Annotated in this window: 99 protein-coding genes (2 of these 99 running past the window's edge); 87 read left to right on the top strand and 12 right to left on the bottom strand. The window is 40.3% G+C overall.

Annotation, left to right across the window (positions count from 1 at the left end; all coding sequences use genetic code 11):
* Both AC3ISE_RS21020 and AC3ISE_RS21015 read left to right on the top strand, forming a co-directional pair.
* Nucleotides 1-1,431, top strand: the 3' portion of a protein-coding gene (locus AC3ISE_RS21020) for a methyl-accepting chemotaxis protein (protein ID WP_489222485.1). It extends 51 nt beyond the left edge of the window; only the last 1,431 of its 1,482 coding nucleotides appear in the window; the start codon falls outside the window, past its left edge; it ends in the stop codon at nt 1,429-1,431.
* Nucleotides 1,432-1,506: 75 nt separating this feature from the next.
* Nucleotides 1,507-1,779, top strand: coding sequence for a hypothetical protein (locus AC3ISE_RS21015; RefSeq protein WP_489222484.1), 273 nt, complete (start codon nt 1,507-1,509; stop codon nt 1,777-1,779).
* Nucleotides 1,780-2,184: 405 nt separating this feature from the next.
* Here the strand turns inward: AC3ISE_RS21015 and AC3ISE_RS21010 are convergent, their stop codons facing one another.
* On the bottom strand, nt 2,185-3,384 hold the full coding sequence (locus tag AC3ISE_RS21010; RefSeq protein WP_489222483.1) for an NAD(P)/FAD-dependent oxidoreductase: 1,200 nt from the start codon (nt 3,382-3,384) through the stop codon (nt 2,185-2,187).
* A 154-nt stretch (nt 3,385-3,538) separates the two neighbouring features.
* Here AC3ISE_RS21010 and AC3ISE_RS21005 point away from each other — a divergent pair, with 154 nt between their 5' ends.
* On the top strand, nt 3,539-4,525 hold the full coding sequence (locus AC3ISE_RS21005) for a Gfo/Idh/MocA family protein (protein ID WP_489222482.1): 987 nt from the start codon (nt 3,539-3,541) through the stop codon (nt 4,523-4,525).
* 38 nt (nt 4,526-4,563) lie between these two features.
* Here AC3ISE_RS21005 and AC3ISE_RS21000 read toward each other — a convergent pair whose 3' ends face one another.
* Nucleotides 4,564-5,055: a hypothetical protein gene (locus tag AC3ISE_RS21000; protein WP_489222481.1), complete on the bottom strand. Its 492-nt coding sequence runs from the start codon at nt 5,053-5,055 to the stop codon at nt 4,564-4,566.
* 489 nt (nt 5,056-5,544) lie between these two features.
* Here AC3ISE_RS21000 and AC3ISE_RS20995 point away from each other — a divergent pair, with 489 nt between their 5' ends.
* The 27 genes from AC3ISE_RS20995 to AC3ISE_RS20865 all read left to right on the top strand — a co-directional run bounded on the left by AC3ISE_RS20995 (nt 5,545) and on the right by AC3ISE_RS20865 (nt 34,158).
* A complete protein-coding gene (locus AC3ISE_RS20995; RefSeq protein ID WP_070875400.1) occupies nt 5,545-5,919 on the top strand; it encodes an NADH-quinone oxidoreductase subunit A in 375 nt (124 codons plus the stop codon).
* A complete protein-coding gene (locus AC3ISE_RS20990; protein WP_070875399.1) occupies nt 5,910-6,431 on the top strand; it encodes a NuoB/complex I 20 kDa subunit family protein in 522 nt (173 codons plus the stop codon). Before AC3ISE_RS20995 ends, AC3ISE_RS20990 begins: the two co-directional genes overlap by 10 nt.
* Nucleotides 6,421-7,743: an NADH-quinone oxidoreductase subunit C gene (locus AC3ISE_RS20985; protein WP_489222480.1), complete on the top strand. Its 1,323-nt coding sequence runs from the start codon at nt 6,421-6,423 to the stop codon at nt 7,741-7,743. The genes AC3ISE_RS20990 and AC3ISE_RS20985 overlap by 11 nt, the downstream gene beginning before the upstream one ends.
* Nucleotides 7,744-7,746: 3 nt before the next feature.
* Complete coding sequence (locus AC3ISE_RS20980; protein WP_309193263.1) at nt 7,747-8,847, top strand: NADH-quinone oxidoreductase subunit D; 1,101 nt, start codon at nt 7,747-7,749, stop codon at nt 8,845-8,847.
* Nucleotides 8,847-9,851, top strand: coding sequence for an NADH-quinone oxidoreductase subunit NuoH (gene nuoH, locus AC3ISE_RS20975; RefSeq protein WP_489222479.1), 1,005 nt, complete (start codon nt 8,847-8,849; stop codon nt 9,849-9,851). Before AC3ISE_RS20980 ends, nuoH begins: the two co-directional genes overlap by 1 nt.
* Before the next feature lie 186 nt (nt 9,852-10,037).
* Nucleotides 10,038-10,457, top strand: a complete 420-nt coding sequence (gene nuoI / locus AC3ISE_RS20970) for an NADH-quinone oxidoreductase subunit NuoI (protein WP_070875395.1) — start codon at nt 10,038-10,040, stop codon at nt 10,455-10,457.
* 2 nt (nt 10,458-10,459) lie between these two features.
* Complete coding sequence (locus AC3ISE_RS20965; RefSeq protein WP_489224398.1) at nt 10,460-10,972, top strand: NADH-quinone oxidoreductase subunit J; 513 nt, start codon at nt 10,460-10,462, stop codon at nt 10,970-10,972.
* Complete coding sequence (gene nuoK / locus AC3ISE_RS20960; protein ID WP_133312807.1) at nt 10,969-11,283, top strand: NADH-quinone oxidoreductase subunit NuoK; 315 nt, start codon at nt 10,969-10,971, stop codon at nt 11,281-11,283. The genes AC3ISE_RS20965 and nuoK overlap by 4 nt, the downstream gene beginning before the upstream one ends.
* A gap of 30 nt (nt 11,284-11,313) precedes the next feature.
* Nucleotides 11,314-13,182 carry an NADH-quinone oxidoreductase subunit L gene (gene nuoL, locus AC3ISE_RS20955; RefSeq protein ID WP_489222478.1) on the top strand — a complete coding sequence of 623 codons (1,869 nt, stop codon included), beginning with the start codon at nt 11,314-11,316 and terminating at the stop codon, nt 13,180-13,182.
* A complete protein-coding gene (locus AC3ISE_RS20950) occupies nt 13,179-14,696 on the top strand; it encodes a complex I subunit 4 family protein (protein WP_489222477.1) in 1,518 nt (505 codons plus the stop codon). Before nuoL ends, AC3ISE_RS20950 begins: the two co-directional genes overlap by 4 nt.
* 6 nt (nt 14,697-14,702) lie before the next feature.
* A complete protein-coding gene (gene nuoN / locus AC3ISE_RS20945; RefSeq protein WP_489222476.1) occupies nt 14,703-16,193 on the top strand; it encodes an NADH-quinone oxidoreductase subunit NuoN in 1,491 nt (496 codons plus the stop codon).
* 148 nt (nt 16,194-16,341) lie between these two features.
* Nucleotides 16,342-16,572, top strand: a complete 231-nt coding sequence (locus AC3ISE_RS20940) for a DUF1146 family protein (protein ID WP_223438623.1) — start codon at nt 16,342-16,344, stop codon at nt 16,570-16,572.
* A gap of 185 nt (nt 16,573-16,757) precedes the next feature.
* Nucleotides 16,758-17,498, top strand: coding sequence for a YwmB family TATA-box binding protein (locus AC3ISE_RS20935; protein WP_489222475.1), 741 nt, complete (start codon nt 16,758-16,760; stop codon nt 17,496-17,498).
* Between the two features lie 32 nt (nt 17,499-17,530).
* Nucleotides 17,531-18,835: a UDP-N-acetylglucosamine 1-carboxyvinyltransferase gene (gene murA, locus AC3ISE_RS20930; protein WP_070875388.1), complete on the top strand. Its 1,305-nt coding sequence runs from the start codon at nt 17,531-17,533 to the stop codon at nt 18,833-18,835.
* A gap of 176 nt (nt 18,836-19,011) precedes the next feature.
* Complete coding sequence (locus AC3ISE_RS20925; RefSeq protein ID WP_489222474.1) at nt 19,012-19,449, top strand: VanZ family protein; 438 nt, start codon at nt 19,012-19,014, stop codon at nt 19,447-19,449.
* Between the two features lie 124 nt (nt 19,450-19,573).
* On the top strand, nt 19,574-20,593 hold the full coding sequence (gene spoIID / locus AC3ISE_RS20920) for a stage II sporulation protein D (protein WP_489222473.1): 1,020 nt from the start codon (nt 19,574-19,576) through the stop codon (nt 20,591-20,593).
* 213 nt (nt 20,594-20,806) lie between these two features.
* Nucleotides 20,807-21,490 carry a transaldolase family protein gene (locus AC3ISE_RS20915; protein ID WP_489222472.1) on the top strand — a complete coding sequence of 228 codons (684 nt, stop codon included), beginning with the start codon at nt 20,807-20,809 and terminating at the stop codon, nt 21,488-21,490.
* A 92-nt stretch (nt 21,491-21,582) separates the two neighbouring features.
* Nucleotides 21,583-22,923: a sulfoquinovose isomerase gene (gene sftI / locus AC3ISE_RS20910; protein ID WP_489222471.1), complete on the top strand. Its 1,341-nt coding sequence runs from the start codon at nt 21,583-21,585 to the stop codon at nt 22,921-22,923.
* 102 nt (nt 22,924-23,025) lie between these two features.
* Nucleotides 23,026-23,757 (top strand): GntR family transcriptional regulator, encoded by a 732-nt coding sequence (locus tag AC3ISE_RS20905; protein ID WP_489222470.1) that lies wholly within the window; start codon nt 23,026-23,028, stop codon nt 23,755-23,757.
* Nucleotides 23,758-23,787: 30 nt separating this feature from the next.
* Nucleotides 23,788-25,221, top strand: coding sequence for an aldehyde dehydrogenase family protein (locus tag AC3ISE_RS20900; RefSeq protein ID WP_489222469.1), 1,434 nt, complete (start codon nt 23,788-23,790; stop codon nt 25,219-25,221).
* Nucleotides 25,222-25,290: 69 nt separating this feature from the next.
* The gene (locus AC3ISE_RS20895; protein ID WP_489222468.1) at nt 25,291-26,193 is read left to right on the top strand and encodes an AEC family transporter; all 903 of its coding nucleotides are present in this window, start codon (nt 25,291-25,293) and stop codon (nt 26,191-26,193) included.
* 308 nt (nt 26,194-26,501) lie between these two features.
* Entirely contained in the window at nt 26,502-27,866 is a 1,365-nt protein-coding gene (locus AC3ISE_RS20890) for a hypothetical protein (protein ID WP_489222467.1), read from the top strand.
* Between the two features lie 125 nt (nt 27,867-27,991).
* Nucleotides 27,992-28,672 carry a transaldolase family protein gene (locus AC3ISE_RS20885; protein ID WP_489222466.1) on the top strand — a complete coding sequence of 227 codons (681 nt, stop codon included), beginning with the start codon at nt 27,992-27,994 and terminating at the stop codon, nt 28,670-28,672.
* 26 nt (nt 28,673-28,698) lie between these two features.
* The gene (locus AC3ISE_RS20880; protein WP_489222465.1) at nt 28,699-29,370 is read left to right on the top strand and encodes a DUF4867 family protein; all 672 of its coding nucleotides are present in this window, start codon (nt 28,699-28,701) and stop codon (nt 29,368-29,370) included.
* A gap of 18 nt (nt 29,371-29,388) precedes the next feature.
* Nucleotides 29,389-31,188: a solute:sodium symporter family transporter gene (locus AC3ISE_RS20875; RefSeq protein WP_489222464.1), complete on the top strand. Its 1,800-nt coding sequence runs from the start codon at nt 29,389-29,391 to the stop codon at nt 31,186-31,188.
* A 22-nt stretch (nt 31,189-31,210) separates the two neighbouring features.
* Nucleotides 31,211-33,247, top strand: a complete 2,037-nt coding sequence (locus tag AC3ISE_RS20870; RefSeq protein ID WP_489222463.1) for an alpha-glucosidase — start codon at nt 31,211-31,213, stop codon at nt 33,245-33,247.
* A gap of 182 nt (nt 33,248-33,429) precedes the next feature.
* Nucleotides 33,430-34,158: a GntR family transcriptional regulator gene (locus AC3ISE_RS20865; RefSeq protein ID WP_070875374.1), complete on the top strand. Its 729-nt coding sequence runs from the start codon at nt 33,430-33,432 to the stop codon at nt 34,156-34,158.
* Between the two features lie 84 nt (nt 34,159-34,242).
* Here AC3ISE_RS20865 and AC3ISE_RS20860 read toward each other — a convergent pair whose 3' ends face one another.
* Nucleotides 34,243-34,740: a GNAT family N-acetyltransferase gene (locus tag AC3ISE_RS20860; RefSeq protein WP_489222462.1), complete on the bottom strand. Its 498-nt coding sequence runs from the start codon at nt 34,738-34,740 to the stop codon at nt 34,243-34,245.
* Between the two features lie 6 nt (nt 34,741-34,746).
* Nucleotides 34,747-35,175 (bottom strand): VanZ family protein, encoded by a 429-nt coding sequence (locus tag AC3ISE_RS20855; RefSeq protein WP_489222461.1) that lies wholly within the window; start codon nt 35,173-35,175, stop codon nt 34,747-34,749.
* A gap of 175 nt (nt 35,176-35,350) precedes the next feature.
* On the opposite strand from AC3ISE_RS20855, the gene spoIIQ reads away from it, so the two are divergent.
* Nucleotides 35,351-36,274 carry a stage II sporulation protein SpoIIQ gene (gene spoIIQ, locus AC3ISE_RS20850; RefSeq protein WP_489222460.1) on the top strand — a complete coding sequence of 308 codons (924 nt, stop codon included), beginning with the start codon at nt 35,351-35,353 and terminating at the stop codon, nt 36,272-36,274.
* A 126-nt stretch (nt 36,275-36,400) separates the two neighbouring features.
* Here the strand turns inward: spoIIQ and AC3ISE_RS20845 are convergent, their stop codons facing one another.
* On the bottom strand, nt 36,401-36,772 hold the full coding sequence (locus tag AC3ISE_RS20845) for a hypothetical protein (protein WP_489222459.1): 372 nt from the start codon (nt 36,770-36,772) through the stop codon (nt 36,401-36,403).
* 305 nt (nt 36,773-37,077) lie between these two features.
* On the opposite strand from AC3ISE_RS20845, the gene spoIIID reads away from it, so the two are divergent.
* On the top strand, nt 37,078-37,353 hold the full coding sequence (gene spoIIID, locus AC3ISE_RS20840) for a sporulation transcriptional regulator SpoIIID (RefSeq protein WP_070875369.1): 276 nt from the start codon (nt 37,078-37,080) through the stop codon (nt 37,351-37,353).
* Nucleotides 37,354-37,429: 76 nt separating this feature from the next.
* On the opposite strand, the gene AC3ISE_RS20835 is transcribed toward spoIIID, so the two are convergent.
* Complete coding sequence (locus tag AC3ISE_RS20835; RefSeq protein ID WP_489222458.1) at nt 37,430-37,675, bottom strand: hypothetical protein; 246 nt, start codon at nt 37,673-37,675, stop codon at nt 37,430-37,432.
* Between the two features lie 106 nt (nt 37,676-37,781).
* Here AC3ISE_RS20835 and AC3ISE_RS20830 point away from each other — a divergent pair, with 106 nt between their 5' ends.
* The 6 genes from AC3ISE_RS20830 to AC3ISE_RS20805 all read left to right on the top strand — a co-directional run bounded on the left by AC3ISE_RS20830 (nt 37,782) and on the right by AC3ISE_RS20805 (nt 42,011).
* Nucleotides 37,782-38,783, top strand: coding sequence for a rod shape-determining protein (locus AC3ISE_RS20830; RefSeq protein WP_489224397.1), 1,002 nt, complete (start codon nt 37,782-37,784; stop codon nt 38,781-38,783).
* 203 nt (nt 38,784-38,986) lie between these two features.
* Nucleotides 38,987-39,799: a flagellar hook-basal body protein gene (locus tag AC3ISE_RS20825; RefSeq protein WP_489222457.1), complete on the top strand. Its 813-nt coding sequence runs from the start codon at nt 38,987-38,989 to the stop codon at nt 39,797-39,799.
* 13 nt (nt 39,800-39,812) lie between these two features.
* On the top strand, nt 39,813-40,604 hold the full coding sequence (locus AC3ISE_RS20820; protein WP_489222456.1) for a flagellar hook-basal body protein: 792 nt from the start codon (nt 39,813-39,815) through the stop codon (nt 40,602-40,604).
* A 17-nt stretch (nt 40,605-40,621) separates the two neighbouring features.
* Entirely contained in the window at nt 40,622-40,879 is a 258-nt protein-coding gene (locus AC3ISE_RS20815) for a DNA-directed RNA polymerase subunit beta (RefSeq protein ID WP_309193225.1), read from the top strand.
* Nucleotides 40,880-40,945: 66 nt separating this feature from the next.
* Complete coding sequence (gene fabZ, locus AC3ISE_RS20810) at nt 40,946-41,380, top strand: 3-hydroxyacyl-ACP dehydratase FabZ (RefSeq protein WP_070875364.1); 435 nt, start codon at nt 40,946-40,948, stop codon at nt 41,378-41,380.
* 343 nt (nt 41,381-41,723) lie between these two features.
* Entirely contained in the window at nt 41,724-42,011 is a 288-nt protein-coding gene (locus AC3ISE_RS20805; RefSeq protein ID WP_489222455.1) for a hypothetical protein, read from the top strand.
* A 14-nt stretch (nt 42,012-42,025) separates the two neighbouring features.
* Here AC3ISE_RS20805 and AC3ISE_RS20800 read toward each other — a convergent pair whose 3' ends face one another.
* Nucleotides 42,026-42,481, bottom strand: coding sequence for a YwpF-like family protein (locus AC3ISE_RS20800; protein ID WP_489222454.1), 456 nt, complete (start codon nt 42,479-42,481; stop codon nt 42,026-42,028).
* Between the two features lie 259 nt (nt 42,482-42,740).
* Between AC3ISE_RS20800 and AC3ISE_RS20795 the strand changes: the two genes are divergently transcribed.
* From AC3ISE_RS20795 to AC3ISE_RS20785, 3 genes are all read left to right on the top strand, one after another.
* A complete protein-coding gene (locus tag AC3ISE_RS20795) occupies nt 42,741-43,139 on the top strand; it encodes a hypothetical protein (RefSeq protein ID WP_489222453.1) in 399 nt (132 codons plus the stop codon).
* Between the two features lie 157 nt (nt 43,140-43,296).
* Nucleotides 43,297-43,644 (top strand): single-stranded DNA-binding protein, encoded by a 348-nt coding sequence (ssb, locus tag AC3ISE_RS20790; RefSeq protein ID WP_489222452.1) that lies wholly within the window; start codon nt 43,297-43,299, stop codon nt 43,642-43,644.
* A 143-nt stretch (nt 43,645-43,787) separates the two neighbouring features.
* Nucleotides 43,788-44,585, top strand: a complete 798-nt coding sequence (locus tag AC3ISE_RS20785; protein WP_489222451.1) for a hypothetical protein — start codon at nt 43,788-43,790, stop codon at nt 44,583-44,585.
* 354 nt (nt 44,586-44,939) lie between these two features.
* Here AC3ISE_RS20785 and AC3ISE_RS20780 read toward each other — a convergent pair whose 3' ends face one another.
* Together AC3ISE_RS20780 and AC3ISE_RS20775 are read right to left on the bottom strand one after the other, a co-directional pair.
* Nucleotides 44,940-47,696: a DEAD/DEAH box helicase gene (locus AC3ISE_RS20780; protein WP_489222450.1), complete on the bottom strand. Its 2,757-nt coding sequence runs from the start codon at nt 47,694-47,696 to the stop codon at nt 44,940-44,942.
* Nucleotides 47,686-49,296 (bottom strand): SWIM zinc finger family protein, encoded by a 1,611-nt coding sequence (locus AC3ISE_RS20775; protein WP_489222449.1) that lies wholly within the window; start codon nt 49,294-49,296, stop codon nt 47,686-47,688. The genes AC3ISE_RS20780 and AC3ISE_RS20775 overlap by 11 nt, the downstream gene beginning before the upstream one ends.
* Nucleotides 49,297-49,622: 326 nt before the next feature.
* Between AC3ISE_RS20775 and AC3ISE_RS20770 the strand changes: the two genes are divergently transcribed.
* The 16 genes from AC3ISE_RS20770 (at nt 49,623) to AC3ISE_RS20695 (ending at nt 65,182) form a co-directional block, all read left to right on the top strand.
* Complete coding sequence (locus AC3ISE_RS20770) at nt 49,623-49,766, top strand: YwzD family small protein (RefSeq protein ID WP_175443479.1); 144 nt, start codon at nt 49,623-49,625, stop codon at nt 49,764-49,766.
* A gap of 155 nt (nt 49,767-49,921) precedes the next feature.
* The gene (locus AC3ISE_RS20765) at nt 49,922-50,053 is read left to right on the top strand and encodes a hypothetical protein (RefSeq protein WP_263596912.1); all 132 of its coding nucleotides are present in this window, start codon (nt 49,922-49,924) and stop codon (nt 50,051-50,053) included.
* Between the two features lie 229 nt (nt 50,054-50,282).
* Nucleotides 50,283-51,032, top strand: a complete 750-nt coding sequence (locus AC3ISE_RS20760; protein ID WP_489222448.1) for a YveK family protein — start codon at nt 50,283-50,285, stop codon at nt 51,030-51,032.
* Nucleotides 51,022-51,720, top strand: coding sequence for a CpsD/CapB family tyrosine-protein kinase (locus AC3ISE_RS20755; RefSeq protein ID WP_396653316.1), 699 nt, complete (start codon nt 51,022-51,024; stop codon nt 51,718-51,720). The genes AC3ISE_RS20760 and AC3ISE_RS20755 overlap by 11 nt, the downstream gene beginning before the upstream one ends.
* A 130-nt stretch (nt 51,721-51,850) precedes the next feature.
* On the top strand, nt 51,851-52,615 hold the full coding sequence (locus tag AC3ISE_RS20750) for a tyrosine-protein phosphatase (RefSeq protein WP_489222447.1): 765 nt from the start codon (nt 51,851-51,853) through the stop codon (nt 52,613-52,615).
* A gap of 223 nt (nt 52,616-52,838) precedes the next feature.
* The gene (locus tag AC3ISE_RS20745) at nt 52,839-54,164 is read left to right on the top strand and encodes a UDP-glucose dehydrogenase family protein (RefSeq protein WP_489222446.1); all 1,326 of its coding nucleotides are present in this window, start codon (nt 52,839-52,841) and stop codon (nt 54,162-54,164) included.
* 20 nt (nt 54,165-54,184) lie between these two features.
* Nucleotides 54,185-55,066, top strand: coding sequence for a UTP--glucose-1-phosphate uridylyltransferase GalU (gene galU / locus AC3ISE_RS20740; protein ID WP_489222445.1), 882 nt, complete (start codon nt 54,185-54,187; stop codon nt 55,064-55,066).
* A gap of 16 nt (nt 55,067-55,082) precedes the next feature.
* Nucleotides 55,083-55,745: a sugar transferase gene (locus AC3ISE_RS20735; RefSeq protein WP_489222444.1), complete on the top strand. Its 663-nt coding sequence runs from the start codon at nt 55,083-55,085 to the stop codon at nt 55,743-55,745.
* A gap of 1 nt (nt 55,746) precedes the next feature.
* Entirely contained in the window at nt 55,747-57,006 is a 1,260-nt protein-coding gene (locus tag AC3ISE_RS20730; protein WP_489222443.1) for a hypothetical protein, read from the top strand.
* A complete protein-coding gene (gene pssD, locus AC3ISE_RS20725) occupies nt 56,993-57,433 on the top strand; it encodes a PssD/Cps14F family polysaccharide biosynthesis glycosyltransferase (RefSeq protein WP_489224396.1) in 441 nt (146 codons plus the stop codon). Before AC3ISE_RS20730 ends, pssD begins: the two co-directional genes overlap by 14 nt.
* Complete coding sequence (locus AC3ISE_RS20720; RefSeq protein ID WP_489222442.1) at nt 57,369-57,908, top strand: glycosyltransferase; 540 nt, start codon at nt 57,369-57,371, stop codon at nt 57,906-57,908. The genes pssD and AC3ISE_RS20720 overlap by 65 nt, the downstream gene beginning before the upstream one ends.
* A complete protein-coding gene (locus tag AC3ISE_RS20715; protein ID WP_489222441.1) occupies nt 57,909-59,036 on the top strand; it encodes a polysaccharide pyruvyl transferase family protein in 1,128 nt (375 codons plus the stop codon).
* Complete coding sequence (locus AC3ISE_RS20710; protein ID WP_489222440.1) at nt 59,008-60,087, top strand: glycosyltransferase family 4 protein; 1,080 nt, start codon at nt 59,008-59,010, stop codon at nt 60,085-60,087. The genes AC3ISE_RS20715 and AC3ISE_RS20710 overlap by 29 nt, the downstream gene beginning before the upstream one ends.
* The gene (locus AC3ISE_RS20705; RefSeq protein WP_489222439.1) at nt 60,072-61,376 is read left to right on the top strand and encodes a lipid II flippase MurJ; all 1,305 of its coding nucleotides are present in this window, start codon (nt 60,072-60,074) and stop codon (nt 61,374-61,376) included. The genes AC3ISE_RS20710 and AC3ISE_RS20705 overlap by 16 nt, the downstream gene beginning before the upstream one ends.
* 90 nt (nt 61,377-61,466) lie before the next feature.
* Entirely contained in the window at nt 61,467-63,770 is a 2,304-nt protein-coding gene (locus tag AC3ISE_RS20700; RefSeq protein ID WP_489222438.1) for a triple tyrosine motif-containing protein, read from the top strand.
* 299 nt (nt 63,771-64,069) lie between these two features.
* Complete coding sequence (locus tag AC3ISE_RS20695; RefSeq protein ID WP_489222437.1) at nt 64,070-65,182, top strand: alginate lyase family protein; 1,113 nt, start codon at nt 64,070-64,072, stop codon at nt 65,180-65,182.
* A gap of 90 nt (nt 65,183-65,272) precedes the next feature.
* Here AC3ISE_RS20695 and AC3ISE_RS20690 read toward each other — a convergent pair whose 3' ends face one another.
* Nucleotides 65,273-68,821, bottom strand: a complete 3,549-nt coding sequence (locus AC3ISE_RS20690) for an Ig-like domain-containing protein (RefSeq protein ID WP_489222436.1) — start codon at nt 68,819-68,821, stop codon at nt 65,273-65,275.
* Nucleotides 68,822-69,215: 394 nt separating this feature from the next.
* On the opposite strand from AC3ISE_RS20690, the gene AC3ISE_RS20685 reads away from it, so the two are divergent.
* From AC3ISE_RS20685 to AC3ISE_RS20655, 7 genes are all read left to right on the top strand, one after another.
* Nucleotides 69,216-69,866 (top strand): DUF4352 domain-containing protein, encoded by a 651-nt coding sequence (locus AC3ISE_RS20685; RefSeq protein ID WP_489222435.1) that lies wholly within the window; start codon nt 69,216-69,218, stop codon nt 69,864-69,866.
* Nucleotides 69,867-70,213: 347 nt separating this feature from the next.
* Nucleotides 70,214-70,339 carry a hypothetical protein gene (locus AC3ISE_RS20680; RefSeq protein WP_489222434.1) on the top strand — a complete coding sequence of 42 codons (126 nt, stop codon included), beginning with the start codon at nt 70,214-70,216 and terminating at the stop codon, nt 70,337-70,339.
* Nucleotides 70,340-70,372: 33 nt separating this feature from the next.
* Entirely contained in the window at nt 70,373-70,510 is a 138-nt protein-coding gene (locus AC3ISE_RS20675; RefSeq protein WP_489222433.1) for a hypothetical protein, read from the top strand.
* A gap of 340 nt (nt 70,511-70,850) precedes the next feature.
* A complete protein-coding gene (locus AC3ISE_RS20670; protein WP_489222432.1) occupies nt 70,851-71,303 on the top strand; it encodes a nuclear transport factor 2 family protein in 453 nt (150 codons plus the stop codon).
* 148 nt (nt 71,304-71,451) lie between these two features.
* Complete coding sequence (locus tag AC3ISE_RS20665) at nt 71,452-71,973, top strand: competence protein ComK (RefSeq protein ID WP_489222431.1); 522 nt, start codon at nt 71,452-71,454, stop codon at nt 71,971-71,973.
* 102 nt (nt 71,974-72,075) lie between these two features.
* Nucleotides 72,076-72,894, top strand: a complete 819-nt coding sequence (locus tag AC3ISE_RS20660) for a metallophosphoesterase (RefSeq protein ID WP_489222430.1) — start codon at nt 72,076-72,078, stop codon at nt 72,892-72,894.
* A gap of 119 nt (nt 72,895-73,013) precedes the next feature.
* On the top strand, nt 73,014-74,789 hold the full coding sequence (locus AC3ISE_RS20655; RefSeq protein WP_489222429.1) for an SEC-C metal-binding domain-containing protein: 1,776 nt from the start codon (nt 73,014-73,016) through the stop codon (nt 74,787-74,789).
* Nucleotides 74,790-74,883: 94 nt separating this feature from the next.
* On the opposite strand, the gene tagU is transcribed toward AC3ISE_RS20655, so the two are convergent.
* A complete protein-coding gene (gene tagU / locus AC3ISE_RS20650) occupies nt 74,884-75,831 on the bottom strand; it encodes a polyisoprenyl-teichoic acid--peptidoglycan teichoic acid transferase TagU (RefSeq protein ID WP_489222428.1) in 948 nt (315 codons plus the stop codon).
* A 234-nt stretch (nt 75,832-76,065) separates the two neighbouring features.
* Here tagU and AC3ISE_RS20645 point away from each other — a divergent pair, with 234 nt between their 5' ends.
* The 21 genes from AC3ISE_RS20645 (at nt 76,066) to wecB (ending at nt 111,960) form a co-directional block, all read left to right on the top strand.
* On the top strand, nt 76,066-78,552 hold the full coding sequence (locus AC3ISE_RS20645; RefSeq protein WP_489222427.1) for a fibronectin type III domain-containing protein: 2,487 nt from the start codon (nt 76,066-76,068) through the stop codon (nt 78,550-78,552).
* Nucleotides 78,521-80,419, top strand: coding sequence for a fibronectin type III domain-containing protein (locus AC3ISE_RS20640; protein WP_489222426.1), 1,899 nt, complete (start codon nt 78,521-78,523; stop codon nt 80,417-80,419). Before AC3ISE_RS20645 ends, AC3ISE_RS20640 begins: the two co-directional genes overlap by 32 nt.
* A gap of 142 nt (nt 80,420-80,561) precedes the next feature.
* Nucleotides 80,562-81,878, top strand: a complete 1,317-nt coding sequence (locus AC3ISE_RS20635) for a cell wall-binding repeat-containing protein (RefSeq protein ID WP_489222425.1) — start codon at nt 80,562-80,564, stop codon at nt 81,876-81,878.
* A gap of 149 nt (nt 81,879-82,027) precedes the next feature.
* Nucleotides 82,028-82,813 (top strand): SGNH/GDSL hydrolase family protein, encoded by a 786-nt coding sequence (locus AC3ISE_RS20630; protein ID WP_489222424.1) that lies wholly within the window; start codon nt 82,028-82,030, stop codon nt 82,811-82,813.
* Nucleotides 82,814-82,922: 109 nt separating this feature from the next.
* On the top strand, nt 82,923-84,809 hold the full coding sequence (locus AC3ISE_RS20625) for a cell wall-binding repeat-containing protein (protein ID WP_489222423.1): 1,887 nt from the start codon (nt 82,923-82,925) through the stop codon (nt 84,807-84,809).
* Between the two features lie 683 nt (nt 84,810-85,492).
* Nucleotides 85,493-90,124, top strand: coding sequence for a cell wall-binding repeat-containing protein (locus AC3ISE_RS20620; RefSeq protein WP_489222422.1), 4,632 nt, complete (start codon nt 85,493-85,495; stop codon nt 90,122-90,124).
* Nucleotides 90,125-90,318: 194 nt separating this feature from the next.
* Nucleotides 90,319-92,430, top strand: coding sequence for a cell wall-binding repeat-containing protein (locus tag AC3ISE_RS20615; RefSeq protein WP_489222421.1), 2,112 nt, complete (start codon nt 90,319-90,321; stop codon nt 92,428-92,430).
* A gap of 59 nt (nt 92,431-92,489) precedes the next feature.
* Nucleotides 92,490-93,290, top strand: a complete 801-nt coding sequence (locus AC3ISE_RS20610; RefSeq protein WP_489222420.1) for a hypothetical protein — start codon at nt 92,490-92,492, stop codon at nt 93,288-93,290.
* A 48-nt stretch (nt 93,291-93,338) separates the two neighbouring features.
* Complete coding sequence (locus AC3ISE_RS20605) at nt 93,339-95,573, top strand: SpoIID/LytB domain-containing protein (protein WP_489222419.1); 2,235 nt, start codon at nt 93,339-93,341, stop codon at nt 95,571-95,573.
* Between the two features lie 333 nt (nt 95,574-95,906).
* Complete coding sequence (gene galU, locus AC3ISE_RS20600) at nt 95,907-96,785, top strand: UTP--glucose-1-phosphate uridylyltransferase GalU (protein WP_489222418.1); 879 nt, start codon at nt 95,907-95,909, stop codon at nt 96,783-96,785.
* A gap of 22 nt (nt 96,786-96,807) precedes the next feature.
* Nucleotides 96,808-98,121 carry a UDP-glucose dehydrogenase family protein gene (locus AC3ISE_RS20595; RefSeq protein ID WP_489222417.1) on the top strand — a complete coding sequence of 438 codons (1,314 nt, stop codon included), beginning with the start codon at nt 96,808-96,810 and terminating at the stop codon, nt 98,119-98,121.
* A gap of 291 nt (nt 98,122-98,412) precedes the next feature.
* On the top strand, nt 98,413-100,125 hold the full coding sequence (locus AC3ISE_RS20590) for an N-acetylmuramoyl-L-alanine amidase family protein (protein ID WP_489222416.1): 1,713 nt from the start codon (nt 98,413-98,415) through the stop codon (nt 100,123-100,125).
* Nucleotides 100,126-100,308: 183 nt separating this feature from the next.
* Nucleotides 100,309-101,316 (top strand): class I SAM-dependent methyltransferase, encoded by a 1,008-nt coding sequence (locus AC3ISE_RS20585; protein WP_489222415.1) that lies wholly within the window; start codon nt 100,309-100,311, stop codon nt 101,314-101,316.
* Nucleotides 101,316-103,520, top strand: a complete 2,205-nt coding sequence (locus AC3ISE_RS20580) for a glycosyltransferase family 2 protein (protein ID WP_489222414.1) — start codon at nt 101,316-101,318, stop codon at nt 103,518-103,520. The genes AC3ISE_RS20585 and AC3ISE_RS20580 overlap by 1 nt, the downstream gene beginning before the upstream one ends.
* Nucleotides 103,521-103,774: 254 nt before the next feature.
* Nucleotides 103,775-104,137, top strand: coding sequence for a hypothetical protein (locus AC3ISE_RS20575; RefSeq protein WP_154318511.1), 363 nt, complete (start codon nt 103,775-103,777; stop codon nt 104,135-104,137).
* Between the two features lie 26 nt (nt 104,138-104,163).
* Nucleotides 104,164-105,792: a glycosyltransferase family 4 protein gene (locus AC3ISE_RS20570; protein WP_489222413.1), complete on the top strand. Its 1,629-nt coding sequence runs from the start codon at nt 104,164-104,166 to the stop codon at nt 105,790-105,792.
* Nucleotides 105,793-105,883: 91 nt separating this feature from the next.
* A complete protein-coding gene (locus AC3ISE_RS20565; protein WP_489222412.1) occupies nt 105,884-107,143 on the top strand; it encodes a nucleotide sugar dehydrogenase in 1,260 nt (419 codons plus the stop codon).
* A 683-nt stretch (nt 107,144-107,826) separates the two neighbouring features.
* A complete protein-coding gene (locus tag AC3ISE_RS20560; RefSeq protein WP_133312733.1) occupies nt 107,827-108,606 on the top strand; it encodes an ABC transporter permease in 780 nt (259 codons plus the stop codon).
* A complete protein-coding gene (locus tag AC3ISE_RS20555) occupies nt 108,607-109,341 on the top strand; it encodes an ABC transporter ATP-binding protein (RefSeq protein ID WP_070878247.1) in 735 nt (244 codons plus the stop codon).
* The gene (locus AC3ISE_RS20550) at nt 109,338-110,555 is read left to right on the top strand and encodes a glycosyltransferase (protein ID WP_489222411.1); all 1,218 of its coding nucleotides are present in this window, start codon (nt 109,338-109,340) and stop codon (nt 110,553-110,555) included. The genes AC3ISE_RS20555 and AC3ISE_RS20550 overlap by 4 nt, the downstream gene beginning before the upstream one ends.
* A gap of 259 nt (nt 110,556-110,814) precedes the next feature.
* Nucleotides 110,815-111,960: a non-hydrolyzing UDP-N-acetylglucosamine 2-epimerase gene (gene wecB, locus AC3ISE_RS20545; protein ID WP_133312731.1), complete on the top strand. Its 1,146-nt coding sequence runs from the start codon at nt 110,815-110,817 to the stop codon at nt 111,958-111,960.
* Nucleotides 111,961-111,989: 29 nt separating this feature from the next.
* Here the strand turns inward: wecB and AC3ISE_RS20540 are convergent, their stop codons facing one another.
* The gene (locus tag AC3ISE_RS20540; RefSeq protein WP_489222410.1) at nt 111,990-113,222 is read right to left on the bottom strand and encodes a glycosyltransferase family 4 protein; all 1,233 of its coding nucleotides are present in this window, start codon (nt 113,220-113,222) and stop codon (nt 111,990-111,992) included.
* A gap of 198 nt (nt 113,223-113,420) precedes the next feature.
* Here AC3ISE_RS20540 and AC3ISE_RS20535 point away from each other — a divergent pair, with 198 nt between their 5' ends.
* Together AC3ISE_RS20535 and AC3ISE_RS20530 are read left to right on the top strand one after the other, a co-directional pair.
* Complete coding sequence (locus AC3ISE_RS20535; RefSeq protein WP_489222409.1) at nt 113,421-114,545, top strand: glycosyltransferase family 4 protein; 1,125 nt, start codon at nt 113,421-113,423, stop codon at nt 114,543-114,545.
* A gap of 135 nt (nt 114,546-114,680) precedes the next feature.
* On the top strand, nt 114,681-115,343 hold the 5' portion of the coding sequence (locus AC3ISE_RS20530; protein ID WP_489222408.1) for a glycosyltransferase family 4 protein. Its footprint extends 420 nt past the window's final position; 663 of the gene's 1,083 nt are visible here — the first part of the coding sequence; it begins with the start codon at nt 114,681-114,683; the stop codon falls past the right edge of the window.

The raw sequence follows: 115,343 nt of genomic DNA, 5'->3' as shown, positions 1-115,343 counted from the left end.
CTGATGCTTTTTACATTTGGAACGTCCGCTCTGTTGGCTTTTATTTATGTCCTTATGACAAAACAATACGAACAAAGTCCTGTCTATTTAACTGAACTTATTTTACTCCTTTTGTTTTATGTACTTTTTCATTTCATTATAAAAAAAGAATTCTTATTTCCGTATTTCAGCGTTGTGATGATCTATAGTGCTACTACAGTGTCGATTTTTATAACCGGGGCGAATCTTTCATTGGTTGCCATTATGCTGTTTCTGGCCATCTTTTCAGCAGTTCAATACCATCCAATTGTGTTTGCCATCGGTTATATAGCTGGATTTATTGGACTAATAGTCAATGCACTTGTCCCCTCTGAGGAACAAGCAATTATTCTGGACAGCATTGGGGCGATCATGATCACATATGTCTTGGCCGGTGTTCTTCTTGGTGTTTTAATCCGCTTAAACAATAAGCAATTTAAGCAGCTTCAGGACTTCATTGCAGGTGCAGAGGCCGATGCAAAAATGAAAGAAGAGCAGAAGCAAAACCTTGAAAGGGAAGTAGGCAGGATAGCGGATCACATTTCAAAAGTGAATGACCGTGTGCAGCAAAATGCAAGAGCGCAGGCTGAAATGACGATTGCCATTAATGAGGTATCAGCCGGAAGCCAGATTCAAAGCGAACAAATCAGCGAGATTGCCGAGAACGCACATAATAATATGCTTTCGATAAAAGAACTGAGTGAACTATCATCACGATTGAATCAAGATTCCAAGCAGGCAAGCGATATAGCTGACAAAAGCGGAGAAAAGGCCGATCAGCTTTCGAACCAAATGGATCACTTGCAAGAGGTAGTAGTCGCATTAAATGAGACCTTCAAGCTTCTTAATTTAAAAATAGAAGAAACCAATCAATTCACAAATAACATCAGGCAAATCACGGAGCAAACAAACTTACTTGCCTTAAACGCTTCGATTGAAGCTGCAAGAGCGGGAGAAGCCGGAAAAGGATTTTCTGTTGTCGCTCAGGAAATCCGCAAGCTTGCAGAACTGACGAATGACACAACGAAGAAAATCACTGAAAACCTAAAGCAAGTCAATCAAACAAGTGCAGAGGCCGAGGAGAAAATGACCGTAAGCAGCACTAACTTGTCAAACAGCGTTCAGTTTACAAAAGAGGTAAGTGCAAGCTTCAATCAATTGAAGGGGAAATTGAAGAATATCACCCAGAGCTTTAGCGGGTTTGAAGCTATTGCACAAGATGTTGAAGCTAATACAATCAGTGTCGAAAAATCTACAAATGAACTTGCCGCCATAATCGAAGAAGCCTCAGCAAGCATGGAAGAGATGAGTGCCACAATTGAAACACTTAACGATGACAATAAGAAAATCGCAAGCTATATGAATGATACAGCACTAAGTGCGGAAAAAATTCAACAAAGCACGAAGCAATAATTTAATGTTTTGTGTAAGATGAGAGCGGGTAATTAAAAGTAAGCAACAAATTGCTAGACGAAAGGAGCAACTTGTATGAGACAGAAAACATTAATTTCAGGTATTGCCTTATCAACAGTCGGAGTCGGAGTGACATCCTATTTATTAAAGGATAAGTCTAACCGTCAAAAGGTAACAGGATTCGTGAATAGCGCCAAAAACAAGATTCCATATTTTGCGCGCAAAAACACTGATTCATTCCCGGTTGACAAAGCGGGTCATCCAGATCCTCAAGATATTGATGATAATAACATGGTCTCAGAAGGCTCCATGTATCCCGTTCAATACTATGATGAAAAGAAGAAATAAATAGAACAGCATTGCCAATTGGCGGTGCTGTTTTTTTTGCGTTTTTGCATAAAAAAAGAGGCTGTTTATAAATTTGACAGCCCCTTCTTTGGCGACCTTGCCCACCAAAAGTGGCAGCACTAAGGCAAGTGACGCCACTTTCTATGTTTTAAACCGTTAAAGATGGCAGCACTAAGACGAATGACGCCACTTTCTATAATTTAAACCGTTAAAAGTGGCAGCACTAAGGCGAATGACGCCACTTTCTATGATTTGATCCGTTAAAAGCGGCAGCATTAAAGGGAATGACGCCACTTTTTAAGCTTTGAACCGTTAAGGCGACTGAAGCCATTAATTATTTTCATAGAAAAAAGCAGGCAGGGAAAACATTCTTTTTACTGTTAGAGATTTATTGAACAGCTGCCATTATCTGTCCAGCCTCACAATCTCTGCATCAGGGTGAGAGTCATAAAGAATAAGATCCTTCAAGATTTCAGCGCCAAGCATGGAATAGACCGTTCCATTTCCCCCATAGCCAAGACAGTAATAGACGTTGTCTTTCTTTGGATGCTTTCCGATGAACGGCAAACCGTCGTCTGATTCGCCAAAGCTTGCACCCCATACGGAATCCACTTCCATTTCATAGCTCGGATAATGCTCTTTAATTTTATCCAGTAGCCGCTGACCGCGTTCGCGGATGATTTCCTCATTTGTTGGAGCTTCCATTTTTTCTTCATCCAGGCCTCCGGCTACAATTCTGCCGTCAACCGTTGTCCTCATATAGAAATAGGGACGTTTTGTTTCCCAGATCAGGCTTCGGTCTTCCCAATGATCAAGAAACTTCACTGGCGTTGTCACGATTGCATATGTTCTGTTCACTTCGGCACCAAGTTTTTTCGCAAAAGGAATGGTTTCATAGCCGGTAGAATAGATCACTTTTTTAGCAGCAATTCTGCCATGAGCGGATTGAAAATAGACATATTCATCATCTCTGTCTGTCTCTTCAATTTCGGTGTTCTCAAAAATACGCACCCCCTTGTGATGAGCGTCTTCCATTAAACCTTGAATGAATTTATATGGATTCACTTCAGCATCGCCATCTGTCAAAAGAGCAGCCGGCTTCTCAAATCCGAATCGCTCTTTAATTTCATCTTTTTTCAAAAACTCTGCAGGAAAACCGTGCTTAGATAGAGCTTTAAACTCTTTTTTTAGTTTTGATTTATCGCCAGAGGTGCTTGCATAGTACAAGCTTTTTCTTCTGATGAAATCGACTTCCTTGGGCAGGCTTTTAGCTGCAAGTTCGAGCTCATCTACCGCTTTTAAGCACATTTTATAAAAACGGACCGCTTGCTCTTCGCCCATTTTTTTGATGAATTCATGCAGCATCATATCATTTGAAAACTGCAGCAGTCCCGTATTGGCACTTGAACTGCCGCTGCCGACGGTTCTTTTTTCGACTACTATTGTATTTAAATCATATCTTGAAAGGGTATGGGCGCACAAAGCACCTGACATTCCGCCTCCAACGATGAGGACATCGCATGTGATTGTATCTTGAAGTTCAGGGTATGCCTGAACCTCATTGACCGTTTTAGGCCAGTATAGAGAACCGTTATGCAGCTTCATTCGTTTTCCTCCTTAGGATGATAACAAGCATATTCCCTCTTTTATCCAAAGAAAAAACCTCTCTAATTAAAATTTTCTCCAAAAATAGAAAAGGAAATCACGTGTTCGAAAAGGAAGTTACTATATGTGTGAAAAACTTCCGGGAGGGAACAAAATGATTTCAGTTGCAATGTTAAGCAAGTGGCATGTTCATGCCGTTGATTATGAAAGAGATATACATAACAGTTCTAAGTTGAACATTACGCAAATATGGGATGAAGACAAAGAAAGAGGGCAGCAATGGGCCAATGAACTGAATGTTCCATTTGAGCCTGAGCTTGAGAAAGTGCTGAGCAATCCTGCTATCGAAGGGGTGGTTGTGGATACACCGACTAACATGCACAAGGATGTCATCATCAAAGCAGCACAGCATGGAAAACACGTTTTCACAGAAAAAGTACTGGCATTAACAGCAGCGGAATGCAAAGAGATCTTTGAAGCTGTCCAGAAAGCGGGAGTGACCCTTGTGGTCTCCATGCCTAGACTCAGCACAGATTATTACCTTTATGCTGAACAAGCGCTGAAAGAGGGTAAAATCGGAGAACTCAAAATGGCAAGATGCCGTGTCGCTCATAACGGTTCAGTGCCTTCAGCGGAAAACCCTGAAGGATGGCTGCCGGCTCACTTCTACAATGCCGAGCAATGCGGCGGAGGTGCTCTTATCGATTTAGGCGCACATCCGATTTACTTGCTCAACCGTCTCGCAGGAAAACCTAAAGAAGTATCCGCTCATTTTGATTACGTCTATTCAAAAGAAGTCGAAGACCAGGCTTCTGTCCTCGTTGCCTATGAGAACGGCGTAACTGGAGTGCTCGAAACCTCATTCGTTTCACATGGAAGTCCGTTTTATCTTGAATTGTACGGAACCGAAGGATGCCTGCTGATTCAGGATGGAAAAGTCGAACTCAGAAATGGCGAAGGCACACATGTGATCGAGCAGCTGCCAAAAGAGCTGCCAATTCCAATAGAGCAATGGGCAGACGCCATCCAGTCTGGAAAAACACCATTTATTTCGAATGAGGATGCTTTGCTGCTAACGGCAGTGAATGAAGCGGCAATTCAGTCGAATATGGAAAAGCGTAGAGTTTCAATCCAATTATAAAAAGAAAACAGCTGGAGAACTCTCCAGCTGCTTTTCCATCATTTTTTACTTTTTTTCTCATAACGCTTATACAACTTGTAGATCCTCTGTTCAGATGCATCCTTTGCAGTCATGTAATGGTCTTCAAACAGGTTCGAAAAATAAGTCGTTGAACGTCCGCACTGCAGTCCCATCACATAGGCGCCTTCAGTAAACGAATACTCTTTGACCATCCAGAAAGCTCCATCTAAGTGAATCGTGACGACTTCACCAAAATAAATGCTCATGCATTCTTCCAAGTCCGCAATGGACAGCTGAAAGTCACGGAACTTATTTTCCTGGAAAAATGAAAAATACACTTCTTCCAGCTGGATTAAACTTTTTACAGAATAGTTTAATGTTAAGCCGAGTTCTGCATATATATCTTCTAAAAGAGACAAGTTCTCTTTCCGTTGTTCATAGTAATACACTTTGGCCAATTCTTCATTTTCAAAGACAGGCAAATTCCTGCCATAATCTGTTTCAATTTGATGATTATAAGATTCTAGCATTCTGTCACCTCTCGTCTTTTGTTCACTAGCAAGTATATCATCCTGATGACTTTAATAGAGCAGCTTACATTAAAGCTACAAGGGAGGTGGAATTTGGAAAAAGTACTGGTGTTCAATTCTGGTGCAGAAAGAGCGGTTCCGCATTTCGTGGTGTCCAGCTTCACCTCCTAACCCCTCGGTCAGAACAAATTCCCGAAAAAGTCAAAACCGGACTTTTCCGGTGAATTCTTATCTGCCTGTCGGGGCTAAACAGTCGGTTCCGCATTTCGTGGTGTCCAGCTTCACCTCCTAACTCCTCGGCCAGAACGGCTCCGAAAGTATTGGCAAAAAGCGCCTTTACTGTCGGATCCTTATCTGTCTGTCGGAGCTAAGCAGTCGGTTCAGCATTTCGGAATCTATACACAAATTGGATAATGATGTTATAATGTTAGCGGTTACATTTATAATATTTTGAAAGTTCTACTATTTTTAACATAACGGGGGAAATGGATGGAATCACTAAACGTATATTTGAATAATTACTTAATCGTTGTCGTTTTCCTGCTCCTTGGCATTTTGCTTCCTGTTGTTGCGCTTGGAATCGGCCGGATTTTGAGGCCCAGTGCACCAAGCGAAGCAAAAGCAACCACATACGAAAGCGGAATTGATCCGTACCATGATTCACGCGTGCAGTTTAATGTCCGCTATTATATGTTTGGCCTCATGTTTGTTATTTTTGACGTAGAAACGGTGTTTTTATATCCATGGGCAGTCGCATATGAGAAGTTAGGCGTGTTTGCCCTCATTGAGATGCTCATTTTTGTCATCATGCTCGTGATCGGGCTAGTCTACGCATGGAAGAAGAAGGTGCTGAAATGGACTTAAATGTAACGAATATTCCACACGATGAAATGGAAGAACTGAAGCGCAGCGTCTTTTTAACAACGCTTGAAGAGCTGAAGGGGTGGGCGAGAAGCAATTCCCTCTGGCCGCTCACGTTCGGGCTTGCCTGCTGTGCAATCGAAATGATGGGTGTCGGCTCGTCCCACTATGACCTGGACCGCTTCGGATCCTTTTTCAGAACATCACCGCGCCAGTCCGATGTCATGATAGTCTCTGGAACAGTGACGAAAAAAATGGCTCCGGTCCTAAAGCGTCTCTATGATCAAATGCCTGAACCTAAATGGGTGATTGCCATGGGTTCTTGCGCAACAGCCGGCGGTCCCTATATTAAATCATACGCTGTTGTAAAAGGAGTCGACCAGATTGTACCGGTTGATGTATATATTCCGGGCTGTCCTCCAAATCCTGCTGCCCTCATCTACGGAATCAACAAGCTGAAAGAGAAAATCCGTTATGAGGCGAAAACAGGGAGTGAAATAATCCATGAGCGATGAGAAAGACCTCCAGCAGCTGAAGCGGGAAGCCGCACAAAAAGCGAAGGAAGCTGCTATGAAGAAACTCGCTGAAAAGCAGGCAAACCAAGAAAATCCGCCTTCAAACAACGATCTTGCTAAACAAAAGGCGGCAGCTGCTGCAAAGGCAAAGGCAGCGGCACTGGCGAAACAAAAAGCACAGGAAGCGAAAGCGAATGAAACAATAGATGATGCAAGCCTTGCGAAGCAAAAAGCGGCAGCTGCAGCAAAAGCGAAAGCCGCTGCACTGGCAAAGCAAAAGGCCAAGGAAACAGCGGAACCGGCTGATGAGGCAGCTCTTGCAAAACAGAAAGCGGCAGCCGCCGCAAAAGCAAAAGCCGCAGCCCTCGCAAAACAGAAAGCCAAGCAAGCAGAGGGGACCGGAAACGAATCAGCAGACGACCTCGCTCTTGCGAAGCAAAAAGCAGTCGCAGCTGCAAAAGCAAAAGCCGCAGCCCTCGCAAAACAGAAAGCCAAGCAAGCGGAGGGGGCCGAAAACGAATCAGCAGACGACCTCGCCCTTGCGAAACAAAAAGCAGTCGCAGCAGCAAAAGCAAAGGCCGCAGCACTCGCCAAGCAAAAAGCAAATACAGAAGGTGCACCTGCAGATGATTTAGCCAAGCAAAAAGCAGCCGCTGTTGCCAAAGCAAAAGCTGCAGCCGCCGCAAAAGCAAAGGCTTCCCGTGAAAATCTTTCCGATGATGAATTGGCTAAAGAGAAGGCAAAGGCCATCGCAGCTGCAAAAGCAAAAGCCGCTGCCGCTGCAAAAGCAAAAAAACTAACTCCAGACGAGCAGCCTCAACAAGAAGAACCTTCACCTAATGAGCCCATTTTAAATAAGTATGTAAAAGTGATCGAGGAGCAGCTAGGTAAAGACGTTTTGGAAGAATCCTATATTAATAGGCTGTCTAAAGATGCCCCGACTCTTGTTGCAAAAAGAGAATTCTATTTTGCCATTGCCAAGCTTCTGAAAGAACATGAAGAATTGGCATTTGATTACGTTTCTGAACTGCATGGCACCGATTTTCAAACGCATATGGAAATGTACGTTTATCTTTTTTCCTATGTCCACCGCCATACAGTCATTCTGAAAGTAAAGCTTGACCGCGGCAAGCCTGAAATTGATTCCCTCGAGCCGCTTTGGAAAGGGGCGGACTGGCCTGAGCGCGAAGCATTTGATTTGCTTGGCATTCACTTTGCCGGCCACCCGAATTTAACGAGAATTATGATGCCGGATGACTGGGTCGGCCATCCTCTTCGCAAAGATTATGAACCCTATGATGTGGAGGTGTAGCTTTTGATACGGACAGAAGAAATGCTCCTCAATGTCGGACCTCAGCACCCGAGTACACATGGCGTGTTCCGGCTTGTGATCAAGATTGACGGAGAAATCATTAAAGAAGCTACACCGGTTATCGGCTATTTACATAGAGGCACCGAAAAGCTTGCAGAAAACCTGCAATACACACAAATCATTCCTTATACAGACCGCATGGATTATCTGTCTGCCATGACGAACAATTATGTCATCTGCCATGCTGTGGAAACGATGACAGGCATTCAGGTGCCTGAGCGGGGAGAGTATTTAAGGGTGATTGCGATGGAGCTTGGACGAGTCGCAAGCCACCTTGTCTGGTGGGGCACCTATTTGCTTGATATTGGGGCAGTCAGTCCTTTTTTATATGCTTTCCGCGAACGGGAAATGATTATCAATTTGCTGACGGAGCTTTCAGGAGCGAGGCTGACCTTCAATTACATGCGGGTCGGCGGCGTGAAGTGGGATGCGCCTGAGGGCTGGATTGAAAAAGTAGCAGAATTCATTCCTTATATGAGAGAGCAGCTGAAAGGCTATCATGATCTCGTGTCAGGAAATGAAATCTTTTTAAACCGTGTAAAAGGAGTCGGCATCTACACGAAAGAAGAGGCGCTTGCTTACTCCTTAAGCGGGGCGAACCTGCGCTGCACTGGCGTGAAATGGGACCTTCGAAAGGATGAACCCTACTCAATTTACGACCGGTTTGATTTTGACGTTCCTGTCCGGACAAAGGGGGATGCCTTTGCCCGCTACGAATGCCGAATGGAAGAAATCGAGGAATCTTTGAAAATCTTAGAGCAGGCAGTAGAACAATTCCCGGCTGATGGACCGATCATCGCAAAAGTGCCGAAAATCATTAAAGCACCTAAAGGAGAGGCGTATGTAAGAATCGAATCTCCGCGCGGTGAAATCGGCTGCTATATTGCAAGTGAAGGGAAAAAAGAGCCGTACCGTTTGAAATTCAGGCGTCCGTCTTTTTACAATCTGCAGATCCTGCCAAAGCTTTTGGAAGGAGAAAACATGTCAAATCTCATTACCATTCTCGGTGCCATTGACATCGTTCTTGGGGAGGTGGACGGCTAATGGTGGAGGGCCTGCTTCAATCATCGCCGGGGATAGGCAACTTTGCGATCTTCTTTGGGCTTGCAACAGCATTCCTGTTCGTCGTCCTCGGCTTCGTCACTTATGGCATCCTGGCAGAGCGCAAGGTCATGGGATTCATGCAGGGGCGCATCGGACCCAACCAGGTTGGGGGAAGATGGGGGCTGCTGCAGACTGTGGCAGACGTTTTAAAGCTTCTGATAAAAGAAGACACGATTCCGAAGCTTGCTGACAGGCCGCTGTTTATTCTCGCTCCTGTAATCGCTTTTGCTCCGGCATTCATCGTCTTATCAACGATTCCGTTTACAGATGCCTTTCAGTTTGCTGATCTGGGAGTCGGCCTGCTTTTTTACATCGCCATATCGGGCTTAACAACGATTGGCATTGTAACAGGAGGCTGGGCTTCAAATAACAAATACTCCCTGCTCGGCGGCATGCGGGCAGCAGCTCAAATGATTTCCTATGAGATTCCGCTAGTTATGTCGGTAATCGGGGTTGTCCTGTTATCTGGAAGCCTGAACTTAAATACGATTGTAGACGCTCAAGAGGACGTCTGGTTTATCTTTCTTCAGCCAATTGGATTTCTCATTTTCCTGATTGCCTCGGTGGCAGAGCTGAACCGAACACCGTTTGACTTGCCTGAAGCAGAGTCAGAGCTTGTTGCCGGTTACCATGTTGAGTACTCCGGCTTCCGCTGGGCATTCTTCATGCTTTCGGAATACGTGTACTTCTTCGCGATGGCATCCTTAACAACGGTTCTCTTTTTAGGCGGATGGCATCCCGTTGTGTTTCTTGATTTTATCCCAGGCGCCATCTGGTTCGGCCTTAAATTCAGCATGGTCATTTTCATCCTCATCTGGTTCCGCGTCACATTCCCGCGGATACGCGCCGATCAGCTGATGGAATTCGGATGGAAAGTGCTGCTTCCGGTCGCACTCGCGAATATTTTTATCACGGCGATTGTGAAGGAGATTTTCTTTAAATAGGTGACGGCTGGAAAAAAGAAAGTAAATTCGCCAATCCGGCAAGTAAATCCGGAATACCCGCAAGTAAGAAAGGCATTCCGGAAAGTATTTAACCAATATCAGCAAGTAAAAGCAGAAAATACCCGCCGCAGCCCGGCCAAAACCCGGCCCAGCGGCCCAGTCTTCACAAATTAAAGGGGTGAGAGCATGCGAGGCTTGGCAAAAGGTTTAACGTATACCCTGAACAACTTGACGAAGAAAAAAGTGACGTATGATTACCCGAACGATGCCCTGGCGCTGCCTGACAGGTTCCGCGGCATTCAGAAGTTTTATCCGGAAAAGTGCATTGTCTGCAATCAGTGTGCAAATATTTGCCCGACAGATTGCATTGAGCTGACAGGGAAGAAGCATCCGGATCCGGCGAAAAAAGGGAAAATCATTGATACGTATGATATTAACTTTGAAATTTGTATCTTATGCGATCTTTGCACAGAGGTTTGCCCGACAGAAGCCATCGTGATGACGAATAATTTCGAGCTTGCGGAGTACAGCCGCGATCAGCTTTTTAAAAATCTCGAGTGGCTGGATGAAAATGATGAGAACATCAGGGAGGAGAATAAGGTGTGAGTATAACCGGAGAGTATGTAGCCTTTATCGGACTCGCCATGGTGGCAATCGGGGGCGGCATTCTCATGCTGAATGTGACAAAAGTGGTTCATATGGTCGTATCGCTGGTGTTTACGTTCGTGAGTATTGCCGGATTATATGTTCTTCTCTCCGCCGAATTTGTCGCAGCTGTCCAAATCTTAATCTACTCGGGTGCAATCACGATTATCATGCTGTTTGGCATTATGCTCACGCGTCATGAGGACGAGGAGCAGTCCGCAGCGGGAACAGGAAGAAAGCTCATAACATTTCTTGGAATCGCTGCGTTTGCGCTCGTTATGTATCTTGGAATCTATGATCTCAAGCTCGGTGAGCCGACTGCCAATCTGCATGTGAAAAATACAGAGCAAATCGGAATTTCCCTTTATTCGCATTTTGTCATTCCGTTTGAGCTCACATCGGTTCTTTTGCTTGTTGCACTCGTTGGAGCAATCATTCTGGCGAAAAAAGATGAGAATGAGGAGGACAAAAAATGAGCTCGATTCCATTATCCGCTTTCCTTGTTCTCGCACTGATCCTTTTTTGCATCGGCTTGTACGGAGCGCTGACGAAACGAAATACGGTCATCGTGCTGATTTCAATCGAGCTGATGCTGAATGCTGCCAACATTAATTTGGTTGCCTTCAGCAAATACGGTGTCGTTCCTGATATAACCGGACAGGTTTTTTCACTCTTTACGATCACGATCGCAGCAGCAGAGGCAGCCGTTGGACTTGCCATCCTGTTTGCCCTGTACCGCAACCGAAGATCCGTCAATATTGACGACTATAATACTATGAAGCACTAAAACCTCTAAACAAGAAGGGGATTGAATACAATGATGCCATATGCCTGGATGATCCCGCTGTTCCCGCTTGTCTCATTCCTCGTGCTGCTTCTGTTCGGCAAACGCATGAGGGAGGGCAGTGCCTTTGTAGGAAGCACTCTTATGCTTCTCGCATTTGCGGGCTCGCTCGCTGTATTGTTTGAACGGTTTACACAGCCAACCTATAAAGCGGAAACCGTGTGGCTCACAATTGGCGATTTTGAGCTGACAGCGGGTTTTGAAATCAATCAATTAAATGCCTTGATGCTGGTGATCGTTTCGCTTGTCAGCTTAGCTGTACATATTTATTCAAAGGGATATATGCATGGAGACGGGCGCTTTCCTGTTTTTTATGCGTATCTCGGTTTATTCACCTTCAGCATGCTCGGGCTTGTCATGACGACAAACCTGCTTCAGCTCTATATCTTCTGGGAACTCGTGGGAGTCGGTTCCTTCTTATTGATCGGTTTCTATTTTTATAAAGAAGAAGCAAAGGCAGCTGCTAAAAAAGCCTTTATCATGACCCGGATCGGGGATGTCGGTCTGTTCATCGGGATGCTCCTCCTCTTTTGGCAGGTCGAAAGCTTTGAATATGATCAGATCTTTGCGAGTGTGGCAGATGGCAAAGTACCGCTTGATATGATTACCCTGATCAGCCTATTGATCTTCATTGGGGCAATTGGAAAATCAGGTCAATTCCCGCTCCATTCCTGGCTGCCGGATGCGATGGAAGGGCCGACGCCTGTTTCTGCACTTATCCATGCGGCGACAATGGTTGCGGCCGGTGTTTATTTAGTTGCTCTCATGTATCCGCTATTTGCCGCCAGTGAAACGGCCCTCCTTGTAGTAGCTACTATTGGAGCCTTCACCGCTATTTTTGCTGCAAGCATCGGCCTTGTGCAAAAAGACATTAAACGAGTGCTTGCGTATTCGACTGTCAGTCAGCTTGGCTACATGATGCTGGCACTTGGTTCCGCAGGCTATGTCGCGGGTGTTTTTCATTTAATGACACACGCCTTTTTTAAAGCCCTGCTGTTTCTTGCAGCGGGCAGCGTGATTCACGCTGTTCATACACAAAACATCGATGAGATGGGCGGCTTATGGAAAAAACTGAAATTCACGGGTCCGCTGTTTCTGATCGGAACGCTGGCCATAAGCGGAGTCCCGCTCTTCTCAGGCTTTTTCAGTAAAGATGAAATTCTGATAGCAGCCTGGACACATGGAAATCCTGCCCTTTTCTGGCTGGCACTCATCGCCGCCTTTTTCACTGCTTTTTACATGTTCAGGCTCTTCTTCCTTGTTTTCACGGGAAGGCCGAAAACAGAGCTTTCAAGTGTAAAAGAATCACCGGGCAATATGCTGATTCCAATGAGCGTCCTTGCCGTTCTTGCCATTTTCTCTGGCTACAGCAACACTCCTTGGTTCGGCACGTTTCTTGGTGATTGGCTGACGGAGGGATCGCCGCAGCTTGGCCACGGCCATATTGAAGGACCGCTATGGATTATGTTCGCCGCAACCGCAGTCTCTTTGCTTGGCATCTTGCTTGCTTACATGATGTACAGCAAACAATCGATCTCAGCTGAAAAAATAAGATCGCGGGTGCCAATGATTCATTCGGTGCTTAAAAATAAATATTTCATTGATGAACTATATGGAATGACGGTGATCTGGTTTACGAACACAATCAGCGTCTTCTGCAAGTATCTCGAAAAATTCCTGGTTGAGGGTGCTGTAAAAGGTGCAGCGGGAATTGTCCGCTCAGCCGGCGCCTTCGGTTCGAAAATGCAGAACGGCCAGGTGCAGATGTATGGAACCGTGGCATTTGTCGGACTCGCTATTTTACTCGTTCTATATGCGGTGACAGGAGGGAACTTTTTATGACATCCATTCTGCTTACGGCCCTGGTTTTCTCACCTGTCCTTGGCATCATCGTTCTTGCTTTTATGAATAAAGATCAGGAAACCTCGTTGAAACTGGTCGGATTCCTGGCGACTCTGCCTGCCGTCCTTTTATCAGGCATTATGTTTGCTCAATATCAGCTTGGCAGCGACCTCGAGCGATTTGCCGAAAAACATAGATGGATTGCGTTTGGCCAATACAGCGACATGCAGCCTGGTGTGTTTACGGTAGATTATGAGCTTGCACTTGACGGTTTTTCGCTGATTATGGTGCTGCTCACATCGATTCTTGCGGCTCTCGCTGCAGCGGCCTCTGTTTCCATTAAGAAGAACTGGAAAAGCTATTTTGTGCTGCTGCTCATCCTCGAAGTCGGCATGCTCGGCGTCTTCATGGCCCAGAATCTGATTCTCTTCTTCATTTTCTTTGAAATCACGCTGATTCCGATGTTCTTCCTCATCGGAAAATGGGGCTTTATGGCCCGTGAAAAAGCAGCGTATCAATTTTTGCTGTATAACGGATTTGGGTCAGCGATCCTGCTGATTGTGATCATCCTGCTCTTTTCAAAAACAGGGACTACAAATATCGATCTGCTTGGTCAATTGCTGAATACGCCGGACGTTCAGCTGATCGGACCGATCTCAGACGATTTTAAGCTTGGATTGCTGATCGCCCTCATCGCGGCATTTGGAGTGAAGCTTCCGATCTTCCCGCTGCATACGTGGATGCTGCGAGTGCATGTTCAGGCACCCCCGCCAATTGTGATGCTGCATTCGGGTATTCTTTTGAAAATTGGAGCATTCGGTTTAATAAAATTCGGACTTGGCTTATTCCCGAACGAGTTTTCAAAGCTAAGCACGATCTTAATAGTGCTTGGGCTTGTGAATCTTCTGTACGGAGCCTTTCTGGCGCTCATCCAGAATGAGTTGAGAATGGTGCTTGCCTACTCAAGTATTTCGCATATGGGAATCGTGCTCATTGGACTTGGCGCTTTAAACGAAGCGGGGATACAGGGGGCGATTTTCCAGGTCGTTTCACACGGACTTATCTCTGCTCTACTGTTTTTCTTAGTGGGAGTGCTGCTGGAACGAACCCAAACAACGCAGCTGGATCAGCTTTCAGGCTTAGCGAAAACCATGCCGCTCGCTGCGGGATTTTTGCTGGCAGGGGCAATGGCATCGCTTGGTTTGCCCGGAATGTCCGGTTTCATCAGTGAACTGACGGCATTCATGGGGGTATTCGATCAGCATCCGGAGCTAGGGGCCATCGGGACAATCGGCATCATTTTGACCGCAGCTTATCTATTGAGGGCTGTCCTATCGATTACCTTTGGAGCCGAAAAAAAATCAGAGCATACGCACTATGATATGAAGTTGTACGAGATCATACCGGTAACTGTATTGCTGTTCTTCATTATTTTGATCGGCGTCTATCCGAATGGACTTTCCGTTCCGTTGCAGCTGACAATCGAAACCATCATGAAAGGGATAGGGGGGTGATGAACAATGGATATGGAAACCTTGCTCAGCTATAAATGGAGTGTCATGACACCGGAGTTCATCATTCTCGGGACGGCGCTGCTGCTGTCGATTATGGATCTTTTCATAAAGGAAGGCAAAAGCAGAAAATGGCTCGGATGGATTGGCTTTGCCGGCATTGCGGGAGCCATAGTAAGTCTTGCTTTTATGATTGGTGCAAAAGATACTGTGATTCTTTATGACACGTTTGTCCTGGATTCCTTTGCAAAAGCGTTCAAATTCATTTTACTGCTTGGAGCAGCGCTTATTTTCCTGCTGGCCATCGATTATGAACCGCGCGAAGGCTTGAAGGAGCGGGGAGAATTCTATTACTTGCTGCTTGCAGCGCTTCTTGGAGCGATGATGATGGCATCAAGCCGGGATTTAATTACTTTATTCGTCGGCCTTGAGCTGCTGTCCATCTCTTCCTATATACTGGCGGGCCTGCGCAAAAAAAATCTGAAATCAAACGAATCAGCTTTGAAATATGTGATTAACGGCGGGATCTCAACGGCCATTACGCTTTTCGGGATGAGCTATATTTACGGTTTGACGGGAACCACAAGCCTGACAGAAATGATTCCGCAGCTGAACAGCTTAACAGAATCAGGGTATCTTTATATTGCAGGAATCTCGTTTCTGCTCGTTTTTGTCGGATTATCTTTTAAAATCGCAACGGTTCCTTTTCACATGTGGGCACCGGATGTGTATGAGGGAGCGCCGACACCTGTTACAGCTTTTCTAAGTGCTGTTTCAAAAACAGCCGGGTTTATTATCATCCTAAGATTGTGCTTGTCTGTCTTTGGCAACATTCCAGATGAAGATGGCATGCAGTCGATTCTGGTTGTCTATCAAGGCTTCATCGCCATTTTGGCTGCGATCACGATGATTGCAGGGAATACGGTCGCCTTAAGGCAGAAGAACATCAAACGTCTGCTTGCCTATTCATCCATTGCACATGCCGGCTATGTGCTTGTCGGTTTTGTATCATTCGGCGGCTACTTTTACTTTGACGCCATCTGGTTCTACTTATTATCGTACGTCATCATGAACCTTGGCGCTTTTGCGATTGTGCAGGCAGTAGGGAGAAAAACAGGATCAGAGGATGTCACAGCGTTTGCCGGCTTGTATCACCGTTCGCCGCTCGCGGCAATCGCCGTCACCATCTTCATCTTATCGCTTGCTGGACTCCCGGGTACGGCAGGCTTTATCGGGAAAATCACGATTTTCATGAATGCATTCACAAACAGCACGCCGCAGATTGTTCTTGCTTCTATTATGATTGCGACAACCGTTGTCTCATACTTTTATTACTTCGGCATCCTCACCCAGGTCTTTTTCAGGAAAAAAGAAACCGAGGAGCCGTTTAAATGGAGTGCACCGCTTTTGATCGTGACGGTCATCTGCATGATTGCTACCATTCTGCTTGGAATTTTCCCGGGAGCGGCGTTTGATTTTCTGAACTTAAATATTTCATAAATTTGCCACTAATCTTTACAAAAAATCCATCAATGTGAGCGCAGAATTTTATATAATGGAAGAGGTGTAAAAGCCTCTTCTTTTTTTGTTCACGTAAAAAGTGCTATGCTTGCTCTAAGAATAGCTACATATAGGAGTTGTTAAACCTATGCTTGATTTTAATCAGCAAGCATTGCTTGGCCTTTTGTCACATCTTGTATTCATTCCGGTTACTTGGTGGGCACTGCAGGCGCTGCATATTGAAAAAGCTATGAAAAAAGGAAAAGTCATGCAAGCGCGTGCGCTGATGATCCTGCTGACGATCGCCATCTCAGGCGCTGTAAGCAACTTTTTTCTTGATTATTTAATATGGTCCCGCCAGCTGCCTTTTTTATTTTAATGAAAATTCAGTCAGCAAAAGGCATCCTCTTTTGTGATAATAACGTTTAACTAATAAAGAACAGGGGAATATGACCTACAGATTACCACAGGACAGCATGAGCTTGTCTAACAATGACGACTTTTTCCACGTATACGCCCTTCTCAAACGGTAACAATGTTACTAAGGAGAGGACGTGGGTTACGATGAAGAAAGTCAGTCTGGCAATTATTATCTTTTTATTATTTCTTACAGGTACGGTTGTTGCCCAAGCTATTGGGTCGGACAAGAAAGAAGCTGAAATTGGAAAAATTGTAGAAGGCATGGAAGCACAGGGAATTGATGTTAAAAAGTGGTCGATGTATTCAAAAAAAATGATTTCCGCTGAGGATCAATCTTTTGAAGAATTAACGAAACTTTTACAAACTCAATTTCGTCATTATAAGTGGTCGAATGAACGTGCGGATGGCAAGCTGCATAAAGCATCGGGAATCTTTTTTAACGAAAAGACGGGATTTACAGAAAAGCTTCAAATTCAGTCAACCGACACAAACGGTCAAAAACAATCGTATATCTTGTATGAGCTCAGCGGGGAAGGTTCAGGGGAAAATTGGACGCAGCTTTATGAGTATGCGCAAGCTCATAGTTTCGACATTTTCCATGAAAATCCTACAATTTTCACTTGTGTAAATGGACAGCTTGATGATAAGATGAGTAGTGTTTTGCAATTGAAAGTCAATGGTTTGCTTAAACAATTTAACGCGGTGCCAGTTGAACAGCTTAAAGAAGAAACGTTCATATCTGTGTCCGCACGTACGTCAGATTGGGATCAGCTGATTCCAACAGATGAAGGCAGCATGAATATTCAAATTGCGCTCAGAGGCGCAGGATTGGGCGGTAATACTAGCGTTACAGTAGGAACACCAATCATAACGTCTGAATATTAATATATAGAAATTGGGACGCGGAGGGGAAGACCTTGGAAAAAATCATCGTCCGCGGCGGTCGTAAGTTAAACGGTACTGTTAAAGTAGAAGGTGCTAAAAATGCCGTTTTACCAGTAATCGCTGCATCTTTATTAGCCAGTGAACAAAAAAGCATAATTTGTGATGTGCCTACGCTCTCCGATGTGTATACAATCAATGAAGTGCTGCGCCATTTAGGTGCAGAAGTACACTTTGAAAATAACCAAGTGTTTGTAGATGCATCTAAAGAGCTAAATATGGAAGCTCCTTTCGAATATGTACGCAAAATGCGTGCTTCTGTTTTAGTTATGGGTCCATTACTTGCCAGAAATGGCCGTGCACGAGTGGCATTGCCAGGCGGCTGTGCGATTGGATCACGTCCAATTGATCAACATTTAAAAGGCTTCGAAGCAATGGGAGCTACCATCAAAGTTGGGAACGGATTTATCGACGCTGAAGTCTCTGGAAGACTGCGCGGGGCAAAAATCTATTTAGATTTCCCAAGCGTTGGAGCAACTGAAAATATCATCATGGCTGCGGCTCTTGCAGAAGGCACGACTATTCTCGAGAACGTAGCAAAAGAACCGGAAATCGTTGACCTTGCCAATTACATTAATGCAATGGGCGGCAAAGTACGCGGAGCCGGAACAGGCACAATTCGCATTGAAGGTGTAGAAACACTTAAAGGCGTTAAGCATCATATCATTCCTGACCGCATTGAAGCTGGAACGTTCATGGTTGCAGCTGCTATTACAGGCGGAAATGTATTGGTTCGCGGTGCTGTGCCGGAACACTTAACTTCTTTGATCGCAAAAATGGAAGAAATGGGCGTTCAGATTTCTGAAGAAGAAGACGGACTTCGTGTCATCGGACCAGAAAAACTGAAATCCATCGACATTAAAACAATGCCTCATCCTGGCTTCCCGACAGACATGCAATCTCAAATGATGGCATTGCTGCTGAGAGCTGAAGGCACTTCCATGATCACGGAAACTGTTTTCGAAAACCGCTTCATGCACGTGGAAGAATTCCGCCGCATGAATGGGGATATTAAAATTGAGGGCCGTTCAGTTATCATCAATGGTCCAGTTAATATGCAAGGTGCAGAAGTGGCAGCAACAGACTTGCGCGCTGGAGCAGCACTTGTTCTTGCAGGTTTAGTTGCAGACGGCTACACTCGTGTAACAGAGCTTAAGCACGTTGACCGCGGTTACGTTGACTTCCACGGCAAACTTGCTGGAATCGGTGCTGACATCGAACGCATCACTGAAGAGAGCACTGTTAAATCCGAGCAGGCTGTAAGCGACATGAACGCATAAAATACGTACATCTAAAGAAGTTGGAGTCCTCGGATTCCAGCTTCTTTTTTGGTTCTTGAAAAGAAAAATACTTTATTAGTGTTACTGTTTCACCTATGATTTATACATTACATATCACGTTTTTTTTGCATAAAATAAACAGCAATTGACGACGATGAATGCGAAGGAGGGTTTTTATGAAATTCTTTACCGCTTTATTTTTAATCATCGCATTTTCATTGTTCTCGTTTACGAGTGATTTACTGTCTTTACTTACGGGAGGATATATCGGACTCACCATTCGGAGCGACCCCGATTTTTCAGATTTATTTATATATCATGATATAGCCCTGCACAGTAAGTTTTATGTTGTCACAAAAATTGGGCACGCCTTTTTCTTTCTTTTTTTTACTATGATTATGACATACATGTATAGGATGCGTACAGCGATCTTATGGGCGGTGTTCCTCGCTGCATCATCAGAGATCCTCCAGCTGTATACAATGCGCAGCGGCAGGATTGTTGATATGATGTATGACATGTCAGGAGCATTAGCAGGAATTATTCTGGTTAAACTCCTTTCAGCTTATTCAAAACACGTGCAAATTGTCGAAGGAAATCGGCAGAAAATGTAGAAATAGACAGTGGAAGCAAAAGGGAATTCTTCAGATTTCAGAGTTTTTCAGTCATAAATGGTTGTCCACCTCCATAGTATTGAGTAGAGACGGTAAACGACATATCGGATATGGAGGCTCTTAGATGAAATCTTTGAAACCAATACTTTTAGTTCTTGCCGGATTATTTCTCATCATATTAATGATCCCGACATTGTTAGTCGCACCTTTTATGAATCAGACCAAAGGTGAGCTATCAGAAGACCTTCAAACCAAAAAGGATGAACAAGTCATGCTGGCTAAATCAATTATTGATGTACCCGTGTACCGCAGCGGTTCGGAAAAAATCGAAAACATTCCATTAGAAGAATACGTCATCGGTGTCGTTGCCTCTGAAATGCCTGCAGATTTTGAAGACGAAGCGCTGAAAGCCCAGGCGCTGGCAGCCCGGACTTATATCGTAAAACAATTAATGAGTGAACAAACGATAAGTGTCCCAAATGGTGCAGTCGTCAGTGACACGACCGCCCATCAGGTGTTTAAAAGTGATGCCGAGCTGAAAAAGCAGTGGGGAAAGGACTATGATTGGAAAATCAAAAAGGTGTACAATGCAGTCGCCACTACACAGGGTCAAATCTTAACATATGAAAACAAACCAATTGAAGCCTCTTTCTTCTCAACCAGCAATGGTTACACTGAAAACTCAGATGAATACTGGACAGCATCCCTGCCTTATTTAAAGAGCGTTGAAAGTCCATGGGACGAAAAATCACCAAAATACTATGACCGAATCGCCATCAAAGTGAGCGATTTCGAGAAAAAACTTGGAGTGACACTTGATTCAGACGGAGAAGTAGGAAAAGTCATTGAACGAACCTCAGGCAAACGAGTAGCCCAGGTCGACATCAACGGCAAAAAACTGAACGGCCGCGAAATCCGTGAAAAGCTGGGCCTCCGCTCAAGCGATTTCACCTGGCAGCTTAAAGGAGATCAAGTTCTCATCACAACAAAAGGTTTCGGCCACGGCGTCGGCATGAGCCAATACGGAGCCAATTTCATGGCCCAGGACGGAAAAAAATACAAAGACATCGTCAGCTACTATTACCAGGGAGCACAAGTGGCGAATGTCGAACCGTTTGTTACGCAGTTTACGGCACGGAATTAAAAGGGGAGCGCAGGAAAGCTATTTCCTGCGCTTTCTCTTTTATATGTCCTGTTTTTTCGCTTGCAACCGATTAAGGATTTTCGCCGTTTTTTAAGAAAAGGCTTGATTAATTGAATTCGTTTTCATATTATAGAGTTAAAGGTAATTACATATATTTAAAGATTACTACGTTATGATAAATATAAAAACATTACAATAAAAGGAGAGAATAAAATGAAATATTTTTTAGACAGTGCTATTACTAAGGAAATCAAATATGCATATGAAAATTGGGCAATTGATGGAGTTACAACAAATCCAAAACATATTATGAACAGCGGAAAATCATTCTTAACAATTGTAGATGAACTTGCTGGAGAATTTGGCGAAATAAAAAATTTCCCTATATCAGTAGAGATTAATCCACACTTAGATAACGCTCGGGAAATGGTTTCAGAAGGCAAAAAAATTGCAGCCCGTTCCTCTAACTTTGTTGTGAAAATCCCTTGCACAGAACCTGGATTAATTGCAGCAAAAGAATTAAAAAAAGAAGGCATCTCAACTAATGTTACACTCGTATTTTCTCCTTCTCAGGCGATCCAGACAGCTAGAATAGGAGCCACATTCGTTTCTCCATTTGTAGGATGGAAGGAAAATAGCGGAGAAGATACGGCTCAATACATTCAAGATATTACAAAAATTTATGAAACATATGGATATGAGACTGAAATTATTGTTGCGGCTTTACGCAACGGCAAACAGATTGTTGATGCTGCAAAAGCGGGAGCGGATATTGTCACATGCGGATTTGATGTATACAGAAGCAGTTTTGATCATGCATTTACAGATTATGGGCTGAATGTTTTCAGAAATGCTTGGGACAACACAAAAACGGAAGTATCTGTTACAAAAGCTTAATGTAAGAGAGATTAAAACTTTTTGATAAATAATATGAAGTTGATTTTTCCAAAGTAAAGATAGTGATGATTAGTGTGTAAAGGGGATACAAAATGTCAAAAACCAAAGTTTTATATGTACCGATTGGCAGAAAAACGTTTGATCTTGAAGCAGCAGAAAATGTTCGTTTGAAGAGTATGAGTTGGTTAAATAATAACTGTCAAACTCTCGTTGCACCAGAAGGAATCATCACGTCAGTTGAAGAACTCGATGCCTTCTTATTTTCAATAAAGGAAAACAAGTTTGATACGGTCTTATATCAAAGTGTGACATTTGCAGATGGAGAATTTGTGATTAAGGTATTAGAGTATTTTAAACAGCCGATGATTGTTTGGTCTGTCCGTGAACCAAGTGTTGGCGGAAGACTTCGATTAAATTCACTTACAGGTGGAAACAGCACCAGCAATGTACTGCGAAATCATAATCATCCGTTTGCATTTGTATTTGGAAATCCAGGAGAAGAACGCTTGGAGAAAAGATTGACTGAGCAATTGGATGTAATGCGTGTTATGACTTTGCTTGGTGAAATGAAAATTGGTGTAGTAGGTGATTATCCGCCTGGATTCTTTTTCTCTGATGCAGATGAAGAAAAACTTCAGCAAGCACTTGGTGTGAAGCTGTTGAAAATGGATCTGCATGATGCTTTTAAAAAATGTACAGAACTTAAAGAAGAAGAGTGGATTGGGCAAATTGAACGCGCGGAACAACAAGTAATTGGTTTGAATCGTGAAGATGAAACCGTGAAAAAATTCGCTCAGTTTTCTGCATATATTCAAAAACAAGTTAGGCAAGAAAACCTTCAGTCATTGGCAATGCGATGCTGGCCGGACTTTTTCACTGATTTAGGAGCAGCACCTTGTTCAACACTTTCTCATCTTACAGAAGAAGGAATGGTCACATCCTGTGAATCGGATATCCATGGATCGATTTCTATGTATATCCTGTCTGAACTGACTAGTGGCAGTGCTCCATACTTAGGAGATTTGGTACATGTAGATGAGGAGAAAAACTCCGTTGTATTTTGGCATTGCGGAGCAGGGGCATACTCACTGGCCAGTCCTTCTACCGGTGCAACAGCAGGAGTTCATCCTAATCGAAAAATAGGATTTGCAATGGATTTTGGATTAAAAGCAGGGGAGGTAACAATCTTTCGTGTAAGCAGCACACCAGAAGGATATCGCCTTTTAGTAATGAAAGGAGATGCGCTGGATGTTAAACAGCCATTCAGCGGAACATCAGTAGAGGTAAAATTATCAACTGATGTGACTAGCACTCTATATGAACTTATGCATGCAGGTTATGAACCTCATTTTGCATTAGTGTATGGAGATGTCACTAATCAATTAATTGAACTTGGCCGAATGCTTGGAATAGAAACAAATGTATATGTTTAAGGATCACCTGTTGCTGTGTGATAAGAAATCTATCTTATCTTAAGAAGAAGATCTTACTCACATAGAATCAAAGAACGGCGTGTTTAAAGGCGGTAATAAGATATGAATAGTACCATAGATTTTGATAACGATCTTTCTCTTTATTTACAAGTAAAACAAATACTGCTCAAAAGAATCCAAGAAAAAGTCTGGCCTGCAAACACGTTAATCCCGACTGAACAGGAATTAATAGAAGAATTTAATGTAAGCAGGACCACTTTACGCCAGGCGATATCAATTCTTGTCCAAGATGGCTTATTGGAGAAAAAACAAGGCAGAGGGACGATTGTAAAACCTCAATTGCTGGTCAGTCATTTAGGGGCATTAAAGGGTTTTGCAGAAGAAGCAATAGAAAAAGGGCTAACTCCCAGGTCAAAGTTAATCCGTGCTGAATTCAAGCAGCATGTATATTTTGAAAAATCTATGCTGCAATTACAGGAAGACGAAGAAGTGTTAGTAATAGAAAGAATTCGTTTTGCAGATGATCGGCCAATTGCGATTGAATGTTCTTATTGGCCGTCGTATATCGGTAAAATTATTTTGAAATATGATTTAAATACGGCAAAATTCTATGAAATCTTAGAAGAAAATGAAATTTATTTAAAAAGAGCAAATGAACAAATCACTGCAATTAATGCCACGCTTAATGAAGCAGATTTATTAGGCGTTCGAGGCGGAGAAGCCCTTTTGAAGATGACAAGACTAAGTTTTGGCTTTGATGACAAACCGATTGAATTTACTTCAACCAAGTACCACAGTGATCAATACCATTATAATATTGATCTTAAAAGGTAATGGTTTAATAGATATGAGGGAGTGGACAAATTGACAACGATAGCTCTGGAAAAACAATATGGATTGTATATAAATGGTGAATGGAAGAGTACAGAAGAAACGATGGATGTATTAAATAAATATACACAAGAAATAGCATCCAAAATTTCAAAAGCTGATAAAAGTCACGTGGACGATGCCGTTAAAAGTTCAAAGCTTGCACTTGAAAAATCTTTTCATCCGACGGAACGCTATCATGTATTAATGAAAGCTGCCCAATTATTAATCGAGCGTACGGAAGAATTTGCCCGTATTTTAACGGTAGAGGTTGGAAAGCCGATCGGTGAATCCCGTGGTGAAGTGGAACGCGCAGCGCTAACACTGCAAATTTCTGCAGAAGAAGCCAAAAGAATACATGGTGAAGGGATTCCGGTAGAATCTGCACCTGGGTCCGAGAATAGAATGGCATTTACTTTGCGTGTTCCTGTAGGTGTAATCGCAGCTATTACCCCATTTAATGCTCCACTTAATTTGGTATGCCATAAGATTGGTCCTGCGCTCGCTGCCGGCAACAGTGTAGTCTTAAAGCCTGCTGAAGTTACCCCAATTACAGCATTAATGTTAGCTTCTATTTTCGAAGAAGCAGGTCTTCCTTCAGGGCGGCTTCAAGTTTTGACTGGAGAAGGTGCTGAAATCGGAAACTGGCTTCTGGAGAACAAAGATGTCTCAATGTTTACCTTTACAGGCAGTCCTGGTGTTGGTGAATCTATTCGTTCAAAAGCAGGTTTACGTAAAGTTGCATTGGAGCTTGGCAATAACTCTGCAACAATTGTTCATAAGGATGCAGATCTTGAACAAGCAGCCTCATTAATTACACAAAAAAGCTTTAACAATGCGGGACAGGTCTGCATATCTGTACAGCGTGTGTATGTTCATGAAGAAGTTTACGAACAGTTTTTATTAAAATTAAAAGAAAAAACAGAAAAACTAACCGTGGGCAATCCTCTTGATGATAATACAGATATCGGACCATTAATCCGTCTTCGTGAAGCAGAACGTGTAGACTCCTGGGTCAAAGAAGCTGTACAGCAGGGTGCAAAAGTTGAAACTGGCGGCAAAAGAGAGGGAGCTTCCTATTATCCTACAATTCTTACGAATGTAAATGATGATATGAAAGTCTGCCGAAGTGAAGTATTTGGTCCAGTCGTATCAGTAGCCGTATATAACGATGTCAATGAAGTGATTGCCAGAGTGAATGATTCTGATTATGGATTACAGGCAGGTTTGTTTACAAACGATCTCAAGTTTGCAATGAAAGCTGCTCGCGAAATTGAAGTAGGCGGCCTGATCGTTAATGATGCATCAGCATATAGAGTAGATCACATGCCTTATGGCGGAGTGAAAAACAGCGGTACTGGAAAAGAAGGACCTAAATACGCAATTGAAGAAATGACAGAAGAAAAAATTATTGTCATGAATTTATAAGATTTATATAATGCCCTGGTTAATTATTTACCAGGGCTTTTAGATCATTGAAAATTGAAGGTGGAAATTTTGGGATTTTTAAGCGTGTTGCTTCCTGTATTTGGAGTTTTTGTCTTGGGGTTCATTGGTCAAAAGAAATTTCATTTTGATACAAGAGGAATCTCAACAATGGCCCTGTACTTAATGTCTCCTTTTCTTGTCTTTCGGACATTTTATACCACAACTTTTAATCTAGAATACTTGTCTTTTGTTTTATATACATTTGGCCTTTGTTTTTGTTTAATTCTTGTTGGATATATCCTTTCTTTTATGCGGAAGTATTCGAATACAGAAAGATGCGGATTTATTCTTTCTTCCTCATTTATGAATAATGGAAATTATGGCACACCTGTTGTATTGCTGATTTTTGGAACGATCGGACTTAATTATGGAATTATTCTTATGGTCATTCAACAGCTTGTTATGTGCACAGTCGGCGTTTACTTTGCAGCAAAAGGCAATCCTGAATCTAATGGAATAAAATCAGCCATTAACGCGGTCCTGCGTGTCCCGATTCTATATGCTGCAATTGTAGGGTTTATATGTCAGGTCTTGAATATTACATTATCAAAATCAATATTAACGGCTGTAGACTTAGTTGCAGATGCTGCTATTCCAACTATCATGATTGCTTTGGGAATGCAATTAGCTACGCTTTCGATCAAAAAATTAGAATTAGAGAGAATGTCACTGGGATTAATTGTTAAATTAGCCATTTCACCAATAATTGCGTTTGGAATTGCATACTTTTTGCCTGTCGAGGATATGGTCAAACAAATTATGGTTATTATGGCAGCTATGCCAACTGCTGCTAATACGACAATGTACGCTCTTCAATTTAATACAGAACCCGATTTTGTATCAAGTGTAACTTTCATGAGTACTCTATTAAGTTTGGCAACCCTGCCAATTGTTTTCTTTCTCATATTATAAACAAGAAGGGTGATGAATGATGTTCAATACATTAAAACTGAACGCCAGGTGGATGCTTTTGTTTCCGGCGTTCATTACGCTTGTTGTATTTTTAGCGAATTCTTCTAATGGAAGGGAATTGGCATCTTCGAATTATTTTCCTATTTTAATTGGCTGGATGGTTCCCTGTATCATTACAGTTTGTGCACTAAGTGCTTGGAGGAATAGAAATCAAACGAATGAAGAGAGGTAATTAGCTCCTGTGTAAATAACCATTTTTCAGGCAGGAATAGACCAACTTTATGATGTTGATACAGGAGGTCGATTTGTTGCGAAATATATACTGTCTCTCCATTTATTTTCTTTTTGTCCTTATCTTCATAAATGAATGGATTCAATTACAGGAGGATGTTTTCGTTTTTCTTTCTTCAGTCACTTTAATCAGCCTGCTGATTTCATCCATTTTTATGATTAGAGGATTTCAATTTTATGTATCAGTTATTTCATTAGTTTTTGGGCATGCAATCCTTTATTATTACGGATTTGGGTTCAAAACCTGGTATGGAAATCTTGCATCTGGTTTATCCATACCCGTCTTGTTCCTGGCCATTCCGATGATTTCTTTTCCGTTAAAATATGGGGATTATTTTCAGTCAATCGAAGGATACATAAAATCAAAAAAAGCTAAACCTATTTCTATCTTTTTGTTTCTCTCCATCCTTCATCTGGCTTTGACCATTCCTTTAAATATTGGATCAATACCTGCACAGCAAAAACTAATTGAAAAAATCAATTTACCAAAAGACTTTTTAGTGCGCGTATATACTGCAGGATATTCCTCATATATGGTTTTTTCACCTTTTGATCCTGTAGTTAACATGGTGCTTATCTGGACTGCAATTAGTTATACGGATTATTTTTTCAGTGCACTAATCATGGTAATTTTCATATTTACGGTAACAGCCATCATTTTAAGAATGGACAAGAAGCTGAAACATAATATCGCCCACATATTACCGGATCGTGGGCGTGAAGGATCAAATGAAATGAGAAATATTTCTCACCTGCTGATTCATCTTTCTTTCATGATCATACTGGCAGTCTTTTGCGCAGAAATTCTGCCTCTATCCAATCAAATTTATGCGATTGCTGTCATTGTCATCTTGTATTCATTTGTATGGTGTTTTTTTATAGGTGCTGCCAGAAAAATGATTGGAGAACTGAAATCCTATAATAAAAGTCTGCTTCAATTTAAAACGCTGATTCCATTTCTTCTTTCATCAAGTTTTTTTGCAAACTGTGTCTCTAATACACCGTTAAAAGAAGAAATGGGGAAGGCAGCCATTTATTTTCATGATATCCCTGTATATTTCATTATTTTTCTCATTCTTCTTATGACTTCTCTGCTAAGTCTTTGCGGCATCCATATGATGATCACGATTCCGTTATTTGCAATGACGATTGTTCCAGCGGACATTGGTTTATCAAGTATAGGTTTCGCTATTACACTGCTTACTGGCTGGTATGTATCCATGAGCATCTCACCCTTGGTACCGTTTGGAGTGGCAGTTGCAGAGGTCATCCGAATTACACCTGTTCAAGTAACTTTGAGATACAATCTTATTTACTACCTAATCGTGCTTTTTTTTGCACCGATAGTAATCACAATAATTAATTATGCAACTATTCAATAAACAAAAAAAAGACTTGATTAATTGAATCCGTTTTCATATTATAGAGTTAAAGGTAGCTACATATAATTAAAGATTACTACGTTATGATAAATACCTAAACATTACAACAAAAGGAGAGAAGTGAGATGAAGTATTTTTTAGACAGTGCTATTACAAAGGAAATTCATTACGCATATGAAAATTGGGGGATTGATGGGGTTACAACTAACCCTAAGCACATCATGAACAGCGGAAAATCATTCTTAACAATTGTAGATGAACTTGCAGGTGAATTTGGTGAAATTAAAAATTTTCCTATATCAGTTGAGATTAACCCACACCTGGATAACGCTCGGGAAATGGTCTCTGAAGGCAAAAAAATTGCAGCCCGTTCCTCTAACTTTGTTGTAAAAATCCCTTGCACAGAACCTGGATTAATCGCAGCGAAAGAATTAAAAAAAGAAGGCATATCTACCAATGTGACACTCGTTTTTTCTCCTTCTCAGGCGATACAAACTGCTAGAATTGGTGCCACGTTTGTTTCACCATTTGTAGGATGGAAGGAAAATAGCGGTGAAGATACTGCTCAATACATCCAGGATATTTCAAATATCTATAAAACTTACAAGTTTGAGACTGAAATTATTGTAGCGGCTTTACGCAATGGCAAACAGATTGTTGATGCTGCAAAAGCGGGAGCGGATATTGTCACATGCGGATTTGATGTATACAGAAGCAGCTTTGATCATGCATTTACAGATTATGGTCTGAATGTATTCAGAAATGCCTGGGATCAAACGAAAACAGAAGAAGCTGTTTCAAAATAATGCTCAATTATCAAGGAGAGATCGTGATGTCTAATTTTGAAAGGCTGAAAGAAAAGAATAAACATCTTTCATTTTATGAAGTAAACGATGAGTCCTTTCGAACCTACGGCAGGATCATAGATAATTATTCTTTTAGTGAGCTTGAGGCATACATGAAAACAACAGAAATTCCTGTTGATGGAAATCAATATGTAGCCTCAGTCCCGCAAATGGAAAAAACATCTGTATGTGATGTACTTACTAATAATTTCTATGGAAAAATGCCCGTGCAGATAGGATACTGTAACGGGAGCAACTCAACATTAAATGGTTTGGAATATCATAAAGGAAGCGAAATCAATGTTGCAGTTACAGACTTCGTGCTATTATTGGGAAAGGTTCAGGATATAAGCAATAATACCTACGAATCTGGACGAGTTGCCCCATTTTTTGTTCCAAAAGGGACAGCGATTGAATTATATGGGACAACTCTTCATTTTGCTCCTTGTAAAGTTGAAGATGACGGCTTTAAAGCGATTGTCATCCTTCCGGCAGGTACGAATGAAAAGCTGGAAGTTGAAACCAAAAAAACATCAAGTGAAGACGAATTATTATTTATGAAGAATAAGTGGCTCATTGCCCATCCGGATCGAGAAGCCCTTATTCAAAAAGGGGCTTATCCTGGAATAATCGGAGAAAATGTAAGGGTTTACTATTAGGAGATTAGGAGGGAAACTATGGGAGATCAGAACATTCTATTCACTTTACTGTCAAGTTTAGTGATTATGGCCTTATTGGGTGTTTGGACTTACAAGAAAACAAAAGGGGCTAATTCAACGACAGAAGGATATTTCCTGGCAGGACGCGGTTTATCTGGAGGGTTTATTGCCGGGGCACTTATATTAACAAACTTATCAGCAGAGCAAATGATTGGGTTAAATGGTCAGGCTTATGGGGCAAATATGACGAATATGGCATGGGAAGTTACAGCCATATTGGCCATCGTCATTATGACATTAATTTTGTTGCCTCGTTATTTAGGAGGAGCCTTCACAACATTGCCTCAGTTTTTAAGAGATCGATTTGATGAAGGGGTAAGAAGATTAGCTGTCATCCTATTCATGTTAGGGTATGTCCTAGTTACCATTCCATCTACCTTATACTCAGGTGCCTTAGCAGTGCTGAAACTGTTTGATATTCCTTCTTTATTCAGTCTCTCCTATACAGAGTCCGTATGGCTCATGGTTTGGGTGATCGGAATTATAGGTGCACTGTTCGCTACTTTCGGAGGTATGAAAGCGATTGCAGTATCTGATACGTTTATCGGCGTTGGTTTATTAGTAGTGGGTACACTGATTCCTGTGATAGGGCTGTTCCAATTAGGGGACGGAAGCATCATGGAAGGACTGAAAACCATTACGACAACGAATCCTGAAAAGTTAAATGCCGTTGGATCAAGTACAGATGCTGTTCCTTTTCTGACGATCTTCACGGGAATGATTTGGGCTAACCTGTTTTATTGGGGGACTAACCAATACGCAATTCAGAGAACACTTGGTGCGGCTAATTTAGCTGAAGGGCAAAAAGGGGTTTTATACACTGGATTTTTCAAATTATTAGTTCCGATCTTAATGATGCTTCCAGGTATTGTTGCGTTTCATCTATACGGTGGAAACCTTGAATCCATCGATTTAGCTTTCCCGACATTAGTTGCGAATGTGTTGCCATGGTATTTGCAGGGATTATTCCTGGTCGTTTTATTAGGAGCTGTTTTTAGCACATTCAACGCCTTAATCAATTCAGCTGCAACTATGTTTGCTTTAGACGTAGTTCAGCCGCTTATGCCAAACATCACTGATAAAAAGCTGCTTGGCTTAAGTAAATGGTTTGCGATTGTATTATCTATTATTAGTTTTTGTGTCTCTCCGCTCTTGATGTACGCACCAGACGGCTTATGGGAGCTAATTAGAAGATTTACAGGCTTCTTTAATATTCCAATTATAGCCATCGTTTTAATAGGCATCTTTGCGAGAAAAGTACCAGCTATTGCTGCGAAAATAGTCGTTTTCTTCCATGTCATCACTTACTACATGTTAATTTGGGGCACGGATCAATTATTTGGCTTCAAAGTCGAAATTAACTTCATTCATATCTATGCCATTCTCTTCTTCACGGAGATTGCAATGATGCTGATTATTGGCAAAATAGCACCGGCTAAGGAATGGAGATTTACACCAAAGCCGAAAATCGAAATGAAGCCATGGAAATTTGCATTGCCGGTAGCTGTAATTTTAATAGGGTTAATGTTTGAGTTTTACATCGTTTTCTCACCAATTGGCTTAGCATATGCAAACGGCATTGTCTCACCTTATTTCTTCCCGGCATTTATAGGGTTAGCGGTTATTACAGGGATTGTGGCGTATATTTCAGTAAAAAAATACAACGAAAAATACAGCAGCTACATTGAGAAGCAATTAGTGCCTCATGAGGATCTTTCAACAAACATTTCTGAAAAGGGAAAAACCGCATCAGGCTGAAAATGATTAGGGGGAATCGCCAATGCAATCAGTTTTAAAGGCATCAAAATTAATGATTGAATCTATAGAAAACGGATTTGAAGTGATATTCAACGAAAAGGTCCTACTGCGTCATACATTGGAAAGTCCAATGTTATTTATAGGACGGGGACAAGACAGTATGGACATGTACAGAGGTAATTTTGAAATAAAAGATTACTTAATTGAAAGATCTCCACTGCTTAATGCAGACATTTCTCAGGAGGAAAATGAGTTTACTGTTGCTTTTTCAAAATTCGCGAGTATCGATCCTGTTGTGACTTTGCTGATAAAAGAAGAAGATGGGCGGCTGGCTGTTGAATACCATACAAATGATGAAAGTATAAATCGTCTGTGGCTGCGTACACCTTCTGATCCAGGTGAAAAGGTTTATGGATGCGGAGAACAGCTTTCACATTTTAATTTGCGCGGTAAAAATTTTCCTTTGTGGACTTCTGAACCAGGTGTTGGAAGAAATAAAAAAACGTATGTAACATGGCAGGCAGACGTATTGGATAAAGCGGGCGGAGATTACTACCATACAAATTTCCCGCAGCCTACCTTTGTTTCCAGTAAAAAATATTACTGTCATACAGATACAACAGCCTATGCAGACTTTGATTTCCGCAATCCGCATTTTCACGAGTTGCAATTTTGGGAAATACCGAAAAAAACATTATTTGAAACGGCTGACTCTTTTATAGAGCTAGTAGGGAAAATAACAAATCTGCTTGGCCGTCAGCCGGAATTGCCAGATTGGATCTATAATGGTGTTATTCTTGGCATCCAGGGAGGAACAGAGATTACAGAAAGTAAGATTAATAAAGCTATAGAAAAAGGGATGGCTATTTCCGGAGTTTGGTGTCAAGACTGGCAAGGCAAGCGGTTTACATCCTTTGGAAAAAGATTAATGTGGAATTGGAAATGGAATGAAAAAGAATACCCGGGGTTAGACAAAAAGATACCAGAATGGAAAGAGAAGGAAATTAGGTTCTTAGGATATATTAACCCTTATGTTGCGGTTGAAGGGGATCTATTTAAAGAAGCGGAAGAAAAAGGGTACTTGGCACTTAATTATTATGGGAGTACCTATCTAGTTGATTTTGGAGAATTTTACTGCGGGGTCGTAGATTTTACAAATGAAGATGCATTTATTTGGTATAAAGAAGTGATAAAGGAGAATTTGATCCAATTTGGTTTAGACGGATGGATGGCTGATTTCGGAGAATATTTGCCTATTGATGTTGTGTTAAGCAATGGGGCTGATCCGAAAAAAATGCATAACGCCTGGCCTACATTATGGGCTAAGCTAAATTATGAAGCCCTTGTGGAGACTGGAAAATTAGGAGAAATTCTGTATTTCATGCGTGCGGGATATACCGGTATTCAAAAATATTGCACGATGCTTTGGGGCGGAGATCAGAGCGTAGATTTTTCGCTTGATGATGGACTAGCATCTGTAATTCCTGCAGCACTGTCATCCGGAATGATTGGCTGCGGACTGCATCATAGCGATATTGGTGGCTATACAAGCCTGCATGGAAATAAGCGATCAAAAGAATTGCTGATGAGATGGGCCGACATGGGGGCTTTTACTCCAATGATGAGAACGCATGAAGGAAATCGTCCTGCTGATTGCTTCCAATATGATGATGACAATGAAGCATTAGAACATCTTTCCAGAATGTCAAATGTGTATACTGCACTTAGTCCATATACAAAATCACTTGTTAAAGAAAATGCCGAACATGGCATTCCTGTACAGCGTCCTTTATTCATGCATTATGAACAGGATGAAAAAGCGTATGATATTCAATATCAATATTTATACGGAAAAGACTTGCTGGTTGCTCCTGTACACCAAGAAAACCAAACGGATTGGGAAGTCTACTTGCCGGATGATGAGTGGGTTCATCTTTGGAGCGGAGAAGAATTTAAAGGCGGGACAGTGACAATTTCAGCACCAATCGGTTATCCTCCAGTCTTTTACCGTAAGAGTTCAACTTGGAAAGAGTTATTTAATCAGATATCGTCAATCTAAACCAATATTGAGTGATAAAAGACTGTTGAAAAGTATTTCAACAGTCTTTTTTAGATTTATAGATAAGACATGGCAAATCCCAATTCCTAGAAAACCTTAAAATGTAAGCAGGCTTTACATTGTTTTCCGTTCCGAAGTAAGATAAGAATAGAGTTAGCGAACCTTGAAGGGAGCTTTAATGAATGGAACATAACGTAGATCCTCATAAAGATCTTTCATTATACTTACAAGTTAAAAACATTTTAATAAAACGGATTCAGGAAAAAGTGTGGCCTGCTCACACATTAATACCGACTGAACAAGAATTAATGAAAGAATTTAACGTCAGCCGCACTACTTTACGGCAGGCAATTTCAATCCTTGTCCAAGATGGATTGCTTGAAAAAAAACAAGGAAAAGGCACAATGGTTAAAGCCCAGGAGCTTGCTGGCGGGGGAAGATTAAAAGGCTTCGCAGAAGAAGCTGCCGAAAAAGGGTTAACCCCTAAATCAAAGTTAATTCGAGCTGAATTCAGAAGTGATTTATATCATGAGAAATCGATGCTTGAATTATTGGAAGAAGAGGAAATATTAGTGATTGAACGGATTCGATTTGCAGATAAAGTTCCTATAGCAATTGAACGTTCGTGCTGGCCCGCATACATAGGGGAAATATTGATGAAGCATGATTTGGATACCGCAAAATTTTATGAGATATTGGAAGCAGAAAATATCACGCTAAAATACGCAAAAGATCAAATCGCTGCAATTAATGCAACTGTACACGAAGCGGATTTACTCGGAATCCGCGGCGGAGAAGCTTTACTGAAAATTAAAAGGTTAAGCTTTGGCTTTGATGACCGGCCATTAGAATATACGATTACCAAATATCATGGAGAGAAATATCATTTTGATCTTGAACTTACAAGATAATTTGATAAAAAGTAGAACGGTGCTGGGAATCTAAAACTGAATCAGAGAAAAAACGAGCCTGGACTTTCCAAGCTCGTTTTTACGTTATTCTGATATTCTTTTCCCTACAATCACCAAATCACGCTCAATCCCGTCAAGTTCAGCAATACGGGGCATGTTAGCCCACTGCTCAAAGCCGAAGCGTTTGAAGAGGCGCAGGCTTGCTTCATTATGGCCAAAAACAAAGCCGAGCAGCGTTTTAATAGTAAGCTGCGGGCAAGCGTCAATCGCCGCCTGCATGAACGTGGTGCCGATGCCTTTGCCGCGTACGTTTTGATCAATATAAATGCTGACCTCAGCTGTATATTGATAGGCAGCTCTGCCGTAGAAGGATTCAAAGCTTAGCCAGGCGACAATCTGATTGCCATCCTCCATGACCCAAAGGGGACGCTGATCTGTATGCCGGTGAAACCATCCTTCACGGTCTGCAACAGTAACAGGTGTTAAGTCTGCCGTAACGGCTCTGCTTTCTATTGTCGAGTTGTAAATCTCAACGATGGCAGGCAGGTCGCCGATCACGGCTTTTCGAATAGGTAAACTCATAGCTGATCACTCCGCATCATTTAACTTTTGAAAAATAGAGGTAATAAACGAAGGACGCTTTTTGAAATACGTAACCTTCATAATATAGAAAGACACAAGTACACCAATCGCATCCTTCACTAAATCAATCAATGTAGCAGACCGGTACGGAACAAAGTATTGATGAATTTCATCTGTTGCCCCGTATAAAATAGATACCGCGGCTGCGAAAATACTTGCTTTTACGTTCCACCTTTGATGAGCGGCAAAAGCCAGGGCAATCAGCCAATAGAGAATCCCGAATTCAATCAAGTGAAGCGATTCCTTCATTAAGCGGTCAAATGAAAACGGGGTTTTGATAATCGCATCTGCCGGCATGCTTGATAGAATCCAGATGAGAATCATATAAAGAAAGGGTGCCAGTGTCAACATCCATTTAGAGATAGATTTCTTCATGATCGTGCTCCTTCAGGTTGCTGATGGAACATAGTATACCATGAGTGAAATAAAAATTTTAGAATCCATACATAATTTAATAAAAGGAAGCAGAAAATAAGTTTTTAACTTTTTTTGATAGAGGTGTATATATTTTCAGAATTTTGTTCAGAATGATTGCTGAGGTGATGATAGAATGAGAGAGGAAGAAACTAAACGTACTTCTCAAAACTCGAAAATGCAACAATTCTTCAGAAAGCGTTGGGTATTCCCAGCAATCTACTTAGTAAGTGCAGCATTGATTTTGACAGCCGTGTTATGGTATCAGGGTTTAGGCAATGGAGATTCAGCAAATGATCCGATTGACCAAGGAACATCTTATCAAGATGAGCCAACGCAAGAAGTGAACTCAGCTGTAGAAAACTTCGCAATGCCGGCAGCTGATTCAGACGCAGTATCCGTTATCCGCAAGTTCTATGAAAAAGATGCATCAGCAGCAGAGCAAGAAGCAGCACTCGTTTCCTATAATAATACGTACGAGCCTAGCAAAGGAATTGACTTGGCAAAAGAAGATGGTCAGGAATTCGAAGTTGCAGCTTCACTAAGCGGAACTGTTACGAAAGCTGAAAAAGATCCATTACTTGGAAATGTCATTGAAATCGAGCACGCAGATGGTGTAACAACTGTTTACCAATCTCTAGCAACTATGCTTGTTGCAGCTGGTGACGAAGTTGAGCAAAACGAAATCATCGGACAAGCTGGACAAAGCCTGATCCAAGAAGAAGATGGCGTACATGTTCACTTTGAAATCCGCAAAGACGGCACGGCAGTGAATCCATTAGACTTCATGGACAAACCTCTTACTTCATTAAACGACGTGAATGCTGAAAAAGAAGCGCCTGTAAAAGAAGAAGAGCCAGCTAAAGAAGAAGAAGAAGAAAAAGGTGCTGAAGAAGAAAAAGGCACTGAAGAAGAAAAAGAAGACGCTGAAAAAGGCACTGAAGATGAAAAAGGTGCTGAAGAAGACAAAGAAAAAGAAGATGCTGGTAAAGAAGGCAAAGAGAAAGGCAATTCTGAAGAAAACCAATCTCAAGCTGCAGACAGCACAAAAAGCGCTTAATAAGCAACACCATATAGATTGTCTATCCAATAAGGATAGACTATTTTTTTTGTCTAATATCGACAAATTTCTCGGGAAATATCTGAGGGATTAATAATCAAGTGGCATATATGCTAGTGGGAATGTTTAAATAATGCGCTTTTGAACAAGTTCTAGAACATCTCTATTTTCGGCCGTAACCTTAGATAGCTGTTTAAATCCGCTTCTGAGCTCAGCCGTGACATTTCCGATGCTGATTTGCAGCATTTCGTACTGATACGCCGTTTCTCCCCTATGCTGCTTCTGACCGCTTTCAAGACTCTCAACTCTTGTTTCCATCCGATCCATTCTTGTTTCAAGCTTAATCATACGATCATCAAGTTTATCCATGCTGAGCTCCAGGGTATCCATGCGATTTTCCAGCTTATCCATCTTTTCGTCAATCCGGTCTAATCTGTGATGAACCTTATCAAACTGGCTGTTCATTTGATCCATGAATTTTAATAAAAGTTCTTCCATTTTTGACTCACCTCCTAAAATTTAGTGTACCACAGCTTGTCTTTTAAGTGTGATTCCGCCATTTTATAAAAAAATTCGCACAAATCCCTTGTCCCTCTTGACTTTTTAGCATATATCTTCACCCAAGCTAATAAAATGTTACAAACCTAACAAAGAGAGTGTATGAGGTGAGGGATCGTGAATATTTTTCGTAAACGCAGCAATGGTGCTATTATACATTCAGCTAAGCGGAAAATGGCTGCTGTAACTAAGTATGCGAGTCTCATTTCACACTTCTCACATCCATTTTAGGGAGGTCGAGTGGTGTGCACGATTACATCAAAGAACGTACTATCAAGATTGGAAAGTATATCGTGGAGACGAGGAAAACTGTTCGCGTGATTGCGAAGGAATTTGGCGTTTCTAAAAGTACTGTCCATAAAGATTTGACTGAAAGACTGCCTGAAATTAATCCAGAGCTTGCGAATGAAGTGAAAGAAATCCTTGATTATCATAAATCGATACGCCATTTAAGAGGCGGGGAAGCGACGAAGCTTAAGTATCGGAAGGAGGATATCCTTCAAGAAGAACCAGTAAAATAAAGGAGTTAAATGTCTATCTTGAGAAATAAGAAAGAATTAAATTTTGCGCATTGGTGTCTAGCATCAACGCTCAGGCTCAACGGCCAGATAAGGATCCGCAAGTATGGGCAAAAAGCGCCTTTACTGGCGGATCCTTATCTGTTGTGCCTGGGCTGAACGGGTGCTTGCGCATTTCGAAGTGTCCAGCTCCGTCTCCTACCCCCTCGGCCAGAACAAATCCGTCAGCAAAGGCAAAAAGCGCCTTCACTGCCGGATTCTTATCTGTCTGTCGGGTCTGACCAGTCGGTTCCGCTTTTCTTGCAATTTCGACAAATCCCAACATGAAATTTTACAATTTCATACTTTTTTTAGTAATTTATGATACAATATGAAATTAGGGCACAAAGTAGGAATTGCTGGGATCAGATTGCAAGGAGGATATGGAAAGAATGTTTGCAAGGGATATAGGAATTGACCTTGGTACTGCAAATGTACTAATTCACGTAAAAGGTAAAGGCATCGTTTTAAACGAGCCGTCTGTAGTTGCACTTAATAAGAACACGGGCAAGGTTCTTGCTGTTGGAGAAGAAGCAAGAAGAATGGTAGGACGTACTCCTGGGAATATTGTTGCGATTCGTCCTTTGAAAGACGGAGTCATCGCTGATTTTGAAGTAACAGAAGCAATGCTGAAGCATTTCATCAACAAACTGAATGTAAAGGGTTTATTGACGAAACCGCGGATGCTTATCTGCTGTCCGACGAATATCACCTCTGTTGAGCAAAAAGCCATTAAGGAAGCTGCTGAAAAAAGCGGCGGAAAACACGTTTTTCTTGAAGAAGAACCAAAGGTCGCTGCAATTGGCGCCGGCATGGACATTTTTCAGCCAAGCGGAAATATGGTAGTAGATATTGGCGGTGGAACGACAGATGTCGCAGTTCTTTCTATGGGCGATATTGTCACTGCCTCTTCTATTAAGATGGCTGGGGACAAGTTCGATATGGAAATCCTGAATTACATCAAAAAAGAGTACAAGCTCTTAATTGGTGAACGTACGGCTGAGGATATTAAAGTGCAAGTAGCGACAGTGTTCCCAGGCGCACGCAATGAAGAAATTGCCATTCGCGGCAGAGACATGGTATCAGGCCTGCCTCGTACCATTACCGTTAATTCTGAAGAAGTAGAAGGCGCACTGCGTGAATCAGTAGCCCTTATCGTTCAAACTGCAAAAAGCGTACTTGAGCGCACTCCGCCTGAACTTTCTGCGGACATCATTGACCGCGGCATTATCTTGACAGGCGGCGGAGCCCTCATGAACGGCCTTGATCAGTTAATGGCAGAAGAATTAAAGGTTCCTGTCTTAATCGCAGAAAACCCAATGGACTGTGTAGCAATCGGCACAGGCATCATGCTTGATAACGTCGATCGCCTTAATAGACGCAAGTTCGGATAATAATATGGGAAAACATCAGTTTTTGTACTGGTGTTTTTTTGTTCTCCTATAAACCTTTCGCCAATCCAGCCGATTTTAAGAGTGTACCTTCGATTTTTAATGAAATTTACAAAATTAAACGGTTCTGTTCCCAATAGTCAGATATAATGAAAATAGAAAATATTGTCGAAAAAAGAGAGAGTGCTCTCTTATGAGGTGAAAGAATGCTACGAGGTTTTTATACAGCGACTGCAGGAATGCTTGCCCAGCAGCGAAGAACAGAAATGCTGTCCAATAACATAGCCAATGCGAATACACCGGGATATAAATCGGACCAGGCTTCGCTAAAGGCTTTCCCAGAAATGCTGCTGAAAAGAGTTGAGAGCAGCAAAGTTCCTTCTCCTGCTTCTCCGACTGTCGGTACTCTTAATACTGGCGTATATCTTCAAGAAATGATTCCTCAATTCACTCAGGGAGATCTTCGCGAAACAGGTCTCACAAGCGATGTTGCCCTAGTAGAAGAGCTGGTTCCATACAACGCGGAGACGAATGCGAAAGGTGCTTTGCTCTTTGCTGTGCAGACCATGGCGAATGAAGTGCGCTACACACGTAATGGGCAGTTTACCAGAAATGAAAACGGCGAGCTTACTCTTGCGGGCAATCCTGTCCTTGGAACGAATGGCCAGCCGATTTCAGTTGCTTCTGATCAGTTTGAAATCACACCTGACGGAACGGTTAGAGTAGACGGGGCTGAACAGGCTCAAATTGAAATTGTCTTTGCGGGTGATACAAGAACGCTGATCAAAGAAGGAAATGGCCTTTTCAGAAGTGAAAACGAATTGCAGACTGCAGTAGGCAATCCTGATATTTCGTACCAGTTGAAACAAGGCTATGTGGAAGGTTCAAATGTGGACGTTTCAAAAACATATACAGAAATGATGACAGCTTACCGCGCTTTTGAAGCAAACCAGAAAGTGCTGCAGGCTTACGATAGAAGTATGGACAAAGCCGTGAATGAAATCGGCAGAGTAAGATAAGAGGAGGATGAGCATGCTGCGTTCAATGATCACGGCTACTAATACATTAGGTCAGCTGCAAAAACAGTTGGATATGATCGGAAATAACATGGCAAACATTGATACACAAGGCTACAAACGTACTCAAACAGGATTCTCGGAGCTTCTTAATCAGCAAGTCAACAATGCAGGACTAAATGATGATCCTGCTGGACGATCCACGGCTCTTGGCGTTCGGCCAGGAGTTGGAGCGGTGCTTACAAGACAAACTGTATATACCCAAGGCAGCATCAAGGTAACGGATCGGGAGCTGGACATTGCCCTGACAAAGCCCGGCCAATTTCTGCAAGTAGAAGCAGGCGGTGAGGTGCAGTATACCCGTGATGGCGCTCTTTATTTGAATCCTGCCGAGAATGGCCAGCTGCAGCTTGTCACGGCTGAAGGCCACGCTGTTCTTGATGAAAATCAAAACCCGATTTTCTTTGATGATACGTTTGAAAATTTGAAGGTAACCGCAGATGGCAGATTAACCGCAGTTCCGGGCAATCAATCCGTTCAATTAGGAATTGTTGGAGTAAATCAGCAATCTATGCTTGAAAAACAGGGCGGAAATCGGTACGCTTTAAGTGAGAACGCGCCAAACGGAACAATTGAATTTTTGAACCGTGATCAAATTGGCGTTCAGCAAGGTGCACTTGAAATGTCAAACGTGGATCTTTCAAAAGAAATGACCGAGCTGATGGTAGCTCAGCGGTCTTATCAACTAAACTCAAAATCAATCACCATGGGCGATCAAATGCTCGGGCTAATCAATAGTGTGAGATAAACGAAGGGGTTTTTACAGTGAGTACAAACGAACAGTCTCGTGAAGAAGTGGAAAAAACAGAAAAAACAGATGAAACCAGCAGGCAAAAAATCAGAATCAGGCTTATTCCGATCTGGCTGCGTATTGTTTTATTGCTTTTTTTCATGGCCATTGCGGCAATCTGCGGTGCGATGATTGGCTACGGTGTACTCGGTGATGGAAAGCCGGCAGATGTCTTCGATAAACAAACATGGCAGCACGTCTTTGACCTGGTGGAAAAAGAATCCGAAAAATAAGGAGGGCTAAGCCCTCCTTTTTGTGTATAATAGAACTAATAGGTTGTACTAGGAGGAGGTACTAAAATGTTAGACATCAATCAAATCAAAGAAATCATCCCGCACCGCTATCCGTTCCTGCTCATCGATAAAATCCTCGAAGTAGACGAAGGCAAGCGTGCAATCGGACTAAAAAACGTAACGGCAAATGAAGAATTCTTCAACGGCCATTTCCCAGAATACCCAGTCATGCCCGGCGTCCTAATCGTTGAAGCACTAGCTCAAGTAGGCGCTGTTGCCATGCTGATCAAAGAAGAAAACCGCGGCCGCCTTGCCTTCTTCGCAGGCATCGACAACTGCCGCTTCAAAAAGCAAGTAACACCAGGCGACCAGCTCCGCCTTGAAGTCGAAATCATCCGTCTGCGCGGCTCACTTGGCAAGGGCAAAGGCGTTGCTACAGTTAACGGCGAAGTCGTATGTGAAACAGAATTGATGTTTGCTTTGGGTGAGAAGAAAGAATAGGTTTTGGGCGATCCTTTTGTGGGGTCGTTTTTTTTGTTGCTGGTTTCGGGGAGGTATATTGTAAAAAGTAAGTATTGCGGCTAAGCCGGAAAGTATTTATCGGTTCTCGCTAGAAAAAGAGGCATTCTGGCAAGCAATCCCTGGAAAAAGAAAAAGCTAAATAGACAAGTGCAATTAGAAAAAGCCACTATTTCGCACTGACAATGAAATGGGCAGATACCTGCTTTGTACTCTAAAATTTAACTTTTCTTCAAAAAACTTTACTAAGTATAATCCCTCAATTCTTGGACACCCTAACCACGACCAAGCAGATCCAAGGTCCAATCCAGAAAGGGGCATAATCATGAACACGAAATGGTTACTTAAAATTTCAGGTGCATTACTGGCAGCTATGCTGATTGCGGGCTGTGCGGATGATCAGGATCCTGCACCGCCGGAAGATAACAATATGGAAGAAGAAGTGCCGAATGATGAGACACCTCCTGCTGAGGACGAAACAGAGAAGGATATGGAGCAGGATATGGAAGAAGACATGCAGAATGACGAGAACAAGATGGAAGACGACATGCAAAAAGACGAAAATGATATGGAACATGACATGGAAAAAGACATGGAAGACGAAAACAAGTAAAGAAAAAAGTCCGCTCACGTTTGAGCGGACTTTTTCACGTTTAATTCTCTTTGTTCATTTAGTTTTTGTGTGAAAGCCTGCTTTAGGTCATCACCCTCCAGACCTTTTGTCAGCAGGTCCTCAAGCAATTTTTCAGGCTCGTGCTTTGCTTTTCGTGCGAGCATCCGTCCCTCAAATAAGACAGATATATGTTCTTCCAGGACCATGATGGATTTAATCTTCGCCTTGATCTCAGCGGGTTTGTTGGTTTTTTTGGAAATCGTCACATAAAGAGGCAGTTCTTGTTTCTGCTGAGAGAGCGATTCAAAGTATGAACGGTGTTCCTCTGTTAAAAGAGCCTCAATCATCCAGTGATTTTCCCCGTCTTCTTTGTTGATGATCAGTCCGTCCGATAAGGGGATCTCTTCTAATCGAGCACCATTTTCACCCTGCACTTCAATAGTCAGCCCTACGAGTCTAAACGTTTTCATAAATACCCTCCTTGGTCCAGTTTATCGTTCCTGTGCGGTTATTGTTACATTATACCATACAGGAAGAGCGGGGGACCAAATCGAAGGATGAGCAGAATGAATCAATTAAATAATTGAAAAGAAGAGGGAAAAAGAGGAAAGAGAAGGATTAATACAAAATATGACAATAAATAAGTAAAAATGCCTATATATGCTGTTTTGCACAAAGTCGTAAATTTGCTATGGTAAAATAGCAAACTTTAAGAAATGAGGCTGATCAATGGAGACGATTAAGTTAAAAACAATTTCGGTTAAAGATCTGCAGACAACTGGCGAGATGGTAAGAGAAAGTTTAGAAGACAAGCCATTATTATTAAAAATAGGGGAGATCGCTGCGGGCAAAACGAAGTATTACCACTTCCAAGTGAACAGGGAAGCATCAGTAGAAATATTATATGAAACAAAAGACAAGCTTCAAATCGTACGAATTCTTTTTGATTTACTGAAAAATGAAATGTCCATCAAATCATTCATATGGACAGAGCAAACCAAACGTTATGAAGAAACACCCATTCAAAATGAACTCATCGCTTCACAAGCATTTCAAGCAATTCTCCAAAGCATCACTTTTTCTGGCCATGAAAAGCAATCCTATTTATTTCAACTACATAGAAAATAGCAGCATACAGAGTGAAATCTGCTAAATTCTTTTAGAAAAAACAAAAATCCTGTTAGGAAAAACACTTTTTACAGCATGAAAACATCATTTTCAAGATTTTACCTAATTCCAAATACCCACTACAATAGCCTTGTAAGCTAAAGAGAGGAGGAATTAGGTGATAAACTCAGTCACGCTGGTCGGACGGTTAACAAAGGATCCTGAAATGCGCTATACAGCTGAAGGAGCGCCTGTCGCCAACATCACACTGGCAGTGAGCCGCGCATTTAAAAATGCAGCGGGTGACATGGATACAGACTTCGTCAACTGCACCTTGTGGAGAAAAACGGCAGAAAACACAGCCAACTATTGCCGAAAGGGCTCAATCGTAGGCGTATCCGGCCGCATCCAGACTCGTAACTATGAAAACTCAGAAGGCAGGCGCGTCTACGTCACAGAAGTCGTCGCAGACTCCGTTCGCTTCATGGGCGGCAAAACCCGTGAACTCGCAGTAACAGAAAAATAACAAAACCCTCAGAAGCCCCTCGCAGAAACAGAATCAAGGAACTCCCCACTTCCTCACTTAACTAGCCGGAATTCTCCGGCTAGTTCTTTCTTAAGACGGGATAAGTAGGGTATAATAAAACAAAGAAAGCGAGGTATCAACTGATGAATGAAGAGATAGTAACCCGAATTCTCACTGGTATCGACGGAATCAGAGTAGATGTGTCTGAGATGAAAACAGACATAGCTGTACTAAAGAAAGACGTCTCAACCCTGAAAACAGACATGACAGAAGTAAAAGCGGATGTCTCAAGTCTTAAAACGGACGTTTCAAGTCTAAAAATCGATGTCTCAACCCTGAAAACAGACATGACAGAAGTAAAAGCGGATGTCTCTAGTCTTAAAACGGACGTCTCAAGTCTAAAAATCGATGTCTCAACCCTGAAAACAGACATGACAGAAGTAAAAGCGGATGTCTCAAGTCTTAAAATGGACGTCTCAAGTCTAAAAACCGACGTCTCAACCCTGAAATCAGACATGACAGAAGTAAAAGCGGATGTCTCAAATCTAAAAACGGACGTCTCAAGTCTAAAAACCGACGTCTCAATCCTGAAAACAGACATGACAGAAGTAAAAGCGGATGTCTCAAATCTAAAAACAGACGTTACAAGTCTAAAAACAGATATGTCGGATATGCGATCTGAATTACTTAAAGAGATGGCTATACTTGAAGGTAAGATTGACGATAATGAAAGAAAAAGTGAGAGCAGAGATAACACGCTCCTTAAAGAACTGGCCAAATTAGAAGGCAAGGTCGATGATAACGAAGCAAAAAGCGAGACTAGAGATGTGGCGCTTCTCAAAGAAATGTCATACCAGCGCATGGAACTCAAATTCTTGAAGCAAAAATCAGCAGAGCACGAAATCGAAATTTTTAAATTACATGAGATGAATCAGCCTTGAACAGAAGGTTGATTTTTTTTGCGCCCAATTATTTGAAGTATATGGAAAAAAGAAAGTATCTCCTCCAATCTGGCAAGTATTTGCCCGGTTTTCGCTAGTAAAAGAGCCATTCCGGATAGTAAAAACACCATTTTGGAAAGTAATCTAACTTCTAGCCAGAATTTCCATACCAACAGCAACACCCAAACCCCTAAATACCCAACTGCACATAAAAAAACCAGCCCAAACCCTGGACTGGCTCCAAAACCCCTATTTCCCAACCTTCTTGCCAATCAACTCATACAGCTTCTTCCACTCTGCACTCATTGTTTCTTTCTTCACGTCTTCTTTCTTCTTGCTCATGTCGCGCGCCTCCTAGCTCATGGAAAGGGTGAAGAGCTCTTCCAGTTCGTCTGTGGACAGCTCTGTGATCCAGCTCTCGCTTTGGATGATTTCATCGTTAAGGGATTGCTTTTTATCCAGCATGCCATCAATTTTTTCTTCGATCGTACCGGTCGTTATCAGCTTATGCACATGGACGAATCGGTTTTGACCGATGCGATATGCGCGGTCTGTTGCCTGATTCTCAACAGCCGGGTTCCACCAGCGGTCATAGTGAACGACATGATTCGCAGCGGTTAAGTTCAATCCGGTTCCACCAGCCTTCAGTGACAGAATCAAAATCGAATACTCTTTATTCTGGAACTGCTCCACCATTTTGTCGCGTGCCGCTTTTGCCACACTGCCGTTTAAGAACAAGACTTTCTCTCCAAACTCTCGCTCTAGCAGGGATTGAATCATCTCACCCATGCCGATATACTGCGTAAAAATCAGACAGCTTTCGTCCTGTTCTCGTATCGCCGTTACAAGCTCAAGCAGCTTCTCTATTTTATGAGAGCGTGTCGTCACGGACGCCGCACGTTCCTCTTTCAAATAAAGCGCAGGATGATTACAAATCTGCTTCAGCTTCCCGAGCATCTTCAAAATCAAAGCTTTACGTTGCATACCCGCTAGTTGTGATACCTGATCAAAGGTATCCTTAACCAGCTGCTCGTAAAGAGAAGCCTGCTCAACCGTTAGCGGGATATACTCTTTCTGCTCCTGTTTCTCAGGCAGATTCAGCGCAACCTGTTCATCACGCTTCGTCCGGCGCAGCAGGAACGGTTTAATCAGCTGCTGCAGGTTTCCGATAATGGCGGGATCCCGATCCTTCTCGATAGGAAGCACAAATCGCTTATGGAAACTATGCAGACTGCCAAGAAATCCTGTATTGATAAAATCAAATATCGACCATAATTCCGTTAAGCGATTCTCCATTGGTGTTCCTGTCAGGGCGATATGGTGCTGGCCCTTCAACTTCCGTATCGCTCTGGACTGCTTCGTGTGTGCATTTTTAATGTTCTGGGCTTCATCTAAGCATATCGCTCTCCATGTAACGGATGCGATCTCCTCATGATCCGCGTGGGACAGGCCATATGAAGTCAAAACAATATCCGTATCGGCTAGCGATACATGAAAATCTTCACCTTTAGCCCGATTTGGACCGTAATGAAGATGAACCTTCAAATCAGGAGCAAACTTCTCAATCTCCTTCTGCCAGTTACCTAGAACTGACGTTGGCGCAATAATTAAGAACGGCGTCTCACGTTTTTCGTGCTCGATTACATAGGTGAAATAAGCAATCATCTGTATCGTTTTGCCGAGCCCCATATCGTCCGCTAAACAAGCGCCAAAATGGAACTTCCGCAGAAACAGCAGCCAGTCAACCCCTTGCTGCTGATACGGGCGCAAATCGCCGTGAAACGTCGAAGGAACATCGTGCTTAGGAATATCATTTATCTCCGTCAGCTGACGAAGCATCGACTTCATCTGGCGGCTAAGCTCGATATGAATATTCGCAAACGCACGCGAATCAAGAACCTCATCATCACGATCACGTGCATCAGCCAGCTCCTGCTGCAGAATATCGGAAAAGTGCAGGCCTTCTTTTTCGGCTTTTTTCAAAATCGACTGCACGTGCTTAATAAAAGCAGGATCCAGCTTAATCCACTGACCTTTAAAATTCACAAGACGGCGGTTATCATTCACCATCCCCATGAATTCTTCCTCACTCATCTCCACGCCATTGGTGGCAAAACGCCAGTTAAAATCAATCAGCGAGTTCATTCCGACAAAGGATTGTCCGCGCGGGGCCGACGACATCTTCGCCTTTAGCATCACTTTTGAATCGCGGACAACCTGCCACCATGAAGGCAAGAGTATCTCGACGCCTGTGTTGACAAACGTTTCACTCGCACTTGTTAAAAAGAGCCACGCCTCATCCTCAGTAATATGGGTGTTTCCATTTTGAAAAGAGAGCCAAGGCACAATCTCTTCAAAGCGCTGCTGCTCGCGTTCAATCCGATCCATATACCCGCGCCAAGGAGTCGGCAAATCCTTCAGTCCCTGAAAAAGATGAAACGAATCCGGGTTCTTGCGGTCCCGCAAAAACAGCTCAAGCTTCCAATCGTCCCCATCATAATCAGGCTCATTTAAGCGCAGGCCAATCGTAAACGGAGCATCATCAATTAAGAAGCCAATCTTCTCCAGCCAGTCGCGCTCATCCAGGAAATGCCCCTCAAACTTCTCTGTAGCGGCATAAGCTTCAACAATGTCACTCCAAGCAAGCTGCAGATCCGAATTCCTCTCAATCAAATCGCTCACAGCCGCTGACAGCCAATCCGCCGTAAATCCTTCAAGCTCACCGGCAGTATCGCGCCAGCCAAACGTACCATTTTTCCACCGTTCAAAATCAGGCATAAACTCGCCGTTCACGATACAGTCATATATCGCCTCAGCTGCATCAATCAGCGGGACAGCATCGCCGCTGTACTCTATATCAGCCAGTGAATTCGTCGTATCTTTTCCGATCAGCTCGACCATCATCCACGGAGACAGCAGAACAGAAGGGACTCCGATGTAGCTCACATCTTCAAGCAGCGATCCAAAGAAAGAGGATTCATGCCATGTGAACAAGTAGCGCCGCATATGATTCGTTCCGAGTGTTTTCTCATCCTTCGTCGTGCACCATACGTAAAAGTGAAAATTCTCGATTTGTTCCGTATGGACGGAGATCTTCAAATCATTCAGCATGAATCAACTTTCCTCTCTTCAGCTCCTCTTGAAAAGCACGCAGGCGCCGGTGCTCATGTGAAAGCTTTTCAAGATAGATGTCAAATTGTGTCTCATTCTTTATCTTCTTATATAAAGTGCGGGCCTTCTTCAAATATCGCACGGCAAGCTTATAGTTGCTTCTCGTCCGCAAAGCGATCTCCTGGCGTATCGCATGGTGATATATCGTCAGCAGCGACTCCGGACTTTCCTTCTCTATCATCTTTAACAAATCGCGGTCAATCTCATACAGTTCAAACCCAAGCAGCAAATGCAGCTCTGCCCACGTTCTGAATTGCTTCTTGTTTACTAGAAAATGATGATACTCCGCATAGCTGAAAGGAAGCAGATTGCGGCAGGCATTTTCATACAGCCGCTCATCCTTGGTTTGATTAGAATACTCAGAAAGCATATCCAGGAAAAAACGAACCGAACGGCGTTTTTCTTCATATGGAATGTCACTGTTTAAAAAAGCATCCGATTTCCCGAGCAAATAAGTAAACCATTTCGAAGCACGCTTCCAATTTTTCCGGGAAACAAGATCGCCGACCCAATCGTACAAAATCGGAAACGCTCCATCATTAAACACTTTCATCTTTTCAAACAATGCATCATCATCACCCTGCAGAAAATCCATATGAATCAAAGCAAGACGATATTCAGGAACATCCCGTTCACTCAATTGCTCATTCAGCCAGTCAACCTCATTCTCAATCCACTTCTTCCGATTAAGCAAACCGATCCAAAGCGCACGGTAAAGACTGATCCGTTCAAACTGCAAATAACTGCTGACATCAAGCAGCTGATGAAAAACCTCAATGCTCTCTTCAAAAAGAGAATCGAGAGAGAAAGGCAAAGCGAACTTCCGCATCTCCCTAAGTTCGTATGTAATCGACTCAATACACTCTTCAAAATAAGAATGATAAACATGGTGTAACAAATGATCATTCGGTTTCGTCTCATTAAGTAGACGAAGCATGTAGAACAATGTCGCCAGGTTTGCATGGATGATATAAAACCGTCTGAGGTCCGCATCTTTGGGAGCCTTCTTCTTCAGTAAGGGATAGTAATGGTTGTACAAGCTTTGAATTTGCTGAATGTTGCGCGGGCGATTCTGAGCCCAGCGCTTGTATTCAAAGTCAAAAAACGACAGCCAGCTTGAAAGCGAATCATCCTTCCAGCTCACAGGCGGGATCATCTGACTGGCCGGCTTCAGCTGGGCAAGAATCGCCTGCTGCGTCTTGGCATTCCAAGCGTCCAAATATGTACCGACTCGTTCGACGCTTGCATATAAATAGAGAAAAGATGCCACGACATGACGGCAGGGAAATGCTGCAGGACAGGAGCATGAGCTCATCGTAAAAAAATCAAGCTCAAGCACAACCCGAACAGGTGTCACATCCTGAACATTGGCACTTACAGTGTGTCCATCTATTTTAATGTTGTACACGCTGCCCTGCCGATACAGCATCAGCCCTTTTTTAACAAGATTGCGATCGTCTTCTAACTCAGGCGAAAGCTGATCCTGCAGCTCTTCACCCGCATGCAGAATCAACTCTTTATCCAGTTCATGCTGAAGCATGGCACACCGCTCCTTTTCAAAGTGATATGAAAGTATATATTTTTGCGCTTCTATGTTCAGCTCCATCGTCCTGAACAAATCTGTGTATCGGAGCTAAGCGGGCGCTTTTGCTTTTCGTAGTCAATTCTTTCATTATAACTGATTAAAGCCAAAGGATAAAACGGAAAGGGAAATTTCGGCGGAGAGGTTTAGAGTTGAGAAAAATCGGGGACATAAAAGATAGTTCGACACGAATGGTATAAAAAACAATTGCCAGGCGACAGAAAACGCAGTATAATCTGCTTGTTGTATAAAATTGTAAATTATAAGAAAGGAAAATTTGTAGAATGAAAGAAAATAGCCTTAAACAAGAAGAGCTTCTGCAAATTTTAATGCACGCTTACCAAAAAGGCGAGCATTCAAATGAAATTACCACCAAAGAATTGCTTGAAGAACTGATTCTTCAGTTTAGAAAAGTATATGCATCTTAATAGATAGACACCGAAAAAAGTCCGCAACAAAAAATATGCGGACTTTTTTCGTCATCATATGACTAAAGTTCTATTAGACTATTAATATTCCCTCCGATATAATAAGCATAAACATTTAGACAAATATCGACAGTTTTTGAGGGGGATTTATACAAATGAGTCATTGGATTACACCAGAAGAAATGGAAAGAAAAAGAGAGCTGAAAAAGCGCATGCTGACAGTCTCTATTCCGCTTTTAACAATTTTATGCACAGCGCTTGTAACCGTTTTAATTAACGGACTATAATACGGTAAGAGATTCGCTTTTTTGCGGGTCTCTTTTTTGCGTTCGAAAAAATTTTACACACAATTTACAAATCCTTGTTATAATTGACACTGTTGTTCAAAAAAAGATAATAAATGACAAAACAAATGAAAATTATCACTTTTACTGTAAAAATTTGTAGCTATCAATTAGGTCTTTTATTATAATAAGCTTTATGTTTTTTATTACAAAAATTAATCGGAGGGTCAACATGGAAGAAACAATCAGTTTGAAAGAACTGTTTCAAACCTTAAAGAAACGTCTTTCTCTCATCATTATTATCACGGCAATCGCCGCAGCCACTAGCGGAATTATTAGTTACTTTATTCTAACTCCCATCTATCAATCTTCTACCCAAATTCTCGTGAATCAAGCCAAAAGTGATCAGCAGGCATTCAACCCTGGAGAAGTGCAAACCAATCTTCAATTGATTAATACGTATAACGTAATCATTAAAAGTCCTGCGATTTTAGATAAAGTCATTAAACAGTTAGATTTAAACATGACAAGCGGACAGCTAAATGAAAATGTTGCTGTAGCGAGTGAGCAAAATTCACAAGTTGTTACCATTTCTGTGCAAGATGAAGATCCTAAGCAAGCAGCAGAAATTGCAAATACAATTGCAACTGTTTTCCAGAAGGAAATTGCAGCAATTATGAACGTAGATAACGTAAGCATTCTATCAAAAGCTAATTTGGGTATCGATCCATCTCCAATAAAACCAAAGCCAGTATTAAATATAGCTATTTCATTAGTAGTAGGTCTAATGGCAGGTGTGGGATTAGCATTCCTATTAGAATACTTAGATAACACAATCAATAACGAACAAGACATTGAAAAGCACTTAGGTTTGCCTGTATTAGGGGCAATTACCCGTATAGATATGGAACAGGAAATGAAAGATCAAAAAGCAACTGGAAATCAGATCACTAGAACAAGAGGTGAGTCTATTGGCTCGTAAAGACCGAAAACAAATGTTTCAATTACAAAGCAGAAGTTTAATTTCAATGACAACACCAAAATCGCCAATAGCTGAACAATATCGTACAATTCGCACCAATATTCAGTTCTCAACGGTAGATGAAGAAATTAGCTCTATGATTGTTACTTCTGCAGGTCCTGGTGAGGGAAAATCAACAACTGCAGCAAATCTTGCAGTTGTGTTTGCACAACAAGGAAAAAAAGTTCTTTTAATAGATGGAGATTTGAGAAAGCCTACTGGCCACCATACATTTAAAGTTGATAATCATGTAGGACTTACAAATATATTAACGAGACAATCTACCTTAAGCCAAGCTGCCAAAGATACAGATCAGAATAATCTATTTATATTGACAAGCGGACCAATTCCTCCAAATCCTTCAGAGCTTCTGGCGTCTAAAGGAATGAAACAGCTAATTGAGGATGTTAAGAGAGAGTATGATCTCGTTTTATTTGATACACCACCAGTTCTTGCGGTAACAGATGCACAGATTCTCTCAAATGCGGTTGATGGAGTTGTCCTTGTAGTAAGCAGCGGGAAAACCGAGTTAGAATCAGCAAAAAAGGCAAAGGATGCTTTAGAGCAAGCACAGGCTAAAATTCTTGGAACAGTCCTTAACAACAAAAAGCAACAGGATAGTCAATATTATTATTACGCAGCAAAATAAATGATTATTCGACAAAATACACCCCTTTTGGACTAGTTCTTTTTATGGTATTATCTCAAAGTGTTAATACGTGTATAGGTATTATTTTATTACATAATACCTATACAAATTACAATAGGCGGTGGTTCTTATGATTGATATTCATTCACACATTTTACCTGGTATAGATGATGGTGCTGACAGTTTTGAAGAAGCATTACAAATTGCGAAAGCAGCTGTTAATGAGGGAGTTACAACGATTATTGCCACACCCCATCATCAAAATGGAAAATATATAAATGAAAAACAAAACATTATAAAAAAAGTCGATGCACTAAACCTATTATTTAAAAAAGAAGATGTTCCTCTAACCGTATTGCCAGGGCAGGAAACAAGAATTCATGGAGACTTGCTCATTGAACTAGAGAATGATCTTATTCTGCCGCTAAACCACACAAACTACGTATTTATTGAGCTTCCTTCTGGGCATGTACCAAGGTATACAGAACAAATGCTATTTGACATCCAAATGAAGGGCCTCACGCCAATCATCGTCCATCCTGAACGAAATTCAGAAATTATAGAAAATCCGGATCTTTTGTACAAGCTAGTAAGTAAGGGAGCACTTACACAAATAACAGCTTCAAGCCTAACGGGACATTTTGGAAAGAACATCATGAAATTCACGCTGCAGCTCATTGAATCTCAGCTGACCCATTTCTTAGCCTCGGACGTTCATAGCCTTAAAAATCGTCCATTTCGACTGGCTAATGGATATGGTGTTCTTAATCGTGAATTTGGATCAGATTCAGTATACCTTTTTACAGAAAACGCAGAGTTATTGATTAAGAATTTGCCAGTTTATAGAATGGATCCAAGCAGAATCAAGAAGAAAAAGTTTTTGGGTATTTTTTAAGCAAGAACTGTGATACCTAATCCATCATTATCAATGGAGGCACTCGGCTGCTTTGTAGGTAGAAAGACCTTATACGTTTGTCGTCCTGGGTGTAGTGTGAGGATGGGTTTGAAGCACAATTTAAATATTTTACTTAAGATATTTAACGAAAGAGTACTTAAAAAAGAGTACTTTTCCGTTAGATACTTTTGAAAGAGAAATTATACAGAAAAGGTGAAAATAGATGAAAATCGCAGTAGTAGGAACTGGATATGTTGGATTAGTGACAGGTACTTGCTTATCTGAAATTGGACATACAGTTACATGCATTGATATTGATCAAAAGAAAGTAAACAAAATGCGTGAAGGTATATCTCCAATCTATGAACCAGGTTTAGATGAATTAATGAAAAAGAATATACAAAGAAGAAGATTGTTCTTTACAACAAATCATAATGAAGGATTTGAAGAGGCTGACGTAATTTATATTGCGGTAGGTACTCCAGAAAAAGAAGATGGTTCGGCTAATCTATCATTTGTTGAACAAGTAGCAAAAGATATTGCGACTCATGTTAAAAAAGATGTAGTGGTAGTTACAAAAAGTACAGTCCCTGTAGGAACAAATGATTGGATCAAAGAAGTAATTCAAAACAATCTAGTCCATAATGTGAAAGTTGATCTTGTATCAAATCCTGAATTTTTACGTGAAGGTGCTGCAATCTATGATTCTTTTAATGGAGATAGAATTGTAGTTGGAGCAAATAATGAAAGTGCAGCTAGTATTATAGAAGAAATTAATAAACCTTTTGGCATTCCTGTATTTAAAACGAATGTTCGAAGTGCTGAAATGATTAAATATGCGGCTAATGCTTTTCTTGCAACAAAAATTAGCTTTATTAATGAAGTCTCAAACATTTGTGAAAAAGTAGGGGCAAATGTAGAAGACGTTGCGAATGGAATGGGACAGGATAGTAGAATCGGTTCACAATTCTTAAACGCTGGAATTGGTTACGGTGGTTCTTGTTTCCCAAAAGATACAAAGGCACTTATCCAAATTGCGGGTAACGTAGAGTATGATTTTGATTTACTAAAAGGTGTGGTCAGAGTTAACCAAAAGCAACAAGAAATCCTCTTGGATAAATTGAACAAACGGTTTAACAGCTTAGAAGGAAAGAAAGTTGCAGTTTTAGGATTAGCATTTAAACCAAATACAGATGACATGAGAGAGGCAGCATCTATAGTTATTACGAAACATTTAGTTAAAAAAGGTGCGCATGTTGTAGCCTATGATCCAGTTGCTAAGGAGAATGCGACAAAATTATTAGATTCGAATGTGAAATATGCGACAAATACTGTTGAGGCATTAAAAGATGCTGATGTTGCGTTGATTTTAACAGAATGGAATGAATTTATAGATTTAGAAATAGGTACGTTTGTAGAAAATATGAAACTACCAGTAATATTTGATGGGCGTAATTGTTATGATCCTAAAATCATTGAAAACTATTATGTGGAATACCACTCAATGGGAAGACCTTCAGTTAAAAATTTACAGTTGCTTAATGTTTGATAAGTTAAGGGGGATTTAAAGTGAAAAGAGTTAGGAAAGCGATTATTCCAGCAGCGGGATTAGGGACACGTTTTTTACCAGCAACAAAAGCAATGCCTAAAGAAATGTTACCAATTGTGGACAAGCCTACGATTCAATACATAGTTGAAGAGGCAATTGAGTCTGGGATTGAAGATATTATTATTGTGACAGGTAAAGGGAAACGTGCGATTGAAGATCATTTTGATCATAATTTTGAGCTTGAACAGAATTTAATGGGTAAAGGGAAATTTGACCTTTTAGAAAAAGTACAGCATTCATCAGAAATTAATCTTCATTTTATACGCCAAAAAGAGCCAAAAGGATTAGGACATGCAGTATGGTGTGCTAGAAAGTTTGTTGGTGATGAGCCATTTGCGGTATTACTGGGTGATGATATTGTTGAATCAGAAACTCCTTGTTTAAAGCAGTTAATTAATGAATATGAGAAAACGGGGTCTTCTGTGATTGGTGTTCAAACAGTTGCTGAAGATCAAACACATCGATATGGAATAATAGATCCGCTAGAAAGAGATGGAAAACTCTATAAAGTAAACCGTTTTGTAGAAAAACCTGCACAAGGAACAGCACCATCTAATCTAGCAATTATGGGCAGATACGTAATAACTCCCGAGATTTTTAAATTATTAGAAGATCAAGAAACTGGTGCGGGTGGAGAAATACAACTAACAGACGCTATTCAACACTTAAATGAGAAGCAATCCGTATATGCTTTCGACTTTGAAGGTACTCGATATGATGTTGGTGAGAAGTTAGGATTTATTAAAACAACAATTGAGTTTTCCTTAAAACATGAAGATATTAAGGACGACATGATCAGATACATGGAAGACCTATTAAATGTACTGAAAGTTAAAAGGTAAGAGGTGAAAGTATTATATGGAAGGCTACTCTATTACAGTTTTAGAACCAGAAATTGGAGACGGATTAGAATTAAAACGTCTATATGAAAAAAGAAAGAGAGTTATAGATATTATTGGTTCTTTAATCGGAATAATTTTATTGTTTCCTATCTTTTTACTTATAGCAATTTTAATCAAATTGGAAGACCCGAAAGGTAAAGTTTTCTTTATTCAGAAAAGGGTTGGTAAAAATGGCAAAGAATTTAATATGATCAAATTCCGATCAATGGTTCATGATGCAGAAGATAGATTAAAAGCATTATTAAAGCATAATGAAGTTCCTGGAGCTATGTTTAAGATGAAAAACGACCCAAGAATTACGAAGATCGGAAAATTTATACGAAAAACTTCTATCGATGAACTTCCACAATTGTTTAATGTATTTAAAGGAGAAATGAGTTTGGTCGGACCACGTCCACCGTTACCTAGAGAAGTAGAAACTTATAACGAGAACCATTTACAAAGACTACTAATAACACCAGGATGTACGGGACTCTGGCAGGCAACAGAAAGAAATAATGTTGGATTTGAAGAAATGGTTCAACTGGATCTTTATTATCTAAAAAATAGGACGATATTCTTTGACTTTAAAATTATTTTTATGACAATAAAAATAATGTTAATTCCTAATGGAGAATAAAATGAGCAGAATTGTTATTCAAATTCTTTTAGTAGTCTTATTATTTCAGGAACTATTAGCTGTAAATATACATCCTATCATTGATATGGCAGATGAGATAATTGTTATTTTCTTAGCATTGTTGGTTTTGATTAAATTAATTAAGACTCAAACCATATCAAAACATACAATGATAGTATCTTTACTAACTATAGCATTTTTGCTAATTGGTTTTATATCAAGTTTTTTAAGAGACGGAATCACAATAAATTCTATCATTAGCTCTTTCCTAGTAGTGAAGGGATTTATTGTATATTTAACAATCTTCGAATTAACGGGAAAAAATGAAGATAAAATTAAGTTAATATTAAAAACAATGATAGTTATTGGATACTTACTTATGTTTTTTGCGGTGATTGACTTTTTATTTTATGAAAGATTTAGAGCATTATTAAATCTAGAATATCGTGCAGATATTAGGGCCGGTTTAGTAAGTGTACAGTCTTTAATGACACATCCAGGTGTCTATGGATGGTTTATGAGTTTATGTGGAATTATAATGTTCTCGAAGTTTTTATGTAATAAAAACAAAAAATATATTATTATATCCATTATCTTTTTCTTGTTTGCAATTATTTCATTACGCTTTAAAGTAATCATGTTACTAGCGTTTCTTATTTCTTATTTACTATTCAAATCAAAAAATAAGATATTAGGAGTAATAGTAGTTACTTTATTTGTAGCACCTACCTTTTTATTTTTCTTTGGCGATTTATTATCATTGACGATTGAAAGATATATCCAAATTGATTATGATGAGTCAGCGAGAAAGGCTTTATATTTATTTTCGTTTGAGATAGCAAAAGATTACTTCCCATTCGGTACTGGCTTTGGAACTTACGGAACATTTCAGTCAATTGATCCATATAGTAGCGTTTACTATGAATTCGGATTAAATCGTGTTTGGGGATTAAGCCCAGATAATCCAATGTGGCTGACTGATACTTTTTGGCCAGCGATACTTGGAGAAACAGGATTATTGGGGATCATGCTTTATGGTTGTGTGTTTTTAATTATTTTTAAGAAACGAAAACAAATTAAAAAAAGATTAAATAGTTACTACTATTACATTTTTATCTTTATTTTTATTCATGCTTTCTTAGAATCTTTAGCCGAACAAATTTATTTTTCAAGTCCGCAATTTATCATTATTTTTACATTGTTGGGCTTAATTTCTGCGGAATTAAAGGAGGAAAAAGTTGAAGAAAGTGTTGATAGCTAGTTCAACAGGTGGACATTTTACTCAAGTTAATAAAATAGCTGCATCTTTAAATAAGAAGGATGTTGCCTATTTGGTTGAAAAGCATCCTTCTATAGTGCCAAAGGATGATATGTACTTTTTAAATATGTTTAATAGAAAAGAAAATTTTGTGAAGACTATTATTGCAAACACAAGAATTTCTTTTCATGTATTAAGAAAAACAAAGCCTAAATATATTATCTCTACTGGTGCAGGTGCGGTTATTCCTTGTATGATCCTTGGGAAACTTATGGGTTCAAAAATTATCTTTATTGAAAGTTTTGCAAAGGTAAAATCCCCTACTATGACTGGTCGACTAATGTATTTCATAGCAGATCGATTTTATGTACAATGGCCAGATATGCAAAAAGTATATAAAAAAGCTATTTACAGAGGTGGTATTTATTAAGAAGATATTAGTTCTTTTAGGTACTCAGAAATTTGGATTTGAAAGATTAATAAATCATTTATCTACTTTAGCCGATGATAGTAAGAAGTATGAGTTTACTATTCAAACTGGTTATAGTTACCCTCCAAAAAATAGTGATATAATTTGGTTTGATTTTAAAAATGCTGAGGAATTAAATGAGTTAATCAAAGCTTCGGATCTTATTATTACTCATGCAGGCACCAGTTCAATTAATCAAGCGTTAACTTTAAAAAAACCAATTATTATTGTACCGAGAAGACAGAAGTATAAGGAACATGTGGACGATCATCAATTAGAAATGTCAGATTATTTTCATGGGAAATATGAGATACCCGTCATTTATGAAATTGAAGATCTTAATGCCGAACTTTTAAATAAGGATTTAAAAATTGCAATGATAACAAATGAGAAAAATCTTATAGATGATTTAATAAATTATATGGAGATTGGTTAAATGAAGATAGCGATTGTTGGTAATTATGGTAATCGTAATGCTGGTGATGATGCGATTTTATCAGGATTAATTCATACGTTGTTTACTATTAAGAAGGATATTGAAATAACTGTTTTTACAAATAATAAGGATAATACAGATACAGTTAAAGGTGTAGTGAAAGAAAGTTTGATCTATAAAGAGAAAAACTCTAAAATAGTCAATATCATATTTTCTATTAAAGAAATACTCAAATTTAAAAAAAAGTTTGACATTGTTATTTTAGGCGGTGGAGGTATTCTAATGGATATGTATCCAAGAGATTTACCTCTATATTGGTTCATTGTGAAAAATATTGTTAAACGAGATGGCACACTTATTGTCCATGGGGTAGGAGCAGGACCCCTAAAAACATCTTTGGGTAAGACAATTGTAAAAAACATCTTAAACTCTTCTAAGGTAATTAGCGTGAGGGATGAAAAGTCAAAAAAAATCTTGAATGAACTGATCTCAGGGAACCGTTCAATCGAAATTATCGGTGATCCTGCCTTTGGTAATGAGCATTTAACCATATCAAGAGAGGCTTTAGTAAAAAAAATTGGGATAACGGTTTTACCCTATTTTGCGGATTATTATTGGCCAGAATATGATAAAGAAAAGTTTGAGCAATATAAAAATAACATTATCAAGTTAATTCACGGCCTTTCTGAAAATAAAAATAATCAAATCTACTTATATAGCACCAAGTATCCTGATGATCATAGACTTGCAAATGAAATTTATCAGGAGACCAAACAAAAAAATGTTATTTTGAATGAAGACATACTTAGTCCAAAATCTTTGATTGAATTTACACAAGATTTGGATGTAGTCGTAGGTACGAGACTGCATTCCCTTATTATTGGTTTATTAGTCAATGCATCTATTTACGGTATCGGTTATCACCATAAAGTAGAAGGCTTTTTTGGCGAAATGGAATTAGAGAATAATTTCTTTAAAATTGATGAGTTAAACGTTGATAAACTAATCGAAGAAATCAATCAATCAGAGAGTAATAAAAATAATATCATTAAGGCGAATTCTATCTATCAAAGCAAATTTGCAAAGGGTGTAAGCATTCTTGAATCAGTTATCGAAGAGAAAAAGTAAGAATAATGAAGTCTTATTAGTAAGTAATATGTTTCCTTCTAAAGAAAATGCTGCGTTCGGTTCATTTGTTTATAACCATTATAAAAGATTAAAAGAGAGTTTTCATATCGATAAGATTGTGATTGATAATCATCGGAAAGGCAAAAAAAATGTTATATCAAAATATTTAACGTTTTTCCTTCAGCAATTAAAAGTGTTCCTCTCTTCTAAAAAATATCAAATTATCCATTTCCATTATGTTTTTCCTACTGCATTATTGATTGACCTTTTCAAATTTCTTGGTTCAAAAACAATCGTCACAGTTCATGGCGGAGACGTTGACAATATGGCAAAGAGGACGAAGCTTCATAAATCAATGACAAAGCATATTTTAAATAGGGCAGATTGCGTTCAATGTGTTAGTGACTATCTAAAGAGTCTTATTGTCAAAGAGTTTGAAGTAAATCCAGAAAAAGTTGTTGTTTTTAATATGGGAATTGATGAATCATTCCTTACCATCCCAAATGAAAAAACAAAAAATTACGATATATTGTTTGTAGGGAATTTTATAAAGTCAAAAGGTGTTATAGATTTATTTGAAGCATTAAAGAATTATCCTCAATTGAGTGTTTGTATAGTAGGGTCTTTACATGATAAGAGTGTTTATGAGAAATGTACGGAAATCATAAATAAATATAATTTGAATGTAGAATTTACAGGAGTAATTGGAAAAAGAGAACTAAAGGAGTATTACAGTGCTTCTAAAATGCTAATTTTGCCTTCTCACAATGAGGGTGCTGGTCTAGTAACCTTAGAGGCTATGGCAAGCGGTCTGTTAGTTCTTGGTTCAAATGTCGGTGGTTTATCAGAACTCTTAGCAGAAAATAGAGGGATTTTATTTGAAGCTAAAAATGCAAATGATATTTCTTCTGCGATTAAAAAGGGATTAACAATCGTAGAAAGTGAAGATATGGATAAAATTACAAAAGAAAATATGAAATATGCTCGCAGTATGACCATATCTCAACAAGTATCAAAAGTAGAGAGGCTATATAAATGTTTCCTAAAATAACAAAAAATAAATATTTTGTCTTTATTGTGATCGGAATATTGTCGTTTCTTGGGAAAATTGTTGGCTTCGTTAGAGAACTTGTCATTGCAAATGAATTTGGTACGACACTTATAGCTGATAATCTATCTTTACTATTAAGTATTCCAACTTATATTTATTTAATAATTGGCGGGGCATTATCAACTTCCATTATTATATTTGCCAATTCGAAAAATAATAATTCAGGTTTTATGAAAGGTTTAAAAACGATTTATAAACATATTGGAGTTGCTTCAATATGTTTATTTCTGTTGATTTTAACCATTTATTTCGTATATAAAGACTTCATTCATCCATCTATTTTAGTGATCTACTGGTCTATTCCTGCCTATGTCTTTTTATCACTTAGGACGAGCTTATTTAATATGATCTCAAAACCGGTATATCCGCAAATTTCGTTGATTATCGCAAATGTGTTTTTTGTCATTTTAATCTATCTTGTTCCCTTGGACTTTTTTAAATGGGATATTTACGTTACATTTAGTTTAGCTTTCACCTTAAGTACAATCATTGGTTGGCTATCATTGTTAATGATGAAAGCTGCATTTGTAACAAAAGAGCCAGTTTATATTAAACCTAATAAAGTAGAAGAAAATGAAATGACTGTAAAAGAGTTTTGGGGCATATCATTACCGATCATTTTTGGCGGGGCTTCATTACAAATAAATAACATACTTCAACGAATGTATGCAACCCATTATGAAGAAGGGGTAGTCTCAGCTGTAAATTATTCGACTAAGTTAGTATCAATCCCGCAAGGTATGATGCTAGTAGGTATTGGAGCGATGATGTTCCCATTAATCTCAAGGAAAATAAGAGAGGGCAAATTAGCATATTTAAAAAATTTGTATTCTAAACTCTGTGTTAGCCTATTTGTTTTATTTTCCATTGTCGCTATTATTATGTTTGTGTACTCTGAGTTAATTACAAAACTTGTCTTTATGAGAGGGGAATTTGATCTTGGCTCAGTTAGTATAGTATCTGATGCACTTGGCATTTATGCCTTTACAATACCTCTTTCTATTATTATGATTTTACAAACTAGATTTCTGTACGGTTTTAAAATGCAAAAAGCAGTCAATTATGTCTCGTTAATTTTTCTAGTCATTATTTCAACAGCGTTTTTTTATGTTTTCAAAAGTACAACTTCATTTTTACTAATACCTTATATTAATATTGGTGTACTTTTGATCATGGTTATTATTTTTCATGTTTTGTTGAGGAATAAATTGAAAACAGAACAAAGCTAAAAAAATAAATAAGGTAAATAGTTTAATCGCTAGAAACTATTTACCTTATACATTTATATTTTTATAGAATTGTTTTTTACGGGGGAAACCATGAAATTGCATCAAGTAAGAACAATAATTAAGATTCTTGCAATGATTGTACTGATAAGTATTACAATTTCTTCGCATAGTTTGGCTGTTGAGGATTTGACAGCGCCGGCCTTGGAAAAAGTAGAGCTTGGTACAACTGAATTAAATGCAGGAGATAGTAACAGCATTTATATAACACCGAACGATGACATTTCGGGAGTAAAGTATGTGTTTTTTCATGCAGAAAGTCCGTCAGGTAATCAATCATACGGAGCAAATATCTATTCTGTTGATGAACAAGGAAGATGGTACGGGACAATTCCAATTAATGCGAATGCTGAAGGCGGTACTTGGAAGATAGATATGATTGCATTAACGGATCATGCTGGAAACACCAAATATTATCATAGTGGACAAGACTTCACAGCTGAATTTAGTGTAACTAGCCCAAATGCCGATTCGTCAGCTCCATCATTAGAAAATGTAGAGTTAAGTAAAGCTGAAATAAATGCAGGAGAAAGCAACACAGTCTTTATAACACCAAAAGATGATATTTCGGGAGTAAAGTATGTGTTTTTTCATGCAGAAAGTCCGTCAGGGAATCAATCATATGGAGCAAATATCTATTCTATTGATGAACAAGGAAGATGGTATGGGACGATTCCAACGAACACAAATTCCGAAGGCGGTACCTGGAAGATAGATATGATTGCATTAACAGATCATGCAGGGAATACCAAATATTATCATTATGGACAGGATTTTACGACTGATTTTAGTGTAACTAACCAAAATGCTGATATATCTGCACCGTCATTAGAAAATGTAGAGTTAAGTAAAGTAGAAATAAAAGCCGAGGAAAGTAACACCATTTATATAACACCGAAGGATGATATTTCGGGAGTAAAGTATGTATTTTTTCATGCAGAAAGTCCGTCAGGGGATCAATCATATGGGGCAAATATTTATTCTGTTGATGAACAAGGAAGATGGTATGGGACCATTCCAACTAACGCAAATTCCGAAGGCGGTACGTGGAAGATAGATATGATTGCTTTGACAGATCATGCAGGGAACACAAAATATTATCATTATGAACAGGATTTCACAGCAGACTTCTACGTGAACAGTGGAAATGACCATGTAGATTCAGTTACATTATCAGTTGATCATACCGGTCCGGAAGAAATAGGAACACCTATTAAATTAACGGCAAATTCAGAAGGAAGCGATCGTCCCGAATATCGGTTCTTTATAAGAGACGAAAAAGGGGTCTTAACTACAATCCAAGAATATGGAGAAATGAATTCAGCAACGTGGACACCAACTATCCCAGGAACATATAAACTAATCGTTCATGCAAAGGATCAGAGCGGAACTGGCACAGAGAATTATTATGAAGCTAGAGCTGATATGAGTTTCAAGGTGGAAGGTTCAAAGGTAACTGGAGTTAAATTAAACACAGTTACAGCTTCTCCACAACAAGTTGGTTCTTCCATTAAACTGACGGCAGCTGCAGAAGGTGGGACAAATCCAGATTATCGTTTTTTTGTACGTGATGAAGAAGGAATTCTTACGACAATCCAAGAATATGGCAATGGAAGTAATGTAACTTGGACACCAACAGAACCAGGAACATACAAAATTATTGTGCATGCAAAGGATAAGAGTAGAACTGGTCCAGGAAATTACTATGAAGCCAGGACGGATATGAGCTTTAAAGTAGAAGGAATAAAAGTAACAGGCGTTCATGTAAATGCAGATGTAGTTTCACCTCAAATCATCGGGAATTCGATAAAATTAACTGCGTCAGCTGAGGGTGGAACCAATCCAGACTATCGATTTTTGGTACGTGATGAAAAAGGAACTCTCACCACAATACAAGAATATGGCAATGGAAGTAATGCATCATGGACTCCTAAAGAACCAGGAATATACAAAATTATCGTACATGCAAAGGATTCAAGCAGAACTGGTTCAGGAAATTACTATGAAGCTAGAACTGAAATGAAGTTTATGATTGAAGGAATAAAGGTAACTGGAGTTCAAATAAACTCAGATAGAGCTTCTCCACAATTACATGGCCATCCCATAAAATTGACAGCAACTGCTGAGGGTGGAACCAATCCAGACTATCGATTTTTGGTACGTGATGAAAAAGGAATTCTCACTACGATTCAGGATTACGGAAATGGCAGCAGTGCAATATGGACGCCAACAAATCCAGGCACATATAAAATTATCGTGCATGCAAAGGATCGGAGCAGAACGGGCCAAGGAAATTATTATGAATCCAGGAATGAATTACGTTTTATTATTGAATAAAAAAATTGGTCGATTTTATATCTAAAATCTTCTACAGAATAAAGTCTAGTTGAATGAAATAATCTACATAACAGATTTAACTACTCGTGATTTTATGGATACTTTATCATTTACTCATAAAAGCGTCATTCCAATTGGAATGGCGCTTTTATATGCATTGTAAAGAATCAAAAATTATATATATTTTTAAAATAAGTGGTAATTTACAATAAAAAGGTACCTTGGAAGAAGGCTATAGCGTGATGAAAACAGATATTCTGAAGATCTATTATTATATGAATGAGAGGAGGTCACGAAAATTGTTTTTTAAACGATTCTTTGTTCTCATTTTAATATGTATTATTTTGATTAGTGCTATTTTTTTCCGAGAGAAAGAATCTTATGGAATTTATAGTGAACAAGAGTTTCATGAAGTGAAAGAGATGATAAAGAAAGATGATCAAAGACTCGAAGCCTATATACAATTTATTGAACTAGCAAACAATTACTTAAAAAGAAAAGCTAATCCAGTAGATTACTTGTATATTCCCCCAACTTATGTAGATAACAGCGGCCATGCAAAAGCCCGAAAAGATATTACTGAAGATGCTTATGCAAGTTATATATTAGGGCTTGCATGGAAGTTAACAGACCAAGAGATATATGCAGAAAAAGCAATAGACATATTAAATCATTGGTCAAAAACTAATAAACAAATCTCAGCTAAAGATGATACTCCACTGGTAGCTGCAAATAGCGGAATAGGATTTATATATAGTGCTACATTACTACATGATTATAAAAAATGGGATCAATCACAATTCCGAAAATGGGTTGAATCTACATACTTGCCTACCATTCAATTCGCCCGAAATAGATCAAATAATTGGGCGAATTGGGGTAATTTGGCCTCTCTTACTACTTATAGTTATTTAGGTGATAAAAGTAAATTAGAAAAGGAAGTTATGTACACCAAAAAAATAATTGTTTCACAAATTGATGCAAATGGAAAAATGAAGGAAGAAGTTGCTCGAAAGGCAAAAAGTATGAGATATACATATTTTGCATTAGCACCACTTACACAATCAGCATTTCTTATTTATAACGAAACAAATACTAATTTATTTGATTTAAATAGTTTAGAAGGTAAAAGAATAAAAGCGGCATTCGATAAATTATATAATGCAGTTGAAAATCCAAATAATTGGCAGTATTATACTAAAACGGATCTAGAAAAACCAAATATGGAAGGGAATAATAATTGGCCGGTTAGTTTAATTGAAGCTATGTCACATATATATCCACAAGAAAATTATAATCATATAATAACGCAATACAGGCCAATTTTAGGAGGATATATAGCTAACAGGGGACCACATCATTTAGCTTGGAATTTTCCTACACTAATCCCCCCAAAAATTTCTTCAAATTAAACTGTAAATATTCAACCAATAGGTAAATGTTCTTTGAAAAATAAAAAAGATGACTGGAATTTTAATATATCTCCAGCCATCTTCTTTTTATTATCTAACTATAATATCCTTCTTACTGCTTTTATTCCCAGCCTTATCCTCTGTAAACACAGATAAAGTTGTTCCTTTTTTCTGTGCTTTCATTTTAACCCTGTAAACACCTCCTTTTGAACGTACAGTGGTTTTTCCAAGGTTGGCAGTCCCATTGTAGACATATACCGTTGAGCCAATTTCAGCTTTTCCTGTAACAAAAGTAGATCTTGAAGAAAGTTTCTTTACGGTAGGCGTCTTTGGTGCTGTTTGATCAGAGACTTTAATAATGAGTATTGGGCTTCTATTTCCTTTATCGTTTACGGAATACAGGAATAGAATGGCTCTTGCCTTTTGTTTCTCTTTCATCGTGATGGTGAAGTTGCCGCTGCTGTCCGTTATTGCAGTACCTATCGTTACACCGCGATTTTTCAAGTAGACGGTTGATTTGGCATCTGCTTTTCCAGTAATAACAGTGGTGTTATCGCCTACTGTAGTTACTGTTGGTTTTGCAGGCATTGTTTTTTTAGTAACTTCTACAGTAATCGAAGGACTTTTGTTGCCGGCTGCATCCGTCGTAAAAATGGTGAGAATGGTGCCGGAAGTTTGTTTCGTTTTGATATCTGCTGAAAATACTCCTGAACTATTTGTTTTTGCTTCTCCTAGAGTAGTGGTTCCGTTTTTAACAGTGATGGTAGAGTTGGCTTCCGCTTTTCCAGTTAGGATTGATTGGCTGTCATCTATTGAAGCAACAGTAGGTTTATCGGGAGCTGTTTTATCTGCTACCTGAACAGAAGCCGCCGCACTTTGATTACCAGCCGCGTCTTTTGCGTAGATAGAGAGAGTGATCCCAGCTTTTTGCTTCGTTTTGATATCTACTGAAAATACTCCAGCACTATTTGCTTTTGCTTCACCAAGAGTAGTAGTACCATTTTTAACAGTGACGGTAGAGGTAGCTTCCGCTTTACCGGTAACAATGGTTTGATTATCCGCCACGGGATCAACTGTAGGCTTAGCAGGAGCAGTTTTGTCGGTCACCTGGATAGAAGCCGATGAACTTTGATTTCCTGCTGCATCCATTGAATAGATGGAGAGAGTGGTCCCAGCTTTCTGTTTTGTTTTGATATCTACTGAAAATAATCCAGCACTATTTGCTTTTGCTTCCCCAAGAGTAGTAGTTCCGGTTTTAACAGTAACAGTAGAGTTAGCTTCTGCTTTACCAGTTACGATTGTTTGATTGTCTCCTACAGGGTCAACTGCAGGAATAGCAGGAGCTGTTTTATCTTGTACTTTTACAGTTATTTCTTCGCTCTTATTGCCTGCTGCATCTTCTGAGTAGAGGATAAGTGTTGTTCCGGCAGGCTGCTTGGCAATGGATGCACTAAAAACACCGGATGAATTTGCAGCAGCATGGCCGAGAGTTGTGCTGCCTTTTTTTACATATACCTTAGAACCGGCTTCTGCTTTTCCGGTAACAGCTGTTTGATTGTCGCCAACTGGATTCACCTGTGGTACGGAAGGTGCTGTCCGATCTTGAACAATGACGGTTGATTCTTCGCTTTTGTTGCCAGCTGCATCTACTGCGTAGACTTTCAATTCAGTTCCAGCCTGTTGAACTTGAATGCCCGCGATGAATGCGCCTGTTTCATTTGCATAAGCGTTTCCAAGTGTTTCTGTTCCTTTTTTTACATATACCATTGCGTTAGGTTCTGTTGTTCCTGAGATGACGTTATCATGGTCTGAAACAAGATTGACGGCAGGTTTTGCAGGAGCAGCCGTGTCTTGCTCTTCAGCGCTGATAAATGTATAAGTGACGTCGTTTCCTTTATCTGCAGGGATGTCAGCAGTATTTGTCTTTTTAACAAGGGCTCCGCCGCCTCTTAGATAGGTAGAGGCTCCGCCGTATATTCTTTCGCTTAAGGCGTCAAATGCTGGTTCACCTTTAAAGCCATATTCCCCTGTTTTGTTCTTTAATAGTAAGGCTCCGCGGAAATTTGTCATAAATTTACCGAAGCTGAGAGTTGGATCAATGTATTTTTGTACGGCATTTTCAACAGCACGGTAGTCGTTGTTCGGATCTTGCAGGATGTCTTTGAAAATACCATTTCCCTGATTAGCCTGGATTCTTACATATTGACCGAATAAATAGGAAAGGGAATAGTTGGCTAGGGTATCACCGTTTCGATCCCAGTATAAGAGAGAGTGTCCATTTTTAATAGAATTGGATGCATTATAGTAATCTATTCTGCTGGTTAAAGCCTGTCCTGTATAGATTTGTTCTGCGGCCATAGAAAGAGCTTCATTCAGCCATGTATCCATGTTTGTTTTTCCTTCAATAAACACATTCTGATTGTAATTGACCATGTGCTGAAATTCATGTGCCAGTGTTTCGTAAGAATTCTCTACTGCTTTGTAAGAACTCATTCCCATTAACGGATAGGTATCAATGTAGAAGATCTCTGATTGATTCGAGTGGGTCATATTGTACAGGTCACCGCCATAGAAGTAACCGCCAATATAGCCGCCGCTGCCTGTAAAGCCATCCTGGATATCATAGACTAAAATATTAATCTTTCCATCCCCATTTACATCTGATTCAGGGGCGAAATGGCTGACGATTGTTGGGTGGATGCTGCTGTCAAATTCATCAGACAGCTTTTTGGCATCAGCTGCAGAAATCTGATGATCATGCACCCAAATGTTTGTTTTTGAACCGCTGTGCAATAACGATGCATTAATTTGATAATCCTGGTTGCTGCTGAAATTAGTTACCCAAAATGGTTTTTGATCTCCGGTTTGGTAATCAGACATTTTCTCGGTCTGCTGTTTAGAGAACATTTTGTCTTTGTTTTTCTCGATGTTAAAAGGTTTATTTGCATCAATTTGATAAGCACCAAGATCTAGCTTTTTATTGAATGTATACTTTTCATTGTTGATTTGGAAAGAACCAGTGCTTTGGGATCCTTCTGCATAGGTTGATTCATTGCTGATAATGACGTAATCACCAGATTCAGAGTCTCCGCTGAAATCCGGATTTTTCACTTTGAATCTTGTCGTATCAGAATAATAGGTGTCACTTAAGGAATTGGAAGTACCGACTCTGACATAAACGAACTCTTCTTTAGCGTATAAGGATTTTGGCAATGACACACTTAAAGTAAGGGTGCCGCTAAAGGATAGATAGAAATAAGCTTGGGTCAAATACGTCAATGAACCATTATCTTCCTTATAAAACTCAAGGGTAGTATAAGGCTCTTGACCGCTGTAAGCATTAATCTGGTATAGCAGTGAAAGCTCTAATTCATCTGGAAAACTCGTTAATGAGTTAAATGTAAATGAATGATAGGCACTGAAGCTGTCTACTAATGTATCGATGTAATCGTTGTTCTCCACAAGAGGATAATCATCTGGATTATAGGAAGCGCTCTTGCCGGAGCTTTCTTTTCTCGGTTTTTCATCAGCCTTTAAAGTAGCTGTAAGTTTTTTTTGTGCTTCTGCGTGGACAAAGCCAGTGGTAAGCGGTCCTCCTAAAAGAAAGACAATGATTAGTAAACTAATAAACTTCTTCATAATAATTTCTCCCTGCCCAATAAATTTAGGTATAAAAACATAGGTAAATAAGATTATTTCAACTTTAGTAGTTTACTATATTTTCCCTGTGAATTAGCAACTTATGAAGGATAAATTATTCGACATATGTTGGTTTTTGTCGAATTTAAATACTTTCTTCTGAGCTAGATACTTTAGAAAATGATATTAAAGCAGTTCAGTATAAATAGCAGTTATAGAGCAGTATACCCACCTGTTAGAAGGGAGATAAATATTATAATAGATAAAAACTCTTATTAAAAAGAGTGATATTATCATTTCGACCTTTTTTTGTAATATATTTAACATATTTATCAATGTTTATAGTAATATTGTAAGGTGATTATACATATAAAATAGGAGGATTATCATATTTATGTCTAAATTAGTCGAATGTAAAGCTTGTAGTAAAGAAATCGCAAAGGGAATTAAAAAGTGTCCTAATTGTGGTAAAGATCAACGTAATTGGTTCATGAGACACAAAATTATGACGTTTTTCTTAGCGGTAATTGTTATTGGTATTATAGGCGGTGTGTCTGGTGGTGGTGAAGAAACGGTAACAAATACTAGTGCGGCTTCTCAATCTGATAAAAAAGACCAAGCATCTAAAGAAAAAGTTTTTAAAACAGGAGAAGCTGTTAAAACTGATAAAGCAGAAGTTACAGTTATTAAATTTGAAGAGAAAAGCGTGATTGGAGATCCTAATTTCCTTGGTAAAGAAGCATCTGAAGGTGCTACACTTGTAGGTGTTCAATACAAATTGAAAAATGCTTCTGACAAACCTATGGGAATGTTTGATCAGCCTGTAATCAACTTAGTTGATGAAAAAGGTACAGAATATGATTCTGATATCGATGCTAGTGGTGCCTACGCAACAGAAACAAATATCGATAATTCTAAAATTTTGTCTGATTTAAACCCTGGTATAACAGTAACTGGAACAACAGTATATGAAATTTCTAAAGAATCCTTTAGTCAAGGTAAATGGTATATACAAATAGATGATCAAAAAGTTCTTATTAAATAAATTTATTAAAAAAGAGGTTTCCGAAAGTCTAACTTTTGGAAGCCTTTTTTGTGAATAAAAACCAGTAATCGTTATAAAACGTTGGTGTCAGGCCAGCTCTAAATAAAGAACGTGATAAAGATTTAATTGCTTGTGAGAAATAAGACCATTCTCCAGACAAATTGAATCGATTGCAGCAAACTAAGTGGAGTGAGCAACTAGCTATAAGAACCAATATTATGCTTTTGACATCAATATCTAGGTGAAAGAGTTGAATCCAGAACAAGCAAACCGCATGGAAGGCATGATTTCTACTTATAACCTCATTGGGAAGTTTCAGAAGTGAGATGAATAATGAGATTAGCGAAATGAAAAGCGAAATAACTGGTTTAAGAAATGAAATCACTGGCATGAAAAGCGAAATTGCTGGTTTAAAAAATGAAATCACTGACATGAAAACAGCGATTAAAAGTAATGAAATAGAAATCAACTAAACTCAACCTTTTATGAAAGAAGAATATCACCTTATGCGTCTAGAAAATGAAGAGAGGCATTTGGAGATGATCGCCAGATTGGAGATTTTAGAAGCAAATCAGGAGCATACTTGGGAGAAAACTGTTATGAATGAAAGAGAACTTGCTGTGATGGAAAAACTTGCTAAATAAAACCTTCCCTTTAAACTACCTTCAAATCAAGCCTCTGGGCCAGTGTGCCTATTACCTCGACCGAAAAACAGTATTAAAGGATCGTGGAAGATTCTGATATTCCGTGTCTTATATTTATCCATAGCAATATAAAATGACCTGATTCTTATAAAATCAGGTCATTTCTTTTACCTAACGATAATATCCTTCTTACTCCCTCTATCCCCGGAAATATCCACTATATGGTAACTTGTGTTTAATCATGTATGAAAAAAGACAAGTCTGAAGGTTGAAAACAGTTCGTATTATCCCTGATGCTGCTACATACACTTTCTTAGACATGCTTAAAAGGGTGATAATTATGCGAAGACGTAAACCATTCCCTCTTATTCCAATAGCAATGCTCGGCGCTGCCATTCTCCTTCTCATCGGGCTGTTTCATCTATTCACGCCATCCTCGCCGAAAAAGGCTGTCCAGCTCTTTTATACAGCTGAACAGACTGGAAACTTCGGCGGTGCCTGGGATCTTTTTCATCCATTGATGCAGGACCGTTTTACAAAGAATGCTTATGTGACAGAGCGGTCTCATATCTATATGAGTCATTACGGGGTTACCACGTTTTCTTTTGAAATTTTGAAGCAGAAGAAGGTTCGAAGGTGGAGGATGGCAAAAGGGTCGCCGGTATTTAATGAGGCGCGTCTCATCAAGGTAAGGCAGACATTTAAAAGCAAGTTCGGGACATTCGATGTGCTGCAGGATGTATATGTTGTGAAAGAAAATGGAGATTGGAAGATTGTATGGGAATATGAGTGAGGTCTCTTTGACTATTTTAATTTAGTGTAAATATATTGTTTATTTATAGTTAATTTTACCTAGTTCTTATTTCCTTTACTGAAATTTTTTGTAAAATAATGATGTGGTAAATTTTTCATAAAAAATACAGAAGATTGAGGTGGAGAGAATGCTGATGAAAGAAAGCTATGCAGTTTGGAGAGAGACGATGGTTGTGAAACCGATGTACACAGAAAATGGGGAGTTGTGGTCTGTTGTTCAAGAACTGTACAAAAAGCTGATTGTAAAAATGTCCCCCAGAGAAATTATGAACCGCAGCTGTATCCATGCTGGTGCATCGTATCAGGGAATGATTGATGCAGCAAAGCTTATTTTGCCGGGTAAAAAGATGCTGCCGGTTTGCTTGTCGCCGGGATATAGGATCTGTATGGTGCCTACTTTATCTCCAGACAGTGAAGAGTGTATGTGGGTCTCCTATCATCATGTGAAGAAGGTTTTTGAGAAAAACAACAGGACTATTATTGAATGCAGAAACAAAGAGGAGATTGAGATTCAAGGGAGTGTGGAAAGCTTTTTAACCAAATCCGGACATGCCCAGCAGCTCGTTCTGACTTATTTGGACCGTCAAGAGGAGATGTGGGATCTATCTTCTCACGTAGCTGAGTCTTATGAGGGCTATGACGTTTATTAAATGAAACGCAGCCAAGTTCCTTTAAGGGATTTGGCTGTTTTTTATACTAAATGAAGCTTGTCTTTAGTAAAATAGAACAAATAGGAAAAAATGGGGTAGAGCATGGCTGAATTGTTGATTGGTCTAATTGGATGTGTGGGGCTGTTTTATTTATTATTTATATTGCCGACTCAATGGCTGAAAGTTGAACATATAGAGGTACCGCTTGGGATTGATAAAAAAATTCTGCAGTTATCAGATCTTCATATTGAAAGAAATCGGATCCACCCTGAAAAAATCAAAGAACTTCTTCATAAGGAAAAACCTGATTATGTGTTTATCACCGGTGATTTTACCGCAAGAGAAAAATATATTCCGAGTGTTAAACCTTACCTGGATGTTTTCAATGAATATGGAATTGAAGTATATGCTGTATTTGGCAATCACGACTATGGTACTTTTAAGCTGAGTTTGCGGTTAAGGTCATGGCTAGAAGAAAACAAAGTAAAGGTTCTTGTAAATGAATCGATTGAGCTTACAGACTTCACATTGATAGGGTTGGATTTTTATAGAGAAGATGAGCTCGGATTGACTAAAGCATTTTCAAAAGTAAAATCAGATAAACCTAGAATTGTTCTATGTCATGATCCCAATGATATAGCTGAAGTTACGGACCCATTTGATTTTATGCTATCAGGCCATTTGCATGGAAAGCAGTTCAATATTCCATTCTTTTTTACCTTTATTTCAAAGGGAGAGCTTGCGAGGCGGGGAATTTACCAAGGCTTCCATAAAGTTGCAGGCTCTTATCTATACATTTCTAAAGGAATTGGACAGGCGCATTGGAATTATCGGTTTGGGGTTAGGAGTGAGGTAACGGTCCTTACCTTAAATGGGAAGATAGATAATGAGAGATATAATAGGACAATACCGCAGAAATAATGTCTGTGGTTTTTCTTATTAATTGGATTTAATTTCTGGTGATTTGCTGCGCACATTGAATTCTATTCAATTAACTGGCACAATAGACAAGTGAATCAAGCAATAAAAGGAGTTTATAAATGAATATCGGACGCAACGACCCATGCCATTGCGGCAGTGGGAAAAAATATAAGAAATGCTGTATGAAGAAAGAAACTTCACTTGAGGCTATCCGCCATGAGGATCTTGAGAAGCTTCAAGTCGAATTGATGGAATTTGCTTCTGTGAATTTTTCCAGGCAAATGGATGATGCGGTTAAAGAAAAAATGGGTAAGCTGAACCGGGATGAGCATCAAAATGTGTACGGTGCTCTATTAGTGTGGGCTGTCTTTTCTGTCCCATTTGTTCACGGAAGGGTAATTGAGGCCTTTGTTGAGAAGAAACAGAAAGAAGAAGTTCGTCCATCTACTTTGTCTCAGCTTAAACAATGGGCAGAAGCAGCACCTTCTTTTTCTGTCATTGAAAGCATAATAGATGACGAGTGGCTTACTGTAAAAGATATTTTTTCAAATGAAGAAAAGAAGGTCAAAGTGGCACAGGGAGCAGCCTCTTTCGAAGCGGGCGGTCTGCTTCTTGGCTATTTGCTTCCATATGGAGAGTACCACTCTTATTATTTGATGCAGCTTGAGTTTGAGAAAAATCAAACAGCACACAATACTGAGCTGACATTAGATTTATTCAGACAGAGTGAGTTCACTGATCACAAAGCATTTATGGGTGATCACTATCCAGAGATGATCATTTCGATGCTGACAGAGCCTGAGCCGGATGAGGAAACAGCTGAGCCGGAAAAAGAACTTGTTTGGGATGATATAAATTATGAAACAGCGGCACTCATGTTGGAAAATAATATTCTCAAACAAGGCATTTATGCAAAAGCAGGTGAGCTGGCTGTGGAATTAGCGCACGCTTATTTCCACCGGGAAATGCCTTCAATCAATAAGCCTGCTGCCTATGCAGCAGCCATGCACTATTTTGTCGAAAAACATATTCACAAGCAAGGTCTGACTCAGAAAAAACTTGCTGAAATGTATGAGGTTAGTGCAAGCTCTCTTTCAAAGCTTTACCGTGAGATGAAAGATGAGCTGGAGGCTGATATGAAGACTGCTCATGAAAAGGTGAAAAGTCGACGTGCAGTTAATCGTGAGCTAGCTCAGGAATTGATTTTTGAAGCTATGGAAAGTGAACCGAAAAAGAGATTAAAGCTTGCAGAAAAGGCTTTAGATCTTTATCCCCACCCTGATGGCTACAATATGCTTGCAGAAGCGGAGCATGACCTTGAGAAACAGCTGTACTTATTCAAAAAAGGAATGGAAGCTGGTGAAGCAGATCTAGGCAGTGACTTTTTCAAACAGAATAAAGGCATGTTCTGGGGACTTACTGAAACAAGACCTTATATGAGGTCTAAGTTCAATTATGCAGTTCTTGAGGCTGCTGCAGGCAACTTGGAAATAGCCGTTAAGCAATGTGAGGATTTGATTAAACTAAATGAAAATGATAACCAGGGTGTTCGCTACACACTCTTTATCATGTACATGGACTTAGGTATGTACAAGCAGGCTGCAAAACTGCTGAAGAAGTATGATGAAAGTCATATGGCATCAGGAGCCTACAATCGAGTTCTGCTTGAATATGCTGTAAACGGGGATACTTCAAAATTAAAACAGCTGGCAGAAAAAGCGAAGAAGGTTAATCCATTTGTGTTCGACTTTTTGACAGGCAAGGTAGAGCTGCCGGCACCTCCTGATTCCTATGGAATCGGAGATCAAAACGAAGCCGTCCAGTATGCTTATGAGAATGAATATATTTGGTCGAAACACCCTAAGCTGATTAAATGGGCGAAGGAAAACAGCTGATTTTATTAAAAGGCTGTTCTTGTAAACTAGACTAAATGGTAAAAATCTTAATCATAATAAAAGAGCGGATTTCAAATGAAATCCGCTCTTTCTATTAATTTGAAGATGCCGTACTCGGTTCAAGCTCCAAATGCTCTTTAAGCTGATTAGATAACACGTTTCTTTCCTCTTCAGGCACGATATAATAATAAACTCCGCCGATCATATCGCCTTTTCCTTTTACTTGATGCTGCTCCATTGAGCTGCGGGCACCTTTATAATTTTCCTGAATGCTCCACATTTCGTTCATATCCAGGTTTGTTTTCACGTTGTTTTCAACAACTTTGAACATTTCCCCAAACTTTGTCAGAGAAGATATGTTAGCTCCTTTAGAGATAACAGCCTGTATAACCTGACGCTGGCGATCCTGGCGTCCAAAGTCACCGCGCGGGTCTTCATAGCGCATTCTTGTGTACTTAAGAGCACTCTCACCATCTAATGAAACAGTGCCTTTGTTGAAAGTTTCACCTTCATAAGTAAAATCAAGCGTATTATTAACGTCTACTCCGCCGACAGCATCTACAATATCTTTAAAGCTTTCCATGTTCACTTTTACAAAATAATCAACAGGCACATCAAGGAAGTGCTCAACGGTATTAATCGCCATTTCCGTGCCGCCGAATGCATAGGCATGGTTGATTTTATCTTCTTTGCCTTTTCCGATGATTTCTGTACGTGTGTCACGCGGAATGCTGACCATGTTCATGGATTTTTTATTCGGATTCACTGTTAATAGAATTAAAGAATCAGAGCGTCCGCGGTCTCCTTTTCTTTCATCAACACCTAAAAGAAGGACAGAGATAGGATCTTTTTCTTTGAAAGCCACAGCTTCAGGACGTTTTTCAGATACGTCTCTTCCAATATCCTCTTGAATTTTCGCAACAGTATCTGATGCAGTTTTATACAAATAAAAGGCATAGCCTCCTGTACCCAGCACGAGCAATCCAATGATGCTGAGCACAATCCAAAGCCATTTGCGCTTTTTGTTTCGAGTCTCTCTCATAGTACCATCCTTTAATAAAATTATTAGCCTATACACATTATATTTTTACAGGAACATCTAAACAATACTTTTTTTGTAAATATAAGCGATATCATCCTATGAGACGTTGTTCATGAGTGGAAAGTTTCATAAGTTTGTAGATTTTTGTCTATAAATACAAATATACAACCGAATTTTCCATAACTATAATAGATTTAGATGTTTATAAGAAACTAGGGGGATTACGAATTTACTATGAAAAGAATGCTGTCGATCTTCATGATTTTCTCTTTGCTTGTTACCTTGGCATTGCCTTATACGGCGGCAGCTGAAGCAGGGACGACACTTATCGGGTTTCATTCGGTTAAAAACACAGGGAAAGGGATTCAGTTATTGTGGACAACCACATCGATGTCTGAGGAACCTGAAACATTTGTCCTGAAGAAAAATGATCAGGACCATGTGATTGAAGCCAAACTTGTAGATGAACTTAAAAATAGAGACGGTTCAACTGCGAGAACATACGAATTTATTGATGAAGACGTGAAAGAAAAAGAAACGTATACATATCTTGTAAAGCTTGCGGGGAACGATACCGTTCAGACAGAAGCCATTACCGTTGTGTATAAAAAAGGGAACGATGACAGCGGAACTCCTGTTGATCCGGGTGAACCTGTTGTGATTGATGATAAATTCAAACTAAATGCAAGAGTGGAAGGTACATCTATTATTGTGTCCTGGCCAAAATACAATGTCACTGAAGCCGTGGAATATCAGCTGTTTCAGGATGGCAAGTTTGTTCAAAGCTTCAGTGAGGCAGGCGAATACGTCTCTAAGGATTTAACGCCTGACACAACTTACGCATTTACCATGAAAGTGATAGCGGGGGACAAGTTGCTTGATACGAAAGAAACAAGCGTAAAAACAGAAGCAGCACAGAAACCAAACTACACGGTGTTCTTTTACCAAGTGAATGATTCATCATTTGAAGCAAGCTGGTTTTTAGACGGTGCTGTTTCTTATGATGTGTATCTCGATGGGAAATTAATGCTTGAGAAAACAGCAGAAACAGAGAATATCTTTACTGATTTGAAGCCAGCCACTGAATATGAAGTGAAAGCTGCGGCATACGATAAAGCTGGAAAGATGATCAGCGAAGCAGCTGTTAAAGGGAAAACGAAGGAAGCAGCTAAAGGGAAAACAATTGAGTTCAAAGATAAAAACCTGAAGTTTGCGGTACAGGAGCAGCTTCGCATACAAAGAGAGATTACGGAAAGTGATTTAGAAAAACTGACTTACTTAAATGCTTCTCCTTATGAAATTAAGGATTTATCCGGCCTTGAATATGCGGTGAATTTGCAGCATTTAGAACTTGCAGGAAACAGATTGAAAAATTTAGAGGCGTTAAAATCATTTGCGAAACTCGAGTACCTGGATTTAACGATGTCTGGTGCAGCAGATTTTTCTCCTCTGAATTCGTTAACGAACCTCCACAGTCTTTTGCTTGGAGACACAAGCTTCAAGGATCTTAAACACATTGGGAACCTGACGGGTTTAAAGCTCTTGGATGTAAGCTGGACAGGCGTTAAAGATTTGTCTGTTTTAGCATCCTTTAAACAGCTTGAGGAAATCAACCTTTCTTATACAGAGGTTAAGAGTATAAAAGGGCTGGCTGACCTTCCATCTCTTCAAAAGGTCATTATTTATGGATCTGGCTACATCGATGTCCTTGATGAGATCGGCCTCTTTAAAGACTCTGTGGAATTTGTCTATGATGACAGCTTGAATATGTATATGAATCAAGTTAAGCCGGGAGATACAAACGCAGTTCTTGAATGGGATTATGAAGGCGAGGGGCGCCTTGCCTATTATGAAGTGACGATCGATGGAAAAAAAGAAAAAATAGAAACAAGCAAGAAATCATACCGTTATGAAGCAACAGGCTTGAAACCGGATACTCAGTATTCTTTTTCTGTACAGGCTTTTAATAAGGAAGGAAAGCTGCTCGGTTTTACCGACGGCCTGTTCTCTACTTTAAAAACGCCGTCTGGGGAAAAAGTGATTTTTGCGGATGCTAATCTTAAAAAAGCAATGAAAGAATACTTCGGCTTTAAACGGGATATCGTTGAGAGCGATATGGAGCATCTGACAGAGCTTGACCTGACGGGTGCCGGGATTCGTGATTTATCCGGTTTGGAAACAGCCAAGAACCTGAGATTTCTCGGTTTATCCATGAATAATATTAAAAATCTAAAACCGATAGAAAGCCTGACAGGAATTACGTTCCTTCTTTTGGACGGAAACCCTCTGCAGGATTTCTCATCCTTAAAAAAATGGCCGAACCTGCAGTATTTGGATCTTTCTGATACAGGCATAAAAGATTTATCTGTTCTTTCTCCTCTGAAAGAGTTAGGTGCATTGGGTCTTGCTTATAATAGTTTAGAAGATCTTTCTGGAATGCCTGCGCTTGAGCAATTAGCTTCTCTTTATATAGGCGGGAATGAACTTACTTCTCTTAAAGGCATTGAAAGATTAACAGGATTAACCGAACTCAGTGTGAGCGAGAATTTATCTCTTACGGGGGTAGAGGAACTTCCGGGATTAAAAAACCTGTCTTTCCTGGATTTGTCCACTACTTCAATAGAAAGCATAGACCCATTGCTTGCGCTTGATTCTCTGGAATATGTTCTCTTATTTGATATAGACACGCTTGATCTATCTGACGGATATCGCAGCTTTTGATGTCATAACGCAGCTTAGAGATAAGGGTGTTTATGTTGAGTACGAATATGAAGACGGGGAAGCCTTTCATGTTTACTCAACAAGAGCAACGGAAGACTCGATTGAAATCTCTTGGGACTACTTCGGGAAAGAAGAGATTGATTATTATAAAGTAGCAGTTGACGGGAAAACGGCCGCAGATAAAATCGATGGCTATGAGTATGGCTACTGGATCAGAGGTCTTGCGCCTGAGACTTCTTATGACATTGAGTTGCAGGCTTATGATTCAGACGGTGAACTGATTGCCAGCGCCGAAACAACTGAAACCACAGCGGCGGCTCCTACAGGTCCTGTTGTGAAGTTCAAGGACAGTACTTTAAGAGATATTGTAAAAGAACAGCTTGGATTAGTACGTGATGTCCATGTGAGCGATATGGAGCGCCTGCAGGAATTATTCCTTGCAGATATGAATATCAAAGATTTGACAGGCATGGAATATGCGGCAAATTTAATGTATGTATATCTTTTAAACAATGAGTCTGAACTCGATTTGTCTCCGCTGAGCGGGCTGCCAATCTTAGATTTAACAATCGAAAACACGAAACTGAAAAGTTATGAAAAGATTGCAGAAATGGAAAGCCTGATTTCCCTTTCGATCAGAAATAATCAGCTCAAAGATATTTCATTTATAAAGGGAATGGAACAGCTTGATTATCTTGATCTTTCTCAAAATAAGATCCGTGACATTTCCGTGCTATCTAATCTGAATGAGTTAGAGGTATTAGTATTGTTTGATAATCAGATCGAACATTTAGGAGATGCAGGTTTAGAAGGGCTTATGTTCCTTGAAATATCCAGAAATCCGCTGAAAGATTTAACTGGATTAGATCAATTTCATTCATTGGAAGTCCTCACATTGGAAAGAACAGAATTAACTTCTATTGATGAGCTGTTGAATCTTGAAGACTTGAGCCTGGTCTCACTGTATGGAATTAGCACACTTGATCTGTCATCCGGTTCAGACGCTGATCTCGTCGTACAGGAGCTGAGAGAGAGAGGCGTTACTGTTCAGATCGACATCACGCACTATCCCGAAATTCATATTAAGGATGTGACTCAGCATTCCATTTCATTCTCGTGGGATAAAATGTTTGAAGGAACAGAAGGTTCTTATTTTGTCATCGTTGATGGAGAATTTACAGGAGAGGAAGAGCCTTTGCCTGCATCTGAAACATCATACGAGTTAACGGATTTAGAGCCTGCTACAACCTATCTCATTGAAGTCTATGGAGAGAGCGATGAGTTTGGAAACGTTGCGTCAATCGAAGTCACCACTTTGCCTGAGGATGAAGAAGGCATGAAGCAGGCTGAGCTTTATTTGATCAATGAGGATGAACAGCCGGTCAGTGAAGCTGAGTTTTTGATAGAGGGACTTGATGAAAACAATGAAGACGTTGTATTTGAAGGCTATTCTGATGAAAATGGCCAGCTGATGGATGACCTTCAGGCAGATGAAGGGAAATTCAGCCTTAAAGCTGGTGCCTACAGCCTCTTCGTTTACAGTGAAGGCATCGAGTATGAATATGAATTTACAATAGAAGAAGAGCAGGACTATTTGAAAAATCCGCTGGTGTTTGTCTTAGGATCTGAAATGCCTGAGACAGGAGAAACACCGGCTCCTGGTAAAGAAACTCCGGGTAATGAAGAGCAGCCGGTAAAGGAAAGCGGGAATAAGCCAATTTTGCCAGAGAAAGCAAAACCTGCTTCTGGCATTAGAGAGAATGAACTTCCAAAAACAGCAACTGTCATGTATCAGTCCGTCTTTTTTGGAGCCATTCTCATGATGTCGGGTGCTGCTTTGTATGCAGCGCGTCGAAAAAAGGCATAAAGAACCAGCAAAAGACAGCGGAAACGCTGTCTTTTTGTGGTCTATCATCGAATGAAGCAGCAATTTGTAACATATTTGTAAACTGTCAGACTATTAAACTGTTATATAATATGAAAGGGTAAAAACATCATAGGAGAATGGTATGAAGCGAATAACTATTTCAATGTTGAGCTGTCTAAGTCTTTTGATGATTCTTTTGATCTTCCAGCCTAAAGAGGCAGAAGCAGGGACAACAAGCAGAATCTATGGTCAGGATCGTTATAAAACGTCAGTAGAAGTTTCAGAGAAGACTTTCCCGAACGGAACACCCAATGTTGTCATTGCAGTCGGAAACAACTTCCCTGATGCTTTAGCAGGAGGACCGCTTGCTTACAAGCTGAATGCGCCAATCCTTCTTACGGGAAAAGACGCAATGCCTGAAGCAATTACTAGTGAAATTACAAGATTACATGCTAAAAATGCATACATACTCGGCGGCGAAAGTGCAGTCTCTGCAGCAGTAGCCGGCAAACTGAAAAATATGGGCCTTACTGTAACCCGTATATCGGGACCCGATCGCTACGAAACATCGGTAGCTATAGCTAAAAAATTAGGATCTACTACTAAAAAAGCATTTATTACAAACGGCAGCAATTTTCCAGACAGTCTTTCAGCATCTGCGGTTGCTGCGAGGCAGGGCTCACCCATCCTGCTGGTTAAGAAGACAGGCGTTCCAGCGTCTGTGAAAACCTTTGTAAACGGTTTTACGAAATCATATGTCATTGGCGGTACAGGTGTTATTGCATCCGGTACAGCGTCACAGCTTCCGTATGCAGAACGAATTGCAGGGGCGAACCGCTATGACACATCAGCAAAGGTAGCCACTAAGTTTGCAAGCTTCTCTGCGTCGCGTGCCTTACTAGTATCAGGTATTACATATGCAGATGCTTTAACTGGATCGATCTATGCAGCAAAACAAAACATCCCGATGCTGCTTACTAATTCATCCACTCTTCCAGCTGAAATTGGAAAATTAATCGATGCGAAAAATGTACAAACCGTCACCGCAATCGGAGGAACAAGTGCAATCAGCAACAGTGTGCTTACTTCGATTTATTTTCCAGTAGACAAGCTTATTGAAACAGCAAAATCCCTGCAAGGCGTGCCTTATCTATACGGAGGCGCAACAACATCAGGATTTGACTGCAGCGGCTATACCCAATATGTATTCGACAAGCATGGAGTCGATCTGCCAAGAACAACGGTTGATCAATGGAACGACGCAACAGTTGTGGCCGTTCCGCAAAAGGGAGACCTTGTATTCTTTGAAACATACAAAGCAGGTCCGTCTCATGTAGGAATTTTCATCGGCAACAATGAGTTTATCCACGCAAGTTCTTCAAAAGGCGTAACGATTTCCACAATGGATAACGTATACTTTGAACCTCGTTATTTAGGTGTGAAAAGTGTGATTCATTAAGCAGTGATCTCTTTCACTGCTTTTTATTATGGTAACAATAGTAAAATATTGATAAATTAATAATAAATTTCCTTTAATACTCTTGCAGGTTTACATATAGATAACTATGATAGAATGTAGAACTTTGTAGATTTTGGAGGAACTTTGACATGAGTAAAGTAATTACAATGTGTGTCATTATCTTAACGGTATGCGCACTTGTACTAGGCAACCATCATTGGAAACAGAAAATAAGCTCAGCTCAAGAAAAGCAGGAAGATTCTAATCCAGAAGAAACAGCAGCAGTGAAAGAAGAACAGCCTGAATGGATGGCCAAAGCTGCTAACCTGCCGGCACCGATAAAAGAAAAAATGAAGCTTGCAAAAGAAAACGGCAAACCATTAAAAATTGTGGCAGTTGGTTCAGAGAGCACTTCTGTACAGAGCACAGGCTGGCCGGCATTATTGCAAACTAATCTGCAGGAAGCATATGGGGAGAAAATGTTCACTCTTCAAGTTTTATCTTATCCTGAAGGCACTACCAGAACATTTATCAATGAAAATCACGGTGAAGAAGTGAATAAACTTCAGCCGGATATCTTATTATTTGAACCCTTTTCTTTAAACGATAACGGAAATGTCGGCCTAACGAATACGCTGCAAAACTTCGAAGAAATTATTGCAGACTTTAAAGAAAAGAATCCAAAGACAGTCATCTATATTCAGCCATCCCATCCAATCTTCAATGCCACCTTTTATCCAAAAGAAGTGGATGCTTTAAAAGAACTTGTTAAAGAAAAAGATCTGACCTACCTGAATCACTGGGATCACTGGCCCGATCAGAAGGATGAAAAAATAAAAAATCTTCTCATTGAAGATCAAGCTGCACCAAACGAAGAGGGAAACAAAATCTGGGCAGATTATTTAACAAAATACTTTGTGAAAACCGCGGAATAGATCCTATTAAAAGGGATCTATTTTTTTATCTAATTTTGGAAACTCATACAAAAACTGTTGAATTATGTGTTAAGATTTTACTAGAATCTAAACTTTGGAGGCAAGGTACGTGTATCTAAAAAAAATCAGTCTTTTAATATTTATGTCGTTAGTTTTTGTTTTTGTGGTGCCGGCAGTGTCAGAAGCGGCAACTCCGGATTTTAATAGTGTTCAGCAGAAAGTCAGTCAAAAATGCAACTATGATCCGCAAACACAATATGGCAAGTTCATCCCGTATCAAACAGGAAATTGTTTATTGACGAATGTTTCCTTGGAGCTTGAAGTTCCTGCAGAAATTGTAAAAGCAGTTGCGACTAAGGAAAGTATAAATTGGCAGCAATTTAAAAATGGAGAGCCTATTATATCTGGTGATGGCGGCATAGGCATCATGCAGATGACAGTATATCCAGCAGCAGATGAAGAAAATTTGAAAAAGAATGCGATTTTCAATATCTACTCAGGGGTTAAGAGATTAAAAGACTACCTGAGTGTGCCTATTGGGACAAATAAGCCTGCGCCTCTCGTACAAAAAGACGATCCAAGTACTTATTTGGAAAGGTGGTATTTTTCTGCCTTAAGGTACAACGGAATCAAGCCAGAGAACAGCCCCCTTGCAATATGCGAAGGCGATGGAGAGAGAAATACAGGAGCATATCAGGAAGCGATATATGAACTCATCAAGATTGGCGTAGGTGAAGGCTTACAGGATATACCTACAAGCATATCGCTTATCGATATGAAGCCTGAAGACTTCACTTATACGTGTGATTCCAAAGAGAATATTGTTTTTAATAAAACAGATTTCAAACTAAATGCTCCAATGACAGAGACAAAGCATCTTTTCAATAAAAACGATACTTTAATTACGTTCAATGATGATGAAGATAATCCTAGTATTCGAGAAGGTACAAATAAAAAGACTCCTTTAGTAAAATCAGGCAAAGGCATAGTTGTAAAGCCTACAGGAGAATTTGCGTATGATAGCGGTTATGATTCTTCTAATCTTTTTGTTTGGTATCCAGTACAGATCAAGGATTCCCAAACTAAAGGATATGTGGCATCCAGCTATTTAAAAAGAATCTTAACTAGACTCGAAGGTACAAGCCGCTACCATACAGCTGCAGAAATTTCTAAAGAAGGCTGGAAGCAGTCTGAGACAGTGGTACTTGCGACTGGAACGGATTTTCCTGATGCTCTATCAGGCACTCCATTAGCTGCAAAATACCAGGCTCCGCTTCTTTTAGTGGATGGTAAATCTAAAACAATTCAATCAAAGTATAATTTGCCGGCTAAACAAGAAATCAGCAGATTAGGAGCCAAAAAAGCCATTATTCTAGGCGGAAAAGGAGCCATCCCATTAGAAGTAGAAAATGAACTTCGAGGATCAGGTTTAACCGTTACCCGAATTTCGGGTACGGACCGATTTGAAACATCAGCAAAAATTGCAGAAAGCCTCCCATCATCTACAGCTATTGTTGCAACAGGAAGAAATTTTCCTGATGCCATATCTGTTGCGGCATATGCTTCCAAAAAAGGATACCCGATCCTGCTTAGTGAAGTAACTGAGATTCCAGAGAAGATTAAAACGTCTTTAACTAACGTAACCAAGACTGTCGTAATCGGAGGAGAAAATGCGATTTCAGCCCAAGTATTTAATGAACTGAAAAGCAAAGATGCCGTAAGAATCAGCGGGAAAGACCGATACGAAACTAGTATTCAAGTTGCCCAGCAGTTAAAACTGGGACAAAACGAAATTTTTACAGCAAGGGGAGATCAATTCCCGGATGCTCTATCAGGAGCTGTGCTTGCATCAAAGAATAATGCTTCTGTTCTTCTTGTAAATGATACCTCATCAAAAACATTAATCGACAAGTATCAAGCAGCCACTATCCTTGGTGGACAGGGAGCAGTAAATGCCAACATTGAAAAAGACATCATTAATCTCTTAAAAAATTAAATCTTTCTATTAGACTGTCAGATCCAAATCTGACAGTCTTTTTTATTTGGCTCTTTTCGTAAACTTTACTGCTATTAAACCAGATATTTAAAACCATGAGTGGATTGCAGCGGAAGGAACTTGACTCCTGCGGGAAATAGAGCAAAGTGGGAGACCACGCAGGCAACGCCGAGGAGGCTCCCATGCTCCCCGCGGAAAGCAAGTTCCTGGAGCGGAAAGGAGCGGGCAACATTTATCATCAAAATAAATCTATGCGAAAACAGCCTTTTATTTTTTATAAAGAATTTCGTCAAATAAAAATAATTCCCCGGGAAAAGTGTAGAAAAATGCCTGAGAAAAGTCGAAAGGAGTCAGGACTTTTGCCCCTCCACCAAATTTCTATTCCGATATACAAATAATTGGATAATTATAATTTCTGTTTAAATGCATAGTTTCCGGCTTTCATATCTGTTTTTCGCTTTAAAACATTGATGCATCAATGTGTAACCAGCATCTTAAGGTCCTGATTATTGTCGGAATTTGTCTTTAATATACTAACGAATAAAAGTTTTTATAAATGTTTGACTATTCAATATTTTACAAATAGAATAAGAGAGTAAATAATTTCTATATATGTTAAAGGAGGGATAAATTAGTATTTTTTTAGTGAAAAGCACTGCTAAATTACTAGGGGGGTCAAGTAGTTGAAGGTAAAACTGAAAAGATCGTTATTTTTAATGTTCGCTTTCTTGTTAGTTTTCTCAAATGCAGCATTAGCAGCGGTTCCGACACCGCAAAAGGGCAATGCCAATACTGAGGTTAAGAAAAATGCCGGCAAGCAATCTATTAAAAAATCAGACGCTGATAAACAATATAAGAGTACTGACAAAGTTCGTGTAATTGTCGAAGTCGAGGGCGAGCCCGCAATTACATATGCAACAAAGCAAGGAAAGAAATTCGATGCACTTGCAAAATCAAAGCAGGAAGAGCTGAAAGCGAATGCTTTGAAAGAGCAAAAAGCGGTTAAAAACCAAATTGCTTCAAAGAACCTTGGAATGAAATTCGAGCAGGAGTTTACAACTGTAGTCAACGGCTTCTCTGGAGAAGTTGCCTACGGGAAAATCGCTTTGCTTGAAAAACTGACAGGCGTTAATAAAGTAACGATCGCTCATGAATACGAGCGTCCAGCTGCAGAGCCTGAAATGAAATACAGCAAAGACTTAGTAGAAGCACGCGAGTCTTGGGATTTAGGCTATGACGGCGAAGGAATGATCGTTGGTATCATCGATACAGGGATCGATCCAAGTCACAGAGATATGATCTTAAGTGAAGATACAGTTCCTGCTTTAACAGAAGGTTCTATAGGTGATGCTGTTTCTGACTTTAACCTGCCAGGAAAGTATTACACAGAAAAAGTGCCTTACGGATATAACTATATGGACGAGAATGAAGAAATTCTTGATTTGGGACCGGGCGCATCGATGCACGGAATGCACGTTGGCGGAACAGTTGGTGCAAATGGAGATGAAGACAACGGAGGCTTAAAAGGCGTGGCTCCTGAGGCGCAGCTTTTAGCTCTGAAAGTTTTCGGAAATGATCCTGAAATGCCTTCTACATGGAGTGATATCTATGTAAAAGCCATTGATGATTCTATTCAATTAGGTGCAGATGTACTGAATATGAGCTTAGGCTCAACAGCCTCATTCGTGCTGCCGGAAGATCCTGAACAGAAGGCAATCGAAAGAGCAGTGGAAAACGGAGTAGTTATGTCTGTTTCTGCTGGTAACTCAGCTCATTTAGGAAATGCATGGGCAAACCCTTATGCAAGCAATCCTGATGTGGGAGTAGTTGGATCTCCAGGTCTTTCTTATGATTCCCTGCAGGTTGCTTCCATTGAAAACTCAACAATTGATCTTGACGCGATGCAAGTTCAAGCAGACGGCGCTGATTTAGGGAAAATTGGTTACCAAAAGCAGGACGGTCCGAAATTCCTTGATAAGTTTAAAGGTCAAAAGCTTGATATTGTGTATGTAGGAGATGGACAGCCTGCACAGTATGAAGGAAAAGATGTAAAAGGCAAAGTAGTATTTGCCGTTCGTACTGGCGGATACTTCTATACAAATATCCAAAAAACGGCTGAGGCACAAGGCGCTGCCGGTGTGATCATCCGCGGATTGCCTGCGCATGGCGATTATGTGAGCATGGCGCTTGATAAGCCGCAGATTCCTTTAGTTTCATTAAGCATTGCAGATGGTAATGCTCTTGAAGCACAAGCAAAGGAAGGCAAGAAACTGGAAGTAACATTTGGAGATGACAAAGTAGCTGCTCCAAATGCTGAAGCAGGGAAAATGTCTGCCTTTACTTCATGGGGCGTGACACCGAACCTTGATTTCAAACCTGAAATTACAGCTCCAGGAGGAAAAATCTTATCTACATTCAATGATAATCAATACGGAATTATGAGCGGAACTTCAATGGCTGCGCCTCACGTAGCCGGCGGATCTGCGATTGTTCTTGAGCGCGTAGACGAGTTGTTCAATTTAGAAGGTGCAGATCGCGTGCTTATGGCGAAAAACATCTTAATGAATACGTCTCAGCCTGTTATTGACAAAGGATTGGTGAATAACGCATTTGGCTGGGAAAATCCTTATTCTCCACGCCGCCAAGGTGCTGGATTGATGAAACTGTATTCAGCACTTAATACACCTGCAGTTGTTACAGAATCTAAAACAGGTGAAGGAAAAGTAGCTCTAAAAGAAGTCGGCGATAAAGTGGAGTTTTCACTTGATCTTAAAAACTTCAGCGATAAAGCTGTTTCTTACGATGTAAAAGCAAATGTTCAAACGGATTTCGCTAACGGCGGATCTCTTGGATATAACTATGATGAACTTGAAGCTCAACAATTGATGGATGCTGTTATTAAAGTTGACGGTAAAGACACTACTAAAGTAGAGGTTGCTGCCGGTGCAACAAAAACAGTTAAGGTAACGCTTGATACAACAAATGCAAAAGTTTTAGGCGATGATTTCGAAACACCTGTACCAGTGAAGGATGTCTTCAAAAACGGATACTTTGTAGAAGGATTCGTCACATTCTCTGCTGAAGGTTTATCACAGCTTACAGTACCTTATGTTGGTTTCAATGGAGACTGGGGCAAGGCTCCAATCCTTGATGCGATGAACTTTGATTTAGAAAACGAAACATTCTATGGCTATTCTGGAGTTGTAGCACAGTCTGGCGAAGACTTCAACTACCTTGGATTCGATGCATTTAATGAAAAAGTTCCATTCGATGCCCGTAAAATTGCAATCTCACCAAATGGCGACGGCAGTAATGACCAGTTGATTCCGGTTCTTTCATTCCTGCGCAACGCTAAAGAAGTGAAATACAATGTTCTCGATGAAAACAAGAACCAATTGCGTACCATCCGTTCAGAAGTAGAAGTGCGCAAACATTACTACGACGGAAGATACACGCCTTACACTTTAAATCCTGCAAACCAATGGGATGGAAAAGTGAAAAATGCGCTTGTAAAAGACGGCCAGTATTACTTTGAAATCGCTGCAACGGTAGACTATGCAGGAAAAGCTCCTCAAAAGGTTCACGTTCCTGTAATCGTTGATACGGTTCAGCCAACATTAAATGCAGCATTCAAAGATAACAAGGTAACATTTGATGCAGCTGATGAGCGTTCAGGCGTTGCATACTTTGATGTCCTTGTTAACGGCGAATCTGTCGTTGGAAAAGATAAAGATGGAAACCCATTAACTCTTGCTCCAACAACAACTGAATTCAGCCTTGAGAACCTTGCAACAGGTTCCACTGTAACAGTTTTAGCTGTTGACAATGCAGGCAACACATCTGCAAAAGAATTCAAAGGTGTCAATGATGATACAATTCCATCAATCATTGCCGAGCTTCCTGAAGCCCTTGGAACATATGATACAAATGAAGTTCCTGTAAAAGGCTATGTAACAGATGAGTCTAAAGTGACCAACTTCACGGTAGACGGCAAATCAGTTGAATTGAAATGGAATGCTGAAACTAACCGCTATGAGTTTGAAACAACTCTTACACTGGAAGATGGGTTCCATAAAATCCGCATCGCAGGTACAGATGAAGCAGGCAACGAAATTTCTTTCTTGAAGCAATTCTTCGTTGACACAACTGCACCTGAGCTTTCTGTAAAAGCACCTGCAAGTGTAAGTGCTGCAACAGAAAAAGCGACATTAACAACAAATGTTTCTGATAATTTTGAAGAGCTTCGAGTAGTGGTTGATGGAGACGAGGTCTTCTACAACATGCTGAGAGAGCCTTATGAAATGAGAGGCATTGAGAAAGAAATCAAGACAGAAGTTGCGCTTCAGCCAGGTGAAAATACGTTCACGGTAGAAGCTGTTGACTTGGCAGGACACAAAACGGTTAAAGAAGTAAAAGTATACCGCGGAGATGAGAAAGTGAGCCGCATCAGCGGGGCTGACCGCTATGCGACAGCAGCTGCGATCAGTGCTGAAGGATGGGAAAGCTCTGAGCTTGTCTTCCTTGCAAAAGGACAGGAATTTGCTGATGCATTAGCAGGTGTTCCGCTTGCAGCTCAATATGATGCTCCAGTATTATTAACAGATTCAAAAGGATTATCAAAAGCTGCAAAAGCTGAGCTTGAAAGACTTGGAGCAGAAACAGTGGTTATCCTTGGAGGTAAAGGAGCCGTTTCTGAAGATGTTGAAAAACAATTAAATGACATGGGTCTTGAAGTCGACCGTATCTTCGGTAAAGACAGATGGGCAACTGCTGCAGCAATCGCTGAAGAAGTAGCTCCAGATGGTTCAGAAGATGCAGTTGTAGTAAATGGAACAAGCTTTGCTGATGCTCTGGCTGTTGCTTCTTATGCAGGTCAGTATGGCATGCCGATCGTATTGTCTGAAAAAGATAAGCTTCCTGCAGCATCAAGTCAGGTTCTTAAAGATCTTGGTGTTGAAAATACATTGGCAGTCGGCGGTCAAGGCGCCCTTTCTGACAATGTGTTTAAGAAACTACCTGGAGCCGAAAGAGTCTATGGTAAAGACCGCTATGCAACAAGTGTAGCCCTTGCAGACTTCTTCGAGCCTTCACTTGATGTCGTTTATGCCGCAACTGGACAAAACTTTGCAGATGCATTAGCTGGTGCAGCATTAGCCGCTAAGCATGATAGCGGAGTCATCCTGGTTGGCAAATCATTATCTCCGGAAGTGAAAACCTTCTTTGGAGGCAATAACATTGGTCAAGTGAAAGTGTTTGGAGGAAAAGGTGCCGTATCTGATGAGGTCCTATCTGAGATTCATAAATTGATCCAATAAAAGAACATTTCATTACCTTCCTGCTGCTGGGCTTATTGGCCCGGCAGCTTTTTTTGTTTGCCTGCCAAAAGCGCTATGTTTTCGTGGTGTCTAAATCCCTAATTATCCTCATTACCCATAATTTTTAAAAAATGATAGATTACGGGTGCTATAATAGGAGAGTAATAGCGAACTATGCAGAAAAAGGAGAGTGAATGATGAAAAGCAGCAAGTTATGGGCACTGGGCATCTTTCTATTTTTAATGCTCTTACTCGCCCCGAATACAAGTTTTGCGGAAAAAGTCCTTGTGATTGATCCAGGCCATGGAGGGAAATTCAGCGGCACGTGCGGATTAACCGGGAATTCTACTGGTTTTTGCGAAGAAACGGCTAATTTGATTGTATCTAAAAAGGTAAGAGATTATCTTAAAACAAGCGGCATTACCGTTTATTTAACAAGAGAAACCGACATGGAGTTTGCACCTTATTTGAAGAAAGCGGACGGAAGTACAGATGGCGGTGACTTTGATCTCAGAATGCAGAAGGCCAACCAGTTTGCAAAAGGAAATAACGACAACAGCGTATTTATTTCCATTCACCATAATGCCCATCCAAGCAACCCCTACGTAAAAGGATACGAAACCTACTACTATAATGGTGTTGACCACGCAAAAGAAGAATATCCGCATGATCCCCTGCAAATCAAATACTTAGCAGATAATCAGCGTTTAGCGGGTGAAATCCATCCGACTGTTTTAGCTAAATTAGGGTCAATTGACAGAGGGATTGCCGATGATCAAAGCTTCTATGTCATCCGCAATGCACAAATGCCTGCAGTCCTTGTAGAAATGGGCTTCATGACCAATCGTGAAGAAGAAGCACGCATTAAAACATCGGATTTTCAAAATAAAGCAGCACAGGCTATTGCCGCGTCTGTCGTAAATTACTTTAAAGTCTATGAAGTATACGATTCCAGCAATCATAAATTATTAACGACGAAATCGAAGGATCAGGCTCTGCAATTTGCCAAAAAACAAACGAAACCAGTCAGAGTGTTCGACAAGAATGCTCAAAAAGACATCTATAAAACAAGCACGCAGTATGAAGTTCACCATAGAACGAATGGAAAATTAGGAGAGTTCTTCACTTCAAGCGAAGCGATGACTTTTGCAAAAAGCTACAAGAATACGAGACTTGTCTATAAGAGCAACGACTTTACACTTTGGTCGAACTTCCTTCCTGCCAAATACGATTTATATGTAAATGGTGCAAAGAAATCAAGCTATGTTGATTTTGAACATGCCCGTTACGTTGCAGGTCAGTATTCACCTAATGCCAGAGTGATTAATAAGGTTTCTGGTGAAGTGGTATTTACAAATATCGCAAATGATAAAGTAACGAGAAAGCTCCCATTAACGAAATTAATAGGTGCAGATCGTTACCAAACAGCGATTCATGTTTCAAAGAAAATGTATCCTGCAGGCTTTGCAGACAGCAAACCGGATAAAACCGTGATTATTGCAACAGGCACAGGATATGCAGATGCACTTTCAGCAGGTCCATTATCAAGAAAACACGGGGCAGCGCCAATCCTTTTAGTTAAAGGAAATGGAATGGATTCTTACATAACAAATGAAATTACCCGTCTAAAAGCGAAAAAAGCAATTATTATTGGCGGTGAAGGTGCCGTTTCTAAAGGCATCGCAACACAGCTTCAATCAATGAAATTAACAGTTGAGAGAATCAGCGGAGCCGATCGATATAAAACGAATCAGGTTATTCTGAATCAGATCGGAAACGTTGATGGCTACTTTGTCACATCAGGACGCAACTATCCGGATGCTCTTGGTGCAGCGCCTATAGCTGCTCAGAAAAACTGGGCGATTATGCTGTCTGATACAAACAGCCTTTCAAGTGAAGCAAGACTGAAGCTTAAAGGCAAGAAGGCTCTGATTCTTGGAGGAAATGGCGTTCTTACTTCGAATATTGATACACAGGTGAAAAACGCAGCTCCATCAAGCTATGCACGCTTAGCTGGTAAAGACCGCTACGAGACTCTTGCAAAAGTACTTTGGCGTTTTGATCCATATCTAAACTCAGATTCTATTCTAGTATCAACGGGAGCCAATTTCCCGGATGCATTAGCGGCAGCGCCATTATCTCTAGTGACAAAGGCACCGCTGATCCTGACAGGTTCAACGTTTAATAAATCTCTCGAAACCTACATCATGGAGTATGGAGGCAAGCATCATATGAAAGAAGTGACGCTGATCGGCGGAGCTGTTCCTGATGCGATAACCGGCGAGATTTTTAACAGAGTAAGATAATTCAGATGGATTCGGGCGCACGATTAGCCCGAATCTTTCTTAAGTTAAGGATGATTATAATGAAAAAAATGCTGACTAGTTTCTCTCTGATTCTTTTATTTTTATCAGGATGTGCAGCAAGTGATGAAGAGGCTGGCAAACAAGAAGAAAATCCTTCTGTGACTGAGCCTGTTGAAAAAGAGGAACCGGTGAAAGAAGAACCTGATCAAACAGAGCTTCCTGCTAAAGAAGAAACGGCTAAAGACCAAGAGCAAGAAAAGGTTCAGAATGAAGAAAGTGAACCTGAGGCAAGTTCAGAAGAAAATATGGAAAAGCCTAAAGAATCTCCAGAAAATACCGATAAAAAAATGGAGAGTGAACAAAGTACGGCAGGTCCATATTTGGAATATCGTCCTGAGACGGGAGCAAAAAAACAATTTAAAGAAGGCGGAGTCGTTTTACTCACAGAAAATGTGACGGCAGCTAATAAAGAATATGTCCAAATTGCTCTGACATTGGGTGATTCAACAACCACTCAGATCTTTAAATGGACAGACTCTGAGATTACCCTCGTGTACGAGGATCGTGAGCTGCAGGACCATTCTGTCAGTATACTGGACTCATTTGAGCCGAATATGAATGAAAAGCTGCTCGGAAGCGGAGCTGATTGGAAACTGCTAGAAAAATCAGCAGCTGTCGAAACGCCTTACGGAAAACAGAAAAATGTATTCGTCATTCAGAAAATATCAAATGAAGTAGTAGACGAGGAAACCATTTTTACAAGATATTACGCTCCTAAACTCGGACTCGTAAAAGAAGATTTTGAACTTACCGGCGAAAATGGGTATAAGGGTGAGTCAAGTTTGTCTTCTGTGGAATAAACTGCTAATGCTAGAAGCTCTCAATCTATCATAGCGGAGGAACTACTTTTGAATAAGGCTTTTATGTCAATTGTTGCATTAACACTATTCTTTTTGTTTGCGGAAGAAAATGCGTTTGCTGCTAATAGTAATCCTTCAGAAGTGTCTGTTAATCTCAAACACTATGTCGGCAATGCCAAAGAAGTAACGGTTCAAGTTGAAGGCGAATACTATTTGGCCGGAGAAAATGATTTCAAATTAAAAGATGGAAATACTTATAAAGTGAAAAATGAAAGCGGCAGATTGGTTTTGTATAATGGCAGCGTCAAGAACAAGATGCTAAACAGTTCTGCAGCGTTTATGCCTGTAAAATACGGCACTGAAAATTATATGAAGATTGGTGGCCGTTCTTATTTAGGCACGATGAAATTCAAGGTCGAAAACAGTCAGTACGTACGTCCGGAAAATGAGCTTCCTCTTGAAGATTATTTAAAAGGCGTTGTACCTGGAGAAATGTATCCAAGCTGGCCTGTTGAGGCTCTTAAAGCACAATCCGTTTCAGCGAGAACGTACGCATTAAAAAGAATAAACCAAACAATTGATGATACAGTGAGTTTTCAAAAATATGAAGGATATATTTGGAATAAATCCTCATATACCAACACAAATGAAGCAGTTAACCGGACAAAAGGCCAAGTTCTGAAGATGAATGGTAATCTGATTGAGGCTTTATACAGCTCAAGCAACGGCGGTAAGACGGAAAATAATGCAAATGTATGGACGAGCGGAACACCGCTGTCTTATTTCCCTGCAAAAACAGATCCTTATGACCCTAGAACACCATGGAAAATCAGCGTGAATGAAAATCAGCTGGACCCGGCTCTGCTTGATTTAACGAAGCCTGCAGATTGGTGGGGTACTGTAAAGGAAAAAGACGTGAAGTATTCAACCAATATCAAGACATGGCTTAAAACAGATAAAAACTTCACGGGCAAAGACCTCAAAATTGTAAAAGTATCAAAGCTTGCAGTTTCGAATGAAAAAACAAGCGGAGATCGAAGAAAAACAGGAAGCTACCGCATTGAATTTTATGTTAAGAATGCAAATGGCACCTATCAGATGAAAGACGGCAAGATTGAAACCGTAGTAAAAGAAGGCACAAACGTCAACATCACTGCCCTTCGTTCTATGTTTGGCACGGTGGAATTCAAAAGTCATTTAATTGATTCCCTGACATTTGAAAATGGTGTCTACACTTTTAACGGCCGCGGCTTTGGCCACGGCGTCGGAATGAGCCAGTACGGCGCTAAAGCCATGTCCGATCAAAAGCAAAATTATATGGAAATTACCAATTTCTATTACCCAGGCACAAACTATGATAACTATATTGGTCAAGCCGTTGAAGAAATTGAAGGCGCAGACCGCTATGAAACAAGTGCAGCCATTGCCGAGTTCGGTTGGGCATCCGCAAACACGGTCTTTATCGGCCGTGGAGACAACCCAGTTGATGCTTTAACTGGAAGCGTACTTGCCAAAAAATACAATGCACCATTGCTATTATCCAATCCTACTCAATTATCTGATTCCGTTAAACAAACGTTAGCGAATCTGAATCCTGCAACTATCTATATTCTTGGCGGAAAATCGGCCATTTCTGATTCAGTGGAAGCAGAGCTTAAAGGTATCGCAGCAAATGTACACCGCATCAGCGGTTCAGAGCGATATGATACGGCAGCAGCAGTTGCTAAACAAGTAGGCCATTCCGGCTCAATCTTTATTACTTCTGACAGCAGTGACTCGCCGGATGCTTTGTCCATTGCTTCCTATGCAGCAGCTGAGCAGATGCCGATCCTTTATACAAAAGCTGACACTGTTCCAAAAGCAGTTGCAGATTACATCAGCGGCAGCGGTGTACGCAAAGTAACGATTGTCGGAGGAGAGACAGCTGTATCAGCTAAGGTTCAATCTCAGCTTGAAGCTTTAGTAGGTGCTGGCAATGTTGACCGCGTGTACGGAAAAGACCGCTATGAAACCAGCGTAAATATCGTGAAAAAATACAACCTGGACAATCGTAAAGTCTTCTTTGCAAGAGGGACAGAGTTTATTGATGCTCTGCCTGGTTCAGTGCTGGCGGCAAACGACCGGGCACCTATCATTCTAGTAGAAAAAGATGCCGTTCCGCTGCATGTCTCAAGCTACATCTATGATCACATGACATTCATTCCGCACATTCACTACCTGGGCGGAAAAGGAGCCATCTCTGAGCAAACCCGCAGCAGTCTGCAAAACTGGTTTCTTCAGTAATTAATAGAAACTGACTCTAAAAACGTTGGAAGACGGTTTTGGAGTCAGTTTTTTTCTGTTTTTGTGCTGTCTCCTTATCTGTCTGCCCGAGTCTGACCAGTGGGTTCCGCTTTTCGTCATTGTCCAGCTCCGCCTCCTAGCCCCTCGGCCAGAACGGCTCCGCCAGTAAAGGCAAAAAGCGCCTTTTCTGTCGGACCCTTATCTGTCTGTCGGGTCTGACCAGTCGGCTCCGCTTTTCGTGTTTACAAACATTTATAAAACCTTAAAGGAATAGACTCTATTGATGTTGTAATATAAAGAGAGAGACTTTTGACATAACCAGGGGGTAGACACATGCATGTGAAAAAAGCGATCATACCGGCTGCGGGTTTGGGAACAAGGTTTTTGCCGGCTACGAAGGCCCAGCCTAAAGAAATGCTGCCGATTGTTGATAAACCCACGATTCAATATATAATCGAAGAAGCCGTTGCTTCCGGAATTGAGGACATCTTAATCGTGTCCGGACGAGGGAAACGTGCGATTGAGGATCATTTTGACAAATCCTATGAGCTTGAAGAAACGCTGATTAAAAAAGAGAAATGGGATTTGCTCAGCAAGGTCCAGGGCATCTCCGAGCTGGCCAATATTCATTATATCCGTCAAAAAGAGCCTCTTGGTCTCGGGCATGCGATTTATTGCGCCAGAAGATTCATAGGCAATGAACCTTTCGCTGTTATGCTTGGTGATGACATCGTTCAATCTGAGGTTCCTTGCTTAAAGCAATTAATCGATGTTTATGATCAATTTCAAAGCACAGTGATCGGCGTGCAAAATGTAAAGCCTGAAGATGTTTCGAAGTATGGAATCGTCAGCTATAATGAAAATGAAAAAATGGCTGACAATGTCTATAAAGTAAAAGATTTAGTCGAAAAACCAAAGCGGGAAGATGCGCCGTCCAATACGGCTATTTTAGGAAGGTATATCCTGCGTCCGGAGATTTTTGACATTCTCGCAAATCTTAAACCGGGTTCAGGCGGAGAAATACAATTAACAGATGCTCTAAAAGAACTTGCCCATCAAGAAGAAGTAACGGCTTTTCATTTTAGCGGCAAACGATATGATGTCGGAGACAAGCTTGGCTTTATTCAGGCGACAATCGACTTTGCCATGGATAACAGTGAGCTGAGAGAAGATATTCTGCAGTACATAAAAAATAAAGTGTCAAACGGATAGAGAAAGGTCAGGGGATGACTCAGTGAGAATATCAGTTGCTGGAACCGGATATGTCGGACTTGTCACGGGGGTATGCTTAGCTGAGATCGGCCATCAGGTAACATGTGTAGATATCGATGAAAAGAAAGTTGATCTTCTGAACAATGGAGTTTCTCCTATTTATGAACCTGGTCTAGAGGATTTAATGAAGAAAAATGTCCAGGCAGGAAGATTGTCTTTTACCGCAGATTCCCGCACAGCTTACGGTGAAAGTGAAATTATTTTCATCGCTGTCGGCACCCCGGAAAAGGAAGACGGATCTGCTGATTTGACGTATGTAGAAGCGGCAGCTGTTCAAATCGCTGAACAGATTCAAAACGATGTGATTATCGTTGTGAAAAGCACCGTTCCCGTCGGCACAAATGAACATATTCTTGAGATCGTCAATCAGTATAAGGCGCCATCCATCCATGCAGAAGTCGCATCTAATCCTGAATTTCTTAGAGAGGGTTCTGCCATCCATGATACCTTTCACGGGGACCGTATCGTCATTGGATCACGCTCTGCTTTTGCTGGGGATAAGCTTGAAGAAATCTACAAACCGCTTGGTATTCCAGTAGTCAGGACGGATATTAGAAGTGCGGAAATGATTAAGTATGCTGCAAATGCATTTTTGGCAACGAAAATCAGCTTTATCAATGAGATCGCCAATATTTGCGAAAAATTAGGCGCGGACATTGAAGATGTGGCAGAAGGCATTGGGAAAGACGCCAGAATCGGTTCGCAATTTTTAAAAGCCGGTATCGGATATGGCGGCTCCTGTTTTCCGAAAGATACAAAGGCATTAGTCCAATTAGCAGGGAACGTACAGCATAAATTCGATCTGCTGAATTCGGTCATCACCGTAAACAACCGGCAGCCGTTAAAATTAATCGAGTCTGCGAAAAAGCATTTGGGTTCTCTTGAAGGGAAAAAAGTGGCTCTTCTCGGCTTAGCTTTCAAACCTAATACAGATGATGTCAGAGAAGCTGCTTCGCTTGTCATAGCGAAGGAATTGGTGAAGGAAGGTGCAGTCGTTACCGGGTACGATCCTATCGCACTGAATGAAGCCCGGAAGGTGTTAAAGGAATCGATTACATATTGCGGCACGATTGCTGAAGCAATCACGGATGCAGACGCTGCATTTATTGTGACGGAGTGGGATGAAGTCCGCACGTTCCCAATGAACCTCTATCAGGAAAAAATGAACACCCCCATTTTAATTGATGGCAGAAACATCTATCCGCTGAGAGATATTCCTGAATGGATGACTTACGTTTCAGTAGGACGCAAAGAAGTAATAAAAGGCCGTTCTTAAGTGATTTCAATCCCTTGAGAATGGTCTTTTTTTGGTCCAGTTTCTGAATACTTTCTGAAACGGCAAAAATACTTGCCGGAATGGCCCATTTCCTTTCTAAAAGAGTTAAATACTTGCCGATTTCAGTGATTTACTTTCCTTTTTCCATCTGTCTCCTAATTAAATTCCATACATTTTTTTCTAAATATCCCTAAAGATTTCCCGGATTGATTCGATATATAAACTGAGCAGGCTGTGCGGAAAGTCCCGGGCAGTTTGCCAGTTTACAAACACCCGGGAGGAACGTATGGAATGAAAAAGCTTTTAGTCAGTATGATTGCCGTTTTTTTACTTGCTGCAGGAATGATTGAATTTTGGACGCCTCAAAAAGCAGAAGCTTCAACTGTTACCTTTACATACTACGCAAAAAATGAGTTTGAAGCACGGACCGGCCCTGGAGATCGTTTTTCAAAAGCGGGAAGAGTTGGGTTTCAGACAGCCTTTACCATTAAAAAAGGCGGAATCAGCAGCGGCTGGGCTGAAATTAAGCTTGGAGGAAAAACCATGTATGCCAAGGCTGCAGACATTACGAACAAAAAGCCTTCACAGCAGGTATACTTTAACTATTATACCAAGGAACCTGTGAGTTTTTACGGGGGCAGAGGGACCCAGACGAAAAGATACGGATCTATAGCAGAGGATGCTATCATCAAGGTTGCTAAAGGAACAGTTCTAAATGGCTGGGTAGAAATCAATCATAAGGGAACAAAGTATTATGCTGATTACTCAAAACTCACATCAGCCCAGCCGGTATACTTTACCTACTATGCTGTTAAAAATGTAACCTTATATAATGAAAGAAATACAAAAACACCTAAGACAAAAATTGCGCCAGGTTCTGTTGTGAAAGTCAAAAAAGGCAGTGTCATCAGCGGCTGGAGCAGAATCGAATACAATGGAATTAAAGGGTATGCACTATACAGCAGCATCAAAAGCAAACCGGTTTACTTTACCTATTACGCAAATAAAAACACAAAAGTTTATACTTCAAAAAGCACAGCTTCTTCCGTGCTCGCGTCACTGACAACCAATGATCAAACAAAGATCAGACAGGGCGGGATCGCAAATGGGTGGGCTGAAGCTGACCATAATGGCAAGACAGGGTATTTAAAAGCATCTGATATTGTAAATAAACCAGTCGTTGTCGAAGAAATTGCACCTAAGGAACTAAAGTACTATGTACGCGAAAACTTGAGTCTTCGCTCGAAAAAAAGTACTAGCTCAACCATTATTCTTACAATCCCGCAAGGCAAAGAAGTAGAAGTGCTGAAACCTGCAGAACTTAAAGATGATTGGGTTTCCGTTAAATACAGCGGAAAAACGGGATATGTCTCAGCAAAATATTTGACTCTTGAACCTGTTGCAAAAGATACAGAGCTGAACAAAGTCATTGTGATCGATCCTGGTCATGGCGGTAAAGATCCTGGAGCAATTGGAAATGGCCTGCAGGAAAAAGATGTGACTCTGGCAGTCGGTAAAATCGCTGCTGACAAGCTGAAAAAATTAGGCTATGACGTACAGATGACCCGATCAGATGACACTTATCTTTCTTTAAACGAACGGACCGATTTTTCATACAGCAAGAACGCCGGTGTATTTGTCAGCCTTCATATGAATTCAAGCACGGCTCCATCAGCTAATGGAACAGAAACATTTGCAACAAACGGCAGCGGCAGCTTTAGCACGGCGTCTATGACTGACAAAGAAAAAGCAGACAGTGCAAAACTTGCAGCTTTTATTCAATCACGGTTAGTAACTGCCTTAAAAACGACAAATCGGGGCATAAAAGAAGAAGCGTTCTATGTCATTGATAAAAATTATACAAGATCTGTGCTCATTGAAATGGGCTTTATTTCAAACAAAAATGATGCTTCCATTTTTAAGACGAACAGCGGCAGGGATACCGCTGCTGAGGCGATCGCACAGGGAGTCAACGACTTCTATCAATGGAAGAAAAATAACTAATGTTCTAAGCCTGCAACCAGTGTTTTTGGTTGCCGGTTTTTTTTATGGTTGTTGCCGAAAGACAATTTTCGATATAATAAGTAGGGCCTTACAGAATACATAGAATAATTCTGCAAAAACTAGCACCAACGAGAATTGAAATTACGTCTTTGCCATTTTACATAATTAATTGGAGGAGTTTCTTTGAGTAAACTTATTATAGATCGTGTTAATGAAGCATATTATGGAGCTTTAGGAACAGATTTCAGCAAGAAAACCAGAGAGCGCATAAATTGGATTGTTACACATGTTACAGGCAGCAAAGTGCTTGATATTGGTTGCTCACAGGGTATCAATGCCATATTATTAGGTCGGGAAGGCAAAAAAGTAGATGGAATCGATATCTCTCAAGAATCAATCGAATATGCAAAAACAGAGCTCGGCAAAGAACACCCGTCTGTTCAGGCATCTGTATCATTCAAGGTGTCAAACTTCATGACGGATCATGATATAGAAAAAAACTATGATACCATTTTACTCACGGAAGTCCTTGAGCACATCAGTGACCCGGATTCCTTTTTAAAGAAAACAGCGTCTCATTTGAAGCCGGGCGGCAGGCTGATCGTAACCGTGCCCTTTGGCATCAATGATTACTTGGATCATAAACGCACTTATTACTATTCTTTACTATCAGAACAATTGGGCGCTCATTTTAAAGTGGAGTCCTTTGATTATTTGGGGAAGTGGACGGGCGTTATCTGCACAGCTTCCAAAGATGCCAATCCATCTTTTTATTCGGTAGAAAGCACGCAGAAATTGGAGCAGGGCTTTTACTGGCTTGAAAGAGATTATCTTCAGCGAATCGGCACGCTGATGGGACAGGCAACAAGAGATGAAAAAGAAATGAAGGAAATGCAGAAGAATCAAGACGCAGCTGAAAAAATGAAGATATTATATGACGAGCTGAAAGCGCAAAGCCGTGAAAAGGATGAATACATCCGTCAGCTGCAGATTGAAACCGTTGAGCTGCTGAACCGTGAAGAGGAAGCGTTAAAAGCTGCCCTAAACCGCTCAGAAAGAATTGAAGAGTTAAGCAGAAAAGTATCAAACCTGGAACATCGCTATAATGTTCTGAGAAAATCCAGATTCGGCAGAGTCCAATTGAAGTTCTGGGAATTAAAGAAAAAAATAGCTGGAAGAGGTAGGAAATAATGCTTAAAGAGGAAATACTCAAACGTTTAGAGAGAGTCCGACTAACACGAGCAATGAAACTGGGGTATGACATAGAAGAGGAAATCGTGCGCAAGAATGATAAGCCTCTTTATGATAAAGGGATCAGCATTATTTTACCTACCTATAAAGGTGAAGATGTCATTGTCAAATGCCTGGAATCATTGGCAGATCAAACGCTTGATCCTTCATTATTTGAAGTCATTGTCATCATTAACGGGGAAAAAGACCGTTCAGAAGAACTGATCAATCAGCTGATTGCAGAGAGAAATCTTACGAATATAAACGTCGTTGTTCTGGAAGAAGCAGGGGCGTCACTTGCGAGAAACAAAGGGATCTCAATTGCATCCCGTGAATATTGCACGTTCCTTGATGATGACGACTATTTTTCAAAGAACTATTTAGAAGAAATGTACAAGCTTGCAAAGCCTGATACAATGGTGATTTCACAAATCTTCAACGTTGAGCCGGACGGAAAAGTGGTGGCTTCAAACGTAATCAACAGACAAATTATGAAATCCGTTGTCAGCAAACAGCATGCCTACTATAAACTGCATACCGTTCTGACAATCAACGGCTGCAAATTAATTCCTACTTTGTATTTGCAAAAGTACCGCTTTGACGAAACGTTAAAAAGCGGAGAAGACATTGCATTTTTCACAGAGCTTGTAGTTAAAAATGATTTGAAATATGAGCTTGCACCCCTTACAAAACAAGTTGTTTATTATCGTACATTGAGAGCTAATTCCGTTTCAAGACAGGGAATGACTTTTGATTTTAACGTGAAGCAGCGTGTGCAGGTTATTGCGAAGCTGAATCAAATCCTTGCTGAGGAAGAGCTGTCAGCTACAAAAAGAGATTTTGTTGAACGGAAAATCAACGCTCAAAGCAGTTTTATTGTCAAATACTATGAAGCACATCCTGAGGAATACAGTGACGTAATCAGAGAAATCTCTGATATGAAGCCGATCTATTTCCCTTATCACTTAATTAACAAGGGTCTTGTAGAACGCCTGGTCATTTCCTACTGCTTCCCTCCTTATAACGATACGGCCGGAAACGTAATGGCTAAACGAATGAGAGCGTCAGGAAAGATTTCGGATGTTGTTTACAATACGATGGATTCTGTCCGAAATAAAAACGTGTCACTAAACCAGATGGTGGATGACTTGATCAGCACCCGTTTGCCAATTAAATCTCCTCCAAGCTTTGCAAATTGGAATTCGATAAAGAAGTTTGTAGATATGGGCTTGGCGGAAATTGATGAACTTGTTGCAAAAAATGGCGTACATAAAGAAGTTTACAGCCGCGCGATGTGGGTTGCTTCCCACTTTCTTGCATATGAGTTCAAAATGAAGCATCCGGAAACAAAATGGATTGCCGAATTTTCCGATCCGCTTCTATACGATATTGAAGCTAAAAAGAGACAAGTTGAAGTCACAGATGCTTCTTACTTAAAGAAATTAGAAGAGAGCGTGAAGAAAGCGGGAGCACCGGGTTCAAGCGAAGACAGCCTCTTTTTCTGGTGTGAATATCTGCCGTATGTTTTTGCTGATGAGTTAATTTTCACGAACATCAATCAGCTTAACTATATGGTTGATTCTTTCCCAATTGAAGAGATTAAGCCTATGATCAGGGGAAAAGCTGTGATTGAACCGCATCCGACGCTACCTGAGCGCTATTATCATTTAAACGAATTTGACTATCCGCTCATTTCAGATGAACACGTCAATATTGCTTACTTCGGCAATTTTTACAGCAAGCGCAATCTGAACGACATGTTTGATGGCTTGAAAGCTGCCGGCGCTGATGTGCAGGACCGCGTGCTTATTCATGTTTTCACTTCAAAACCGGATGAGCTTGCAAGCCAGCTTGAAAACGATCCGCTTGAAGACAATATTATCGTGAACGATTTCGTCGATTTTTATAATTTCCTTAACTTATGTACGAAATTCGATACACTGATCGTAAACGATGCTGTTACGAAGGACAATAAAGATGTGAATCCGTATTTGCCGTCTAAATTGAGTGACTACATTGGCAGCGGATCTGATATTTGGGCGATTTACGAGGAAGGCAGCGTACTGAGCCAAAGCGAGCATGCAACATTCCTGTCTCCGCTTAACAATACGAAAGCTGCTGCTGAAGTTTACGAAAAAATGGTCCATAAAAAATTCAATAAATAATCCCAAAAACAGAAAAGTATGAGCCCGTTTCATATTTTTCTGTTTTTTCTTTTGTTTTTCTGACTGAACTGGAAGCTGTAAACAGAATGAAAAGGGCACATCAAGAGAAAATAAAAGTATCATCTATATCATTAAAAATTGGAATAATTGTCTTGTAACGGTTTTGTTACTTTTAAAAGGGCAGGAACTTTGGTTAAATGTGTGTAGGGATAAAGATTTAAAATCTTCTGTTATAGATGAGAGGAGCTGAACGAATGAACAGCCATACAAGTACACAACAGGATATGATTCAGGTAAATAAAGAAGAGTACGATGCATTGGTTCAACTATCGAACAGGCTAATTGAAGATAAAAAGGAAATGGAGGAAGAATTCAAAGAAATTCTGTCCGCTATTACCGATGATATAGAAATGAGAGAAAAAATTGGAGAAATCCTCGGCAAAAAGGAATTAGAGTCCTTTAAGGCAATGGATATGAAACCAGAAGTGATCATTGAAACCATCAAACAGCAGGAAGCAACAATCAATGACCTGCAAGCAAGATTATCAAAGCTTGAGAAATCAAAGCTCGGCAAGCTGCAGTTGAAATACTGGCAGCTTAGAAAGCGGAATAAATAAGACTAAAAGACAGGGGGAGGAATGCAGTGTTAAAAATAGATCCAGCTGACGTATACAGCTATTTAGATAAATGGCCAGAAAAAACAAACTCAACATATGCTGTCACGATCGAGAAGAAAGACGGCTTGACAATCAAGTCGGTTCAGCAGAAAAAAGAGGCGCCGCCAATTATCATTTATCAGGATAACAAAAAGATCTACAAAGATGTTTTAAAGCCTGATGCTACAATGACTGCAAAGCTTGATGGAAAAACTTCGGGAAGTCTTCAGCTGCAGCAGGTCGTCGTCGGCTTTGACACCAATAACAAGCAAGTGTTCAGTGTCTACAATCCTTTAGGCAGCGAAATGATTGTGACGTTTCCGGAATCCGCTGTAAGCTACGCAGTTGGTCTAAGGATATCAGGTGATGGAGAAGCCGTTTTATCGGAGTTTTCATTAAAGTCCTATAACCAGCCCCCATTGGTCAGTAAAAAAGAGCTTTTCTCTGTCCGTTCGGATGTTGACTACCTGCTGATCACCAATGTTTATCCGGAAAAAAACAATTACTATCAGAACATGTTTATTCACAGGAGAGCCTTGTCTTATAAAGAAAGAGGAATCAATGTAGCGATTTTCAGGCTGAATACGTCACCTAGCATCGGCTACTATGAATACGAGGGTATTCCCGTTTACATGAGCGGTGACGAAGAATTGACTCGATTATTGGATTTCCGCTCTTATAAAAAAATCTTATTCCATTTCATCACTGAACGGATGTATGAAGCTGTCAATAAATCAAATGCGAGAACTACACCGAAGCTGATCTGGGTTCACGGCTACGAAACGACAAAGTGGTACCGCAGATGGTTTAACTTTTACAAAGATGCCAGCAGCCTTCGCTCTGCTCTAAATCAGGCGCCGGGCAATCAACGCCAGCTTGATTTTATGCATAAATTATACAGTTCCAATGATCGGACCATAAAGTTCATCTTCGTTTCGAAATGGTATAAGGAGAATGTTGCTGAAAAAGATGCAAATGCCATTGTGAAAAATTACAGCATTATTCACAATGTCATCGACGATCAGCTTTACCGCTATGAACCGAAGTCAGCTGAACAGAGGAAAAGAATACTGACGATCCGTCCGTTTGCATCGAGAACATATGCAAATGATCTAATGGTAAAAGCAATATTAGCTCTGAAAGATCAGCCGTTTTTTAGTGAGCTTGAATTTGATATTTTTGGACAAGGCCCCTTGTTCGACAAGGAAGTAGAGCCGGTTCGAGGTCTTTCAAATGTGCACCTGCACAACCATTTTTTGTCCCAGGAGCAGATTGCAAAGCAGCATAAAAGCCACGGTATTTTCCTCGGTCCTTCCAGAATGGATTCCCAAGGAGTTTCTCTTGGCGAGGCGATGTCAAGCGGATTGGTTCCAGTAACGACCAAGGTTTATGCGATTCCTGAATTCATTGATGAGACGTGCGGATTTTTAGCAGACAAGGAAGATTATTTAGGCTTAGCTCAGGCAATCGAATATCTTTACTATAATCCGAAGGCTTTTCTTGAAAAGTCAGAAGAAGCTGCGCACCGCGTCAGATATCAGTGCGGCAAGGACAAAATGATCCGTGCGGAAGTAAAGGAAATAACAGAAGCATCTAACGAGAAAATTCTCCAATAACAGCCGCGACTTCATCATTGACATGATGTTTTCAAAACTGTAATGTGGTAAAAGGAGAATTTTATGAACTATCAACTGGAGGAGAATTCACATGAAGATCGCAACACTTGGTCTTGGTTATATTGGACTGCCGACTTCTATTATGTTTGCAAAGCATGGCGTAGACGTGCTTGGCGTAGACGTTCAGCAGCATGTTGTAGATTCATTAAACCAAGGTAAAATTCATATTGAAGAGCCTGGCCTTCAAGAAGCACTAGAAGAGGTTATGGCATCTGGCAAATTCAAAGCATCAACACAGCCTGAAAAAGCAGATGTATTCATTATTGCTGTTCCAACTCCAAATAAAGATGATCAATATAAATCTGTAGATTTAAAATACGTATTAAGCGCTACTGAAATGATGATTCCTTACCTTGAAAAGGGCAATACAGTCATCGTAGAATCAACAATCGCGCCTCGTACAACAGACGACCATGTAAAACCTTTGCTTGAGAAGCATGGCTTTACAATCGGCGAAGATATTTTCTTAGTCCATTGCCCAGAGCGCGTACTGCCTGGACAAATTATGCATGAGCTTATTCACAACAACCGCATCATCGGCGGTGTGACAGAAGCATGTAAAGAAGCCGGAGCAAAAGTGTACAGCACGTTTGTAGAAGGCGAACTGATTTTGACGGATGCTAAGACAGCTGAAATGTCAAAATTAATGGAAAACACGTTCAGAGACGTAAACATTTCCCTTGCAAATGAGCTTGTGAAAATCTGTACAGAGCTTGATATCAATGCTCTTGATGTGATCGAGATGGCTAACAAGCATCCGCGTGTTAATCTTCATCACCCTGGACCGGGCGTTGGCGGACATTGCTTAGCAGTTGACCCTTACTTCATCGTTGCAGAAGCTCCTGAACAAGCGAAGCTGATCTACCAGGCACGTGACATCAACGTTTCTATGCCATCATTTGTTGTAGAAAACGTATCTAAAATGCTTGGCGGTTTAGACGATAAAAAAATCACCGTATTCGGTCTGACATACAAAGGGAACGTAGATGACATTCGTGAAAGTCCGGCAATGGATATCTACCAGCAGCTTAAAATGGCTGGTGCCAACGAAGTGATCGCTTACGACCCGCATGTTCAAAAAGACTGGGTAGAAAAAGACATTCAAACAGCTGTGAACAATTCTGATCTTGTTTTAGTTCTGACAGATCACAACGAATTTAAAGCACTTGATGCAGCTGACTTCACAGGCATGAAAACAAAAAGAATTTTCGACACGAAAAACATTGTGAAGGATTGCCCGGAAGAGATCACATACATCAACTTCGGTAACCTTTATAAATTTGTAAAGTAACACACATCTTAATGTGAAAATGGACCATATTCGTTTATGGTCTTTTTTTATTCAGCTGTAAGGTTTTGTAGAGAGAATGTAAGGGGTAATAGAGACAGATACTAGGCAGAAACCCTTTTTGCTGGCAGTGGTCTTTCGCTAGGAAAAGGCACTTTGAGGTTGTGATTTCCTGTTTTTTGTTTTGTGCTGGAATAAGGAATCAAACACTATCTGTGATTCCACTAGTTTTGTTTTTGCGGAGAAAAGTGGAATCAACCGTATGCTGTGATTCCTCCATTTTGGTTTTTGCGCAGGAAAGTGGAATCAACCGCACGCTATGATTCCCCCATTTTGGTTTTTTGCGCAGCAAAGTGGAATCAAACAGCCGCTATGATTCCGCCATTTTGGGTTTTGCGCAGGAAAGAGGAATCAACCGGACGCTATGATTCCACCATTTTGGTTTTTGCGCAGGAAAGTGGAATCAACCAGCCGCTATGATTCCTCAACTCAGATCCTTGTACAGCAAACTGGAATCAGCAGTAACCCACGGCTCCCTAATTATGTGCTCTACGCTATCACCTTACAGCACAAGCCAATTTCAAATCATGTCAAAACTTTTACATTTCATTGTAAAACTTGAAAGGTGATTTAACTAAGTATATTATTATTAAGGTGCAACATTTTGTTAGTTAGGAGAACATCTTATGCTATTAGATACATTAAAGGCCATAAAAAATAACAAAGACTTGATCTATCACTTGACTGCTTCTGACTTTAAAGCAAACAACTCAAGAACATACTTTGGTTTTCTATGGTGGATCTTGGATCCGATTTTTTATATGGCCATTTTTTACTTGCTGGTCGTGGTTATCCTTGATAGAGGCGGAGAGAATTATGCAGTGATTATCTTTACTGGCTTAATTCCGCTGAAATTTGTAACGGCTGCTCTTGTAGATGGAACGAACGCCATCTCATCCAAAGGGAATATACTGCAGCAGGTTTATGTACCGAAAATTATTTTTATTATCGTTCGCTTACTTGTTAACTGCATTAAATTTATAATCAGCGCCGTTGTGCTTATTTTATTTTTGGCGATATACGGAATTGACTTTTCATGGAATATTCTCTATTTCCCGTTCATCTTTTTGATCAATGCATTCTGCCTATTAGGCGTGATGATTTTCCTTGCCCATCTTGGCGTCTTTATCCGGGATGTGAAAAATATGATGCAATATATTTCAAGGGTCTTAATGTATCTATCACCTGTATTGTTTGAAATGAAAGACGTACCTGCTAGTTTAGTTCCATATCTCTATTTGAATCCTTTTACAACATTTTTGGAATCCTATAGAGACGTACTGATTTACGGCAGACCTCCTGAATTTTTACCGATGCTTATCTTGACCATTCTTTCACTTGCTATCTTGTATTTAGGAATACGCCTGTTAAACAAAAATGAAAAAGAATATGCTAAGGTGATTTAATTGAGTGAAAATATAATTGAAGTAAAAGATCTCTGGGTATCTTATCCGGAGCATACAGAAAAACCATTAAAAAAACTATTGAATCTTCATAAAAAAGATGACCGCTTCTGGGCACTTAAAGGCCTGAACTTCGAAGTGAAAAAAGGCGAGGTTCTTGGCGTAATCGGACGTAACGGTTCCGGTAAAAGTACGCTGTTAAAGCTGCTCAGCGGACTGATTTCTCCTGATAAAGGCGAATTCAGCATTATGGACGAGGAACATCCGGTTCTTCTTTCATTAGGAGCGGGATTTCAGCCGGAGCTTCCTGGAATCGAGAATATTTATTTAAATGGCTTGCTGCTTGGTCATAATAAGAAAACGATTGATGAAAAAATCGATGATATTATTGAATTCTCCGAGCTTGGCGATTTTATATATAAACCTGTGCGCACATATTCTGCGGGAATGAAATCAAGACTTGCATTTGCTACGGCTATTTCACTTGATCCTGAGATTCTTCTCATTGATGAAGTTCTGGGAGTAGGCGATACAGCTTTTCAGCAAAAATGCCGTGAAGCGATTATGGAGAAAATCAAACAAGAAAGAACGGTTATTCTTGTAACCCACTCATCGAATCTAGTAAGAGCGATCTGTGACCGTGTTGTATGGATTCACCTTGGCGAGCAAAAGGCCGTCGGCGAAACAGGCCCGATCGTCAAGGAATATGATGAGTTTATGAAACTGGCAAGAAAATGAATATTCTCATGCTGCTGTATAAGGATATTCCTTATGATGCGAGAGTAAAAAGAGAGGCCCTGGCATTAGCTGAAGCAGGACATGCCGTATACTTAGCCTGCGTCAGAGAATTCCAGGAGCCTGATCCTTTTTTACATAAAAACATTCATTTGATTCGGATTGGCATTTCGGTTAAAAGCATTAAAGCTACTATGTCTAAAGGGAATGCAAGTGCGCAAACAAGGCAATCTGCAGTAAAAAAGCTGATCGTCCGCACGGCGAGATTGCCGCTTGTCAAAATTCCTAAAGACTACCTGACCTACTATGAGTTTTATAAAAAGGTCAAAGCGCATTTAAAAGATATCTCGATTGACGCTGTTCATTGTCATGATTTAAATACGCTGTGGCAGGGGCACATGCTGTCAAAGGATTTCTCTGCGAAGCTCATCTACGATTCACATGAAATCTTCAATGAGATGGCCGGGCGCAATCAGCTCGACCGCATCGCAGGCTATGCGATGGAAAAACGGCTTTTTCAAAAAATCGATTATCTTGTAACAGTAAATCCTTATCTTAGAGATTATTTGTTTGAAAAAAATGGAGAAAAACCATGTGTGCTCATTCAAAATATTCCTCTTTTCCACAAGGATGTCCTTAAACAGGATAAAGCGATTGACTGGGATTATCCATTCAATGAAAATGATACGATTCTGCTTTATCAAGGAGGATTTTCTCCGTACCGCGGGCTGGAATTGATTATCGATGCAATGGCAAAGCTTCCTGAAACCTATAAACTGGTGATGATCGGTTCGGGTATTATGAAGGATGAGCTAGTCAGCCGTACAGTCTCACTTGGACTGTCAGACCGGGTCTTTTTTCACGATCAAGTATCGTCTGAGGATTTAATTCATTACACCTTGAAGGCTGACATCGGCCTTGTGATGTATGAGAAGGTTTCTAAAAACAACTATTATTCAACACCAAATAAAATCTTTGAATACCTGCAGGCAGGCGTTCCTGCCGTTTCTTCCAATCACCCCGGCAAATCTGTCATTATTGACGAGTATAAAACCGGCGTGCTGGCAGAGGAAACGCCAGAAGGCATTGTAAATGGGATTTTAGAGATTATGAACCAATATGCTTACTATCAGCAAAACTGCCTGCGTGCCCGAGAGGTTTTAACTTGGGAGGCAGAAAGCAAAAAGCTGATACAGATGTATGAGAATTTATCGTAGTGGATGTGGGGTTTAAGGCACCACATCTTTTTTAAAAGTTTTGCACTTTGATGTCTAGCTCCATCGCCTAACTCCTCGGCCAGAACGGATTTGCCAGTAAAGGCAAATCCTTATCTGTCTGTCGGAGCTAAACAGGCGATTCCGCTTTTCTAATAAAATTGTAATGAAATCCTAATAATAAAGAAAAATACTCTTTTCAGGCACGTGATATAATGAACAATAGCTGCCTAAAATGAACTATAAAAGGAGTTTCGTATATATGGATCGCAAATTAAAAGTCATGACTATTTTCGGTACAAGACCTGAAGCCATCAAAATGGCACCGCTTGTGCTTGAACTTGAAAAGTACCCGGATGAAATTGATTCAATCGTTACTGTAACGGCCCAGCACCGTCAAATGCTTGATCAGGTTCTGGAATTGTTTGAGGTTACTCCAGATCACGATCTGAACATTATGAAGGACCGTCAGACGCTGACAGGTGTGACGACAAAAGCGCTTGAAGGCTTAGATGAAGTGATGAAGGACGTTAAGCCTGATCTTGTACTTGTTCATGGTGATACAACGACAACATTTGTAGCAAGTTTAGCTGCCTTTTACAATCAAATTGCTGTCGGCCATGTAGAAGCAGGACTCAGAACGTGGAACAAATACTCTCCATTCCCTGAAGAAGTGAACCGTCAAATTACTGGCGTAATCGCAGATCTTCATTTTGCCCCAACGAACAAAGCGGAGGCAAATCTGCTTCAGGAAAATAAAAAAGGCGAGACCATATACATAACAGGCAACACGGCGATTGATGCTTTAAAAACAACAGTTAAGGATTCCTACTCTCATGAAGTGCTTGAAAAAGTAGGATCAGACCGCATGATTCTATTAACAGCTCACCGCCGCGAGAATTTAGGAGAGCCAATGCGCAACATGTTCCGTGCGATAAAGCGTCTGATTACAGAGCATGATGATGTTCAGGTTGTTTACCCTGTCCATTTAAATCCGGCTGTTCGTGAAGTAGCAGATGAAATTCTCGGAAATGATCCTAGAATTCATTTGATCGAGCCGCTTGGCGTTTATGATTTCCATAACTTCGCTTCTAAAGCTCATATCATTCTTACCGATTCAGGCGGCGTACAAGAAGAAGCGCCATCTCTGGGAGTACCGGTTCTTGTTCTGCGGGACACAACTGAGCGCCCTGAAGGAATTGAAGCAGGGACATTGAAGCTTGCAGGCACAGATGAGGAAACAATCTATCAGCTTGCTTACGAGTTGCTTAACAATAAAGAACGCTATGAAGAGATGTCGAAAGCCTCTAATCCATACGGAGACGGAGAAGCTTCAAGACGTATTGTGGAAGCGATTCTGCACTATTTTAAAAAGCGTGATGAGAAGCCTGTGCCTTTTGAGGTTTAATGGCCAAAAAAGACGACCTGATTCTGAAATCAGGTCGTCTTTTTTATATGTTTCATACTATGAGATGCTTTGCAGTCTTGCAGGGCTTCCGAAAGCTCTGCTGCCTGTGTTTCTCTGTTAAAAGATTGAAGAAGATGATGACGCAGGTTTTTCTTCATGTCTTTAAGTGTTTCAGGCTGGCTTTGAGCGAGCTTGAGTGCGCGGATAAAGTCTTCCGGATTCTCAGGTTCAAACGTGAAGCCGGCATGATTTTTCTCTACGATCTCTCTTGCTTCACCTTCAACGCCGATCAGTACCGGCAGGGAAACCGCCATATAATCAAACACTTTGGATGGAATCGTAATCTCAAATAACGGATGCTTTTTTAAGCTGACAATGCCAAGATCGGCGCTGTCATAGTAGGAAGCTAATTCTTCTTTTCTTTTGCTGTCCAGAAAGAGCACGTTGGTTAAATGATTAGCTTTCACTTGTTCCATTAAAGCTTCTTTTTCCACGCCGTCACCTATGAACATAAAGCAGACAGAAGGATCATCTTTCAGCTTTACCGCAGCCGTTATAATGGTCTGAAGACCTTGCGCTGCGCCAATATTGCCTGTATAAAGGACGAGGAATTTATCTTCAATCCCGTATTCCTTTTTCACATCATTCCTTTTTATTACAGGTTTTAAGGCACTTGGATTCACTCCGTTTGGAATGACAATGATCTTCTCTGCTGAAATACCCAGGTCTATCAGACGATCTTTATAGCCTTGTGTGACGACAACAATCAGATCGGCTTTCTTATAAATGAAATTCTCAAGTTTTCTGGCAAGATTCAGTAATTTTTTGTTTTTAAACTGACCTAAAATTTCAGCGAAGTCGACCCATAAATCACGGACTTCAAAAACGAACTTTGTTCTATGAATGCGGCTCAGCACATACCCGGTAACCCCTTGAAAAAGCTGAGGGGAGGTTGCATAAACAATGTCCGGCTTTTTAACGAGCAAGCCGCTTGCGATGCTTGAGCACATGAACGACAAGTAGTTGGCTAAACGCCGGATTGAGCTTTTTTTAGTATCACGTATGCGAAAAGAGCGATAAACCGATAGCTTGTTCACCTTCTCTTTGCTGTACAATTTAGAAGTTGATTCATGATTTGGAAAGGCCGTCAGCACATGCAGATCATGCCCCAGGTTTGAAAGATTCGTACTCATATCAAAGGCACGGCCTTGTGCGGCACCAATTTCAGGCGGAAAGTGCTGTGTTATATAAACGATTTTCATAGTGATCCCTTTCCATTAAAAATTAGGATATGTCAATACAATAGTGTAAAGTATAAATTGAAAAGTTACAACTTTGAGTTGAGAAAAGCGGAAGTGCCTTGGTCAGATCCGTTCAGGCCGAGGAGCTAGGTGCTGAAGTTTGCCATCAATGTGCTAAACGTAATACTCTGCTATAACTTTAAAAAAGGAATGGATATAATGAAGAAAATCTGTGTCATCACGTCTGTTCATAACGCATATGACGGACGTATTTATCATAAGCAATGCAAGTCTTTAGTTAAGGCGGGGTATGATGTTTCGCTTGTCGCACCGAAGCCTGAAATGATCCTGGACGATTCAATCAAGCTTATTCCAATCGAAAAGCCAAAGCAGGAATTGAAGCGCTTTTTACATACGTTTACGGTTTTCAAAGCTGCCAGAAAAACAAATGCAGACCTCTATCATTTTCATGATCCAGAGCTAATCCCAGTAGGAGTTCTGCTTCGTATTTTCACCGGGAAACCTGTCATTTTTGATGCTCATGAGCATTATCCGAATGCGATTATGAGCAAAAAATACTTGAAAAGCTGGATGAAAAAACCTGTTCGTCTCATCTACGAGGCAATTGAAAGAATATGTCTTCCCATTTTATCAGGAGTTATTTATACAACGGATGAAGTAGGAGAGAGGTATCAGCGCTATGACTCCTGCAAGATCGAAAATTATCCTCTGACTGAAATGTTTACGCTGAATCATTCCGCGATGAAAGACCCAGACATGGTTCTTTATCTTGGCGGAATCACTCCTATCAGGGGAATTGAACAATTAACAGAGGCCTTTTCATTAGCAGCGGACAAGCACCCGAATGCGAAATTTCTTTTTGTTGGAAGATTTGAGTCGGAAGCCTTTGAGCGGAAAATCAAAGAGAAGGTAAAAGCTTACGGTTTTGCTGACCGTGTGGAGTTTATGGGAAGTGTGCCTTATTCAGAAATCGAAACCTATCTCTCAAAGGCTTCCATAGGAATTATTCCTTATTTGCCTGAGCCCAATCATTTGGTCTGTCTGCCTAATAAATTATTTGAATACATGGCTGCAGGTGTTGCCATTCTGGCTTCAGATTTCCCGCATTACCGGAGAGTGGTGGAGAATTCGGGCAGCGGCCTTTTAATTGATCCTGAGAAGCCTGAATCCATTGCAGATGCGCTGAATGTGCTGCTTGATAACCCTGAAATGACAAAAGATTTTGGTGTAAGTGGAAGAAAGAGTTTCGAAACGACTTATAATTGGGAAACAGAAGAAAGAAAGTTAGTATCGTTTTATAAAAAATTGCTGAAGCAGCAATAGCCATTATTATTTTGTTCAAAAAGAGTTCATACTTAGAATAAAGCGCACAAAATCTTAACAAAATAATAATTGCAAGTTTATATATTTTTGCTATGATGGAGGAAGTGAAAATATCTCACACAAGTTGGTGTAAGCATGTTAGATTATTCTAATTATATTATAGCTTTTATAGTATCGTTTATAGTGGCTGTATCTATTACACCACTTATAAAAAAACTTGCGATTAAAATCGGGGCGGTAGACAAGCCCAACAGCAGAAAAATTCATCAGGGCCTAATGCCGAGGCTTGGCGGTCTTGCCATCTTTATCGGCGTTGTGGCAGGTTACCTGTACCTGCGTCCTGAATCAATGTATATGAAAGAGATTATAATCGGTGCTTTCATCATTATCATGATTGGTATCCTTGATGATCGCTTTACTCTTTCAGCAAAGTATAAGCTTGCAGGGCAGCTGGCTGCAGCTGCAGTCGTTGTCTCATCCGGATTGCTCATTAACAAGATTACCCTTCCGTTTTTCGGACTGATTTACCTTGATTACTGGAGCTATCCTGTAACGATCCTCTGGATTGTCGGCGTCACAAACGCGATCAACCTGATCGATGGATTGGACGGACTGGCAGCGGGCGTTTCATCTATAGCGATGACCAGCATTCTGATCATGGCGTTTACGAATTTTCAGTTTGCAGTTGTATCTCTATGTGTCATTCTGATCGGAAGCACACTCGGATTCCTGATTCACAATTTCTACCCGGCGAAGATTTTTATGGGAGATACCGGAGCCTTGTTCCTCGGATACTCC

The organism is Metabacillus sp. KH_069 (assembly GCF_057838075.1).
Note: the sequence above shows the minus strand (reverse complement) of the source record. Positions and strands in the feature narration are given on the sequence as shown.

Coding starts and splice junctions, on each gene's coding strand:
- AC3ISE_RS20925 (WP_489222474.1), top strand. CDS start 19,012: ATGAAATTCTTTACCGCTTTATTTTTAATCATCGCATTTTCATTGTTC.
- AC3ISE_RS20715 (WP_489222441.1), top strand. CDS start 57,909: ATGAAGATAGCGATTGTTGGTAATTATGGTAATCGTAATGCTGGTGAT.
- AC3ISE_RS20745 (WP_489222446.1), top strand. CDS start 52,839: ATGAAAATCGCAGTAGTAGGAACTGGATATGTTGGATTAGTGACAGGT.
- AC3ISE_RS21010 (WP_489222483.1), bottom strand. CDS start 3,384: ATGAAGCTGCATAACGGTTCTCTATACTGGCCTAAAACGGTCAATGAG.
- AC3ISE_RS20770 (WP_175443479.1), top strand. CDS start 49,623: ATGAAAGAAAATAGCCTTAAACAAGAAGAGCTTCTGCAAATTTTAATG.
- AC3ISE_RS20760 (WP_489222448.1), top strand. CDS start 50,283: ATGGAAGAAACAATCAGTTTGAAAGAACTGTTTCAAACCTTAAAGAAA.
- AC3ISE_RS20615 (WP_489222421.1), top strand. CDS start 90,319: ATGATGAAAAGCAGCAAGTTATGGGCACTGGGCATCTTTCTATTTTTA.
- AC3ISE_RS20935 (WP_489222475.1), top strand. CDS start 16,758: ATGAAGAAAGTCAGTCTGGCAATTATTATCTTTTTATTATTTCTTACA.
- AC3ISE_RS21005 (WP_489222482.1), top strand. CDS start 3,539: ATGATTTCAGTTGCAATGTTAAGCAAGTGGCATGTTCATGCCGTTGAT.
- AC3ISE_RS20805 (WP_489222455.1), top strand. CDS start 41,724: ATGAACACGAAATGGTTACTTAAAATTTCAGGTGCATTACTGGCAGCT.
- AC3ISE_RS20670 (WP_489222432.1), top strand. CDS start 70,851: ATGCGAAGACGTAAACCATTCCCTCTTATTCCAATAGCAATGCTCGGC.
- tagU (WP_489222428.1), bottom strand. CDS start 75,831: ATGAGAGAGACTCGAAACAAAAAGCGCAAATGGCTTTGGATTGTGCTC.
- AC3ISE_RS20675 (WP_489222433.1), top strand. CDS start 70,373: ATGCGTCTAGAAAATGAAGAGAGGCATTTGGAGATGATCGCCAGATTG.
- AC3ISE_RS20550 (WP_489222411.1), top strand. CDS start 109,338: ATGAATATTCTCATGCTGCTGTATAAGGATATTCCTTATGATGCGAGA.
- AC3ISE_RS20885 (WP_489222466.1), top strand. CDS start 27,992: ATGAAGTATTTTTTAGACAGTGCTATTACAAAGGAAATTCATTACGCA.
- nuoL (WP_489222478.1), top strand. CDS start 11,314: ATGATGCCATATGCCTGGATGATCCCGCTGTTCCCGCTTGTCTCATTC.
- nuoI (WP_070875395.1), top strand. CDS start 10,038: ATGCGAGGCTTGGCAAAAGGTTTAACGTATACCCTGAACAACTTGACG.
- AC3ISE_RS20540 (WP_489222410.1), bottom strand. CDS start 113,222: ATGAAAATCGTTTATATAACACAGCACTTTCCGCCTGAAATTGGTGCC.
- nuoN (WP_489222476.1), top strand. CDS start 14,703: ATGGATATGGAAACCTTGCTCAGCTATAAATGGAGTGTCATGACACCG.
- AC3ISE_RS20950 (WP_489222477.1), top strand. CDS start 13,179: ATGACATCCATTCTGCTTACGGCCCTGGTTTTCTCACCTGTCCTTGGC.
- AC3ISE_RS20800 (WP_489222454.1), bottom strand. CDS start 42,481: ATGAAAACGTTTAGACTCGTAGGGCTGACTATTGAAGTGCAGGGTGAA.
- AC3ISE_RS20660 (WP_489222430.1), top strand. CDS start 72,076: ATGGCTGAATTGTTGATTGGTCTAATTGGATGTGTGGGGCTGTTTTAT.
- spoIID (WP_489222473.1), top strand. CDS start 19,574: ATGAAATCTTTGAAACCAATACTTTTAGTTCTTGCCGGATTATTTCTC.
- AC3ISE_RS20690 (WP_489222436.1), bottom strand. CDS start 68,821: ATGAAGAAGTTTATTAGTTTACTAATCATTGTCTTTCTTTTAGGAGGA.
- AC3ISE_RS20830 (WP_489224397.1), top strand. CDS start 37,782: ATGTTTGCAAGGGATATAGGAATTGACCTTGGTACTGCAAATGTACTA.
- AC3ISE_RS20825 (WP_489222457.1), top strand. CDS start 38,987: ATGCTACGAGGTTTTTATACAGCGACTGCAGGAATGCTTGCCCAGCAG.
- AC3ISE_RS20860 (WP_489222462.1), bottom strand. CDS start 34,740: ATGAGTTTACCTATTCGAAAAGCCGTGATCGGCGACCTGCCTGCCATC.
- AC3ISE_RS20590 (WP_489222416.1), top strand. CDS start 98,413: ATGAAAAAGCTTTTAGTCAGTATGATTGCCGTTTTTTTACTTGCTGCA.
- AC3ISE_RS20685 (WP_489222435.1), top strand. CDS start 69,216: ATGTCTAAATTAGTCGAATGTAAAGCTTGTAGTAAAGAAATCGCAAAG.
- AC3ISE_RS20735 (WP_489222444.1), top strand. CDS start 55,083: ATGGAAGGCTACTCTATTACAGTTTTAGAACCAGAAATTGGAGACGGA.
- AC3ISE_RS20905 (WP_489222470.1), top strand. CDS start 23,026: ATGAATAGTACCATAGATTTTGATAACGATCTTTCTCTTTATTTACAA.
- galU (WP_489222418.1), top strand. CDS start 95,907: ATGCATGTGAAAAAAGCGATCATACCGGCTGCGGGTTTGGGAACAAGG.
- AC3ISE_RS20535 (WP_489222409.1), top strand. CDS start 113,421: ATGAAGAAAATCTGTGTCATCACGTCTGTTCATAACGCATATGACGGA.
- AC3ISE_RS20720 (WP_489222442.1), top strand. CDS start 57,369: ATGTACAATGGCCAGATATGCAAAAAGTATATAAAAAAGCTATTTACA.
- AC3ISE_RS20820 (WP_489222456.1), top strand. CDS start 39,813: ATGCTGCGTTCAATGATCACGGCTACTAATACATTAGGTCAGCTGCAA.
- AC3ISE_RS20990 (WP_070875399.1), top strand. CDS start 5,910: ATGGACTTAAATGTAACGAATATTCCACACGATGAAATGGAAGAACTG.
- AC3ISE_RS20705 (WP_489222439.1), top strand. CDS start 60,072: ATGTTTCCTAAAATAACAAAAAATAAATATTTTGTCTTTATTGTGATC.
- AC3ISE_RS20560 (WP_133312733.1), top strand. CDS start 107,827: ATGCTATTAGATACATTAAAGGCCATAAAAAATAACAAAGACTTGATC.
- AC3ISE_RS20780 (WP_489222450.1), bottom strand. CDS start 47,696: ATGCTGAATGATTTGAAGATCTCCGTCCATACGGAACAAATCGAGAAT.
- AC3ISE_RS20775 (WP_489222449.1), bottom strand. CDS start 49,296: ATGCTTCAGCATGAACTGGATAAAGAGTTGATTCTGCATGCGGGTGAA.
- AC3ISE_RS20915 (WP_489222472.1), top strand. CDS start 20,807: ATGAAATATTTTTTAGACAGTGCTATTACTAAGGAAATCAAATATGCA.
- AC3ISE_RS20565 (WP_489222412.1), top strand. CDS start 105,884: ATGAAGATCGCAACACTTGGTCTTGGTTATATTGGACTGCCGACTTCT.
- AC3ISE_RS20870 (WP_489222463.1), top strand. CDS start 31,211: ATGCAATCAGTTTTAAAGGCATCAAAATTAATGATTGAATCTATAGAA.
- wecB (WP_133312731.1), top strand. CDS start 110,815: ATGGATCGCAAATTAAAAGTCATGACTATTTTCGGTACAAGACCTGAA.
- AC3ISE_RS20680 (WP_489222434.1), top strand. CDS start 70,214: ATGAAAAGCGAAATAACTGGTTTAAGAAATGAAATCACTGGCATGAAA.
- AC3ISE_RS20750 (WP_489222447.1), top strand. CDS start 51,851: ATGATTGATATTCATTCACACATTTTACCTGGTATAGATGATGGTGCT.
- AC3ISE_RS20985 (WP_489222480.1), top strand. CDS start 6,421: ATGAGCGATGAGAAAGACCTCCAGCAGCTGAAGCGGGAAGCCGCACAA.
- AC3ISE_RS20875 (WP_489222464.1), top strand. CDS start 29,389: ATGGGAGATCAGAACATTCTATTCACTTTACTGTCAAGTTTAGTGATT.
- AC3ISE_RS20940 (WP_223438623.1), top strand. CDS start 16,342: ATGCTTGATTTTAATCAGCAAGCATTGCTTGGCCTTTTGTCACATCTT.
- AC3ISE_RS20845 (WP_489222459.1), bottom strand. CDS start 36,772: ATGGAAGAACTTTTATTAAAATTCATGGATCAAATGAACAGCCAGTTT.
- AC3ISE_RS20880 (WP_489222465.1), top strand. CDS start 28,699: ATGTCTAATTTTGAAAGGCTGAAAGAAAAGAATAAACATCTTTCATTT.
- sftI (WP_489222471.1), top strand. CDS start 21,583: ATGTCAAAAACCAAAGTTTTATATGTACCGATTGGCAGAAAAACGTTT.
- AC3ISE_RS20765 (WP_263596912.1), top strand. CDS start 49,922: ATGAGTCATTGGATTACACCAGAAGAAATGGAAAGAAAAAGAGAGCTG.
- spoIIQ (WP_489222460.1), top strand. CDS start 35,351: ATGAGAGAGGAAGAAACTAAACGTACTTCTCAAAACTCGAAAATGCAA.
- AC3ISE_RS20610 (WP_489222420.1), top strand. CDS start 92,490: ATGAAAAAAATGCTGACTAGTTTCTCTCTGATTCTTTTATTTTTATCA.
- AC3ISE_RS20575 (WP_154318511.1), top strand. CDS start 103,775: ATGAACAGCCATACAAGTACACAACAGGATATGATTCAGGTAAATAAA.
- nuoK (WP_133312807.1), top strand. CDS start 10,969: ATGAGCTCGATTCCATTATCCGCTTTCCTTGTTCTCGCACTGATCCTT.
- AC3ISE_RS20580 (WP_489222414.1), top strand. CDS start 101,316: ATGCTTAAAGAGGAAATACTCAAACGTTTAGAGAGAGTCCGACTAACA.
- AC3ISE_RS20630 (WP_489222424.1), top strand. CDS start 82,028: ATGAGTAAAGTAATTACAATGTGTGTCATTATCTTAACGGTATGCGCA.
- AC3ISE_RS20730 (WP_489222443.1), top strand. CDS start 55,747: ATGAGCAGAATTGTTATTCAAATTCTTTTAGTAGTCTTATTATTTCAG.
- fabZ (WP_070875364.1), top strand. CDS start 40,946: ATGTTAGACATCAATCAAATCAAAGAAATCATCCCGCACCGCTATCCG.
- AC3ISE_RS20865 (WP_070875374.1), top strand. CDS start 33,430: ATGGAACATAACGTAGATCCTCATAAAGATCTTTCATTATACTTACAA.
- AC3ISE_RS21015 (WP_489222484.1), top strand. CDS start 1,507: ATGAGACAGAAAACATTAATTTCAGGTATTGCCTTATCAACAGTCGGA.
- nuoH (WP_489222479.1), top strand. CDS start 8,847: ATGGTGGAGGGCCTGCTTCAATCATCGCCGGGGATAGGCAACTTTGCG.
- AC3ISE_RS20785 (WP_489222451.1), top strand. CDS start 43,788: ATGAATGAAGAGATAGTAACCCGAATTCTCACTGGTATCGACGGAATC.
- AC3ISE_RS21000 (WP_489222481.1), bottom strand. CDS start 5,055: ATGCTAGAATCTTATAATCATCAAATTGAAACAGATTATGGCAGGAAT.
- AC3ISE_RS20665 (WP_489222431.1), top strand. CDS start 71,452: ATGCTGATGAAAGAAAGCTATGCAGTTTGGAGAGAGACGATGGTTGTG.
- AC3ISE_RS20700 (WP_489222438.1), top strand. CDS start 61,467: ATGAAATTGCATCAAGTAAGAACAATAATTAAGATTCTTGCAATGATT.
- AC3ISE_RS20635 (WP_489222425.1), top strand. CDS start 80,562: ATGAAGCGAATAACTATTTCAATGTTGAGCTGTCTAAGTCTTTTGATG.
- AC3ISE_RS20855 (WP_489222461.1), bottom strand. CDS start 35,175: ATGAAGAAATCTATCTCTAAATGGATGTTGACACTGGCACCCTTTCTT.
- AC3ISE_RS20655 (WP_489222429.1), top strand. CDS start 73,014: ATGAATATCGGACGCAACGACCCATGCCATTGCGGCAGTGGGAAAAAA.
- AC3ISE_RS20835 (WP_489222458.1), bottom strand. CDS start 37,675: ATGTTGGGATTTGTCGAAATTGCAAGAAAAGCGGAACCGACTGGTCAG.
- AC3ISE_RS20995 (WP_070875400.1), top strand. CDS start 5,545: ATGGAATCACTAAACGTATATTTGAATAATTACTTAATCGTTGTCGTT.
- AC3ISE_RS20795 (WP_489222453.1), top strand. CDS start 42,741: ATGGAGACGATTAAGTTAAAAACAATTTCGGTTAAAGATCTGCAGACA.
- AC3ISE_RS20645 (WP_489222427.1), top strand. CDS start 76,066: ATGAAAAGAATGCTGTCGATCTTCATGATTTTCTCTTTGCTTGTTACC.